This window comes from Sandarakinorhabdus glacialis, from assembly GCF_014643455.1.
GTDB classification, from domain to species: Bacteria; Pseudomonadota; Alphaproteobacteria; order Sphingomonadales; family Sphingomonadaceae; genus Sandarakinorhabdus; species Sandarakinorhabdus glacialis.
Map to the genome: position 1 here is coordinate 1 of NZ_BMJM01000006.1, position 111,706 is coordinate 111,706.

Here is a 111,706-nt window from a genome sequence, read left to right on the forward strand (position 1 = left end):
GGGGCTAGCCCCGCCATCGGAAACACTCCTACTGGCGGCATGATCGAAACCCGGGATTAGCTTAACTTCGCCGCCAAACTGTCCAAACAGACGGGACCACCTCAAACCATCCGCGGACTTTGCGCCCCAGGTTCTGTATGAATTGTATAACGCGGCTCATGCGGCAGGCTTTTCGGCCAGCTCCATCATTCGTAACAAGGGCCGAACATCGCCCATGCCGACCGACTTCGCCAACGCTAGGCAAACGCCTTCCTCGGCATCGCTAATGATCTCCATGCTGGCGAGGCTAAACGTCACCGCAGCATGATTTTGGTTGGGTTCCTCGCGGTAAGGATGAAGACGGGCAAGGAATTCATTCACAGCGAGCGATGAGCCGAACATGTTGACGCTAATCACGGCCGGGCGGCGCCCTTGAAAGCCATGGATATAGCCCTCCTTGACCTGCCGCTCATGGGCCGCTGGGTCGTTTCGAGCCAGTCCGGCCGCGGCGACTTGCGCCATCGTGAAGAGGCCTCTGCTCATAAGGCTTGATCGGCCTGGCCGGATATAATTGACCGTGCCGCATACCTCCCGGATTAGTCCTTTGTCGGCGACAAGCCTGATGCCGATGTCGAAGTACGGAATGTTGTAGAAGGTCGAGATGGCGTTAAGAAGGAAACGGCCGTCGATTGTGTCCATGCAACCAAACACCACGTCGCACTGAGCCACCGCCCGAACCACATCGGGATGCCAGAGATTCTTTTTGATTGCGATCAGCCGAGTGCCGAGGCCAATGCGCTTCGCAGCATCCGCCGCAACGTCGACCTTGGGGCGTTTCGCCTCTGCATCCGCCATGGTCGAATTGACGATCCGATTGACATTGCGCTCCTCCATCACGTCGTCATCGACGCTGAGTATCTCGCCCACGCCAAGGCGAATGAGCTGCTCGATTGTTGGGGCGCCGGTGCCTGAGGCACCGATCACCGCGACCGACAGGCGCTGCAAGCGCTCGATAGTGCCTTCGTCGAATGCCTGGGCGTGGGAGGCGACGAAGCTTGGCATCTCAAGCGACCCAGCATCTGCGTACCAGAACTGCAGGTCGTCGCCTGCGACGCTGATGCAGTCGATGGGTGCGAACTCTCCGTTTCGCATAACCCTGCCGAACATCTGGCCATCGGGAAGCATCACCACACTCCCGTGTGTAAGTTCCCCTTCGACCCATCCCCGGATCATGGGTAGTAATTTGCCATCGCTCTCATCGTCGGCGCTCGAAAAAGCACCATATCCATTCGGGTGGCTGTGGACCTTGATGACCGATAGCCTTTCAGAGGCAGCACGCTCGAGGATCCCGTCGATGTAGTCGGGGGACCATGTCACGCGTGTTGCTGTGCGCTTGAGGCAAAGATCGTAGGGGATCTCGTGAATCTCCCGGACCGTTAGTCGCTCTCGGCGATTCCCCTCCCGCCTTCCGCACAGTAAGAAGGCGACCGCTGGCCGAACTCCCACGGCAGGCTGAGCAACAGCGCGAAGATCGCGACGTTGAACGTGGGATGGTCGACCATCGCTTTCACAGCTCGGCGCTTCTGAGGCGTAGCGCGTTGCCGACGACCGATATCGACGACAGCGCCATGGCCGCGGCAGCGATCGCCGGCGAGAGCAACAGGCCGAACGAGGGATAGAGGACGCCGGCAGCGACCGGAACGCCGATGGCGTTGTAGACGAAGGCAAGAAACAGGTTCTGGCGGATGTTGCGCATGGTTGCGTGACTGAGGCGGCGCGCACGAACGATGCCGTTGAGGTCGCCCTTGACCAGTGTCACGCCAGCGCTCTCGATGGCAACATCGGTGCCAGTGCCCATCGCGATGCCGACATCCGCGGCGGCGAGGGCAGGGGCGTCGTTGACGCCATCGCCGGCCATGGCGACGACACGCCCTTCGGCCTTGAGCCTGGCAACCACCGCGCTTTTGGCATCAGGGAGCACGTCGGCCTCGACCTCATGGAGCCCAAGGCGCCGCGCAACGGCCTCGGCCGTGACGCGATTGTCGCCGGTGACCATGATGACGCGAATGCCCTCGGCCTTGAGTGCCGCCAGGGCGCTCGGCGTGGACTGTTTCACTGGATCGGCGATGGCGATCACGCCGGCGGCCTTGCCATCGACAGCGACAAGGATGGCAGTCGCGCCTTCGCGGCGATGGCGGTCGGCGGCTTCGCTCAGAGCGCCGGTATCGACACCGAGTTCGGAAAGATACGCTGGGTTGCCAATAGCGACACGGCGGCCAGCGACCGTGCCAATGACACCCTTGCCGGTCGGCGCATCGAACTCGGTTGCAGTTTCGACTGCAAGTTCGCGGGCGGCGGCTTCAGAGACGATCGCAGCCGCAAGCGGGTGCTGACTGGGCCGTTCGACAGCGGCAGCAAAGCGCAGCACTTCCGTTTCGGTGATGCCGCTGAACGGCTCGATGGCGACGACCTTGGGTTTGCCTTCGGTGAGTGTGCCGGTCTTGTCGACCAGCAGCGTATCGACTTTTTCCATGCGCTCGAGCGCTTCCGCGTTTTTGACGAGAACGCCGGCAGCGGCACCGCGGCCAACGCCGACCATGATCGACATCGGTGTGGCGAGGCCGAGTGCGCATGGGCAAGCGATGATGAGCACGGTGACGGCGGCAACGAAGCCGAAGGTGAAGCGCGGCTCGGGACCAAAAGTCGCCCACACGATGAAGGCCAGCACAGCAACCGCGATCACGGCCGGGACGAACCAACCGGCGACCTGGTCAGCAAGCCGTTGGATTGGCGCGCGGCTGCGCTGGGCATCGGCGACCATCTGGACGATCCGCGCCAGCATCGTGTCGCTGCCGACCTTGTCGGCGCGCATGGCGAGGGCGCCGGTCTGGTTGATGGTGCCGGCAATAACGGTATCGCCGACGCTCTTGGTCACAGGCATGGATTCGCCGGTGACCATCGATTCATCGATCGTCGAGTGTCCGTCGGTGACCGTGCCATCGACGGGCACGGCTTCTCCCGGGCGAACGCGCAAGGCGTCGCCAGCAACAACAAGGCCGAGCGAGACTTCCTCGTCGGAGCCGTCGGGCTTCAGGCGCCGCGCCGTCTTGGGTGCAAGGTCGAGAAGCGCGCGAATGGCGCCGCCGGTCGCTTCGCGGGCGCGAAGTTCGAGGAGCTGGCCGAGCAAAACTAGGACGACAATGATAGCGGCGGCTTCAAAATAAACCGCGACCGCGCCGTCCATGCGGCGGAACGCTGGCGGGAACACATCTGGGGCAACCGTAGCGACGACGCTGTATGCCCAGGCGACACCTGTCCCCATGGCAACCAGCGTGAACATGTTGAGACTGCGGTTGACGATGGACCGCCACCCGCGCTCGAAGAATGGCCAGCCAGCCCAAAGGACCACGGGTGTTGCGAGCAGCAATTGGATCCAGTTCGAAATCTGCGGCGCGATGAGATGGCCGATGTCGAACAGATGTCCGCCCATCTCGAGGATGAACACCGGGATCGTCAGCGCGAGACCGATCCAGAAGCGGCGGGTGAAATCTGCGAGCTCCGGATTTGGCGGCGTCTCGGCGGTAATTACTGCCGGCTCGAGTGCCATGCCGCAGATGGGACATGCACCTGGCCCAACTTGCCGGATTTGGGGGTGCATCGGGCAGGTGTAGATCGTGCCTTCAGGCACCGGCTCGTGTGACTGCAATTCGGCGGGGGTCAGATATTTGGCCGGGTCGGCGACGAACTTCGTGCGGCATCCGGCCGAGCAGAAATAATAGGGATGGCCGTCGTGGTCAGCGCGATGCGCGGCGGTATGCGGGTCGACAGACATGCCGCAGACCGGGTCTTTCACGGTTGTCCCGGGGGCATTCCCATTGTCGCTGCCGCTGCCTGCATGGGACTTGGCATCGGGTTCGATGGAGTGCGTGTGCTGGTGATCGGCCATGGCCTGCGTCCTTGTAATTCAAGCGTCGCGGCGCAATGTCGGGGTTGACATCGTGTCAAGGTCAAGAGGTATCTGATGAACATCGGAGAGGCAGCAGCCGCGGCGGGTCTCAGCCCGCGGATGGTGCGCCACTATGAAAAGATCGGGCTGACGCCAAAGGCGCTGCGAACGGATTCGCAGTACCGGGATTATTCGACCAATGACGTGCATCGATTGCGGTTCATCGCCCGGGCTCGTGACCTTGGCTTTCCGATCGATGAAATTGGCGAGTTGCTGGCGCTCTGGAGCGACCAGACGCGTGCAAGCGCCGACGTCAAAGCGCTGGCGACGGCCAGAATTGCCGACCTGCGGAACCGCGAAAGGGCGTTGCATGCGATGCGGCGTTCGCTGGAGCACCTTGTTGCGACATGTAGCGGCGACGATCGTCCGGACTGTCCGATCATCGAGGAACTCGCCGGGAACGTCGGGTAAGCTGTCCGATGGTCGCGTCGGGCTTGCAAGCGCCTCCGTCATCAAGCGGCCGGCTGCGGCGGCATCGGGCCCGTGTCTGCGAGCCCGATGTGCCATGGCCATTACTGCGCCTTCTTGCCGTTCCGCTTCAGCCACGACTGGAGGCTTGCGACTTCCTTCTCCTGCATCGTGACGACCTTCTGCGCCATCGAGCGAACTTCCTTGTCGGCAGCCTGGGTAACGGCGATCTTCGACATCGCAATCGCACCGCGATGATGCTCGATCATCTGGCGGATCCAAGTTTCAGATGCGTCGGTGCCAACGACCATCATCTTGTGGTGCATCGCCATGCCGACCTCGGCGTAGGGGTTGGCCGGCGTGTTTCTCATCATCTCGCCCATTCCGCCCATCTTGGAATGATCCATGCCGGCCATCTTGCCGTGGTCCATGCCCTGCATCTTGCTATGGTCCATCGGCGGCATGGGTTCTCCCGGCTTGGCCGGCGCGTCATGCTTCATGCCGGCCATGTTGTCGTGGTTCATGCCCTGCATCTTGCTGTGATCAACGGGTGGGGGCGTTTGGGCAGCAACAGGCATCGCGACGAGTAAGGCTGCGAGCGTCAGATATTTATGCATGAGAGCACCTTTCCGTGTGTCTGCTAACAGGTGATACGCAAGCGGCGCGATCAGCCCTTAGACCAAAACGGGTCAGGCACACAGTCTACAACGATGCTGGCGGCACCAGTGTTCCCAGCCAAGCGACGATTGCCAGCACCGAAGCAGCAAGTCCGGCTTCGATAGCAATCGAGCGGCGTAGCGCCCTATGCGCTTCCAGCGGCACAACTCCAGCGTCCAGATCGCGTGAGAACGCCGGGGTAAGTCTGAAGCGATTTATCGCCGCCAGCCCCACCATCGCCGCAAATAGCGCCAGTTTGAGTGCAAGTAACTGGACGTACTGATCACTGCCGATCAGACCGATACCCGCGGGACCCACGAGGATCCAGGTGTTGACCGAACCGGTGACAATCAGCAGGGCAACGAACACCGTCCCCGCTTTCGAAAAGCCGTCAAGTGTGCAGTGCATTGAAATGAAGTCGGCCGATTTCAGCCGCGAGGCATTGCGCGCCACCATCAAGCCCAGCGCTACGAGCGCGCCGATCCAAGCTCCCGCGGCAAGAAGGTGGACGATATCGGCGACGAGTTTGACCAACCCCTTCGTCGCCTCGCCGGCGGCGCCATGCCCCGTCCAGGCCAGCGACGCCAACGCCGCGCCGGCAACAGCGACTTGTGCAACCCTAGCAGCGGGATTTCGCACGAAGGCCAGCACCGCGATTGCTGCCAACGCCGCCATTCGCACCTGCCACGCCACCCCCATGGGGGTCTCGAACACCATGGCCTTGGTCGAGCCGCGATCGACGTCGATGATCGCAACCCCGGACATCGACGCCGTCATCGCAAGCATCCCAGCAACTGACAGGAACACTGCGAGCAGGATCAGTGAAGCCAACGAGCGCGGCGATAGTCCCCTGGCTTTGTCTCGGGTGCCGTAAAGCGCGAACAGCGGCCACCCGAACAGCACCATCAGGTTGGCATAAAGTGCAAACCTGATGGTAATCGCGAGCATGCTATTTCACGGTGAACGGAAAGCTGCCTTCCATTCGATGGGCATCTGCGCCGGCGGCAAACCACTTCAATTCGTAGCTGCCGCTAGGCAGCGCACGCTTCATCAGCAGCGTCAGCGTCTTGCCATCGGCGCCCAGTGCCGTGGTGAAACCGGTCACTTTCATCGGCTGATGATCGGTCATGCCGGGCATACCGGTCATTGTCAGCTCTGCGCCCGCAAACTTGGCCATCAGCTTTTCGTTGAAAACGAGCACGATCTTGCCCGGCTTGTCGACAGTGGCATTTGCAGCCGGGGTCGATGACACGAGCTTGGTATGGGCGAGTGCAGCGGTGCCGGTGCCGAGCGTAGCAATCAGGGCAGCAGCGAAAACAGCGCGAAAATTGAACGTCATTGATGGCTCCTCGGTGGACTGGGGAGGTATACGCAGCCCGTCACCGTGCCCCTCAAGGAGTCTTGTTGAGGGGTGGGCGAGGCGCGTGCGTAATGTCGGTTGGATTTGAGAAGGAACCTTTCATGGACGACCTTGACCGGGCGTTGCAGCAGCTACGGACCATGCCGGTTCCGATAAGCTTGGAGTCGCTTGAGAGCGATGTGCTGATGCAGATCGATGCGGAACGCAGCGCTTCGGCCGTGACGGCCGGACCGGCGCTTGGCCTGGCCGCGATTCTCGCGCTGGGGATCGGCATTGGTGCCGCGATCTTGCCGGGCGGTTCGGCTGAGGCAGCGCAAACCTCGCCATTTGCAGCAGGAGCCAATCTTGCGCCTTCGACGCTGCTTGCGAATATCGGATGAACAATTTCCGGCGGTTCGCGGTCGTCGCGCTGGTGGCCTTCATCGCAGCGCTGGGTGGTGTGTTTGTCGGCCGCGCGCTCGTGACGCGCCTTGATCCGCCCGAGACCGAACTTCACGCTATCCTGCACGACAAGCTCGCGCTCGACGCCGCCCAGAGGGCGCAGATCGAGGGGCTCGAACAGCAGTTTGCGGTCAGGAAGCGCGCCCTCGAACAGCAAATGCGATCCGACAACGCGCGCCTGGCCGAAGCGATCACAGCGGAGCATGGCTATGGGCCCGGGGTGCAGGCAGCGGTAGATCGTTCGCACGTGGTGATGGGCGAGCTCCAGAAGGAGACGCTGCAACATGTTTTCCGGCTGCGCGGTGTCTTGCGCCCCGATCAGGCGCGAACGTTCGACGAGGCGGCGGTCAAGGCGCTGACAGAACCGGGGGAGTGACGCGCCCGGACGCCCCTGCGGTGACGATGCCGCTCACTGGCTGCACCGATGGCGAGCTCGCGGCGCTGGCGCTCACAGGTCGCCAGGCGGCGTATGGCGAGTTGATGCAGCGATACCGCGAGCCGGTCTTCCGTCTTGTTCGCAGCCATGTTGGCGATGCGGATGAGGCCCTCGATGTTGTGCAGGAGACCTTCGTCGCAGCCTTTGCATCGATCGAACGCTATGACGGCAGTCGCCCGTTTCGCCACTGGATCAATCGCATTGCGCTGAACAAGTGCCGCGACTGTGGGCGCCGGCGTGCCGTCCGGCGCCTGTTTCGTTTTGCGTTGCCGTTGGACGCTGCAAGCGAGATTGTCGACACGGCGGTTACGGGCGAAGCAGCGATCGATGATGCCCGCGCGCTGGCGCGCGCGACGAAGGCGATCGCGGCGCTGCCGGCGAACCTCAAGGAGCCTCTCATCCTGACCGCGGTGGACGGTCTCTCGCAGGCGGAAGCTGCCACAGTGCTCGGGATCAGCGAGAAGGCTGTTGAAGTCCGGATCTATCGAGCCCGCAAGGCGCTGACCGGTTAGAGCGAAGAAGCGATAATGCCGCAGGCGGACCTTGAGGGGCGATTCAAAACCGTGCGTATCTCCATGCGAACCCGTCGCGCTTCGATGAATTTCCAGGGACAGACATGATTTTGCCGACTTCTCGCCGCGGCTTTCTGCACGCCGCCTCGTTTGCCGCAGGCGCCATCGCCGTGCCCGGTTGGGCGCGAAGCGGAAGTGGCGGCCTGGCGACGGGCGGCGATGTGTTGTCGGGCGAAGACATCAAGCTCAGCATCGGCCACGCGATGCACAGTGTTGGCGGCCGCACCGGCCATGCAATCGCGATCAACGGCACTGTTCCCGGGCCGCTGATCAGGCTGAAGGAAGGCCAGAACGTCCGCTTGTCGGTGACCAACACGCTGTCCGAGGACACGTCGATCCACTGGCACGGCCTGTTACTGCCGTTTCAATATGATGGCGTGCCGGGGATCAGCTTTCCGGGCATCAAGCCCGGCGAGACCTTCGTCTATGACTTCCCGATCCGCCAGGCCGGCACCTATTGGTATCACAGCCATTCGGGCCTGCAGGAGGCGATGGGGCATTTCGGGTCGATCGTCATCGATCCGGCCGGCACCGACCCGGTGACGTCCGACCGCGAACATGTGCTGGTGCTCAGCGACTGGAGCTTCATGCACCCCCACAAGATCTACACGCGGCTGAAGCAGAACGGCGGCAATTTCAATTTCCAGAAGCAGACGCTGGCCGGGCTGCTCGCCGGCAAGGACCAGTCCGCTGCCGAGCGGCGAATGTGGGGCCAGATGCGCATGGACCCGACCGACATTTCCGACGCGACGGGAGCGATCTACACCTATCTCGTCAACGGCCATGGCCCGGCGGAAAACTGGATCGGGTTGTTCGTGCCCGGCGAAAAGGTGCGGCTGCGCATCGTGAACGCCTCGGCGATGACCAACTTCAACGTGCGGATCCCCGGGCTGGCGATGACCGTCGTCGCCGCCGACGGCAACAATGTGCAGCCGGTGGAAACCGACGAGTTCCAGATCGGCGTTGCCGAAACCTATGACGTCATCGTCCAGCCAGGCGAGGACCGTGCCTATGGCTTCATCGCCGAAGGCATCGACCGGTCTGGGCTGGTGCGCGCCACGCTGGCGCCGCGGATGGGCATGGTTGCCGATGTGCCGCCGCTTCGCAAGCGCCCGCTGTTGACCATGAAGGACATGGGCATGGGCGACATGGACATGAGCGGCGGCACAATGGCGGGCATGGACCACAGCAAGATGCCCGGCATGGACCACAGCAAGATGCCCGGCATGGATCATGGCGCGATGCCGGGCATGAGCCACGACATGGAGTCGATGAAGATGCTCGATCCGTCGGTGGCCCCGCAGGTGAAGATGGGCCCAGGGGTGGCGATGCTGTCCTCGATGCCGATGGATCGCACCGCCGAGCGACCGACCGGCCTCGAGAACGAACCGCACCGGGTGCTGACCTATAGCCAGCTGCGTTCGCTGGCGCCCAACCCCGACACCCGCACGCCATCGCGCGAGATCGACATCCACCTGACCGCCAATATGGAACGCTATATGTGGTCGTTCGACGGGGTGAAGTTCAGCGAGGGGGCCGAGCCGCTGGCGTTCCGCCACAACGAGCGCGTTCGCGTCAACTTGGTCAACGACACGATGATGCCTCACCCAATCCATCTTCATGGCCACTTCTTCGAGGTGGTAACCGGCGAAAAGGGCAACCGTCCGGTCAAGCATACCGTCAACGTCCTGCCCGGCGGCAAGGTGTCGTTCGACCTGACCGCCGATGCGCTCGGCGACTGGGCGTTCCACTGCCACATGATGCTGCACATGCATGCCGGCATGTTCCGCGTTGTCACGGTGCGCCATGACGAGGAAGCGGCATGATCCGCACCGCTACCGCGTTGCTGCTGGCTCTGCAGGCTGTCGCCGGACAGGCGCAAATCGCCGTTGATCCGCACGCGGGCCACACCATGCCGATGGCGACAGCCCCCGTCGCCGCCGATCCCCGTGCCGGGCACACGATGCCTGCCGCGCCCGATCCGCACGCCGGCCATGACATGAGTGTGGCAAAGCCGGCCGACGACCCGCACGCCGGGCACAACATGGCCGCGCCGGCGACCGTCGAGGTCATCGGCACCGCGCCCGCCCCGTCGCCCCCGACCGATCACGCTGCTGACGCCGTCTGGGGCGCCGCAGCCGTTGCGCCGTCACGCGCCGCACTGCGCCGTGAACATGGCGGCTTTACCGGCACGATGATCCTGTTCAACCTTGCCGAATATCAGGCCCGCAAGGGCAGTGATGGCTATCGCTGGGAAGGCGAAGGCTGGTTCGGCAGCGACATCAACCGCTTCGTCGTCAAGACCGAAGGCGAGGGCGACCTGCGGGGGCCGCTGGACGCAGCGGAGGTGCAGGCGCTGTATTCGCGTGCCATCGGCCCGTGGTGGAACCTTCAGGCGGGGGTGCGCCATGACATTCGGCCGGAACCGCAGAGGACCTATGCAACGCTCGGCATCGAAGGGCTGGCGCCCTATTGGTTCAAGGCCAGCGGTGCGCTGTTCCTCTCGAACAAGGGCGAAGTGCTTGGCCGGCTGGAAGGATTTTATGATCAGCGCATCACCCAGCGGCTGATCCTGCAGCCGCGCGGCGAAATCAACCTTGCGGCGCAGGACATTGCCGAGATCGGCGTCGGTGCCGGGTTGAGCGACATCGAAGTCGGGCTGCGGCTGCGTTATGAACTCGCCCGTGAGTTTGCGCCCTATGTCGGGGTCGAATGGGCCGGCAAGATCGGCGAGACGGCGCGCCTGGCGCGTGCCGCCGGCGACCAGCCAAGCGCAGTCAACTATGTTGCCGGTATCCGGTTCTGGTTTTAGGACGCAGGGCATGAGTTCACGACGCCACCGCCTTCACCTTGGCGCAAGCCGGCTGCACAAATGGCTGGCGCTGATCATCGGTGCGCAGTTGCTGATCTGGTTCGCCAGTGGCGCGCTGATGAGTTTCTGGCCGATCGACGAAATCCATGGCGATCATCTTGTCGACCGCAAGACCGTCGAGATGATTCCGGACGGGACGGCACTGGCTGATCCGGCAATTTATCTGCGCGGGGAGGGCGCCGAACGTGTGACGCTGCGCATGCTGCACGGCCACGCGGTGGCGGAAGTCAGTCGCGGTGGAAGCATAGAGCTTTATGATGCTGCCAGCGGCACGCCTTTGCCCGCTGTCGATGCAAGTCTCGCCGCTGCCATCGCGCAAAAGGCCTGGATCGGCGCCAAGGTCGCAGCGCCGACAACGAGCAAGGTCACCACCGCCAGCCCGGAATATCGCGGCCCGTTGCCGGCCTGGCGTGTGGCCTTCCCCGATCCCGATCACACCAGCGTCTTCGTCGCCGTCGACACCGGACAGATCGCGGCAGTCCGCACCGCCAACTGGCGGCTGTTCGATTTCTTCTGGGGTCTGCACATCATGAACTGGACGGAGCGCGACAATTTCAACACCTGGTGGTTGCTGGCATTTGCTGTCGGCGGGCTGGTATTGGGGCTGGCGGGAACGGTGCTGCTAGTCATTCGCTGGCCTATCAAGCGGGGGCTGTTCCGCCGTCGCTCCACAATGTCATGATGCCCTGAACTGGAAAGGTTGTTCACCATGCGCAAATATCTGCTCGCCCTTGCACTTGTGGCCGCACCTGCGATGGCGGCAGGTGACATCGTCATGCACCGCGATCCGGGCTGCGGCTGCTGCGAAGCCTGGGCAGCGCAGGTCGCTAAGGCCTTCGGGCAATCCGTGAAGATCGTCGACCAACCCGATCGCGCCGGCCTTCACAAGCGCTTCGGCATGCAGCCGGCGCTGGCGTCGTGCCACACCGCCCTGATCGACGGCATTGCCTTTGAAGGCCATGTGCCGATCGCAGACATGAAGCGTGTGCTGGCGACGCGGCCGGCAGGTGTCACAGGGCTTGCTGTTCCTGGCATGCCGATCGGCTCGCTCGGGATGGAAGTGCCGGGCCGCGGTTCCGATAAATATGCGGTTATCGCCTTCGGCCCTGCGAAGACCTCGGTCTTCGCGCGACGCTAAGCGGCGTTCAACCGGCAAGCCGAGGCACTGAGTTCGCCATGGCACCGGCAGTCAGGTCGGCCAGACCTGGTGCAGGTCGTCGATACGATAAGCGTGGGCATGGATGCGGTTGCCGTCTGCTCCGCCGTCGCTGAGATGTGGATGTCCGGGCGGCAGATCATGCTCATGCGGCACGATCTCGGGATCTTGGCGTGGCCAGCAGACAAGGGCGACCAAGGTGCCGAGTGCCGCCAGCGCGGCCATGGCGATAAAGGCCGCCATCATGCCGCTGCCGGCGCCGAGCCATCCCGCCAGCGGATAGGCGACCAGCCAGCAGGCATGGCTGAGTGCGAACTGTGCCGCAAAAACCGCAGGCCGGTCGGCGGCATCGGCGGAGCGACGCAGCAGCAGCCCCGACGGCGTCACGGCAGCCGAATAGGCGGAACCCATCGCGAACCAGCCAATGAGCAAGATCGGCCAATAGCGTGCAGCATCGCCAACCAGTTGCGTCACCATGCCGAGCCCAGCCAGAAGGACCGCCAGAGCGGCCGCAGCGGCGATCATCACGGGACGATCGCCGAATCTCTTGAGGATGCGCGGCAGCGACAGTGCTGCGAGGATCGACCCACCGCCATAGGCGGCCAAGGCAAAAGCGACATCGGTGGCGGACAACCCGAGTTGTCCGCGCACGATGACGACGGTGTTTACGATGACCATCGCGCTCGCCGCGGCCGCAGCCAGGGTGACCGCGAGGAGGCCGCGCAAACGCGGTGTGGCGAGGTAGATGCGCATGCCGCGCGTGGTGCGGGCATAGATGCCGCCGGTGCGGGGAGCCGGGACGGCGCGCGGCAGCGTCACCGAGACAACCAGCAGCGCCGAAATGACGAAGCCGACCGACGTCCCCGAGAACAGCCAGTGAAAGCTGATGACGGTCAGCAGCGCTGCCGCCAGCATCGGACTGAGCAGGTTTTCGAGGTCATAGGCGAGCCGCGATAGCGACAAGGCATTGGTGTAATCCTTTTCGTCAGGCAGCACGTCGGGGATGGTCGCCTGGAAGGACGGCGTGAACGCCGCCGATGCCGACTGCAGCACGAAGATGAGGACGTAGATCTGCCAGATCTGATCGACGAATGGCAGCAGGAGCGCCACGGCGGTGCGGGTGAGGTCCATCGCTACGAGAAAGGCTCGGCGCGGCAGCCGGTCGGCAAAGGCACCAACCACCGGCGCAACGCCGATATAGGCGACCATCTTGATGGCCAGCGCTGTGCCGAGGACCGCGCCGGCGTTGGCGCCGGCAAGGTCAAAGGCAAGCAGGCCAAGCGCGACAGTGGCGAGCCCGGTGCCGATCAGCGCAACCACTTGGGCCGCCAGCAGATGGCGGTAAGTGCGGTTGGCGAGAACACTCAGCATTGCACTATGCTCCCGCCATTTTCGTGGTGGCTGGCGAACGTCTGGGCGCCCGATTGACGAGGCGATAGAGCGCCGGCAGCACGAACAGCGTCAGGATGGTCGAGGAGATCACACCGCCGATGACAACCGTGGCAAGCGGACGCTGCACCTCGGATCCGGCGCCGACATTGAACGCCATAGGCACGAAGCCAAGGCTCGCCACCAGCGCGGTCATCAGCACCGGGCGCAGCCGGGTCAGCGCGCCTTCCTGAATAGCATCATCGAGCCCCATGCCGTCGTCCCGGAGCTGGCGGATGAAGCTGAGCATGACGACGCCGTTGAGCACGGCAATCCCCGACAGAGCGATGAAGCCGACGCCCGCCGAAATCGACAGCGGGATGCCGCGCAGCAGCAGCGCAAACACCCCGCCGGTCAGCGCCAGCGGTACGCCCGAAAACACCACAGCCGCGTCGCGGACCGAGCCGAACAGCATGAACAACAGGGTGAAGATCAGCAGCAGCGCGAGCGGCACGACGATCTGCAGGCGCGTCGCGGCCGATTGTAGCTGTTCAAAGGTGCCGCCATATTCAACCCAATAGCCGGCCGGCAGCTTGACATCGCGTTCGACGGTGGTGCGCAATTCGCTGATGAACGAACCAAGGTCGCGATTCCGGACGTTGGTGGTGACGACGGCGCGGCGCTTACCGTCTTCGCGGCTGATCTGATTGGGAGCGACAGTTCGCTCGATCTTGGCAAGCTCGGCCAGCGGCGGCTCCTCGGAATAGCTTTCGTAGGTGCGGCCCCAGCGGTCATCCTGGACGACCGCCAACGTGGGCGCGAAACTCCAGTCGATGCCGGTCGCGGCGGTTTCGGCCGCAGTTGCCTGACCAATGCGGCGGACGAGCGCCGGATCGCGCATCGCGCCAAGCCCGATATTGTGCGGGAACAGCGTACCGCCCACGATATTGTTGGCGCCGTGGACCGCGTCGGTCCCCCAGATCACCGGAACCGCGGGCCGTCCGTCCGAGCGCTTCATCGACGCATCATAGAATGCGTCAGCCAGCTTCAGCCATTCGGCGGCAGGCGCGCGCTCGTCGTTTCGGAGCCGAATTTCCACCGTTCAGGACCGAGCCGACCTTGTAGGTCTCGACATCCTTCGGCGTGATGCTGGCGATATCCACTTGCAGCATCTGCCCGACCTTGTCCTCGATCGACATGCGCGCCAGCAGCGCGGCGATGCGGCGCTCGATCGCGGGATCGCGCTGCAGCTTCGATGTAACCCTCGGCCAATTCGCCGGGTTCGCGACAGGCGACAGGTCACTCTGTCCCGCACTGGGCACCCCGGCGGCCAGCAAGGTGACGACCAGCACGTTCCGCATTACCAGATAAGACGACATAGACCCCTCCCACGGCGTCGTGATACGCGCTCGTTGTAGCGGTACCAGACCGCTCGGCGCTGCACGTGTCAACACTCGATCGCCTTGCGTCCTGATCCGCACTTGTCAGGCACGCGGTTCGCGCCGCGTGCTGCGCCTCGATGGCTCTGGTGTTAGCGCTAACGTTCAGAAGGGTAGGGCCGTTGGGGCCGATCATGGCCGCAGGTATCGGTCTACAGCTTCTCCGAGGCGTGCGCGCTGATCGCTACTTCGGTTTACCGTCGAAACCAGGGGCATCGACCTAGAGGCCATGAAGGGCTGAACCTTTGGTCGCTGGCGGCTTACGCCGCGGTGGCGCCCTCACGATCGCTGGCGCTCCGGCGCGGGGCGACTGGCGCGCGGCCGTTGCCGCGGCGCGGCGTCCGACTGCCGACGGATCAGCGTGAAATCGAACAGGCGATGCGGATTGATCGGCTCCGCGTCCTTCGATCGCCGGATCTGCGATACCAGCAGTTCGATCGCGCCGCGCGCCATGTCGGCGATCGGCTGGTGGATGGTGGTCAATTCAGGCCAGATCGCGGTCGACAAGGTCGTATCGTCGAAGCCGCACACCGTAAGGTCGCCCGGCACGTCCATGCCGCGCCGGTGCGCCACCGCGACGGTCGCCGCCGCCATGTCGTCGTTCGACGCGAAGATCGCCGACGGTGGATCGGCCAGCCCGAGCAATTGCTCGGCCGCATCCAGCCCCGATCGATAGGTGTACAGGCCCTGCGCGATCAGCGTTTCGTCGGGGGCGACCCCGGCCTCGGCCAGCGCCGCGCGGTAGCCCTCCAGCCGGTCCGCGCTGGCGGTAACGTTGGGGTTGCCCGAGATGAACCCGATCCGCCGGTGGCCGAGCGCCATCACATGGCGCATCATGGTCAGCGCCGCATCGCGGTCGTCGATGCGGATCGTCAGAATCTTGTCCAGCGAGCGGCTCGTCGCCACCGCCACCGTCGGCACCCCGGCCGCCACAAGCAGTTCGATGATCGCGTCCGATTCGCACAATGGCGACGGCAGCACGACGCCGTCGATGCCGCCATCGATCAGCCGTTGCGTCACTTCCATCTCGTGATCGCCCAGTTCGCATTTCTCGATGATGATCTGGACGTCGCTGCGGCTCGCCCCGTCCAGACTGCCGACGAGTAACTCCGAAAGAAAGCCCGCGCTGGGATTGCTGTACAACAACCCGATCCGCGCCCGCCCCGCCCCCGCCAGGCTGCGCGCGGCGGGGTTGGGTGCGTAATTGAGCGCGGCGATCGCCAGATTTACCGCATCGCGCGTCGCCGCACGCACGTTGGTATGGCCGTTGATGACGCGCGAGACGGTCATGGGGGACACGCCCGCACTGGCCGCGACGTCGCTGATCGTGGGCGCGGTGCGCCATCCTCGGGCAGGCCTATGTTTCATGCGACAACCCGCTTCCATAATTTTACCACCGGCGCAACGCCGCCGCGTCCGAGGATCGTCCCACCCCCCGGCGCCGCTCCCGCTAAAAGGCAGGAGCGGCCATTTTTTGGCCAGCCTGGAGAAGACGACCGGGCGCAGCCCTTATTTGGGGGGCGCCTGTATAATCGGTCGGCGGCCAGCGCGAGGAACATGTAATTGGTCGCGCCGCCGCCCATCACATATTCGGTCTGCTGCCAGAAATAGGGCCAGACCTTGAGTTCAGGCAGGTCGGGCCGGATCAGGTTGGTGCCCGAGATGACGCCGCCCGGAATATAGCTCCAGTCCGCGCGGTTCAGGCCGTAGGCGGTGGTCGCCGAACGCGCGCCGACCCCCGATACGAAGCTGGACGTATTTTCCCCCGGATGCACCCCCAGCACGAAGTTCAGCGCGTTGATGTAGCTGTCGGTGCTCGTCACCCTCGGCCAGCCCTTGTGGAAGAAATACTGCCGCACGCCGCGTTCCTGGGTCTGCCAGCCGGCGCCCCAGATTTCCGGCTTGTACGGCACGCCGTAGGGCGAATCGGTGAGCGCATCGCTGGCGATCTTGGCCTGATGGGTCGCGACCGCCTGCGCCAGCCGGTCGCGGAACCCGGCCGGGAGCCGGCGCTGCACCGAATGCAGGAGCCAGCCCGATTTCTCGACGTCGGCGAGGATCGCGGGTTCGAGTGCGGCGAGCTGATCGGCATAGCTGCGCTCGCCCGTGGTCTCGAGCAGCTCCGCGAGCGCGAAAACCCGCGGCGCCAGCGTCTTGCCGCGCCCTGTCGCTTTCGCCGTCAGGTCGCGCGCGGCCGCAAGTGCCTCGGCGGCGAGCGCAGCATTGCTCGCCCGCAGCACACGCGCCGCCGCCGCCAGCCCCGCCGCCGTTTCCAGCTCGCGGTCGGGGTTGTCCTCGGTGAACACCCAGCGGTCGTCGGCGGTGACGAGCGCGCCGTTCGCATCGACGCCTAACTCCTCGCCGCCGCGACCGGGCACATTGTCGGTCACGTTCACCGTGTCGCCCAGCAACACATATTGCCGCAGCGAGGGCGTGATGACGCCGCGGTACAGCCGCCCCATCGAGCGATAGCCGCCCAGAACACTGAGCAGCCCATGCTCGATCTGCTGGATCGCATCGTTCTTGCCGTCGGGATCGCGGATCTCGACCAGTTTGCGCGCCCGCCGCGCGTGGCATGGGACGACATCAACGGCGCGGGCACGCTGTTCAACGCGATGATCGCCCCGCTCGGGCGGACGCCCGTTGCCGGCATCGCCTGGTATCAGGGCGAATCGGACACTGGCCTTCCCGGTTACGACCGGCGGCTGACGGCAATGGTTGCCGACTGGCGGCGACGGCTCGGCAGTCCCGACGCGGCGTTCGGCGTCGTCCAGCTCGCCAATTATGGTGCACCCGCGACCGCACCTGTGGAAAGCGGTTGGGCGACCGTCCGCGATGCGCAGCGCCGCGTCACCGCCGCCGACCCGCGCGGTGGCATGGCCGTCAGCCTGGATCTCGGTGATCCGCGCGACATCCATCCGGCGCAAAAGCACGAAGTGGGCGAACGGCTTGCCCGCGTCATGCGCGCGCGTGTTTACGGCGCGGCAGTGCCCCCCGCCGGCCCGGCGATCGCCACCGCCACGCTCCGTCCGGACGGTGGCGTCACCCTGCGCTTCAGCGGCGTCGACGGCGCCCTGCACGCGCAGGGTTCGGCGACGGCGATCGGCTTCGAAATGTGTGGCCCCGCGCCGGAAGCGTGCCGCTACTCGGCGGCGCAGGTCGCGGGGAGCGAGATCGTCCTTGCCGGCGACGGACGGCCGGTAACGCGTGTTCGCTATGCCTGGTCCGACGCGCCCGCGACCAACCTCGCGGACGACGCCCGCCTGCCCGTCGGCACGTTCGAGATCGCGGTTTCGCCGACGGCCGGTGCCGCACGGTGATGGTGCTCCGCCGCCGACCAGCCGACCCTCACCAACGAATGGAGTGCGAACCAGAAAGGCCACGCGCCCGTGCCGCGGATGGGCTGGAATTCGCGGCACGCCTTCAACCGCGATGTGGACGAGACCAAGGTTCTCGCCTCGGCGCAGGCGCTGGTCGATACCGGGCTCGCGCGGCTCGGCTATACGATGGCACTGACGGCGCCGTTCCTCGGAACGGGCCCGTTCAAGCACGATTTGGAGACCAGTTCGCAGCAGACTGCGTCCCGCACCGTCCTACAGGTCGAGCGAGAGCAACGTCCCAAGCTCGGCGAGCGCCTGGTCTTCGCCGGTTACCTTGATCGCCGTCATGCCGAGCGCTGCCGCCGGTTTGCAGTTGATGCCCAGATCATCGAGATAGACACAGTCGTTCGCGGCGATGCCGATCGTGTCGCACATCAGCTGGTAGATGCGCGGATCGGGCTTGCGTAGGCCGGCCTTGGAGCTTTCGATGACATGGTCGAAACGCGCCAGGATCTCGGTGATCTGCACCGACTGCGCCTCGGACCCGGCCATGCCGCTGCCGTGGCCGACACGGGCGTTGTTGGTGATGCAGCCGAGCGCGTATCCCGCCGCGCGGCAGGCAGCGAGCGCCGCGACCATGCGCGGGCGGACATCACCCGACAGCAGGGGCAATACCTCGCCGCCGCGCAGGTCGAAACCGAGCGCGCTGGCCTCGGCGGCAAAGGCTTCGTCGAAACCTTCGGCGTCGAGCTCGCTGCGTTCGAGGCGCGCCCAGGCGTTGGTGTCGGGATCGATCGAATTGATGCGGCGGATCAGCCCAATGGGCAGGCCGCGAGTCGCCTCATAACGATTGAAGGCATCGAACGGCGAGGTCGTGATAACGCCGCCGAAATCCCACAGAATCGCCTTGAAAGCGGTCATGCGGACACCCCGGCATTGCTTGAATTAGCGGGAAGGGGGGGCGTGAGATTCAACATCGAATCGACGCTACACGAGCTTCCGGGCGAAGCAACACGGTTGCGCGGTCCGGCTGCTACAGGCACAAGCCGCGGCATGAACCTCGCCCGCTTTCCCCGCCGCCGCTACACCCCCGGCTTTACGCCGATCGAGTTCCTGCCGCACCTCACGGCACTTCTCGGCGGTCCTGAAATCTGGATCAAGCGCGACGATCTGCTCGGGCTGGCCGGTGGCGGCAACAAGACTCGCAAGCTCGAGTTCCTCGTTGCCGATGCGCTCGCCAAGGGCGCCGATACGCTGGTCACGGTCGGCGCGCCGCAATCGAACCATTGCCGGCTGACGCTGGCGGCGGCGGCGAAGGAGGGCCTCGCCTGCCGCCTGGTCATCGAGGAGCGCGTGCCGGGAACATACAGTCCCGACGCGCTCGGCAATAACCTGCTTTTCGACCTGATGGGTGCGCAATCGATACGCACCGTGCCCCTGGGCGCCGACTTTGCCGCGGAAATGGCGATCGAGGCCGACGTTGTCCGCGCTGCCGGCGGCGTCCCCTATCTCATCGCCGGTGGCGGCTCCACCCCGCTCGGCGCGCTCGGCTACGCCGCCTGCGCCCAGGAAATCATGGCGCAATCGTTCGATCTCGGCGTCGCCTTCGACCATCTCGTCGTCGCCAGCGGCAGCGCCGGCACACATTCGGGCTTGCTTGCCGGGCTGACCGCGCTCAACGCCGGCTTGCCGATCACCGGCATCAACGTCCGCCGGCCCCGCGCCGAGCAGGAAACCAATGTCCACAAGCTCGCCGAGACGACGGCCCAGCTGCTCGGTACACCCGTGCCGGCTCGCGAAACGGTCGTCGCCCTCGATGACTGGGTGGGCCCCGGATACTCGCTCCCGACACCCGAGATGGTCGAGGCCGTGCGCCTGCTCGCCAGCCGCGAAGGCGTCCTTCTCGATCCGGTCTACAGCGGCAAGGCGATGGCCGGCCTGATCGGCCTCGTCCGCCGCGGCCACTTCAAGACCGGCGAGCGGGTGCTGTTCCTCCACACCGGCGGCAGCCCGTCGCTCCACGCTTATGCACGCGACCTGCGGGATCCCGCGCTGAACGCATGACCGGCTGGCGGACCATCGGCGTCATCGGCGGCATGGGGCCGGCGGCAACGGCGGACTTCGTCCAACGAATAGCGGTCGCGGCCGGTGCAGCGCGCGACAGCGATCACCCCCGGGTGCTGGTCGACAGCAACCCGCATGTTCCCGATCGCAACGCCGCCCGCGCCGGCAACGGGCCTTCGCCCGGCCCCGTGCTCGCCGAAATGGCGCGCGGCCTTACCGGGCTGGGCGCGCAGATACTCGCGATGCCGTGCAACGCCGCGCACGGCTGGGCCGGCGATATCGTCGCCGCCAGCGGCGCGACCTTTGTCGACATGATCGACGCAGCCGTGACCGAAGCAGTCGCCACTGGAGCGCGGACAATCGGCATCATCGCCATCGGCGCGACGCTCGACGCGAACCTTTATCAACACCGCCTGGACGCTGCCGGCATGCAGGTCATCGCCAGCGATCGCGGTATCGTGCAGCCGCTCGTCACCGCCATCAAGGCCGGCGACACCAGCTCCGCGATCCGCACCGGCATGGCAGCCGAAGCCAGTCGCCTCGTTTCCGCCGGTGCCGGCGCCATCATCGCCGCCTGCACCGAGGTGCCGCTGGTGCTGTCACAGGCCGATGTCGCCGTGCCGCTGGTCGACGCCACATCGGCACTGGTGCGCGCCGTCATGCAGGCCGCTGCCCTTTAACTCATCCCTTCAAACGTCGACACCTCGGTCAAAATCGGGAACTCAAGCCGCGCTTCGGTGCCACCCGTTTCCCGCCCGCCGACGCGCGATGTTCCGCGCAGTTGCGATGCCAGCGCCCTGATCAGCCGCAAGCCTTGCCCGCCACCTGCCGCCGGGCCGAAGCCGCCACTGTCCAGCCCGACGCCATTGTCGGAAACGGTCAGCACAGCCTGCTCGCCATCGCTGCGCATCACCAGATCGACACGCCCCGTCGCCGGTGGCGGAAAGCCGTGATGCAGGGCATTGCTGACGGTTTCGACCAGCCAGAGAGTCAGCGGCACCGCGGTGTCGATGTTGAGCGGTACATCGTCGATGTCGCAATGGAGTTCAACCGCCGCATCGCCGACATAGGCCTTTGGTGTAAACTGCTCGCACAGCGCGCCAAGCAGCATCCGTGATGACACGGTGGTCAGTTCGCCGCTCTCGTATAGCTGCCGGTGGACAAGCGCGAGCGCGCTGATCCGGCGCCGTGCATGGTCGATGGCGTTGCGTGCGGTGCCATCGGCCAGCCGGCTCGATTGCAGGCTGAGCAGGCTCATCACGACCTGGAAATTGTTCTTGACGCGGTGATGGACTTCGCGCGCCAGCACGCGCTGCTTGGCGAGCGCCTCGCGCAGTGTCCGGTCGCGCTCGGAAACCGCACCTGACATCCGGTACAAGGCCGCCGCCACGCTGCGGATCTCGCTCGGCGCCTCGATGAAATTCACCGATCGCCGGAGATAATCGCCGCCGGCATATTGCATGGCCAGCCGCTGCAAGTCGCGCAGCCAGCACAGCACCAGCCATTCGGCGCCGACCCAGATGGCGATCGATGCCATCAGGATCGCCAGCACCGGCAACACGAAATCGATCAATGTCTGCCACCATGGCAACCCAAAGCGCTCGGGCTCGGCATCCGCGTAAACCACGTACAAGCCATTCTGGTCGGTTCCGGCAGCGACGAGCGGCACGACCGTGTACGACCAGGCAGTGCCGCCTGCATCGCGCACGCGGTTGACCTCGCCCGATACCGTCGTGACATCGAAGCTTGGCAATGTCTTGCTGGCCATCAGGACCTGCCCGCTGTCGCTGACGATGGCGACCCCGGTGCGGCTGTCCCCGACCCGGATGCGCAGCTGCTCGCCAAGCCATGCGAGATCGACCGACGCTGCCATGGAGCCGTCGAAACGACCATCGGCGGCGAAAAGCGGCACCGTCATCGTCATCACCCGCCGCAGCGACCACATACCCCAGGTGGCATCGCTGACCAGCGCGGTCCGGTGCCGTGCAACGCGGGCCCACCAGTCGCGATCGGCAATCGCATAAGCGGTGGCAGGACCCGAGGCCGCGCATACCATGCGGCCCTGCGCATCATAGCGGCTCAGGTTGGCCAGCGCGTCCGATGTCGCGCTGGCCTGGCGAAGCACGTCGATGCACGCCGGCCCGCCCAATGTCACCAGCGGATTGAGCGCCACGATGCGGAGCGTCGCCTCGGTGCCCGAAAGCAGCGCCTGGTTGCTATCCGCCAGCGACAGTGCGCTGCGCGACAACTGGCCGACCATCGCCGCGCGGCGATGGTCCAGCCGTACCAGCCCTTGCACGATCGACAGCGCGGTAATCGGCAGCAGCGCTGCGACCAGCAGCAGCAGCATCCCCTGCCGCAGCGATATGCGCTTGCGACCCCTGGGCAGCCACCGGCGATACCATGGCAGCCCCCGGGTCCTTCGCGCATTCATGGTGCCGTCCGGAATCAGGCAATTCCGGGCCGGGCCGCCAGTGCTGCCGCACTCGGAGGATCGGCGGTGACACCATTCATATAGGTATTGAGGGCGGCGCGACCGCGGGAGACACGACTTTTGACCGTGCCGACGGCGCAGCCCATGACTTCGGCGGCCTGCTCGACCGACAATCCGCTGGCGCTGACCAACAAAAGCGCTTCACGCTGCTCCGCGGGCAGGGTCGACAGGCCGCGCTGCACATCGGCGATGTCGATGCCCGAGCCCTGGGTCGCCTGGGTGACCAGCACCCTGTCGGCGAGCGCTTCGTCCCATGGCGCAAAACGATGCGCTCGCCGACCGAGCGAAAAATAGTGATTGCGCAGGATCCGGAACAACCAGGCCCGAAAATGTGTACCCGGCATATAGCTGTCCCGCGCCGCCCAGGCCTTGGCGAGGGCATCCTGCGCCAGGTCGTCGGCAAGATCGCGGTTGCCGCAAAGGCCGCGCGCAAATCCGCGCAGCGCCGGTCCGCGCAGCGCCGGGATCGCCGCCAGCAGGTCGCGGCGGAAATCTTCGGGCGACGCCGGCACGACCGGCACCAGTGCCTGCTCACCGGACTCTTCGTCCTCCGGCGGTGTTGCCCGGTTGGCGGTGGTACTCATGCCAGATTGCCGCCCGGCACCTTCTTCACCCGCTCGTCGATCTCGTCGAGCAGGCGCAGGAAGTCATCGGGAATAGGCTCGTCGGCAATCGCCGCAAACATTTTCTGCAGGCCGCGCGTTACGGTATCGCCAGCGCCCGTGCCGGCGCCCATATCGGGTCCGCGTCGAAAACCCTGGCCGGTTGAAGCGGCGTCCATAGACAAGTCCTGTGTCTTCTTTCGCATCGTGCCCCCCGGTTGATGCCGTTGTTGCGATATGACACCGGTTGGAATGGTGGTGTTGTTGCTGCTGATAACACGGCGCTCCGAAGGGAGTTCCGAAGCAACGATATTTTTTTCGGAACCGATACGAACGTGCGGCGTAAACCTTGAGATAAGCTGATCGCAAGTGTCGAAGCATGAGGGACATTGAATGACTGACGGCACCGCCAACAATGGCCGGGTTTCGCTGCGCGATTCCCTTGGGCCTTATCTTCCCTATCTGCGGCGCTACGGACGGGCATTGACGGGATCACAGCGCACTGGCGATGCCTTTGTTCGCGCCGCGCTCGAGGCCCTGTTGCAGGCTCCCGACCAGTTCGACCCGGCGCGCCCGGCGCGCATCGAGCTGTTCCGCATCTTCCATGCCTTCTGGTCTCCGGTCTCGGCGCAGGTCGATGGCGACGGACCGAACTGGTCGTCGGTCTCGCAGGCCGTCGGCGAGACCCTGCTGGCGCGGCTGGCATCGCATCGACGTGAGGCACTTTTGCTGACCGCCGTCGAGGGCTTTTCGATCGCCGACACCGCAACCATCCTGTCGCGCACGCCTGATGAAGTCCGCGCCGACATCAGCACCGCCAACGCCGAGATCGCGGCCCAGATGGCCGGCCGCGTGCTGATCATCGAGGACGAGCCGATAATCGCCATGGACCTGCAGAATATCGTCGAAGGCCTTGGCCATACCGTCGTCGGCATCGCCGCGACCCGCACCGAGGCGCTGGCGCTGTCCGATGCCAACGAGACCGACCTGGTGCTCGCCGATATCCAGCTCGCCGACGGCTCGTCGGGCATCGACGCGGTCAAGGACATCCTCGCCGGCCACGATGTGCCGGTCGTGTTCGTCACCGCTTTCCCCGAGCGACTGCTAACCGGCGAACGCCCCGAGCCGACCTATCTCATCACCAAGCCGTTCGAAGTCGAGATGCTGGTGGCGACGATCGGGCAGGCATTGATGCTCCAGCGCCAGCCCGAGCTGGCCTGATCGGCGTCCTGCCAAGGCTACCGTGGCAAGCGAAGGATATGAATATGGCCGCCACCCCGGGCGTCAACGTCGATACCAATGATTTCGAGCAGGTCGTTGCCGATCCGGCGGCGTTCTACCTCGATCCCGAGGCCATCCTCGCCGATTCGAACCTTAGTCGCGCAGAGCGGCTGCGGCTATTGCGGGAATGGGCGCAGGACATCGCCGATCGCCAGAATGCCGATAACGAAGGCATGGCCGCAGAAGCCCCGGCGAAAGTCGACGAAACCGGGCTGCTGCGCCGCGTCAACGCCGCCATCGAACGCGTCGAAGGCGAAACGGACGCTTCGATCGGCATCATCGAACGTGTCTGGCGTCGCCTTACACGCTAGCCGCCAAAGGAATCGTCATGCTGAATTCGTTTCAGCATCCATCGCGCTGCCAGCCAAGGCTGACCTCGACCTGTCACCCAACGCCGCGCCAGGCGACCAAACCCATCAAGCCCCGTCGGTCGTCGGATCGAGTGTCTCGGCGACCTTCTCGGTCTTGTGCGCCGGCAGCAAGATCAGCACGAAGATAAACGCCGCGAGCGCCAGGCACGCGGCGTTCGGGATGATCATCGTCCATTCGCCCTTCAGGATCCCGAATGTCAGCCACATCGCGAACGACAGGCAGGTCAGCCCGTACATGCCGGCCGACAGGTCATCGGTGCTTCGCGTCTTGATGGTCTTCCACGCCTGCGGGGTAAAGCTTGCCACCGATGCAATCGCACCGATCGTGCCGACGATGGTGATGGTGTCCATCCCGGTCAAACTCGCTTGACCTGGCAGCGTTCCGCGGGTTTTGACTTGCCCGCCGCGGCGTGCCGCCAAACGAAGCGTCGCCAGAGGGAGAGATACATGAAGATCACCGCCGCCGTCCTCGATGCCTGCGGCGCCGTGCGGCCGTTCGCTGAAAGTCTGCCACTGCGCCTCGCCGAACTCGACCTTGCACCTCCCGGCCCCGGCGAACTCCTTGTCCGCATCGAAGCCGCCGGCCTCTGCCATTCCGATCTCTCGGTCGTCAACGGCGACCGCAACCGCCCGGTGCCGATGGCGCTCGGCCATGAAGCCTGTGCCACCGTCGTCGAAACCGGCCCCGGCGCGCGGCTGGCGGTCGGCGACCGCGTCGTGCTCGCCTTCCTGCCGGCGTGTGGCCATTGCCGCCACTGCGTCTCCGGCACGCCGTGGCTGTGCGTCGAAGCCGCCGGCGCCAACGGCCGCGGCGAACTCATCGGCGGCGGCCGCCGGTTGAGCGAGGCCGGCCACCCCGTCCACCATCACCTCGGCGTCTCGGCCTTTGCCGGCCACGCCGTCATCGACCAGCGCTCGGCGATCAGGATCGACGCCGACATCCCGCCCCACATCGCCGCGCTGTTCGGCTGTGCGGTTCTCACCGGCGTCGGTGCCGTCTTCAATTCCGCAGCGGTCCGCCCCGGCGAAAGCGTCGCCGTCTGGGGCCTCGGCGGTGTCGGCCTCGCTGCGCTGATCGGCGCCATCGCCGCCGGTGCCGAACCCGTCATCGCCATCGACCCCGTCGCCGAAAAACGCGCCTTGGCGCTCGAACTCGGCGCCCGCGTCGCCGTCCACCCCGACGAAGCCGAAGCCGCCATCGCCGCCGACAGCCCCGGTGGCTGCGATGTCGCCATCGAAAGCGTCGGCTCGGGCCGCGTCCTCGCCGAAGCCTATCGCCTGACCGCCCGCGGGGGCCGCGTCGTCACCGTCGGCCTGCCCAACCCCGCCGACCCGTTCACCATCCCCGCCGTCAGCCTCGTCGCCGAAGCCAAGACAATCATCGGCAGCTACATGGGCTCGGCCATCCCCGCCCGCGATATCCCGCGCTACATTGCCCTGTGGCGCGCCGGCCGCCTGCCGGTCGAGCGGCTGCTCTCGGGCACCCGGCCCCTCGCCGAAATCAACATCGCCCTCGACGACCTCGCAGCAGGCAAGGCGATCCGCCAGATCCTGCTGCCGGCATAAATCGGGATCTCCAAGAACTGTCATCCCAGGCTTGACCCGGGACCCAGCTACCTTCCACAAGCACCCCATTTTCCGTCCTGTCATACCAGCGAAGGCTGGTATCCAGCCCATCCGCGCGGCTAATCGAACCAGAACAGAGCCTCCAGCAGCGGGGGGCCACACCCTTACCTATTCCCCCTCCCTTGACATATACCGGCGAAACGAACATATGCCCCTCGGCTTCAGCGCAGTTATCCCTGCCGCCCACGCCGGGTGCGTGATCGAGCATGCTGCTCCAGACCCGGACGTTCAGAGGCCAGCCCCAAGGGCCACCCCATCACGCGGGTTGTCGAAACCCGCTCGACCTGCACGCTCCGAAGCCTGCAGGCGACCACGCGAATCCATTGCGTGACCAAAACCGAAAAGATCCAAATGACGTATTTCGCTGACTTCGGCCTTGCCGAACCCATCTCGCGTGCCTTGTCCGACAAGGGCTATACCGAGCCGACCCCCATCCAGACCCAGTCGATCCCGCCCGTCCTCGACGGCCGCGACATCTGCGGCATCGCCCAGACCGGCACCGGCAAGACCGCGGCATTCGCGCTGCCGATGCTGCATCGCCTGGCTGCCAACCCCAAGCACCGCCTCAAATACGCAACCCGCGCACTGGTGCTGGCGCCGACGCGCGAGCTCGTCTCGCAGATTGCCCAGTCGTTCACCGACTATGGCAAGTACATGAAGCTGTCGGTGACGACGGTGTTCGGCGGCGTGCCGATCCCGCGCCAGGAACGCGCCATGTCACAGGGTGTCGATGTCGTCGTCGCCACGCCGGGCCGCCTGCTCGATCTCGTCGAGCGCGGCAGCCTCGACCTCAAATATGTCGAGATCCTCGTCCTTGACGAAGCCGACCAGATGCTCGATCTCGGGTTCATCCATGATCTCAAGCGCATCGTCGGCCTGCTGCCCCGTCAGCGCCAGACCCTGTTCTTCTCGGCAACGATGCCCAAGGCGATCGAAGACCTTGCCGCGCGTTACCTGACCAACCCGGTCAAGGTCGCCGTCAAGCCCGCCGCCACCACCGCCGAGCGCGTCGAACAGGCCGTCATCCACGTCAACCAGGCCGAAAAGCCGGCGTTGCTTCAGCTTGTCCTGCGCGACCAGTCGATCGACCGCGCGCTGGTGTTCAGCCGCACCAAGCACGGCGCCGACCGCATCGTCCGCCAGCTCGGCAATGCCGGCATCGTCGCCGAGGCGATCCACGGCAACAAGAGCCAACCGCAGCGCGAACGTGCGCTGGCGGCGTTCAAGGCCGGCACCTGCAAGGTGCTGGTGGCAACCGATATCGCCGCGCGCGGTATCGACGTGACCGGCGTCTCGCACGTCATCAACTATGAACTGCCCAACGTGCCGGAATCATACGTCCACCGCATCGGCCGTACCGCACGCGCCGGCCGCGAAGGCCAGGCCATCGCGTTCTGCGCCGAGGACGAACGGCCGTTCCTGCGCGATATCGAAAAGCTGATTCGCCAGAAGATCACCGTGCTGGCACTGCCCGCCGACTTCCGCGCTGCCGTCGTGGCTGCGCAAAAGGTCGAGCGCGCCGCACCGCCGGCACCCCGCGAGGAAGAACGCCGCGACTTCGGCGCGCGTCGTCCTTCGGGTGGTGGTCGTCCGGGCCGCGATCCGCGCGCCCAGGTCACCCCGCACCGTGGTTCGGGCGGCGGTCGCCAGGACCAGGGCCGCTCGAGCGCCGGCACCGGCGGCAAGGGCGGTGGCGGCTATCGCGGTCGCTAAGGTCTCGTAATCGAACGACAAAAAAGGCGCCGTCCGCAAGGGTGGCGCCTTTTTCTTTGGTTGTTCTGTCCTACATCGACAAAATCCGCTATCACTTTTGTACCAGATCGGATCGACCCACCGGCGAGAAAGGAAACTGCCGAAAGCGGAAAGTGTGGAAAATGTTAACCTATGAAGGAGATCAAAGGGCTTCGCCGCCCTCTTCCTCCTCGAAGGTGATCGCCACATCGGCATTGGCCGACAGCCGCACGACGTCGTCGACATTGGCGACCAGGCCGAGCGAAATATAGTGATGATGGCCCTTGTGCGAGCCCGACCCGCTATCGGCCTTGGTCAACTTGATGCGGTCGCCCTTAACATGGTCGACCGTCCCGACATGGACGCCATCGGCACCGATGACGTCCATGTGCTCGCGGATATTGTCATGCATGAGTGTTGCTCCGGTTGAAACGCGTCTCGGTTCAACGCGGAGGCAACGGCATGGCTGCCTATCAGGCAGCGCGGGCCTTGAGGATCTTGCCGGGCGTCTTCGGCGGCTGGCCAACGGGAAGGGCATCGACATGTTCCATGCCTTCGCTGACTTCGCCCCAGACCGTGTACTGGCCATCGAGGAAGCTCGAATCAGCGTTGCAGATAAAGAACTGGCTGTTGGCGCTATCGGGGTTCGACGACCGCGCCATCGAAGCGACGCCGCGCTTGTGCGGCGCGTTAGAGAACTCGGCCTTCAGGTCGGGCTTTTTCGATCCGCCCATGCCGGTCCCGGTCGGGCAACCGCCCTGTGCCATGAAGCCGGGGATGACACGGTGAAAGGTCAGGCCGTCGTAGAAACCATCGTTCGCCAGCTCGGCGATACGGGCAACATGGCCCGGCGCGATGTCGGGACGCAGCTTGATAACGACGTCGCCGCCATCAAGGGTCAGCGTCAGTGTCGTCGGGGAATCAGTCATCTTAAAGTCTCCAAGGGGTCGCGCGTCCTAGCCCCTAAGCGGAAAAGCCTCAAGCCGTGTCCGCAGTTCCGCCGGCAACGGTGCCGGCCCAATCTCGCCGCGGTGAACAAGGACCGAATCGCAGAGCGCGATGCAGGCGCCGTCCTGGAACATGCCCATCAGGCTGCGAAAGCTGGTTCGTCCAATATCGCCAACGGCATAGGTCATCGTCACCGGCGCCGGATACGCACCCTCGCCAAGGAAATCGACCGACACATGCGCCACGAGGTAGTGCGGCCGCGGCATTGGCTTGGCGGCCGCGATCATCTGCCAGTTGAAGCGAATCCGCGCTTCCTCGAAAAAGCGGGTGATGGCGACGTTGTTCAGGTGGCGATTGACGTCCATGTCGGCAAAGCGCGTCTCCATCGTCACCGTCCATGGGTACGCCTCCATGGCCCGGCGGCGCGGGTCGTTCCTCATCGCATTTTATACTTTATCGGCAGTGTCTTGAGCCCCGAGACGAAATTGGCGATCGAGTTCTTCGGCTCGCCAGCAAGTGCGATACTCTCGAGACGTGGCAGCAATTCGGCAAACAGCAGCCGGATCTCGAGACGCGCGAGATGAAGTCCCAGGCACATATGGACGCCGTTGCCGAACGCCGTCTGGGCATTCGGCGAGCGATCGACCTTGAACGAAAACGGATCGGCAAAGGCCCGTTCGTCGCGGTTTCCCGACCAGTAGAAGATGCCGAGCCCGTCGCCGGCGCGGATCATTTTCCCGTTGAGTTCCGTGTCTTCGCTTGCGGTTCGCATGAAATGCTTCACCGGGGTCACCCAGCGGATCATCTCCTCGACAGCGCTCGGGATCAGCGACGGATCGGCCTTGAGCTTGGCAAGCTGCTCGGGATTGCGGATCAACTGTTCGAGGCCGCCGGACGCCGTCGAGCTTGTCGTGTCATGCCCGGCGGTGGCGGTAATGACGTAATAGCTCATCGCCTCGCGGTCGCCGATCGGCGCACCGTCGACCATGCCGTTGGCGATGATCGTCGACAGATCGTCACGCGGATTGGCGCGGCGATCGGCAGTAATTGCGCCGAAATAAGCGAAATATTCCTGCGCAAGCTGGAAGAGATCGACCTGGGGGTTGCCGCTGCCGGCCTGCATGCCGGCGCCCGTGGTAATCAGCTTGGACCGGGCAACGACGTCGGGATCCTGTGCGCCGAACAGCTCCTGCGTCATTCGCAGCATCATCGGTTCGTCGGATTCGGGAATGCCGAGGATGCGCATGATGACCCGCAGCGGGTAGAACAGCGCGACTTCATTGACGAAATCGCACTCGCCGCCCATCGCCGCCATGCGATCGACATGGTCCTTGGCGACGGCGCTGATCATCGGTTCGAGCTTGCGCAGGTTAGCCGGCAGGAACCAGTCATGGGTGAGGCGGCGCAGCTTCATGTGAAGGGGGTCGTCGAGATCGACCAAGCTGCGGAACAAATGGGTGTCGCCCACGGTGTCGAGGGTCCATTTTTCGGCTTCGGCGGGGGCGAGGTAGGTGCGCTTGCTGTTGATGAAGCGGCTGTTGGCCTTGCTGACGGTGGTGATATCGGCGTGACGGGTGATCGCCCAGAACGGCCGATAGCCGGTCGGTTCGCACCAATGGACCGGGTCTTCGTCGCGCAAGCGGTTGTAAACGTTATGGACGCTGCCATCGGCGGTTGCTTGCGGGTTGACGAGGATATTGTCTTCCGAGGCGCGGTCGAAGCCGGGAAAGGGCATGACGGGATCGGCGAAGGCGGTGGCCATGGCGGTGGTCCCTTACTGGCTGCGGCCGCGGGCCTGAACGGCGGCGCGGGCGGTTTCGACGGCGTCGGCGGAGACTTTGGAATTGGCTGCGATCGAACGTTGGGCTTCGAGCGCCATGCCGTCCAAAAACGTCATGCCATATCCGTCGTTTATCAGCGATTTGTAGGAAGCGCTGAAGGCGGGATCGATGGTGGCCATGTCGGCTGCGAGGCGCTGGGCGATTGGCAGGAGTTCGTGGGGGGCGACGACGCGGTTGACGAGACCCCAGGCGCAAGCTGTTGCAGCGTCGAGAAAATTCCCGGTGAGCGAGAGTTCGCGGGCGCGGTATGGCCCGATCAGGCGGGAGAGTTTCTGGCTGAGGCCCCAACCCGGCATGATGCCGACCCGGGCGTGTGTGTCGGCGAAACGGGCGCGGTCGCTGGCGATGAGCACGTCGCAGGCCAGGGCGAGTTCGAAACCGCCGGTGATGGCGACGCCGTTGATGGCGCCGACGCACGGTTTTGTCAGCAATTCTATGGCCTTGACCGGGTTGTCGTCGGGGCCGGCGGCGTTTGCGGCACCTAGGCCCTCGCTGCCGAGTTCCTTCAGGTCGAGACCGGCGGTGAAGGCGCGGTCGCCGGACCCGGTGAGGACGACGACCCGAATGTTTTCATCGGCTTCGAGGTCGCGCATGGCGGCGGCAAGGGCGCTGCGCATGGCGCGGGACAGGGCGTTCATGGCGTCGGGGCGATTGAGCGTCACGGTGGCGACCGGGCCATCGCGTTCAATGATTACAACGTCTTGTGACATGATAGAGTCCCTCTTTTTGGCACCCTAGCGGAATTGCGAAACCTTTGTCCTGTCGTTGCAGCTAGGGACGGCGCCTGAGGATCAGGTAGAAGGCGCCGCCGCCGCCGTGGCGGGGGTGGGCGGGGCGCAGCGCGGCGATGCGGCTGCGGTGGTTTCCGGTTTCAAGCCAGTGGCTTAGCTCGGCTCGGATGCGGCCCGGGCGATCGGCGCGGCCCTTGCCGGTAACGATGAGGATGATGCGTTCGCCGTCGCTGCTGGCGATTTCGAGCGCCATTTCGAGGAGTTCGTGGGCGGTGGCGAGGGTATGGCCGTGGAGGTCGATGACGCGGTCGGGGCGGATGTCGCCCTGGCGCAAACGGCGGTCCCAGCCGCCATCGAGGGTGGCGGTGGTGACGGGGATTTGTGGTGTCTTGGGGACTGTCGCGGGACGTTCGGCGGGTGGTTTTGCCCTCGGGATGGGACGCGGCGGGGTCTTGGCCGGTATTTTTGCGGCGGGTTCAGGGATAGTTTCGGGAGCTGGCGCTTTTGGGTGGAGCGGGCGCACGGTTGCGGCGACCCGCGACCAGAGCGCGTGTTCGTGCGCCGACAGGCGGCGCCGCATTCTAGCGGCCGGTCTGGCCCAGTCGCGCCGCGGCGGCGACCGGGATCAGGACGAGGACGCGGGCCTCCGCCGATTGGGCACCGGCTTCGGCGCGGGCGGCGGCGCCGGCGCCGCGGAACAGGTCGATGCGGTTGGCGCCCTTGATCGCGCCGCCGGTGTCCTGCGCGACCATTATCGCCGCCAACGGGATATTGCCGGGCAGGGTGGTGGTGACCAGCAGCGGCGCGCCCAATGGGATGAACAACGTGTCGGCGGCGACAGAGACTTGCGGGGTGACGGCGATGCCCATCGCGCCGATCGGGCCGTCGCCGATGACTTCGCGGAAGAACACGACGCTGGGATTGGCCGCGAGCAGGGCAGGGGCCTTGGCGGGGTTGGCGCGCAGCCAGGCGAGGATCGAGTCCATGCTGACGCCGCCCTTTTGCAGGTCGCCGCGATCGAGCAGCACCTTGCCGATGGCGACATAGTCGCGGCCGTTCTGAGTGTCGTAGCCGATCCGCATGATCTTGCCGCCCGGCAGCTTCAGGCGGCCCGAACCCTGGATTTCGAGGAAGAACGCCTCGTAGGGGTCGGCGGCCCAGGCGAGTTCGAGCGACTTGTCGGCAAGGGCGCCTGCCATGACGTCGGCGCGGGTGTGATAGGGGACCAGCGCCCTGCCGTCGACACGCCCGCGCAGCTTGCGGCCCTTGAGGTCCTTGGCGAAGTCACCGAGGTCGACTTCGACGAGATCGGGCGGGCGGCGGTAGAAGGGCGTGTAGCCCGGCTGGGCGGTGCGCGAGCCGGCGATCTCGGGCTCGTAATAGCCGGTCGAGAAGCCCTTGCCGGGTTCGGCGCCGATCGCGACGGCGCGGAAATTGTCGGTGAAGAAGCGTGCCGGATCGGTGGCGGTGGCGGCCGCGGCGCAGGCGGCGTCCCAGTCGCCGGGCGATGTCAGTCCGGTGCGGTCCTCGCGCTTTTTCAGCGAGGCGCAGCTTTTGCGAAAGGCGGGCAAGGCGGTGGCAGCAGCGGGAGCCGCGGTGAACGGCACGACTGTAACGGGCAGGTCAATGGCGCGGATGGTCTTGATCGGCGAGCCGGGCGGCGGGGGCGCCGGGGCGGTCGGCCGGGCCGGCGCGGCGGGGATCGTTGCCGGCTGCGGCGCGCAGGCGGCGGCCAGCAGCAGCGCGGCCAGCGCGAATCGGCTGCTGTAGGAAATGCGTGGCTTCACTGCGGTGGTTGGTCGACCCTGCCCCCGCAAGGGGGCAGACGGTCAGTTGCCGGGGATGTTGTCGTCGTCGTCGGTGGCGATCAGCAACCACGCCGGATCGCCGCTGCCGATGTGGCGGCTGAAGGTCCAGACGTCGTTAGTAGCCTCGGGCTCGCCATTGCCGGCAGCGACGCGGGCGTCGAAGCGGACGGTGACTTCGGCCATCTGGCCGATCATCTCGGCGCGGGTGATGGCTGCGCTGTCGACCGAGACCAGCTTGTTGTCGAGGCGGGCGCCTTCGCGTTCCTCGATGGCGGTGCCGAAGTTTTCGAGGATCTCGTCGGAAACCAGGCCCTCCATCGTGCCGGCGTTGCCCGACCAGAAACCTTCGAGAATCAAGCGGTAAGCCGCCTTGGCACCGCCGACGAAGCGTTCAGGATCAAAGCCTGAATCGACATCGGCGACTGCCTGGAGGGCCGGCGCGAGATCCTTGTCGGTGCCGGGGGGGACGGCGACGACGGCACTTTGCGGCAGGTCGAGGCCGCGCGTGACGGGCGCCGAGACGACCTCGGGCGCGCCGGGGCGAAAACTGTCGCCGACGGGGCGTTCATGGCCGGTGCGCTTGCCGAGCACACTGACGAGGCGAAGGCCGATAAAACCGGCGAGCATGGCCAGCAATATGATTTCGATCCACGAGCTCCCGTCAGACATGTTCTCGTACCTTCACTCAATAACAACTTCATAGCAGGGAAGCCGTGCCATGGTCCACCTTCACGATACACGCGCGACAAAGGTGCGCGAGGGGCAGGCAATCGGGCGGGCCATCTTCTCGCGCGGCCTGCCGCATTGCAAGACCGTGATGAGGGAACGGCGGGGTGGGAGGGAGGTTGCGTCGGGAGCAGGCTTTTGTTTCGGCAGGGAGACACCTTGGTTCAGCTTTTCACGGGGAGGGCGGGCTACCCTCACCCGCTCGCCCGAGGGGCGAGTCGCCTCTCCCTTAAAGGGAGAGGCAAGAAAGAATGTCCCGGTGTCAGCGTTTGCGAAGGTGGGCGTACATCGAGACAGTCATGTATTTGCGGAATGGTGGCAGGTCGGCGATCGGGCCGAAAATGCTGGCGACGGTCTGTTTCCAGCCGCCGGTGACGATGTTGCGGCGGAGCGAGACGATGTCGGCGGGGAGCGTCTTGAACATCGCTTCGAAATCGTCGGGCGTTGCCTTGTTGAAGCCGGCGTCGAAAGCGTCGGCATAGCGTTTGCCCGAGGTGGCTTCCATGGCATCGAGGACGGCCTTGTCGCCGAAGATCAGATGATGCCAGGGCAGGCGGGTGATCGGATAGCCGTGGTGGCCGAACGGCGAATACCAGAGCGGGCTGAAGCCGAAATACATGTCGGCGCCGGGCTTGGCGCGGTCGGCGACGGCGCGGGTGACTTCGCCCAAGGGCATGACATGCTCGAGGGTGTTCTGCGAGACGATGACATCGAAGCTGCCGACGTCGAGGGTGCGGATGTCGGCGGCGTACATCTTGACGCGGTCGCCATAGGGGGCGAGGCGCTCGGCGCCATAGGCGACGGCATATTCGGAGATATCGACGCCGACGACCTCGGCGGCGCCATTGTCGATCAGCCGCTGGACCATGCCGCCCGTGCCGCAGCCGAAATCGAGGACGCGCTTGCCCTTGAGGGGTGGCACACCGCCGAAACGGCGCCAGTATTCGAAGGTCGAATCGAGGTGGTTTTCAAAGACGATCGACCGGTCTTTGGTGCGGACGGTCTTGGTGGCGGCCATGCAAAACCCTCGTCAGGATGGACGGGCGGTTCGTCGACACCATGGGGCGACTGCCCGAACGCCCGGAATTCATAAAGCAATTGCAACTGTTTCAACGCGATTGGGTGCAACGCAGCATGGAGTGCCAAGCCTGACCGTGGGTGTCAAGCAAAGGCGACCACCGGGTCGTGGTTCCCGGATCGAAGATGGTGCGGACGGCGGGACTCGAACCCGCACTCCCTATCGGAAAGCAGATTTTAAGTCTGCTGCGTCTACCGGTTTCGCCACGTCCGCTTGTTGGGGTTTTGTCGGGAAGGGCAGGCTGCCCTCTCCCCGCTCGCCTCAGGGGCGAGTCGCCCTCTCCCCAAGAGGTGAGGGTAGATAGCCCCTGCCGCTGCAAAGCGGGATACGGACGCTTACGCTACGTTGAGGCGTTCGCGCAATTCCTTGCCGGGCTTGAAATACGGCACGCGCTTGGCTTCGACGGCGACGGCGTTGCCGGTGCGCGGGTTGCGGCCGGTGCGGGCATCGCGGCCGCGGGTCGAGAAGGCGCCGAAGCCGCGCAGCTCGACGCGGCGACCTTCGGCGAGGGCGTTGCTAATTTCCTCGAAGACCGTCGCGACGATGCGTTCGACGTCGCGCATGGTCAGATGCGGATTGGTTTCGGCGACGATAGTAACAAGTTCGGACCTGATCATTTTTTCATCCTGTCCCGGCCCACAAAAAGAAGATTTTGGGCCACCCCTGGTACCGGGGACTCTAGCCCCACCGAACCGGCGGTCAAGACTGAATGAAGAATTCCAGTAACTAATATGGAGGGATATGAACGATTTCGCCCCCGCCTGTCTCCAGGCGAGGGCGAATTGTACGTTAGCGAGCCGTTATCTTACGATTTGTCTGCGTCTTCCTTGGCCTTGTTGAAGGCGGCGCCAAGGATGTTTCCGAGCGTCGCGCCCGAGTCGGACGTGCCGTATTGGGCAACAGCGGCCTTTTCTTCGCTGATCTGCATGACCTTGATGCTCAGCATAGGCTTGCGACCCTTTTCGAAGCCGATGATCATCGCATCGACCTTCTGGCCGGGCTGGAAACGCTCGGCCTTCTGTTCGTCGCGATCGCGGCTGAGATCGCCGCGCTTGATGAAGACGATCGGGCCGTCGTCGCCGACCTGGACATCGATGCCGCCATCGCGCGATGCGACGACCGTCGTCGTGATGATGTCGTTCTTCTTGAGGTTGTCGGCAGCGGCAGGACCTTCGGTGCTGGCGATGACGCGCGGACCCTGGCTTTCGTCGAGCTGCTTGATGCCGAGGCTGATGCGTTCCTTTTCGACATCGACTTCGAGCACGACAGCGGTGACGCGCTCACCCTTGTGGTGACGGGCCAGTGCCTGTTCGCCGGTGAGGCCCCAGGCGATGTCGGACATGTGGACCATGCCGTCGACTTCGCCGTCGAGGCCGATGAACAGGCCGAACTCGGTGCTGTTCTTGACTTCGCCTTCGACCTTGGAGCCGACAGCATGTTCTTCGGCAAAGACTTCCCACGGATTGCGCTGGGCCTGCTTGAGGCCGAGCGAAATGCGGCGCTTTTCTTCGTCGACTTCGAGAACGATGACTTCGACTTCCTGGCTCGTCGAGACGATCTTGCCGGGATGGACGTTCTTCTTGACCCACGACATTTCGGAAACGTGGACCAGGCCTTCGATGCCGGCTTCGAGTTCGACGAATGCACCATATTCGGTGATGTTGGTGACGCGGCCCTTGTGCTTGGAATCAACAGCATATTTGGCGGCTGCGGTCGTCCAGGGATCGGCCTCGAGCTGCTTCATGCCGAGCGAGATGCGCTGGGTTTCGCGATTGATGCGGACGATCTGGACGCGGAGCACGTCGCCGATGTTGAGCACTTCGGACGGATGGTTGACGCGCTTGTAGCTCATGTCGGTGACATGGAGCAGGCCGTCGATGCCGCCGAGATCGACGAATGCGCCGTAATCGGTGATGTTCTTGACGGTACCGTCGACGATCTGGCCTTCGGCGAGCGACAGGATCAGGCCCGAACGCTGCTCGGCGCGCGATTCTTCGAGGATCGAGCGGCGCGAGACGACGATGTTGCCGCGCTTGCGATCCATCTTGAGGATCTGGAAGGGCTGCGGCAGGTTCATCAGCGGGGTGACGTCGCGGACGGGGCGGATATCGACCTGCGAGCCGGGCAGGAAGGCCACGGCGCCGGACAGATCGACGGTGAAGCCGCCCTTGACGCGGCCGAAGATGACGCCTTCGACGCGTTCGCCGGCGGCGTACTGCGTTTCGAGGGCATCCCACGATGCTTCGCGGCGGGCACGGTCGCGCGACAGCATGGCTTCGCCATTGGCATTTTCGACGCGGTCTACGAAGACTTCGACTTCGTCGCCGACGGTCAGGCCGTGCTGGCCATCGAGGCCGGCGAATTCACGAAGCGGGATACGGCCTTCGGACTTGAGACCCACGTCGATGACGGCGAGGTCGTTCTCGATGCCGGTGACGATGCCTTTGACGACACGTCCTTCAAAACTCTGGTTCTTGCCGAGGCTGGATTCGAGCATCGCTGCGAAATCGTCGCGCGTCGGCTGGGTGGCAGTTGCCATAAAGTCAGTTCAACCTTCATATCGAGGCAGTTACGCCTCGCGGTCGGCACAATTGCCAACCGTTCGTCGTCGTCGCGGTGGCACCATGCCGGCCGCTCCTTTCGATCCCGCGCCATGCCGGACGATGGGGCTGCCCCCGAAATCGTCAGACCTGTTGCTGGCCGTCCCGCGATATCGCTGCTTGGACAAGCGCGATAGCCCGCTGGACGGCCGCGTCTATACTCAATTCGCTGGTGTCGAGCAAGGCAGCACCCGCCGCTCTTACGAGGGGTGCGGTCGAACGCCCGGAATCGCGGGCGTCACGAGCCTCGATGTCGGCAAGGACGCTGGCGAGACTGGCGAAATCGCCCTTTGCCGACAACTCGCGGTGGCGGCGATCGGCGCGGATTTCCGGCAACGCGGTCACGAACAGCTTGGCGGATGCATCGGGCGCGATGACGGTGCCGATGTCGCGGCCATCGAGGACGGCGCCGCCGGGCTGGGCCGCGAAGGCGCGCTGGACGGCGAGGAGCGCGGCGCGGACCGGCGGGTGGGCGGAGACGATCGAGGCGTGCTGGGCGTTGTCGCCGCTCATCAGGTCGGGATCGTCGAGCAATTCGGGATCGAGGGCGAGCGCGGCGGCGGTGGCGGCGTCGCTGTCGTTTGGGTCTTGCCCGGCGAGGCGGACGGCGAGGCCGACGGCGCGGTAGAGCTTGCCGGTATCGAGGTGGGGCAGGCCGTAGTGGCGGGCGAGGGCGCGGGCGATGGTGCCCTTGCCGCTGGCGGCGGGGCCGTCGACGGCAATGACGAGATGGGGAGGGGTGGGCACGGGTTGGCCATAGTCCGGAGTCGGGGCGTGGATACAGCCTTAATCAGCACTTGCCGGTGCCGGGGGCGTGAAATAGGCTGATAACATGGCAAATGGGGGTTCGCCGGCGGAGATTTTTCTGTTGGTGGCCGGGACCCGGCCCGAGGCGGTCAAGCTCGCGCCGGTCATTTTGGCGTTGAGGGCGCGGCGGCGGGCGACGTACCTGGTTGCGACCGGACAGCATCGCGAACTGTTCCATGCGGCGCTGGCGGCGTTCGGGGTGCGCGCAGATGCCGACCTGGCGGTGATGCGGACGGGGCAGTCGCCGGCGGAGGTCGTCGGGGCGCTACTGCCGGCGCTGGTGGCGGTGTGCGACGTCGTGCGGCCGGCGGTGGTGATCGTGCAGGGCGATACGGCGACGGCGTTCGCGGGGGCGCAGGCTGCGGTCTATGCGCGGCGGCCGCTGGCGCATGTCGAGGCGGGGCTGCGATCGGGGAGCTCGGAGCCGTTTCCCGAGGAGATGCACCGGCGGGCGATCGCGCAGATGGCCGATGTGCATTTTGCGCCGACATCGGCGGCGCGGGAGGCGTTGATCCGCGAGGGGGTGGCGCCAGAGGCGGTGCATTTCACGGGGAACAGCGGGATCGATGCGCTGCGGCTGGTGCAGGCGCGGTTGGCGGGGGATGTCTTGCTGCAGGCGGAATTGGCGGTGCGGTTCGCCGGGATCGACTGGCGGCGGCCGGTGATCCTGGTGACGGTGCACCGGCGCGAGAATCACGGGAGCCGGCTGGCGGCGGTAGTGGCGGCATTGCGGGAATTGAGCGCCGAGGCGGAGATCGTCGTGCCGGTGCATCCGCATCCGTTGGTGGCGGGGCCGATGAAGGCGCTGGCCGGGGTGCCGGGAGTGCACCTGCTGCCGCCGCTCGATTATGCGGCGTTCATCTGGTTGCTGGGAAGGGCGACGCTGGCGCTCACCGATTCGGGGGGCGTGCAGGAGGAGGCGCCGGCGCTGGGGGTGCCGGTGCTGGTGCTGCGCGCGGTGACCGAGCGGCGTGAAGGGCTGGACAGCGGCAATGCGCGGCTGGTGGGGACCGATGCGGGGGCGATCGTGGCGGCGGTGCGGGGGTTGCTTGGGGATGCGCGCGCCATTGGCCGGATGGGGGAGGCGGCGCTCCCCTATGGGGCGGAGGATGCGGCGGGGCGGATCGGGGATGTGTTGTGCGGGTTATTTCCGTCTGGTCGCGCCGAGGGATTCCATCATGGCGACGAAGGTCGGGAAGCTGGTGGCGATGGGGCGGGCGTCGTCGATGGTGACGGGCGCGCGGGCGTTGAGGCCGAGGATGGCGAAGCTCATGGCGATGCGGTGATCGAGATGGGCGTCGACGGTGGCGCCGCCGGGCAGGGGATCACCGCCGGTGCCGGTGATGGCGAGGCCGTCGGGGAGCTCCTTTAGGGTCACGCCGCACGCCGCCAGCCCGGCGGCCATGACGGCGATGCGATCCGATTCCTTGACGCGGAGTTCGTCGAGGCCGGTCATTATCGTGGTGCCCTGCGCGAACGCGGCGGCGACGAACAGGATGGGGAATTCGTCGATCATGCTGGGGGCGATGTCGGGGGGGACCTCGATGCCGGTCAGGGCCCCGTGGCGGACGACGAGATCGGCGACGGGTTCGCCGCCGACGGTGCGGGGATGCATGACCGAGATGTCGGCGCCCATTGCCTGGAGGATGGTGACAAGGCCGGCGCGGGTGGGGTTCATGCCGACGTTGGCGATGGTGACGTCCGAGCCGGGGACGATCAGCGCGGCGACGAGCGGGAAGGCGGCCGACGAGGGGTCGCCGGGGACGGTAATGATTTGCGGGCGAAGCTCGGGTTCGCCGTGGAGGGTGATGATGCGACCTTCCGGGGACGGTTCGACCGTGAGCGTTGCGCCGAAGCCGGCGAGCATGCGTTCGCTATGGTCGCGGGTGGCGACGGGTTCAATGACCACGGTACGCCCGGGGGTGTTGAGACCGGCGAGCAGGACCGCGGACTTGACCTGCGCCGAGGCGACGGGGAGCGTGTAGCGCAGCGGCACCGCGGGGCAGAGGCCCTGCATGGTGAGCGGCAGGCGGCCGCCGGGGCTGGCGGTAAAGCTGGCGCCCATCAGCGAGAGCGGGTCGATGACGCGGCCCATCGGGCGGCGCGACAGCGAGGCGTCGCCGATGAAGGTCGCGGTGATCGGGTGGCTGGCGACAAGACCCATCAGCAGGCGGGTGGAGGTGCCGCTGTTGCCCATGTCGAGCGCGGTCTGCGGCTGGAGGAGGCCGCCGACGCCGACGCCGTGGACGTGCCAGGTCTGGTCCTTCTTCTGGATCGACGCGCCCATCGCGGTCATTGCGGCGGCGGTGGCGAGGACGTCCTCGCCCTCTAGAAGCCCGGTGATGACCGTTTCGCCGACTGCGAGCGCCCCGAGCATCAGCGAACGGTGGCTGATCGACTTGTCGCCGGGGACGGTGACGATGCCGGTCAAGGGTCCGGCGGCGGCCAGCGAAAGGGGAATCGGGGGGTGGTCCATCGGGCTGCGCTTTGACAGGGGCGGCGGCGTGTGGCAATGCGCCCGGCTTTCCGGGGGGCTTCACGTCCGCACTCCCGGTCACGGAGAATCACCAGTGGTCAAGGCTGAATGGGGCACCAAGCGTGCCTGCCCGAAGTGCAACACCCGCTTCTACGATCTGACGAAGGACGAGCCCGTCACCTGCATCGCCTGTGGCTATGCCTGGGCGCCCGAGCCGATGCTCAAATCCAAGCAGACGACGCCGTTTGAACAGGCCAAGCCGACGACGGCCGCTGAAGGTGCCGATGGCGCCGACACGACCGACGAGGAACTGGATATCGAAGCCGCCGAGGCCGAGGATGCCGAAGTCCCCGGCGACGACCTGGGCGACGACGACGATCTGAGCACCGTCGTCACCAGCGGCGACGACGAGGAAAGCTAAAAAGGACTTGCGCCGGATGGGCCTGTGTCCTATCCGGCGCCCTCTTCATCCGACCCGCCGGATGGAGAATACGGTGTTGGGGCGTTAGCTCAGCTGGGAGAGCGCTACGATGGCATTGTAGAGGTCAACGGTTCGATCCCGTTACGCTCCACCAACCGAACAAAGGGCGCTTCCGAAAGGAAGCGCCCTTTTTCGTTTTCCTCCCCCTGGAGGGGGGAGGCGACTCGCGCTGCTTGGCGCGGCGGGTGGGGGTGTCCATCTATCGGCGCAGGGGGACACCCCCACCCGGGCCGCGAAGACGCGTCTCTCGCCTCCCCCCTTGAGGGGGAGGACAAGTTTAGCTTGCCCTTGCGGCGGCGCCTTCGCTGAGGGCGCGGACGAGGTCGCGGCCCCAGGTGCTGGCGGACCAGCCGGTGGCGGTTTTCAGGCGGGCGGTATCGACCGGGGTCTCGGGCGGCGCTTCGGGGCGCGGGACGATGGTGACGTAGGGACCTGGGTCGAGGCGGAAGAAGGCAAAAGCGTCGCGGACGAAATCGGCGGTGGTGAGCGGGTGGCCGCTGCCGATGGCGAGATCGAGCGGGCGCGGCATGGCCGTCAGCCGGGCGATGGCGTCGACATATTCGGGGGTCCAGCCCCAATCCCTCGGCCCGGTTTCGAGAAGCTCGAGCGGCGGGACTGCCTCGCCCTTCGAGGCGCGCCAGGCGGCGTCGGTGATGATCGCCGGCAGGGTATCACGCGGGCCGAGGCGCGAATCATGCGCGTGGAGGACGGCGTTGACGGCGTTGCGGCCATCGTCGCGGCGCCAGTCGCCGACCTGCCTGGCCTGCGCCAGCAAGGCGGGGGAATGGCGCAGCACGGCGGCATCGACGACATGCGCGAGGCGGGTCGTCGGCGTTGCGGCGAGGACTTCGGCGACCAGTGCGGCCTGATCGGGGTTGCCGTCGTTGATCGCATAGATGGTGACCTGCGGCAGTTCGCCCGCAACACGCACGGCATCGAAGGCCGGGACGATGTTGACGTCGCCGAGGCTGCCGAGTGCCGCCAGTGCGCCGCTGCCGTTTTCGAGCGTGCCGAACACTGCCGTGCCGCGCGCCTGCAGGAGCCGGGAGAGATAGGCGCCGACGGGGCCGTCGGCGCCGAGGACGAGCGCATTGGTCATTTCAGGCTCACTGGTTCTTGTAGTTGGCCAACCGCAGCTTAGCGGTTCTTGTAAACAGGCATCCGCTTTTCGCGGTAGCTGCCAAACGCTTCGCGGAAATCGTCGGTGCCGGTGGCGATGTCCTGTTCCTTGTCGGCAGCGGCGAATCCGGTGTCGTAGCTGTCGTCGATCGCCGTCCAGATCTGCGCCTTCATCGCGGCGACGGCGCGCGGTGCCGAATAGGCCGCGATGTTGCGAGCATATTCAGTGACGTGCGGAATCAGCGCGTCGTCGTCCAACACGGCGTTGACGATGCCCAGCCGCTCGGCCTCGGCGCCGTCGAAGCGGCGTGCGGTGTAGAGAAGGTCGGCGGCGCGGGCGGTGCCGATCAGCCGCGACAACAGCCACGCCGAGCCTTTTTCGCCCGGCACGCCGATGCGCGCGAAGGTGGCGTTGAAAAGCGCCGAGCGGCTGGCGAAACGGATATCGCAGTGAAGCGCGAGGATGAAGCCCCAACCGAAGGCGGCGCCGTTGACGGCGGCGATCGTCGGCTTGCGGCAGGTGATCAGCGTGTTCCAGCCGCCCGAGAAGAAGCGCGCCATGTCGGGGCCGACGTCGTCACCCCATTGCGGTGCGATGCCGGGATCGGCCTGCACCTGGCCGCCGGCACCGGCGCCGATCAGGTTCATGTCGAGCCCGGCCGAAAAGCCGCGGCCGGCGCCGGTGAGGACGATGACCTTCACCTCGGGGTCCGCAGCAGCGGTCGCGACGTGCCGGAAGACGGCGCTGAGCATCTCGGGGGTCAGCGCGTTGAGTTTGTCGGGGCGGTTGAAGGTCAGCGTCGCGACGCCAGCCTGTACCCCGTACAGGACATCGCTCATAGCAGGCCCATCAGCCGGTCGCGGATGATGGTTTCGGCTTCAGCCATGATGTTGTCGATCAGGTCCTGGCAAGTCGGGATATCGTGGATCAGCCCGACGACCATGCCGCACGACCACGCACCGGCTTCCATGGCGCCTTCGGTCATCACCTTGGGATAGACGCCGGCGACTTCGGGCAGGATGTCCTGGATGGTGATACTGGCGCCGAGCTCCTTTTCCTTGGCGAGCAGGCGCTCGACCGCGACATTGTTGAGCACGCGCTCGGTATTGCGCAGTGGCCGCATGACGAGGCGGGTGTCGAGCTCGGTGGCGGCGACGATGGCGTCCTTGACGTTCTGGTGGACCGGCGCCTCGGTGGTGGCGATGAAGCGGGTGCCCATGTTGATGCCGTCGGCGCCCATCGCCAGCGCGGCGACGAGCGAGCGGCCATCGGCCATGCCGCCCGAGGCGACGAAGGGAATCTTGAGCTTGTCGGCGGCGGCCGGGAGCAGGATGAAGTTGGGGACGTCGTCCTCGCCGGGGTGGCCGCCGCACTCGAACCCGTCGACGCTGACGGCGTCGCAGCCGATTGCCTCGGCCTTGAGCGAGTGGCGCACCGAGGTGCATTTGTGGATGACCTTGATGCCGTTTTCCTTGAGGATCGGCAGCCATTTGACCGGGTTGTTGCCGGCGGTCTCGACGATCTTGACGCCGCCGTCGATGATCGCCTGGATGTAGCCGGGGTAATCGGGGGTCGCGAGGCCGGGCAGGAAGGTCAGGTTCACGCCGAACGGCTTGTCGGTCATGGTGCGGCAGCGGGCGATCTCGGCGGCAAGTTTTTCGGGTGTGCTTTGGGTCAGGCCGGTGATGATGCCGAGGCCGCCGGCGTTGGAAACCGCCGCCGCCATCTCGGCGAAACCGACATAGTGCATGCCGCCCTGGAGGATCGGATGTTCGATGCCGAACAATTCGGTGATGCGAGTCTTCATGACGATCTCCCCAAGGTGGCTTCGGGGTTTGCTAGCCGAGCGCGGGGGTGGCGGCAATCGGAGGAATGGAGTGGGTGCTTGGGCTGCGATAGGATGGCCGGTGATGCGGGGCGATCACCCCCAGGTCCGCGCAAGCGCGCGTCTCTCGCCTCCCCCCTCAAGAGGGAGGAAAACGAGGGCTGGAGCGGGTGAAGGGAATCGAACCCGCTAGCGCAGCGTCACAAGGGGCGGGGGTTCGCGGCACTGTCCGGCGGCGTTGGAGCGGGTGAAGGGAATCGAACCCGCTAGCGCAGCGTTACAAGGGACGGGGGTTCACGGCACTGTCCGGCGGCGTTGGAGCGGGTGAAGGGAATCGAACCCGCTAGCGCAGCGTTACAAGGGGCGGGGGTTCGCGGCACTGTCCGGCGGCGTTGGAGCGGGTGAAGGGAATCGAACCCTCGTCACTTGCTTGGGAAGCAAAAGCTCTACCATTGAGCTACACCCGCATATCAAGCACTTGGTGCTCGATAGGCCTGTTGTTTTACAGCGAGTTTTACAGCGCTGTCGGCCAGACGTTCGCCCATTGCCACGACGGTGGTGGCCTGGTCAACACAAAGACTAGGACCGCCGTGCCAGCGCTGCTCGTGCCGCTTCCGCCAGAAACCCCGATCGGTTGGCTGCGACGCGGTCGATTGCCCCGATCAGGGCCTCGTCCATCGTGATACTCAATCGGATACTTTTGCCCGGCCTTTCGGTTGCGACGAGGATGCGGCCGATTTCACTGCTCTCGATGTCCCGCTCGATGGCATCAAGGGGCGTGGGTTCAGGCACAGTGTCGCCATCCTCGGTCATTCCCGCCAGATGGAATGCAAGGGCGTCGCCGGCATTTGCCGCCGCCGCCTGCACTGTATCGCCGGCAGATGTGCAGCCGGGCAGATCGGGGAAATAAACACTGAATCCATCCGACGCTCGTTCGATGATTGCGGCAAAATGCACTTCCATTTCTCGTCTCCTGTCCGGCACCATCTATCGAAGCAATACGCCGCTTTGCTTTTCGATGCTTTTGATCGTGCCGATGGCCAGATCCGACTTGGGATGCGGTACCGTCACACGTCCGGCCTTGACCGGGTGCCGGAACTGACGATGGCTGCCCTTTTGTGCAACTTGCTGCCACCCATCGGCTTCGATCCTGACGATCACATCCTTGCTACGCATCGTCATCCTGATTTTCTGTACATATCAATATGTATGGCAAGCTGTCAAGTCTGATGCATACTAGTCCATATGACTGATTTTAGGGAGTGTCGCTCGCTTCGGTAAACAGCGCGGCGAGAACTTCGATGCCGGTCTGGTCGATGGCCTGGAAGCGATCGGGGAGCGGGCTGTCGAGGTCGAGAACGCCGATGACCTGGCCGTCCTTGATCAGCGGGACGACGAGTTCGGAGCGCGAATCGGCGTCGCAGGCGATGTGCCCGGGGAAGGCGTGGACGTCGGCGATGCACTGGGTCGTGCGGGTGGCCGCCGCCGTGCCGCAGACGCCCTTGCCGATGGGGATGCGGATGCAGGCGGGCTTGCCCTGGAAGGGACCGAGGACGAGCTCACCGCCCCGCACGAAGTAGAAGCCGGTCCAGTTGAGGCCGGGGAGCTGGGTGAAGATCAGCGCGGCGGTGTTGGCGGCGTTGGCGATCATGTCGCGTTCGCCGTGGAGCAGCCCTGCGAGTTGCCCGGCGAGGTCGCGGTATTGCTCGTCGGGGGAGCCGGATAGCGGGGTTGCGGTGAAGGACATCAGCCCAGCCTGGCCAAGGCTGCGCCGAGGCGTTCGGCTTCGGCGGAGCGGGCGGCGTGGTCGTCGCGGGCCTTTTCGACGGCTTCGGGCTTGGCCTTTTCGGTGAAGCCGGGCGAGGCGAGGCGGCCGGCGAGGGCGTCGCGCTCCTTCGAGGCGGTGGCGATGGCCTTTTCGAGGCGGGCCTTTTCGGCGGCGAGGTCGACGACGCCTTCGAGGGGCAGTGCGTAGGTCGCGTCGGCGTGGACGAGTTGCAGCTTGCCGCCGGTAGCCGTGGTGGTGGCGGGCACGATGCGGGCGAGGCGCTCGATGGCGGCGGCGTTGGCCGACAGGCGCGCGGTGGTGGCGGCGCCGGCGCCTTCGACCGAATAGCCGAGCTTGGCGCCGGGGGGGACGTTGAGTTCGGTGCGCGCCGAGCGGACTTCCGACACGAGCCCGATCAGCCATTCGATGTCGGCGCTGGCGGCGGGGTCGGCGGGAATGGCGTCCGTCCGCACCCATTCGGAGACAATCAGGTCGCGGCTGCGGGCGCCGAGCTTGTGCCAGAGCTCCTCGGTGAGGAACGGCATGACCGGGTGGAGCATGACGAGGATCTGGTCGAGCGCCCAGCCGCTGACGGCGCGGGTTTCGGCGGCGACGACGGGGTCGGCGCCCTCGGCGAGCAGCGGCTTGGTGAGTTCGAGGTACCAGTCGCAGAAGCGGTTCCAGGCAAAGCCGTAGATGGCGTCGGCATAGGCGTCGAAGCGATAGGTCGCCATCGCGGTTTCGAGGGCGCGCGCGGTGGTGGCGACCTCGCCGATGATCCAGCGGTTGACGGCATTTTCGGCCTTGGGGGGTTCGACGGTGGTCGACGCGCCGATGCCGTTCGACTGGCAGAAACGCGCGGCATTCCAGAGCTTTGTCGCGAAGTTGCGATAGCCTTCGACGCGCTTTTCATCGAGCTTGATGTCGCGGCCCTGCGATTCCATCGCGGTCAGCGTGAAGCGCAGCGCGTCGGCGCCGTATTTGTCGACCAGGGTCAGCGGATCGACGGTGTTGCCCTTGGACTTGGACATCTTGGCGCCCTTGGCGTCGCGGACGAGGCCGTGGCAATAGACGGTCTTGAACGGCGGCACGTCGTCCATGAAATGCAGGCCTTGCATGACCATGCGGGCGACCCAGAAGAAGATGATGTCGAAGCCGGTGACGAGCACGTCGCCGGGATAATGGCGGGCGAGTTCGTCGGTTTTCTCAGGCCAGCCGAGAGTGGCGAATGGCCAGAGCGCGGAGGAGAACCAGGTGTCGAGGACGTCCTCGTCGCGGGTCAGCACGGCGGCGCTGCCGGCCTGCGCCTGGGCGGCTTCCTCGGTTTCGGCGACATAGCATTTGCCGCCCTCGTCGTACCAGGCCGGGATCTGATGGCCCCACCAGAGCTGGCGGCTCACGCACCATGGCTGGATGTTTTCCATCCAGTTGTAATAGGTCTTTTCCCAGGTTTTCGGCACGAACTGGGTGGCGCCGGACTTGACGACTTCGAGCGCCGGCTTGGCCAGTTCGGCGGCGTTCACATACCATTGATCGGTCAGGTAGGGCTCGATGATCACGCCCGAGCGGTCGCCGTATGGCACCTGATGGCGGTGGGGTTCGACCTTGTCGAGCAGGCCGAGCGCGTCGAAATCGGCGATGACTTTCTTGCGGGCCTCCTCGCGGGTGAGCCCGCGATACTCGGGGGGGCAGGCGTCGGACATCGTCGCATCGTCGTTCATCAGATTGATGACCGGGATGTTGGCCTCCGGGTGGCGCTTGTAGACCTCGAAATCGTTGAAATCATGTGCGGCGGTGATCTTGACGGCGCCGGTGCCGAAATCGGCCTCGACGTAGCTATCGGTGATGATCGGGATGAGGCGATCGACCAGCGGTAGCCGGCAGCGCTTGCCGACGAAGTGCGCCATCTTGGGGTCGTCGGGATTCACCGCGACGGCGCCATCGCCGAGGATGGTTTCGGGGCGCGTCGTGGCGATGGCGATGAAGCCGGAACCGTCCTCCATCGGGTAGCGGAAGTGCCAGAGATTGCCGTCGACCTCGCGGAATTCGACTTCGAGGTCGGAAATCGCGGTCTTCAGCTTGGGGTCCCAGTTGACGAGACGCTTGTCCCGATACAGAAGTTTTTGCTCGAACAGCGTGACGAAGACTTTGGTGACGGCCTTGTTGAAGCCTTCGTCCATCGTAAAGCGCTCGTTCGACCAGTCGCAGCTGGCACCGAGGCGGCGGAGTTGCTGGGTAATGGCGCCGCCGCTGGTGCGTTTCCAGTCCCAGACGGTTTCGAGGAACGCTGTGCGGCCCATCGCCTGGCGGGTGGTGGCCTGGGTGCTTTCGGCGAGCTGGCGTTCGACGACCATCTGCGTCGCGATGCCGGCGTGATCGGTGCCGACGACCCAGCGCGCATCGCGGCCGAGCAGGCGGTGATAGCGGATCAATATGTCCTGCAGCGTATTGTCGAGGGCGTGGCCGAGGTGCAGCGAGCCGGTAACGTTGGGCGGCGGGATGATGATTGTGTACGGCTTGGCGTCGGGGCGCTCGGGGCGGAAGGCGTTTACCGCCTCCCAATGCGCGTACCAGCGCTGCTCGAAGTCGGCGGGGCTGAAAGTCTTTTCGATAAGCGTGTCGGGAAGAGTCATGCAGCGTCTTTTGCCTAACGCTCGGCGGATGGCAATTTTTTCAAGCGGGCAGGCGCGCGGCGGCGGCGTTTTTGCGCTGGTTCCGCCGCAGGAACGGGCGTTTCGGCGGCGGTAATCACGCCGGCGGCGATCAGGTCGCTGCGCAGCGTCTTGCCCGGGCGCTGCAGCCAGACCATATCGGCGCCGCGGCGCTTGGTGGCGCGCAGGATCGGTTCGCCGAAGCTGTTGTCGAACACCGCCAGCCAGTCGACCTCCGCTGCGAACCACGCCAGTTGCTCGAACGAGCGCGTCCGCCGCGATCGTATCTTGCCCTCGGGAACATCGTGGCCGCCGCCGACGACGCGCAGCCGGACCCGTTCGATCTGCATCGCGGCGCTTTGCAACAGGACATAGATCATGCGGACTTCGAAGCCGAGCGCCTGCGCCCGCGTCACCAGCGCGCGATATTTGGGCGACGACAACACGGTTTCGACGCCGATCGTCTGGTAGATGGCGAGCGAGGCGTCGAGCCAGGTTTCGATGCGCTGCACGGCGGCGAGGTTGGCCGCGAGTAGATCGAGATTTTCGCTTTCGGTGATATGCTGGGTCAGCAGATCGGGGTTGATGATCCACACCGAACCACCCCAGCCCTCGATGTCGCTGCGATTATAAAGCGAACTCTTGCCGCTGCCGTTGGGGCCGGCAATAATCCAGAGAATCGGGCGTTCGGGTTTACGCGGAGATTTTGGCGGCACGGTCGCGCTTGCGCTGATCGGCCCGGATGCTGCGGACGTTCGAGCGGAAGGCGGCGAGCAGATCGAGTTCCAGCGTATCGCTGTCGGATTGCACGACCTTCATTCGCACGATGGTGCCATCGGCGGAACGGACGATCTTGGTCGGCAAGTCGCTGGGGGTGATTTCGGGCCTGATCGCCATGTCGTCTCCTTGGCCCAGATATAGCAGGTCGCAGCCGGGGTTCAATCGGCTTCGCCGGCGTTGTCGAGCTTCGGTCAGCGCGGCGCGGCGATGATGATGGCCGCACCGAGCAGGCAGATGCCGCCGCCGATCAGGTCCCAGCGATCGGGGCGCAGGCCTTCGGCGGCCCACATCCAGATGAGCGACGCGGTGATGTAGATGCCGCCATAAGCGGCAAAGGTGCGGCCCGCGGCGCCCGAGTCGACGCGGGTGAGCAGCCAGGCGAACAGCAGCAGCGCAGCGCTGCCGGGGACAAGCCACCATATCGATTTGCCGAGGCGCAGCCACGCCCAGAAGGCGAAGCAGCCGGCGATCTCGGCAGCGGCGGCGCCGGCATAGATCGCCAGGGTGGCGGGGTTGGGCACTGAAGGCGCCGGGCGTCAGTCCTTGCCGGTCAGCCGTTTGATTTCGGCCTGGGCGATGCGCTCGACGATTTCGGGCATGTTGGCGTCAAGCCAGTCCTTGAGCATCGGTTCGAGCATCGAGCGCATCAGCGTATCGAGCGTCATGCCGCCTGGAATGGCAACCGCCCCCAGGTCCGCCGGCGGGACCGGCGCGGCAGTTTGCACCAGCACCGGCAGGGTTTCCTCGTGCACCGGCTGAAAGTCGCCCTCGTCGTTCATCCGCGACCGGATGGAGGCGAGGATGGCGTCGATATTGGGTGGAAGATCGCTCATGCGGTTCAATCTAGAACAGGAATGCCGGTTAAGAAAGCCGTAGCACGGCGACTGTCGAAATGATGTTACGGCTGCGGCGGACCGACCAGCGCCGAACGACTGGCACGGGCGTCTTCGGGCAGCGGCAGCGCGGGCGGTCCGGCGCCGGTGTCGTCGACGATGCGGTGGCGGACGTAGCGCGCATTGCTGACCGCGTCGAATTCCTGCACCGGCACGCCGAGCGCCACGGCTTCGGCGGCGCCGACCGAGGCGAGCAGCGAATAGGCGGCAACCTGCTCCTCGCGCCGCGCCGTGACGAGGTTGACCTCGGCATTGAGGCGCTCCTGTTCGGCGTTGAGGACTTCGATGATGGTGCGCGTGCCGACCTGGTTTTCCTGCTGAACGCCTTCGGCCGCCAGCGTGTTGGCGTCGACGGCGACCTGGTTGGCCTCGATGACGGCGCGCGCGGCGCGCAGCTGGTTAAAGCTGTTGGTGACGTTTTCCTCGACCTGGCGGCCGGTGACCGAGATGGTTTCGAGCAACTGGCTTTGCCGCGCCTGGGCTTCGCGGACCTGCGAGCCGACCAGCCCGGCCTGGTAGAGCGGCACCGTCGCGGTCAGGCCGCCGGTCTGGGTGAAGAAACCGCCCTGGCGAACGAAGCTGTTACCGCCGCCGCCGGCTTCCTGATAGACATAGGCCGCGCCGAGCTGTGCATCGACGGTCGGCAAACGCTGCTTTTGCAGTGTCTTGACGTCGTAGCGCGCGGCGGCTTCGTCGAAGCGCGCGGCGAGGACGTTGGCGTTGTTGTCCCGTGCAAAATCGACGGCCTGTCCCGACGTGCCCGGCAGCAACGGCAGCGGCGGCATCGGTTCGAGATTGTCGGGCAGCCGGCCGACAACGCGCAGGAAGGCCTGGCGCGCGGCGGCGAATTGGTTTTCAGCGACCACGAGGTTCGCCACGGCATTGGCCCGCCGCGCCTGCGACTGGGCGACATCGGTGCGGGTCAGGTCGCCGACCTCGAACCGGTCCTTGGACTGTTGCTGCTCGCGTTCGAGGACGTTGACCTGGCTATTGTTGAGCTCCACGACGCGGGCGAAGCGGATGACGTCGGCATAGGCGGTGACGACGTTCAGGATGATCTGGTTCTCGACGGCGCGCAGCCGCGAGCGCGCCGCCAGAATGCGATTTTCGGCCGCCGAGGTGGCGGTGCCGACGCGGCCGCCGCGGTACAGCGACTGGTTGATCTGCAGGCCGGCAATATAGGTGCGGCCGTTGTCGGCGAACGACAGCGCCGCCTGTTCGGCGCTGAGCTGGCTGCCCACCGTCGGGCGCCCGGCGACGAGCGCCTGGGGCACGAGTTCGTCGGCCTGTCGAACGGCGGCGCGCTGGGCCCCGAGCTCCGGGTTGGTCGCATAGGCGGCCTCGATCGCGGTGGCGAGCGTTTCGGCCGTCGCGGGCGCGGCGGACAGCAGGGCCGCGCCGAGGAGCAGCAGGGTTCTGGCTAGCATTCAGTGCGACTTTCGGATCAAAATACGAATTCGCGGGCGGTGGCGAATCCGGGCAGCGGCTTGGCTGCGACTTCGAGGAACGGCAGCCCGGCGATGCGGCCATCGGCGAGGACGATGCCGGCAAAGGCGCGGCCGACGATGTTGCTGCCGCCCCCACCAAGGCCGCCGCCCGTGCTGCGCATGACCGCCGCGGCGCGTCCGGTGACGGGGGCGATCTGCGCGGCGATCGCGGCGGGCACGCTTTCGATGGCGCCTTCGAACAGCACCACGTCATAGGGCGCAGCGCCGGGCCAGCCGGCCACCAGCGACCCGGAAACGACCGTGACACCCGATGCGCGAGCCTGGGCGAGCAGCGCTTCGTCGCTTTCGAGCGCGGTCACTTCGGCGCCCACGGCGGTCAGCACGGCGGCCGAATAGCCGGTGGCGGCACCGATAACGAGGACCCGGTCGCCGGCACGGACGCGGGCGTTCTGCAGCAACAGCGCCAGCACCATCGGTTCGAGCAGCCAGCGCTGCTCGCCGACTTCGAGCGCCGCATCGGCATAGGCGAGGCCCTTGAGCCGGGACGGCACGAAGTTTTCGCGGGGCACGGCGGCGATGGCGGACAGGACGATGTCGTCGCTGACGCCGACGGTGCGAAGCTGGCTGTCGATCATGGTCTGGCGCTGCGCGCCGGGCATCATCTGGCGCTGGACGCTGGCTTGCAACGCCGCAGCATCGGCAGGAATGTCAGCGACATGGGGAGCGGAGCTGGTCAACGGCGGATCTCGCAATAAACTAGGTGTCGTGTACATATAATACAGCTGAGTCGCAATCGAATTCGTTGCGACAGCGCTTTCTCTAGACGCCGCTGTTGCTCTCGCCAAGCTCCATTGCTAGGGGGAGCGCCCGCCCGGCGAATAGCCGGGTGCCGGCCCGATGGCGGAGTGGTGACGTAACGGACTGCAAATCCGTGAACCCGGGTTCGATTCCCGGTCGGGCCTCCAGATTTTTTGCACGCGTGCGATGTGGTGTCGAACGGGTTCGGCACCGCGTGCCCGCTCGGCGCCCGCAGGCTGCTTTGCCCCGCGATGGATGCCGAAACAAGTTCGGCATGACGAAAGGCTTGTTAGGTCGGGTTGTCCTTAACATGCGCTTCGAGCTCGTCGAAGAAGCGCTCGAGATTGTGCAGCACGTTGACCTTGAACTCATAGTTCACTTCGGGCGAATTCGATTCGATGATCGGCGAGGCGTCGACCTTCTCGGCATAGGCGGCGGCGACGCTCTTGATATATTCGGGGGTCAGCTTGATCTCGCCCATGCGATCGAGAATCCGCAGCTGGACGATCATCATCTGGCGGACCAGCATCTCGAGTGCCGTGATGCGGGCGACCGCGGCGACTGCGTCGAGTTCGATGTCTTCGTCGTCGTTCATGGCCGGCAGTCTAGCGCTTCCGGAGCGCTTGGAAACCCGGCGGCGATACGGCAAGGAACCGCGATGGTCCGTAACCTTGTCGCCCGCGTCGAACGATTTCCGGTGCGCGGGGTGTTCACTATCGCGCGCGGGGCCAAGACCCATGTCGACGTCGTGGTTGCCGAGGTAACCGGCGGCGCCCACCTTGGGCGCGGCGAGGGCACCGCGATCTACTACCACGGCGAGACCGCCACAACGGTCGTCGGCCAGATTCTGGCGCAGGGCGATGCTGTCGCGGCGGGAGCAACGCGTGCCGACCTGCTGACGCTGATGGGGCCGGGGGCGGCGCGCAACGCGCTCGACGCGGCGCTGTGGGATCTCGAGGCCAAGCTGGCCGGCCGGCGGGTGTGGCAGCTGCTCGGCCTGCCCGCGCCGCGGCCGATGCTGACCGCCTATACCATCAGCCTGGCGGATCCCGGTGCGATGGCGGCGGCGGCCGGGGTGGCCAAGGCGCGCGAGTTGTTGAAGATCAAGCTGGGCGGCGATGGCGGCCCCGACGGCGATATCGAGCGGGTGGCGGCGGTGCGCGCGGCGGCGCCCGATGCGCGGCTGATCGTCGACGCCAACGAGGCCTGGGGCGGCACCGATATCGCGCGGACGGCGGCGGCGCTGGCGTTGCTGGGGGTCGAACTGATCGAGCAACCGGTGCCGGCGGGGCAGGATGCGCTGCTCGATGGCGTGCGGTCAGCGGTGCCGCTGGCGGCCGACGAATCCTGCCATGACCGGGCGACCCTGGGCGAGATCATCGGCCGGTACAGCCATATCAACATCAAGCTCGACAAGGCCGGCGGGCTGACCGAGGCGATGGCGCTGGTCCATGCAGCACGGACGCGCGGGCTGGGCATCATGACCGGGTGCATGCTGTCGACGTCGCTGGGCATCGCGCCGGCGTTCTATGTGGCGATGCAAGGGCAATATGCCGACCTGGATGGGCCGTTGCTGATCGAGGACCGGGCAGGGGGCTTGCGGTTCGAGGATTCGGACGTCTGGCCGCCGGAAGCGGAACTGTGGGGATAGGGGGGAGGCGACTCGCGGCTTCGCGAGCGGGTGGGGGTGTCCCCCCTCTGGCGCAGGGGACACCCCCACCCGGGCCGCGAAGACGCGTCTCTCGCCTCCCCCCTCGAGGGGGAGGACAAGTTGGCTCAGGCCGGTAGCCCGGGCCGCTCGAAATGGAAATCGGCCATCGTCGTGCGGAACAGGCACAGCCGCGAGCGCTCTTCAAGCGTTGCCTGCAAGCGCGTCTGCAAGGCCCAATCATAGGCCAGCCGCTCGCCGTATTTGCGGACGCTGAACTTGCGCGATCGCCGCCGGCCTTGCGCGTCGTGCCACCGCGCGATCCAATAGCCGTTGTTGTCGTCGGGCGCGGTCGGCACCCGGTTGACGCCTGGAACATCGCCCGGCGAGTTGGCGCGGCGATGATACCGCCGCTTCAACGAGAGGTAGAGGCGCTGGTCTTCGATACTACCCTCGATGACTTCGAGTGCCGCATCATGGGCTTTCTCGGCACTGCCATAACGCAGGTCGCTGAAGTACGTCCTTGTAAATCGACCATCTATAGTCGCATACGCATAATATCCGAACATTCTTTTCGTCGCATCCGCAACGCGCACCATATGATTTGGCATTAACAGTCCCGCACGACTACCAAGCAGCCTCTGCTATAGACAGGGATTGATTAGCAAATCGTTACTCACAACGAAGTATTGTGACCATTTCGGATTAGTGCAGGATTTTACTATCGGCGGTCTGGGCTGGGCCGGGGTTGGTATTCGCTTCAGTGCGATGTCGCCTCGAACATGGCGCGCAATGCCTGGCGTTCACCATCGTCGAGCTCGGGACGCCAGATTTCGAACAGCAGGATCGCGCGTGGTGCATCGCTGTCGTTCCAAGCTTCATGCTCGATGCTGTCGTCGAAAATCAACATCTTGCCGGCGTCGACGGTGCGCACCGTGTTGCCCACGCGGAGTCGGCAATTGTCGGGCACGACCAAGGGCAGATGACAGATCAGCCGGGTGTTGAGCATGCCGTTGTGCGGCTGGATATGCGTGCCCGGTGCCAGGATCGAGAACAGCACCATCGGCGAAGCGCCGGCGATGACCGGGATCGGCAGGCCGGCGATCGCCGCCATCGTCGCCGGGCAGCGCGCCGCGTGTTCGGCGACCGGGACGCCGTCCCGGACCAGGTGATAGGCACTCCAGCGCGGGTCATCGAGCAGGCTGTGCGCCTTTGCCGGGCGATCTTTCGGGCGTTCGACATAGGGCTGCAACCCGGCGCGATCGGCGAGGATTGCCGCCACTTCGGCAGTAATCGCCGAAGTGGCCTCCTCCAGCGCCGCGGTCCAGGCGAAATCGGCGGGGTCGTAAAAGGCGCGCTGCGGCAGGCCGGGGAAATAGAAACTGGTCGGCTCCTGCAGGAACGGCCGAGCTTGCCCGGAAACAATCGCCAGCGCCTCGGCAAAGCGCGGCCCGGCGGTGTTGTCATCGACTCCGGCGGCGGCCAGCGAATCCTGCAACTTTGCCATGAAGCGCCCCGATGCGGCGGCGTGCTCGGCTTCGGCGCGGCGCAGGCGTTCGAGCAGGTCCTGCGGCAAGCCCTGGGCGCCCGAGGCCCCCGATAGCGCCCGCGCGTACCAGCTGACCGCGGCACGGTCGTCGCCGTCGCGGGTCAGCAGCTCGCCGTGCATGACCAGCGCGTAAAGATTGGCAGGATCGGCGGCGAGCACCTGCGCCAGTGCCGAGCGCGCTGCCGGGCGGTCATCCTCGAGGTCGCACGCTTGCGCCAGCATCAGCCAGATCTGCGGGCTGGCGCGGCCGCTGGCGACGATCTCGTCGAACGCCGGCCGCGCCGCCGCGCCGTCGCGGCGGCGCAGGGCGGCGATGCCGGCATGGGCGATGGCTTCGAGCCGGGCTTTGGCAGGGTCGTTCATGGTGCCGTGATAGCGAGGGATGACGACGCCGCCAATCGGGTGCGCTTCACTGTCCAAACTGCCGCTTTGAACCTGTGCCGGGCGCGCCTATCTAGACAGCATGGCCTCTCGCCCCGACACTGTCCCCAATCGCCGCGCCATCATCGACCGGCGCGCATTGTCCGATGCGCTAGCGGCGGGCATGGCGACGACGCAGGGCTTCGAGTTGCGCCGGGCCTTGCTTGCGGCGACGTTGCGCAGTGCGCTCGCGGATGGCCGGGCCGAATTGCAGCGGCGGCTGCGCGAGACGCCGTCGAAGGGCCTGGAGCTGGCCGGGGCGCAGGCGTTCCTCGTCGACCAGCTGCTGCGAATCCTGTTCGATGTCGTCGTCACCGATCTATACCCGGCGACCAACCGCACCTCGTCGGAGCGGCTGACCCTGGTCGCGGTGGGGGGCTATGGCCGCGGCCAGATGGCGCCGTATTCGGACATCGACCTGTTGTTCCTGACGCCGTGGAAACAGACCGCCTGGGGCGAGCAGGTCATCGAGACGATGCTGTATTTGTTGTGGGACCTGGGGCTCAAGGTCGGTCATGCGACGCGCTCGCTCGACGACATGATGCGCATGGCCAAGGCCGACATCACCATCCGCACGGCGCTGCTCGAATCGCGTTTCGTCTGGGGCGACCAGCCTTTGTACGAGGAAGCGACGACGCGCTTTCGCCGCGAAATCGTCGCTGGTACGGCGAAAGCGTTTACCGCCGAAAAGCTCGCCGAACGCGACGCCCGACACAAGAAAATGGGCGACAGCCGCTATGTCGTCGAACCCAACCTCAAGGAAGGCAAAGGCGGGCTGCGCGACCTCCACACGCTGTTCTGGATCGGCAAATACGCCTATCAGGTCGAGACCGTCGCCGAGCTTGTCGACAAGGGCCTGTTGTCGTCGAGCGAGCTGCGCCAGTTTCGCCGCGCCGAGAGTTTTCTATGGGCGGTGCGGATCAACCTCCACGATATCGCCGGGCGCGCTGAAGAACGCCTGACCTTTGATGTGCAGCGCGAACTGGCGGCGCGGCTGCGCTATGCCGAGCGCGGCGGCATGTCGGCGGTCGAGCGTTTCATGCGGCATTATTTCCTGATGGCGAAGACTGTCGGCGACCTGACCGGGTTGTTCCTGGCGCATCTGGACGAGAGTTTTGCCAAGTCGAGCTGGTTGCCGGTGCTGACCCGGCGGCCGTCGCGGCTCAACGGCTTTACACTGCGCCGCGGCCAGATCGGCGTGCCGAGCGATGGCTTTTTCCGCGAGGACCCGGTGCGGTTGCTCGAAATCTTTGCGCTGGCCGACCGGCAGAAGCTGACCATCCATCCGCAGGCGATGCGCCAGGCGGCGCGCGATGCGACGCTGATCGACGACCGGGTGCGGCGCGATACTACGGCAAATGCGCTGTTTTTGCAGGTACTGACCAGCCGCAACGACCCGGAAAGCGTGCTGCGCTGGATGAACGAAGCCGGCGTTTTTGGACGTTTCATTCCCGACTTCGGGCGCGTCGTCGCCCAAATGCAGTACGACATGTACCATCACTACACCGTCGACGAGCACACCATCCGCGCCATCGGGCTGGTCGCGCTGATCGAATCGGGGATCCTCAAGGCCGAGCATCCGGTGTCGGCGCGGGTCGTCCAGCAGCTCGTGTCGCGGCGGGTGCTCCATGTCGCGGTGCTGCTCCACGACATCGCCAAGGGGCGCGGCGGCGACCATAGCGAACTCGGGTCGGACATCGCCGAAAAGCTGTGCCCGCGGCTGGGGCTGACCGCGGCCGAAACCGAGACGGTGGCGTGGCTGGTGCGGCATCATTTGCTGATGTCGCGGACGGCCTTCAAGCGCGATCTCGCCGATTTCAAGACGATCCTCGATTTCGCCGAGACCGTCGCCAGCCCCGAACGGCTGCGGCTGCTGCTGGTGCTGACCGTCGTCGATATTCGCGCCGTCGGGCCGGGGGTGTGGAACAACTGGAAGGGCCAGCTGCTTCGGGATTTGTACGATTCGGCAGAAGAAGTGCTGCGGCTCGGCCACAAGCACAAGGGCCGCAGCGAGCGCATCGAGGCCAAGCAGCAGGGGCTGGCGGCGACGCTCGGCTGGGACAAGGCGCGTTTCGCCAGATATGCGGCGCGCTTCGCCGACAGCTACTGGATCGCCGAGACCTGCGAGGCGCTGGCGGGTAATGCCGCGATGATCGCGGCGGCGGACGAATCGGGGCGGCAATTGTCGATCACCGCGGTGCCCGATGCCGCTTCGGGGACGACGCTGGTGTCGATCTATGCCGCCGATCACCCGGGGCTGTTCTATCGCATCGCCGGGGCGATTTCGCTGGGCGGCGCCAATATTCTCGACGCGCGCATCCATACGACGCGCGACGGCCAGGCCATCGACAATTTCGTCATCGCCGACCCGATCGGGCGGCCGTTCGCCGAGGATGCGCAGCTTAACCGGATGCGGCGGATGATCGAGGACGTGCTGACCGGCAAGATCCGCCTCGCCGACCGCCTCGCTGCGCGCCCGTTGGCGCGCCGGCGCGCCGAAGTTTTCAAGGTCGAGCCCAATGTGCTGATCGATAACAAGGCGTCGAATCGCTACACGGTGGTCGAGGTCAACGCCGCCGATCGGCCGGCGTTGCTCTATTCGCTGACCCATGCGCTGTTCCAGAGCCGGGTGACGATCCACAGCGCCCACATCGCCACCTATGGCGAGCGCGCGACGGATACATTCTATTTGACCGACCTGACCGGACAGAAGATCGACAGCGTGGCTCGACTGAAGACGCTTGAAAAGCGGCTGCTCGATCTCGCCGGGGGAAGCATCGGCCGGAACGAGACGCTGGAAGCAGCAGAGTAGCCCTTTTCCTCCCCCTCAGCCGTAGGCGACGCCTTCGCGTCAACGGGGGATGCGAGAGACGCGGCTTCGCGGCCCGGGTGGGGGTGGTCCCCTGTCGGCGCAGGGAGACACCCCCACCCGCCGCGCCAAGTAGCGCGAGTCGCCTCCCCCCTCCAGGGGGAGGACAAAATCTATTGCGAATTCCCCGTCGTCGTCGCCCCGTCGACGGGCCCTGTCGAAGTCGCCCCCTGCTGCTCACCCTTGGGCGACAGCACGAACGTCCACACCATCGCGCCGATGGCAAGCAGCACCGAGATGAACAGCACGTAGCGCACGACGTTGTTACCAGTGCCGCCGCGCGCTTCGGTGGTCGTCAGCACTTCGGGATCTTCGGCCATGATCGTTCTCCGTCAAATCGTTGCGAGTCCCAAACGCCCCGCGCTGCAAAGCTGTTCCCGCCCTGCCATAGTTGGCGGGTGGCGCGCCCCATCGGTTGACGCCCTGCCCCCGTCCGCGCGTATAGGGCCGGTGGGAGATCGGTAATGACGAAACCAAGCCTCGATGACTGGCGGAAGATGGCGGCAAAGGAGGTCAAGGGCGCCGACCTGACCTGGCCGACGCCCGAGGGCATCGACGTCAAGCCGCTCTATACCGCCGCCGATGTCGAGGGCATCGATCCCGGCCTGCCGGGTTTTGCGCCCTTCACCCGCGGCGTCCGCGCCAGCATGTACGCCGGCCGGCCATGGACGGTGCGCCAATACGCCGGCTTTTCCACCGCCGAGGAATCGAATGCCTTCTACCGCCGCAACCTCGCCGCCGGGCAAAAGGGCCTTAGCGTCGCCTTCGACCTCGCCACCCACCGCGGCTATGACAGCGACCATCCGCGCGTCGCCGGCGACGTCGGCAAGGCCGGGGTGGCGATCGACAGCGTCGAGGACATGAAGATCCTGTTCGACCAGATTCCGCTCGACCAGATGTCGGTCAGCATGACGATGAACGGCGCGGTGATTCCGTGCCTGGCGTTCTTTATCGTCGCCGCCGAGGAAGCCGGCGTCAGCCAGGACAAGCTCGACGGCACCATCCAGAACGACGTGCTCAAGGAGTTCATGGTCCGCAACACCTATATCTACCCGCCCGAGCCGAGCATGCGGATCGTTGCCGACATCATCGAATACACGTCGAAAAACATGCCCAAGTTCAACAGCATCAGCATTTCCGGCTATCATATGCAGGAAGCCGGCGCGACCAACCTCCAGGAGCTGGCGTTCACGCTTGCCGACGGCATGGAATATGTGAAGGCAGCGCAGGCCAAGGGGCTCGATGTCGACGCCTTCGCCGGGCGGCTGAGCTTCTTTTTCGCCATTGGCATGAATTTCTTCATGGAGATCGCCAAGCTGCGCGCCGCACGGACGCTCTGGGCCAAGATCATGACCGATTTCGGCGCCAAGGACCCGCGCTCGCTGATGCTGCGTACCCATTGCCAGACGTCGGGCGTCTCGCTGCAGGAGCAGGATCCGTACAACAACGTCATCCGCACCACCGTCGAGGCGATGGCGGCAGCGCTCGGCGGCACCCAGTCTCTCCACACCAACGCGCTCGACGAGGCCATCGCGCTGCCGACCGATTTTTCGGCGCGCATCGCCCGCAACACGCAGTTGGTGCTGCAGGAAGAAACCGGCATCACCAAGGTCGTCGATCCCTTGGGTGGCAGCTATTATATCGAGGCGCTGACCGACCAGCTGGTCAAGGGCGCCGAAAAGATCATGGCCGAAGTCGCCGCACTCGGCGGCATGACCAAGGCGGTGGCGTCGGGAATGCCCAAGCTCGAGATCGAGGCCGCCGCTGCCGGCCGCCAGGCGCGCGTCGACATGGGCCAGGAGGTCATCGTCGGCGTCAACAAGTACAAGCCGGCCACCATCGAGAAACTCGAGATCCTCAGCGTCGACACAGTGGCGGTGAGGGCCGGGCAGGTCGCCCGGCTGGCCTCGGTGCGCGCCAACCGCGACACCGCCGCCGCCGAAGCCGCGCTCGACGCCTTGCGAAAGGGCGCCGCCGCCAAGGGCAACCTCCTCGAATTCGCCGTCGTCGCCGCCCGCGCCCGCGCCACTCTGGGCGAAATCAGCAGCGCCATGGAAGACGTTTTCGGCCGCCACACCGCCGTCGTGAAGATGGTCAGCGGCGTCTATGCCGAAGCCTACAAGGCCGATCCGGCGTACATCCGCGTCGCCGAGGGCGTCGAGGCATTCGAGCGCCGCAAGGGTCGCAAGCCGCGTGTCCTGATCGTCAAGATGGGCCAGGACGGCCATGATCGCGGCGCCAAGGTCGTCGGCACGGCGCTCGCCGATCTTGGCTTCGACGCCACCGTCGGCCCGTTGTTCCAGACCCCCGACGAAGCCCGCGACCTTGCCCTTTCGCTCGATGTCGACATCGTCGCCGCATCGTCGCTCGCCGCCGGCCACAAGACGCTGGTGCCCGAGCTGATCGCCGCGCTGCGCGAGTCCAAACGTCCTGACATCCGCGTCATCGCCGGCGGCGTCATCCCGGCGCAGGATTATGAATTCCTGCGCGAAATCGGCACTGCGGCAATCTTCGGCCCCGGTACCAACATCGTCGAAAGCGCCGCCGAACTGCTGCGGCTGCTTGGTCACAACCTGCCGCCCGTCGGCGAATCATTGGCTGCCGAATGACATTCGACATCGAACGTATCGAGACCCTGCTGCGCGCCGCCGCCGGCCGCCGCCGGGCAATGAGTTATTCCGAACTGCTCGAAGCGATGGACATGCGCTTCACCCGCCCACGGATGCGCGCGCTTTGCGTCGTCCTCGACGAAGTCGACAAGCGCGCCGAGGCCGCCGGCCAGCCCGCACTCGCCTCGCTCGTCGTCCGGGAGCTCGATCGCCTGCCGGGGCAGGGCTGGTGGACCTCGCGCCACGATTACGTCGGCCCATGGGAAGGCCCGGTGGCGGGAGCCTATTTGCGTTCGGTGCAGCGCGTCGCATTCGATTATTGGAAGACTAGCGAAGACCCCGAACCCGCGTTATAACGGCCGTACTACCACGGGAGCCAGGCAATGCAGCACCTCAAGATTACCGCCATCGGCAACAGTGCCGGGATCATTCTGTCTAAGGATATCCTGGCGCAGCTCGGCGTCGAGAAGGGCGATAGCCTGTCGGTGGTGCGGACACCCAACGGCATCGAACTCAGCCCCTATGACCCGACGTTCGACGAGCAGATGGAAGTCGCTCGCGGAGTTATGGCACGCTACCGCGACGCCCTGCGCGAACTCGCGAAATAGCACCCGATGGATTGGTTCTGGATCAGCGAGCCTTTGGCGCGCGCGTTGCACAGCGAGCAACTGGCAGCGCATGGCGGAAGTGCAGGCATACGCGATGCCAACCTGCTCGACTCGGCGCTGCAAAGGCCGCGAAACCTGGTTGCCTATGGCGATCCGGATGCCGCAGCGCTGGCCGCCAGCTTGGCTTATGGTATCGCGCGGAACCACCCGTTCGTCGATGGCAACAAGCGCACCGCGTTCGTCGCCTCGGCGACGTTCCTCGAGCTTAACGGCTGGTCGTTCGACGCGACCCAGGCCGACGTCGTTGTCACGACGCTGGCCCTCGCTGCAGGAGAGCTTACCGAAGATGCCTTGGCCGACTGGTTCCGTGCCAACATCCAGCCGCGCTAGCATATTGAAATAGCTGTCATCCCGGGCTTGACCCGGGACCCAGTTACTTCTCTGCGCCAGCGAGCAACTGGGTCCCGGGATAGCACCCCCCCTAACCCTCGCTCACATCCGCCTGCGGCCGGTCATCTCCGCGCGCGACTTCCTCATGCCACTTGCCGTCCGCATCCTGCCAACTGATCGGCACCGTCTCGCCGCCGAGCTGCTGTTCCTCGGCGACCACCCGCGCGGCGGCGACGGCCTCGTCATGCGTGCGGAACGTCTCGGCAAAGACATCGCCCAATTTATACGTCCAGCCGCCGTCATGCTCGACGATCTTGTAATGGATTTCAGTCATGGAGATCCTCCCGCTAAGATGGCTCGCGCATAGAAACGCGTGTCCCGCGCAACCGGAGCCTACGCCATGTCCATCGCCCAATCCATCGCCGGCCGCTCGCGTGACCTCGGCGGCTTCTCGGTCTCGCGTGTTTTGCCCGCGCCGCAGCGCCGCAGCCTGGGGCCGTTCGTGTTCTTCGACGAGATGGGCCCCGCCGACTTCCCCGCCGGTGCCGGCATCGATGTCCGCCCGCACCCGCACATCGGCCTGTCGACCGTCACCTATTTGTTCCACGGCGGCCTGACTCACCGCGACAGCCTCGGCACGGTCATCGATATTGCGCCGGGCGCCGTCAACTGGATGACCGCCGGCCATGGCATCAGCCATTCCGAACGCTCGCCCGACGCCCTGCGCGAGGCCGGCCACCACATGCACGGCATCCAGTCGTGGGTGGCGCTGCCCGTCGCCTTCGCCGAGATCGACCCGGCCTTCGTCCATCACCCCGAGGCATCCTTGCCGGTCGTCGACCTGCCCGGCGGGCATGCCGTCATCATCGCCGGCACCATGTTCGGCCAGACCTCGCCGGTCGATTTCCCGCATCCGATCATCTATGCTGAAGTCCGCCTCGATGCCGGTGCGGTGATCGAGCTGCCGGCGGAATGGGGTGAACGCGGCGTCTATCCGGTCTCCGGCAACGCGCGCATCGACGGCGAAGCCCTTGTCGCCGGCGCGCTGGCCGTCGTCGGCGAAGGCGCCGCCACGCTTACGGCCGATACCGCCTTCCACGGCATGATCCTCGGCGGCGCGCCCTATCCCGAACCGCGTCACATCGAATGGAACTTCGTCAGCCATTCGCAGGACCGCATCGAACAAGCCAAGGCCGACTGGCGCGACGGCAAGTTCGCGCAGGTGCCGGGCGAAAGCGAGTTCATCCCGTTGCCCGAGACCCCGGCGCCGGTGCCGGTCACCAGCTATCCTTGAACGGCCACTGGCGGCTGGCCGTGATCGGCCGCCAGCATCCGGCGAACGGCGGGGCGCAACGCCAGCAACAGCAACGCCCCGCCGGCGATGATCCCGGCGTGGAGCAGCCAGAAACGCCCCGGCGTCCACACTTCGTACAGCCCGCCGATTCGGCCGCTGATGGTCGATCCGACGAACACCGCCATCGAATTGACCCCGATCATCATCGCGTTGAGCGATTTCGGCGCCGCTCGCGCATAAAGTCCGACCGCGATCGGGGTGAAAAACACCCAGCCCCAGTTGGCGATCATGTGGAACCCCACCGCCCACAGCAACGGCACGCGACCGCTAAATACAGAAGATGATGCCGCCAGCCAGACCAGCGCGCTGCCGAAGATCAGGCATCCGATCGCCATCTTGGTGATCGCGTCGGGCTCGATACCGCGCCGCGCCTGCGCCCGCCAGATCCACAGTGTCAGCGGCAGCAACAGCCCTGGCGCGATGGCATCGAGCGCCTGCAGCCACGGAATTGGCATCTGCCAGCCGAGCACCGACATTTCGACATGGTCGCGCACCCACAGATTATAGACGTTCCACACCTGCGACTGGGCGACCCAGAACGCCGCCTGGACCAGCATGAGCAGCAGTAACAGCTGCACCGCGTGGCGTTCGGGCTTGGTCAACGGCGCGCGTGCCGCGGCGGCCACGCGCGGCGGATCGGGCGGCAGATGCGCGCCGCCGAGCCAATAGACCAGCAGCCCGGCCAGCATGCCGAACCCCGCCAGCCCGAACGCCTGATGCCAGCCGAGCTCCTGCCCCATCCAGCCGCAGATGATCGGCGCGACGAACGCCCCGCAATTGAGCGCGAAATAATAAAGCTGGATGCCGTCGTCGCGGCGGCGATCGTCTGGCCCGTAAAGCCCGCCGACCTGCGAAAACAGGTTGGAATTGGCGCAGCCGGTGCCAAGCATCAGCAGCAGCAGCGCGAGCAGGAAACTCGCATCGAACGCCATGCAGAAATGCCCCGCCGTCATCAGCAGACAGCCGAGCATGATCGTCCGCCGCCGCCCGAGCAGCCGGTCGCCGATGTAACCGCCGAACACCGGGGTAAACCGCACCAGCCCGGCCCATAGCCCGAACAGCTGGACGGCGAAGGCCTGGTCCGAGATCGGCCCGGTGACGCTCTCGATACCGCGCCGCACCCCGCCCATCCCGACGACATTCTCGACATGGCCCGGCAAAAGCAACTGCCCGACCATGTACAGCGTCAGCAGCGCCTGCATGCCGTACAGCGAGAACGCTTCCCAGAATTGCGTCCCCGACAGCCACGCCAGCCCGCGCGGCTGGCCGAGAAGATCGCGCGCTGACGCGGTCGTTGCTGTCATGCGGCGTACGCCGCCGTCGCTGTATCGTTCATCCGCAGGCCCCGCTTTCGCAGCCATGAAATCCACAAAGTCCGGCAGACGCAAGTGACACGATGCCCACCCAAAAACCGTTCGTCATGCCGAACTTGTTTCGGCATCCGTCGCGGTGCCAAGTATGCACGATCCCGCCTCGCCCGACACTGGATGCCGAAACAGGTTCGGCATGACGATCGCGTGGAAGGGCAGTAGCGCCGCGCCGCATCCGGGTTTAATGGGGACGCATGTTCATTCGCCTCACCGACAGCATCTCCGTCGCGCCGCAGCTGGCGCCCGCGGATATCGCCCTTGCCGCGTCGCAGGGCTTCACCTCGATCGTCAACAATCGTCCCGACAGCGAGGCGCCCGACCAGCCGACATCGGCAACCATCGCCGCCGCCGCCGAAGCCGCCGGGCTGCGTTACGCCCATATTCCCATCGACCAGTCCGGCTATGGCCAGCCGCAGATCGACGCGATGGGCGAGGAACTCGGCGCCACCACCGGGCCGCTGCTGGCCTTTTGCCGCTCGGGAACGCGGTCGACCAGCCTCTGGGCACTGGCCTTTGCTGCCCGCGATGGCGATCCCGAATCGATCGTCGCCACCGCCGCTGCCGGCGGTTATGACCTGTCCGCGATGCTGCCGGCGCTGCGGCGTCTCGCCGGCCAGGACTGAGTCTGCATGGTCTGGACCTCGCTGTTCGGCATCGTCACGCTGGTGTTCCTGGCGCGCGCGCTCGGCTTCACCAAGATGCCGGTGATCGCCGACGCGGCCGAGGCCCGGCGCATCGTCGCCGACGCGCTCCATGATTTCACCGGCGAAGACACCGCGCTCGCCAGCGACCGCCGCGGCGCGCTCGTCGCCGCCGCCGATGGCCGGGTCGCGCTGGTCCGCCCGTTCGGTGATCGCTGGGTCGTCCGCGTCGTCAACGGCGCTGCCGCGACGGTGAAGGACGGTCGCCTGCGCCTCCAGCCCGCCGAAGCGATGTTCCCCGCCGCCGACCTCGATCTCGGCCCCGCCGCGGCAAGCTGGGCAGCCCGGCTATGACCTTCCCCGATCCCGTCCAGATCGCCATCCCGGCGTTCATCATCGCCATCATCCTCGAAATGTTCGCGATCCGCGCCGGCGCCCGCGGCGATTACGACTGGCGGGACACCGCGACCTCGCTGGCGATGGGCATCGGCAACACCTTTGCCGCGATTTTGTTCGGCACCGCCCTCGTCGGCGTCGGCATTGCAGTTCATTCCGTCCGGCTGTTCGACATTCCCGTCACCTGGTGGGCGCTGGTGCTCGCCTTCATCGGCGAAGATTTCACCTATTACTGGTTTCACCGCACCGCGCACCGCATCCGCTGGTTCTGGGCGAGCCACGTCATCCACCACAGCTCGCAGCACTACAATTTGTCCACCGCCCTCCGGCAGACCTGGACCGGGCAGATTTCGCTCGGCTTCGTCTTCCGCCTGCCGCTGTTCCTCATCGGCTTCCCGCCCAAAATGATCCTGTTCTGCGCCGGGCTCAACCTCGTCTATCAATTCTTCATCCACACCGAGATGGTTCGCCGCCTGCCGCTCGGCCTCGAATGGGTGCTCAACACCCCGTCGCACCACCGCGTCCACCACGGCACCAACGCCCGCTATCTCGATCGCAATTTCGGCGGCGTCTTCATCGTCTGGGACCGCTTGTTCGGCACCTATGAAGGCGAGCGCGACGACGAGCCGGCGCGCTACGGCATCGTCCGCAATCTCTCGACCTTCAATCCATTATGGGTCGCCTTCCACGAATGGGTCGCCATCGGCCGCGACGTCATCCATGCCCCCGACTGGCGCCACCGCTGGATGGCCATCGCCGGCTCGCCGGGCTGGGCACAAGGCACCACCGCCGACACGCTCCGCGCCCGCTGGGAAGCCGCCAACCCTCCCGCGCACGCGCCGCATTCCCCATCGACAACGCAGGTTCCCGCCGAGTGATAAATCGCCGCACGGCGCTGCGCATCGGTGGCGGAACGGGCGCGGTCCTCGCCGCAGCGACGCTCCCCCGCGCCATCGACCAGGGGCTCATATTCGACCGCGCCCAGCCCGGCCTCAAGGCCTGGGACGACTGGAACAGCCGCCGCTACGACGGCGCGCTGTCGCTGGTCTCGGCCGGCATCCTCGCCGCCAGCCCGCACAACACCCAGCCATGGATCTTCGGCGTCAGTCGCTACGGTGTCGACATTTTCGAAGTCCCCGGCCGTAATCTCGGCGCGATGGACCCGTTCGGCCGCGAGCGCCTCGCCGGCCTCGGCGCCGCCATCCACAACATGGGCCTCGCCTCGACCGCAATCGACCCCGGCGCCGTCGTCCGCCTGCTCCCCGATCCCGGCGACCCCGGCCATGTCGCGCGCATCGAGCTCGGCCCCGAAGGCGGCACGCCGCGCCCGCACCCGCTGCTGCCGATGATCGGCCGCCGCCACACCGACCGCGGCGCCTACCAGGGCGGCCCCACCACCGCCGCGCAGCAGATCGCGCTGCGCTCCGCCGCCGGCACGCCGCTGCTCCGCATCGCGCTGATCGACCCGGCCTCGCCCGCCGGCAAACGCTTTGCCGAACTGACCATCGCCTCGACCCAGGCCATCGCCGCCGACACCGAGATGATGGCCGCCAGCCACGCCTGGTTCCGTCACAGTCGCCGTGACCGCGACAGATACAAGGACGGCCTCGGCATTCCCACCGCGGGCCTGTCGCCATTCACCGCCACGATGGGCGCCATCCTCCTCGACTCCTCACCGGCGACGGAGGGCCGCTACTGGATCGAAGCCACCCGCGAAACCGCGCTGCCGACCGCCTCGCTTTTCGGGCTGATCGTTGCGGGCGACCCCCACGACCGCCGCACCGCCATCCTCGCCGGCGCCGCCTGGCAGCGCCTCCATCTGACCGCGATCGCCCTCGGTCTCGCCGCGCAACCGCTCAACCAGCTCCCCGAGATGATCGACCGCGACCGCCAGCTCGGCCGCCCGCCGCGCTTCGCGACCGCCGCCAACGCGATCCTCGAGGACCCGCTCTGGCGCCCCACCTTCGCTTTCCGCATCGGCCATCCCGCAACACCCGCGCTGCCCAGCCCACGCCGCCCGGTCTCGCAGGTCATTGGCCAATCGGCGCGCGAGGACTTCGAAATCGAGCGATCGCGTACCGAGACCAGCGCACAGGACGCCGCGATGGCGCGCAAGCTGAAGGCCGGGCAGCAGCCATAGCCCCGCCTCATTCGTATCTCCCGCACCTTCCCCCAGACAGAGCATCCCAAATGGTCCCCACCCGGCGCTGGCTGATCACAATCGGCGTCCTCGCGGCACTCGCCGGCTGTTCGTCGCTCGGCACGCTCAACACCGTCAACGCCATCACCCCCGGCGACGGCGGCGTCCGCCAGGTCGGCGCCGATATCGCCTTCGGCCCCGACCCGCGCCAGAAACTCGACATCTACGCCCCCGACAACGCCAAGGCCGCCCCCGTCCTGGTGTTCTTCTACGGCGGCAGCTGGAGCTCGGGCCGCCGCCAGGACTATGCCTTTGCCGCCAAGGCCCTCGCCGCGCGCGGCTTCATCGTCGTCGTCCCCGACTACCGCCTCGTACCGCAAGTCCGCTATCCCGCCTTCATCGAGGACGGTGCCGCCGCCGTCGCCTGGACGTCCGAATACATTGCCCGATATCAAGGCGACCCCGCCCGCATCGGCGTCATCGGCCACAGCGCCGGTGCCTATATCGCCCTCATGCTGGCGCTCGATCGCCGCTGGCTCATCGCCGCCGGAGCCCCCGACGCGATAAAAGCCGCCGTTGGCTTGGCGGGGCCTTACGACTTCGCCCCGTTCGAACCCGGCGGCGCCGCACAGGCCGCCTTCGGCCGCGAGCCCGACCCCCGCGTTACGCAACCAGTCAATTCCGCGCGCAAGGACGCGCCCCCCGTCCTGCTGCTCTCCGGCAGCGACGACACCACCGTGAGGCCCCGCAACGCTACGGCCCTCGCCGCAGCGCTGGGCCGACCCGGGGCGGTCAAGCTATACCCCGGCATCGGCCATATCGGCATCATCCTCGCGGTATCGAAGCCGTTCCGCGGCAAGGCCCCCGTCCTTGCCGACGCAACCGGCTTCTTCCACCGCGAACTTTAGGCCGCCGCCATCGTCTGCAGCCGCCGCCGCCGCCGCGTCGCCGCGCCAACGAGGCCGAAGCCGGCGATCAACTGCGCCCAGACGCCCGGCTCGGGAACCGCCGCCAGCGCCAGCCCCAGCCCCAGCTTGGCCTGCTCGAGCCCGACATAATCCGCCGTCTCGTACGACTTGTCGGCAAAATCGCCGGTGAAGTCCCAGCCATCCTCGAAGGCGAGGAAATCTTCGTACTCGGCCAGCTCGAACGCCGACATCGTATCGAACGACGCCGCTGCCACGAGCGACACCGCTGAATCGAACGTCGACATCGAGGTCATCGCCAGCAAATCATCCGGCGTCGAATTTGGGCGGGCGCCCTGGGTATTGCCCCGGATGATATTGTTGCTGCCACCGATGATGTTCATCCGGGTCATGTGATTGGCGCCCGGCGCGGTAATCATCAAATTGTCGGTAAAGATGCTGTCGACGCAGCGGTAGCAGGCGACGCCCTGCGGCATCGTCGTTTCGACCCTATTGCGCGACATCTCGATCCGGATGCCGCCACCGCGGTTCAGCGGGTCGAACGAGGTAAAGCCCTGCGTGTGGCCATAGGCCTGGTTGTCGACGAGGCTGATGTCCGACTGCAGGGGGTTGCCCGCAAGGCTCCACAGCTGGATGCAATCGGGGTGCGAGCCCGCCGACATGTTGGTGGCCCGGCAGACGTTCTGGCTGGCGGTAACTCCATGGCTGCCGGCGATGTTGAAGCCGTCGCTGGTCGAGCCGGTTACGCTGTTGTTGTACAGCCTGCCGTTGGTCACCGTATTCATGCCGACGCCCATCCGCAGCCCGCTGAAGCTGCCGTTCTCGACCGAAGCGCCGTTGACGCCGCGAAACCCCAATCCCCGCGCCCGGCCGGCCCCATTGCCGATAACGGTCGGGTTGATGAAGCTGACGTTGCTGCCCCCCAGCACGCTTGCCGATCCGCCGACCTGCCAGGTCGCCGTCGCCGACCCGAACGTGCCGCCGACAACCCGCAGATTGTCGACGTCGCTGATGGTCAGCTTGCCGTTGAACGTCGCCGCGCTGGCATTGATCGTTACTGCACTGGTAAAGCTCCGATTGCGCAACTGCTGGGCGCTGAATTGCCCGCGCAGCACGATGGTGTCGCCGGACCTCACCTTGGCAAAAACCGATTTCAAGGTCGCACTGGTCGCTGAATGCGTTGCCGCAGACGCCGGTACGGAGGCCAAAAGAACAGCCCCCGCGAAAATAACATTATAACGATTTGACATGTGGTCCCCTCGACAGAATCAATATCTGCAAAACAGCAAAAACACCCGTCCACATTTGGACGGGCTGTTAATAACAAAGTATTAAAATTTCTCCGTATGCCGGATGTTGTTTATTTGATTTGTGAATATTGAACGTGGTGCGGGCTGCGCCAGCATCTGGCAAGTGGTTATGCGTGATCACCAATGGCGTTTCTGGCTATTTGCGACAAACGCCCCGATCAGGGCGACAAGGCGAACGGGAACTTTCGTCGCCGCCATCGGTTCACCTGCCACGCACGCGCGGCCTTGCCGTTTGATACGCGCCGCCCAACCAGCGCTCCGGCGCCTCGCCGACAGGATTCATGTCATGATCAAATGGGCCATCATCTTCTTCGTCGCCGCGCTCATCCTCGGCGCGCTCGGTTTCGGCGGCCTCGCGGGTGCCGCCATGGGCATCGCCAAATTGCTGTTTTGGGTCGTCGTCATCATCGCGGTCGTGCTGCTGGTGCTCGGCGTCACGGTGTATCGCAAGATCACCTGAACGGTTGACAGTGGCAGGGCGCACACCCTGCCACTGTCGAGACATCGACGACTGTCAAAACCTGTCGGCGCGGATTATACTCGGCATATGCAAAACACCCTCCAGATCGTCGAAGTCAGCCCGCGTGATGGCCTCCAGAACGAGAAGGGCTTTGTCGAGACCGCCGACAAGCTGGCGCTGATCGATCGCCTGATCGGCATGGGTGCGACCCGGATCGAGGTCGCCAGCTTCGTCAATCCGCGCCGCGTCCCGCAGATGGCCGACGCCGAGGCCGTCGTCGCCGGCCTCCCCGACGCCCCCGGCGTGCGCTTCATCGGGCTTTGCCTCAACGAACGCGGCGTCGACCGCGCCATCGCCAGCCGCGATGCACCCGGGCGGAGCCTCGACGAAGCCGGCTGCGTCCTCGTCGCCACCGATGGTTTCGGCATCATCAACCAGGGCCAGACCGTCGCCGAAGGCATCGCCGCCAACACCCTGATGCTCGCCAAGGCGAAAGCCGCCGGGCTGTTCGCGCAGGTCACCATCTCCGCCGCCTTCGGCTGCCCCTACGAGGGCCATGTCGACCCGGCGCACGTTGTCGAACTCGCCGCGCGCATGGCCGATGCCGGCGCGCAGGAGATCGCGCTGGCCGACACCATCGGCGTCGGCGTGCCGAACCAGGTCGGCGACCTGACCGGCGCGGTCATCGAAAAGATCGCCGGCGTCCCCGTCCGCCTCCACCTCCACGACACCCGCGGCCTCGCCCCCGCCAACGCCTGGGCCGGTTACCAGGCCGGCTGCCGGACCTTCGACAGCGCGCTCGGCGGCCTTGGCGGCTGCCCGTTCGCTCCCGGCGCCGCCGGCAACGTCGGCACAGAGGAACTGCTTTACCTGTTCGGCCGCTCGGGGCTGTCGACAGGCCTCGACATCGACGCCGCCGTCGCCGCCAACCACTGGTTCGCCGCCATCATGGGCCGCCCGCTACCCAGCCGCGTCGGCAAGGCCGGCGACTTCATCATCAACGGCGAACGCGTAGCCTGAGCCTTTGTCCTCCCCCTCGATGGGGGGAGGCGACTCGCCCTTCGGCGAGCGGGTGGGGGTGTCGCCCCAACCGATTAAAGTTGCAAAACCCCCGCCATCCCCCACAACCCCCCCGGGGGACGAACAAGCAATGACCGGCAGCCAGGTCGCGGCATTAATCCTGACCGCCGACGCCATCGGCTGGCTGATGCTCGCGCTCCTGACTGCAAACGCCGTCATCGCCGCAATCGCCATCGCCCTTCGCTTTTTGCCCGCTGCGCCCGCCGGCGCCATGCCCGCCCCAACCGCCCGCGCCGAACCCGCATCAGAGTTCGGCCCGACCCCGATGGTCTCGGTCCACCTGCCGGTCCACGACGAACCCGCCGCGATGGTCATCGCCACCCTCGATGCCTTGGCGCGCCTCGACTATCCGGCGTTCGAGGTCATCGTCATCGACAACAACACCCCCGACCGCGAAAGCTGGCTGCCCGTCGAGCGCCACTGCGCCGCCCTCGGCCCGCGCTTCCGCTTCGTCCACCGCGATGGCGTGACCGGCGCCAAGGCCGGGGCGCTCAACATCGCCGCCGCGATGATGCACCCGGCGGCGCGCTACATCGCCGTCGTCGATGCCGATTATAACGTGCTTCCCGGCTTTCTCGCCCGTGCCGTCGCCGCCGCGCACCACCACCGCGCCGATTACGTGCAATTTCCCCAGCGCTACTGGTTCGCCCCGGCTGCGGCACCCGTCGCCGACGAACTCGGCGATTATTTCACCGCCGTCGCCCGCCCCGCCAGCGACCGCGGCGGCATCCTGCTCACCGGCACGCTGTCGCTCGTCGCCGCCGAATGGCTGCACAGGATCGGCGGCTGGCCAACGGCGCACCTGACCGAAGATGCCGAGCTTGGCCTGCGCCTGCGCGGTGCCGGCGCGCGCGGGGTTTTCGTCGACGAAACCGCCGGGCATGGCCAGCTGCCGCGCGACCTGACCGGGCTCATCATGCAACGCGATCGCTGGGCCGCCGGCAATATCCAGGCGCTGATCGGCACGGTGCCGCGCTGGGGGCGGGGTCATGTGGGTGCGGGCGCTGCCATCGCCATCGCGGCGCAACTCCTCGCCTGGCCGGCCTTCATCGCCATCCCGCTCGCCGCGCTGACCTTCGGCCTCGCGGCAAACATCACCGATGGCGCCTCGCCGATCTGGTCGCGGGTCATCGCTTTCGCCGCTTCGAGCGTCCTCGCCGAAATCGCCGCGCTGTTCGTCCAGCAGGCCCAGCTGCGCCGGCTCGGCCGCGATCCGCGCGCCGCCATCGTCAAATTCGCCATGCTCATCCCCGCCAGCCTGGCCTGGCTGCCCGCCGTGTGGGGCCAGCGCCTGCGTTTCCGCCGCACGCCGAAGCACGAGACTGCTTCCGCCGCCGTCCCCGCCTCGCTGCTGGCTTGCGGCCTTTGGGCAGCGACGATGGCATTCCTCTATACCGCCCAGGGTGCGCCGCTGCCCGCCCTCGCGCTGGTCGCCGTCGCCCTGACACTTCCCGCTGCCTTGGCCACCGGGCGGATGCTGCACCGGCCGGCGCCAAGGCTACGGGCGGCGGCGCAACTGCCGGTCTGACGGCACCGCGATCGCGCCGCGCTGCAGCATCGTTTCGATCTTGCCGCGCCACTGGCCCTGGCGCAAACCAGCCGCAATGACATTGCTCGCCCTCCTCGCAGCCGGTTTGATGGCGGTTGCGCAATCATCCCCGCCTTCGCCAGCTTCGGTGCCATCCGAACAGGTCCCGACAATCCCGCCGGCCAGCATCGACGAAAGCCTCGAGATCACCGGCGAAAGCCTGGCGGTCGATTCGCTGCGCAGCCGGATGTTCCTCGATGTCCAGGTCAACGGCAAAGGCCCGTTCCGCTTCCTCGTCGACAGCGGCGCCGATCGTTCGGTCATCGGCGCGCTGCTCGCCGCCCAACTTGGGCTGCCGGCGGAAGACCCCGTCATCCTGCGCTCAATGGCCGGCACCAGCACCGCCCGCACCGTGCTCATCGAAACCATGACGCTGGGCAGCAGCGTCATCGAAACCATCACCGCGCCGGTCCTTTCGGAACGCGATATGGGCGCCCGCGGCATCATCGGCATCGATGCGCTCGCCGATCAGCGCATGATGCTCGATTTCCAGAACAAGCGGGTGACCATCCAGGATTCGCGCCAGCCGGTCTATTCCGAACCCGGCGAGATCGTCGTCACCGCGCGCCGCCGCAAGGGCCAGCTCATCCTGACCCAGGTCAACGTCGACGGCGACCGCAGCTACGCCGTCATCGATACCGGCTCCGAACTCACCATCGGCAACTCCCCGATGCTCAAGCGCCTGTCGCGCGGCCGCCGGCTGGGGGAGGCGCGCACCGTCGAGATGGTCAGCGTCACCGGCGAGATCGTCGTCGCCCGGCTGCTTTACCTGCCCGAACTCCGCATCGGCGGCGTCATCATGCGCAACGTCCCCGTCGCCTTCACCGACGCACCGCCGTTCGCGCTGTTCGGCCTCGACAAGCAGCCGGCGTTATTGCTCGGCACCGACCTGCTCGAAAACTTCCGCCGCGTCTCGCTCGACTTCCGCAACCGCAAAGTCAGGTTCGTCCTGAAATAACCTCCCCCTCAAGGGGGGAGGCGAGAGACGCGCCCTTGCGCGGCCCGGGTGGGGGTGTCTCCCCTCCCCAAATAATCACCGACCAACCCGAAACACCACCCCATCCTCGTCATCGGTCGTAACCCAAACCGCCCCGTCCGGCGCCACCCGCACATCCCGAATCCGCGCCTTGATTCCCGGAAACACCGACGCCTGCCCGACGACCTTGCCCGCCGCATCGAGATCGACCCGCCGCACATCCTGGTCGACCAGCGCGCCCACCAGCAGGTCGCCGTTCCATTCGGGGAACATCGCGCCGCGGTACACCGCCAGCCCCGACGGCGCGATCGACGGCACCCAGACCTTGATGGCGTCGATCATGCCCTTGTAGGTCTTGAACGGCGAAATCGTCGCGCCGGAATAATCGACGCCGCGCGTCGCCACCGGCCAGCCATAATTGCCGCCGCGCACGACAACATTGATCTCGTCGCCGCCCTGCGGGCCATGTTCATGCTCGTACAGGCGTCCACTCACCGCATCGAAGGCGAGCCCCTGCTCGTTGCGGTGGCCATAGGACCAGATGCTCGCCTGCGCCCCCTTGCGGCCGACAAAAGGGTTATTGGCCGGGATCGAGCCGTCGTCGTTGATTCGCACGATCTTGCCCAGCCCCGACCCGAGGTTCTGCGCCTGCTCGCGGAAATCGAAGCCATCGCCGACCGTCATAGCCAGCGTGCCATCACCCAGGAACGCCATTCGCCCGCCATAATGCACCGGCGTGTTCTTCGCCGGCCCGACCTGGAAAATCACCTTCTTCTGGGTCAGCACATTGCCGACCAGCTTGGCCCGCATGATCCGGGTAAAATTGGCCTTGGGCGTGCCGGCGGCATAGCTCAGATACAAAAGTCCGTTTTCGGCGAACCGGGGATGAAGCACGACATCGAACAGCCCGCCCTGGCTTTCGGCAAAAACCGCCGGCACGCCGCTGATCGACCCCGGCTTCTGGCCGGCCGGCGCCTTGGCCGCGATCACCCGCAAGCGGCCGGCACGCTCGGTCACCAAAACCCGCCCGTCGGGCAGGAAAGCGACGCTCCACGGGTGGTCGAGACCGGTCGCAACCGTCGTGATCTGCGGCTCCGCCCCGGCACGTACCGGCGAAACACCCGCCGCACCCGCTCCCGAGGCGAGAACATTCCCGCAAACAACCGCCACCAAACCCGCCACGATCCGCCGAACCACTGTATTTCTCCCGTTTTGCCCCGGACCTGCTAGGCTGGCGGCAATCGGATAAAGGAATGGTCTATGCGCTGGCTCAACACAATCCTGCGCTGGCTTGCCGCCGTCGTCGTCACCGTAATCGCCGCCAGTCTCGTCCATAGCTGGACCATCCAGCGCGGGCTCAGCAACCTCGGCATCGACATTTCCGCCGGTCTCGGCCTGCGCACCGCGGCCGCCGATTTCGCCGGCCTCGCGCCCGCACTTTTCGTCGTTCTAGGCACAGCGCTGGCCGTCGGTTTTATCGTCGCGGCGGTCCTCAATCGCTACCTGAATTTGCCGCGCTGGGTCGCATTTCCGCTCGCCGGCGGCGTCGCGGTCGGCGTCACATTGGCCCTGATGTATCTCAGGATGCAGATCACACCGATTGCCAGCGCCCGCGAGCCGCTTGGTTTCATTATGCTTTGTCTCGCCGGCGCACTCGGCGGATGGGTGTTTGTGATCACCAAGCGCCGCTGATACTTGTGTTGCTCCAAAGCCACACCATATCCGCCGGGACTGGAGGCAATCACCAATGAACATCGAAAAATTCACCGACCGCGCCAAGGGTTTCCTGCAATCGGCGCAAACCGTCGCCATCCGCAACAACCACCAGCGTGTCGCCCCCGAACACGTCCTCAAGGCGCTCCTCGAGGATGAGGAAGGCATGGCCTCCAACCTCATACGCGCCGCCGGCGGCCGCCCCGAAACCGCGATACAGCAGACCGATCAGGCCCTCGCCAGGATCGCACAGGTCTCCGGCGCAGGTGCCCAGCAGCTCAGCTGGGACAGCGACACCGTCCGCGTCATCGACAGCGCCGAACAGATCGCCACCAAGGCCAAGGACAGCTTCGTGACTGTCGAACGCCTGCTGGTTGCACTGACGCTGGCGACCACCACAGCCGCCGGAAAGGCGCTCGCCGCCGCCGGCGTAACCGCGCAAGCCCTTAACACGGCGATCGAATCTGTCCGCAAGGGCCGCAGCGCCGACAGCGCCGGCGCCGAGGCGAACTTCGACGCGCTGAACAAATACGCCCGCGATCTCACCCAGGCGGCGCGCGACGGCAAGCTCGATCCGGTCATCGGCCGAGACGAAGAAATCCGCCGCACCATCCAGGTCCTGGCGCGCCGCACCAAGAACAACCCGGTCCTCATCGGCGAACCCGGCGTCGGCAAGACCGCCGTCGTCGAAGGCCTGGCGCTGCGCATCGCCAACGGCGACGTTCCCGATGGCTTGAAGGACAAGCGCCTGATGTCACTGGACATGGGCGCGCTGATCGCCGGCGCAAAATACCGCGGCGAATTCGAGGAACGCCTCAAGGGCGTGCTCGACGAAGTCCGCGCCGAAGGATCGGACGTCGTGCTGTTCATCGACGAGATGCACACATTGGTCGGGGCAGGGGCCTCCGAAGGCTCGATGGACGCCTCGAACCTGTTGAAGCCGGCGCTCGCCCGCGGTGAACTCCACTGCATCGGCGCGACGACGCTCAACGAATATCGCAAATATGTCGAAAAGGACGCTGCACTCGAACGGCGCTTCCAGCCGGTCTTGGTTGGCGAACCGACCGTCGAGGACACCATCTCGATCCTGCGCGGGCTCAAGGAGAAATACGAACTTCACCACGGCGTCCGCATCACGGACGGCGCCATCGTCGCTGCGGCAACCCTCTCGAGTCGCTACATTTCCGATCGTTTCCTGCCCGACAAGGCGATCGACCTGATGGACGAGGCCGCCTCGCGGTTGCGTATGGAAGTCGAATCCAAGCCCGAGGAAATCGAGAACCTCGACCGCCGGATCGTCCAGCTGAAGATCGAGGAAGGCGCGCTGCAACGCGAATCCGATACGGCTTCGAAGGATCGGCTGGTCGCGCTCCAGACCGAACTGTCGGACCTTGACGAACAATCGCGCGCCCTGACGATGCGGTGGCAGGCGGAAAAGGACAAGCTCGACGCCGCGACCAAGATCAAGGAGCAGCTTGACGCCGCGCGCCTCGAAGTCGAGCAGGCGCAGCGCGGCGGCGACTATGCCAAGGCCGGCGAACTGACCTATGGCCGCATCCCCGACCTCGAGCGCCAGCTTGCCGAGGCCGAGATCGCCACCGCCAATGCCATGACCCGCGAGGAAGTCACCGGCGACGATATCGCCGCCGTCGTGTCGCGCTGGACCGGCATTCCTGTCGACCGCATGCTTGAGGGTGAGCGCGACAAGCTGTTGAAGATGGAAGACCTTTTGTCGGCACAGGTCATCGGCCAGGCCGCCGCCGTGCACGCCGTATCATCGGCGGTCCGCCGCTCGCGCGCCGGGTTGCAGGACCCCAATCGCCCGCTCGGCAGCTTCCTGTTCCTCGGGCCGACGGGAGTCGGCAAGACCGAATTGACCAAGTCGCTCGCCAATTTCCTGTTCGACGATCCGCGCGCGATGGTCCGCATCGACATGTCGGAATATATGGAAAAGCACGCGGTTGCCCGGCTGATCGGGGCGCCTCCGGGCTATGTCGGCTATGAGGAGGGCGGGATATTGACCGAAGCCGTCCGGCGGCGGCCCTACCAGGTCGTGCTGTTCGACGAGGTCGAGAAGGCGCACGGCGATGTCTTCAACATCCTGCTCCAGGTGCTTGATGACGGCCGGCTGACCGACGGGCAGGGGCGGACGGTCGATTTTACCAACACGATCATCATCCTGACGTCGAACCTCGGCAGCCAGTATATCGCCGCGCTACGCGACGACCAGCAGGTGGCCGATGCCGAGGCGCAGGTGATGGAAGTGGTTCGCGGTCACTTCCGGCCCGAGTTCCTCAATCGCCTGGACGAAATCGTGCTGTTCCAACGGCTTGGTGAAAGCGCGATGGCGCCGATCGTCGACCTTCAGGTGGCGCGGGTCCAGGACCTGCTCAAGGATCGCAAGGTGACGCTCGACCTGACCGACGCGGCGCGGCGCTGGCTGGCGCGGGTCGGCTATGACCCGGTCTATGGTGCCCGGCCATTGAAGCGCACCGTCCAGAAGCATCTGCAGGATCCGCTGGCCGACCTGATCCTGGCTGGCAAGGTCTCAGACGGCAGCACGATTCATGTCGACGAAGGCGATGGCAAGCTGGCGCTGACCCCGCAATAGGGGTCAGTTGCCGCCGGGCTTGGTCCGTGTCGTGTCGACCAGGTCGCGACTGAACGCTTGGTTGGTGTCGTCGATATAGGCCCATTGCGCCCGAGTGTGGCAGGTTTTCCTAGACTTCACCAAGCTGCCGGTTTCCTTGTCGCGGCGGCAGATTGTTTCCTGCATCCGGTCGGCGGGCGCCACCGCGGCGGCGGTTTCGACGACTGCGACGGGTGCCGCGGCTATCGTCCAGAAAGCAACCGCTGCCGCAATGATGCTGATCGATCGCACGTCGCTCTCCTGTCATGGGTGTAATGATCGCAAAGATAGACCAAGCCAAACCTGCTGCAAGTGCGAATAGGGTTGCGGGATGGGGGAGCGCTGGCCAAATGGTGGGATGACGCAAGCCATAGCCAATATCGGCGCCATCGTGCGCGATCCCCTCTGGTATCCGCATCGCTATGATCCGGGCCATGATGCGTTTCAGTTCAGGCCGCTCTCCCGCGATCAGCACCGCAGCGCGACGTTCCTGACCGACGAGTATCTGGGTGCCGCCGCGCCGACGGCGATCCGGCGCAGCGATATCGAGACGGTGCCATACGATCAGGCACCTCTGCATTTCATCTTTCATTCGGCGTTCTGTTGTTCGACGGTGCTGGCGCGGGCCTTCGATATAGATGGCGTTTCGATGGGGTTGAAGGAGCCCGTGCTGCTCAACGACATCATCGGCTGGCAGCACCGGGGCGGCACCGCGGCACAGATCGCGCCGGTGCTCGATGACGGACTGGCGCTGCTGTCGCGGCCATTTGCCAGCGGCGAGGCAGTGGTCATCAAGCCTTCGAACGTCGTCAACGGGCTGGCGCCGGGAATGTTGTCGATGCGTCCCGAAGCCCGGGCGTTGCTGCTGCATTGTCCGCTGCGGACGTACCTGGGCTCGATCGCCAAGAAGGGCATGACCGGGCGCTTGTGGGCACGCGAGCTGCTGGTCAAGCAATTGGCCGAGGGGCTGCATGGCTTTGGCTATTCGGCGCAGGATTATATCGGACAAACCGATTTGCAGGCGGCGGCGATCGGCTGGTTGGCGCAACATGCGTTGTTCCTCAAGATGATCGGGCATTTTCCGGGCCGGATCCGGACGATCGACTCTGCAACGCTGATGGCGAACCCGGCAAGGTCGATGGCGGCGCTGGCGGCGTTTTACGGGCTCGATGTCGACGTCCAGGCTGTCATCGCGGGCCCGGCATTCACCCGGCACAGCAAGTTCGGCAATGATTTCAGCAGCGAGACGCGCGATGCCGAGGTCGAGCAGTCGGTGACCGCGCACCATGACGAGATCGAGAAGGTCGTGGCCTGGTCGGACGCGGTGGCGAAATCCGTGGGGATTCCAATGGTCTTGCCGGCACCGCTGCTCTAAGGCCTGCTCGCGACCGCTGTCACATGTGTTAACATGTTCCACATTTTCCGCTTTCGCACGTTTTCGTGTGAAGCGCATTTCCGGCGCGCGAACGCAGCGATCCGGCCGGGTGTCGCTGTGTGATCTGGCTGCCAGACGCATATCGCCGCCGTAGCGGAAACGGGGCGTGTAGGACAGGTGACGACAGGCAAAGAAAAGGGCGGGTCTTTCGACCCGCCCCTTCAGTCGCTTTCGATGTCTTGCAGACTAGAACTTGAGGTTCACCTGCATTGCGTAACGGCGGCCCAGCGCGTCGTAGGTCGACGGATAGGTGTTGCCGCTGTTGAAGGTCGTCGAACCGGCGTTCGAACCCACGACCGGAGGCTGCTTGTTGAGCAGGTTGGTCACGGTGAGAACCAGCGAGAGGTTCTCCATGACGCTGACGCGGCCGCTCAGATCGAAGTAATCGTACGCCTTGATCTTCGAGTATGCCGGCAGATACGAACCCTGCTCGACGACATCAAGGGGCTCCTGCTCGAGACCGTCGATGTGACGCCACAACAGCGAGATGTCAAAGTCGTTGAAGCCAAGCGTTGTGCGCAGCGACGACTGCCACTTGGGCTGCAGCGAGCCGGTAAATGAGCAGTTGACCGAGTAGAAGCCAACGCACTCACGGCTCACGCCGCCGCCTGCTGCCGTTACATCGGCATTGAACATCGAGTGGAACGTGTAGTTGAAGTTACCCGTAATGCCCAGCTTGGCGAAGCCGATATCGTTCGAATAGTTCAAAGTCACGTCGATACCGTCGGTTTCGATGCGGCCGAGGTTCGACGAAGCCAGGAACAGGCCCGGTGTCGTCGAAGGATCGCCGTCGAGACCACCAGTTGCCGGATTGCGCCGGATGGCAAGGCAAGCAGGGCTCGCAGCGCTGGCTGCTGACAGGTTACCAAAGCAGGCGGCAACAGCATCACCAGGAAGCGGGTTCGACACCGCGTCCTTGACGGTGATGTTGTAGTAATCGACCGTCAATGCCAGGCCAGGAGCGAAGGTTGGCTGGAACACAGCGCCGACAGTCCAGGTGTTGGCCGTTTCCGGCTGCAGTTCGAGGTTGCCACCAGCCGTGGCGTTTGCCTGGCCCGCGGTCGGGTTCAGGATGCCGCCGATCGAAGTGCTTGGCGCACCCTGTGCAAGGCAGACCGCACGCAGGTTGGCGTTCGCCACTGGGGCGGCGCCGGCGCAAGGATCGTTCGACAGGTTGGTCAGGCCGGTGTTCTGCGGCGAAAACAGTTCGCCGATGTTCGGAGCGCGAACAGCGCGGCTATAGTTACCGCGAAGCTTGAGACCCTGAACCATTTCCCAGGTACCGCCGGCCTTCCAGGTGAAGGTGTTGTAGGCAGGCTCGGTCGGTGCATCGACCTTGTAGTCGGAGTAGCGCGCGCCGCCTTCCAGGGTCAGGTTTTCGAAGAATGGCTTGTCCTGGATGAGCGGAACGATAAGCTCGCCATAGACTTCCTTGACTTCATAGCCGCCGGTGATGTCCGGAGCTGCGCCGCCGGCACCGCCAAGTTCGCCAGCCGTCTTGGCAAGCGAATCGGAACGCTGCTGTGCCTTGTACTTGCGATATTCGCCGCCGATGGCGAAGCCGATGGCATCGGTAGCGCCGGGAATGGCGACGCCCACATCACCCGAAACGATACCACGCACCTGGGCGAGCGACGTCTTGACGGTCGTCGTGCTCTCGCCGTTGATATAGGCTGCGCCGGCCTGGCTGATCGAACCCGCTGGGCCGAAGTAGTTGATCGGAACGCAGGTCTTGTCGGCGGTCTGGCAGACCGGGTTAGCGGCGGTGCCGTTGACCAGAAGCGTGTTGCGAACCTTCGAGGCCAGCACATAACCCTGAAGGGTCTGGCGGTTCTCGCTTTCACCGTAAGAACCGGACAGATCCCAATCGACGGAGTCGGTGACCTTGCCCTTCAGGCCGGCACGATAATCGAACAACGTGGTCGAATAGTCGCTGATCCGCGGACCGACTTCGGTGGTGCGACGGGCCAGAGCCGTATCGACCGTGCGATAGTTTGGATCCGTTGGTCCCGTGGCAACCGCGGCTGCAGCGCACTGAGCAGGCGTGAAGCGCGCCTGGTAAGTGCCGGCAGCACCGACGTTGGCAGCGCAGAACTGGTTGCGCAGGCCGGCTGGCAGGAACGGGTTGTTGAGGTTGATCGTTACCGGGGTGCCGAATGCGCCCGATGGCGCAATGATGGTCTTGACGTTGTTCTTCGAGAACAGGCCGCGGGTATAGAATTGCAGCGAGTCCGAAACGTCGTACTTGGCGGCGCCATAGATGTTGAAACGTTCGAATGGCGTCTGGAAGATGTTGTAAGGGTTGAAGTTGAACGGCGCGTACAGCCCGCGCGCCGTGCCCGTGGCGGGGTCAAGCTGAAGGTTGCCGTTGGCAACCGCAGGGTTGGTGCTTGGCAAACCGGTGACGGGGTCGATCGGACGAAGGCCGGTGAAACGCGACGGAATAGCCGTTCCCGAACCGCTTGGAGCGCCAGTATAGGTGCTACGGCCGAAGATCGAGAAGTCGCGGGCGCCCTGATAGACAGGATCGGCCTTCTGGTAGCCGACCGACAGGACGGCGTTGCCGCGGCCTTCGTCGAAGTTGCCACCGACGGTCAGATCGGCGCGATAGGTTGCGCCATCGCCGGCTTCGGTCAGGCCGGTGCCGAGCTGAAGATCGACACCCGAGAAGTCCTGCTTGGTGACGAAGTTGACGACGCCGGAGATGGCATCGGCACCATAGGTCGTCACGGCGGCGCCGGTCAGGGCGTCAACGCGCTCGACGAGAGCCAGCGGGATGTTGTTGAGATCGACGCGGCCGGCGATGCCGGCAGGTGCGATGCGGTTGCCGTCGAGAAGGACGATGTTGCGGGTCGAACCGATACCGCGAAGATCGACGAACGAGGCGCCGCCGTTGCCGTTGTTGACGGCCGAACCGATCGAAGGAACGACGCCCGGGATGTCGCGAAGGACTTCTTCGGCGACGTTCGAAGCGCGCAGCTGGATGGTGTCGGCGGTGGTCACGGTGACCGGAGCAGCCGAAATCAGGTTCGGGTTGCGGATCAGCGAGCCGGTGACGACGATCGTGCCTTCGTCAGTCGTCGTGGCGACGGTTTCCGGCGTCGGCACGGCCTGGGCCAGTGCGGCGCCAGGAATGGCGAGAATGGCGATGACGAACGTTGCGACGCCGCCCTTCAGTGCTGCTCGGTTGAGCGAAGATTTCGCAGAGATCACAGGCAAATCCTTTACCTAAAATGTTGCGCGATGATCACCACGTTGTGTCGCCATCAAGATTGATGGCCCCCTTCGCGACGATGGACCCTGCCCCACAGCAGCGCACCGCTCCAGCCCTTATGGCCTGTGCTGCCTTCTCCCCAAAGCGCGTCCGCGTGTAAAGCCGCCGCCTTGTCGCGAGGCGATTAGGAAAAACAGTGTTGCGCTGCGGCAACAGGATGATGACCGTCCGGCGACTCTGTAATTAAGATTGTGTAAAGTTTTCGACCTCGATCAGCCGGCGCCGAAATCCTCGAGAGCCTGTCCCGACGCCGCGATTGTCGCGACATAGTCGCGGACCAGCTCGCGCTCCGAAAGTGTCAGGTGCGGATTCCAGGTGTCGATGATCAGCACCGCGCGCAGCGTGTCGGAATTGTTCCAGGCTTCGTGCTCGATGGTATCGTCGAAGGCGAATGCCTCGCCTTCGATCCAGGGCCGCGTCTCGTTGCCGACGCGGAAGCTGCAGCCGTCGGGCACGATCAGCGGCAGGTGGATGATCGTCCGGATGTTGGTGGCACCGGTGTGCGGCGGGATATGGGTGCGCGGTTTCAACAGCGAAAAGAACGCCACCGGGCCGCGTGTCTCCAGGTCGAACAGCGGCAACCGGTCGAGCAGGGCGGCGGTTTGCGGGCAATGCGCACGCACCGCGTCCTGCGGGATGCCGTGCTGGATGAGGAACTGCGCCGCCCAGGCATCATTATGGTTAAGCGCCGCCCATTGGTTGACCGGCGTGCCCGGGGCATAGGCCACATAGGGAGCAAAGCCGTTGTTTGCCCCGGCCATCAGCGCCTGGAGTTCGGCGCGGATGACGGGGGTCGCGGCCTCGAGCTCGGCGAGCCAGGGGAAATGCGCGCGCGGCACGAACTGTTCGGCGGGCAGATAGGGATAGTGGAGAACCAGCGGCGCTTGCTGGAAGACCCGCCGCCGGCCGAGCGCGACGTCGACGAAGTGGCGGAAGCGCTCGCTGTCCTCGGCCGGCAGCGATTGCAGGGCAGGGGCCAGCGCCGTGTCGAGCCGGGCCGAGACCTGCGCTTCGGCCTTGGCGACAAAGGCCCGCGCATGGGCGAGGCCGGCGGCAAAACCCGGCCCATGCGGCGCGGCGGGATCGACCGCCGCCAGCAGCCGCTGGTAATGTTCGAGCGCTGCGACAGGCTCGCCAGCGTCCTCGAGCAACCGCGCCTTGCCGAGCAGCGCATGATCGAAATAGGGTGCCAGATCGAGCGCGCTGTCGAGCGCCCGGCCCTGCGCGGCGGTATCCCTCGCCGCGCCATGCGCGTTGGCGAGATTGTACCAGAGCAGCGGCGAATCCGGGTCGGCGGCAACGGCGCGCGTTAACAGCGCGGCTGCTGTCGGTGCATCGCCCTGGCCGAGCGCGCGCAGCCCGGCGGCATTCAGCGCGGCTGGGTCATCGGTCATTGCTGCCTCCATCGATGAGTCGCGCGGGATCGACGCGGACGTCGGTCCAGGTCACGCCCCAGTGCAGGTGCGGGCCTGTTGCACGCCCGGTGCGGCCGACGGTGCCGATCTGCTGGCCCCGTTCGACAAGCGCGCCCGGCACGACGTCGATCCGCGACAGGTGGAGGAACGCCGAGACCAGCCCGAAGCCGTGGTCGATCATGACCAGATTGCCCTCGAGCGTGAAGGGACCATCGGCGAGGCGCACGATGCCGGCGGCGGGAGCGAGCACCGGGGCGCCCGCGCCGGCGGCGATGTCGAGGCCCGAATGCGGCGCGGCGGGGGTGCCGGAGAAGATGCGTTGCGAGCCATAGACACCCGATATCGGTCCCTTGGCGGGTTTCCGGAAGCGGCCGTCCCACGCCATGCTGTCGCCGATGTCGGCGCGGGCGGCGGCGATCCTGGCGATCTCGGCGGGGCGGCGGGCTTCGAATTCGGCATCGGGCACAGGGCGCGGCGGCAACGTCGGCAGCGACTGGATCCGCCATTGGCGCGGCGCGACGTCGATGACGCGGGTGACGGGCTGGCCGCCTTTCGTCCACACCAGCAATGCCTTGGGCTCGGCGTCGCGGCCGAAGCCGATGAGGAAACGGCCGCCAAGGCTGGTCTTGACCGGCTTGCCATCGAGGGTGAGCAACGTCGTGCCGGCGGGCACGGTCCCGCGCATGACGCCGCCCTGTTCCGGGGTGCCTTCGATTTTCAGGCCGTCTTCCGGGGCGGCGGCAATCAGGGCGACCGCCAACAGCCCTGCGACCAGCCTCACAGGCGGCCCTTTTCCTTCATTTCCTGGTAGCGCGCCGTGGCCGCCGCCGCATCGGCATAGGGTTCCTGCAGCTCGTGGCTCCAGTAGCGCAGCGCCGGCAGGGCGATGCGCTTGCCGGTCACGGCGCAGGTGACGAACTCGCCCGGCGCCAGCACATGGTAGGAGCCGGAGAGGTAGCGCAGGCGGGCAGGGCGTCCCAGTGTGTCGAGCATCATAACAGTCTCCCTTGCGCGGTGGCGCCGGCGGGCGGCGTCCTTGGCGCGGTTGGTGGCGCCGCGCCGGTGGCGACGGGCATGTCGCCGTCGGCGAAGCGGATCGTCAGGCGCGATTCGGACTTGGCGGCGGCGGCACTGGGGACGAGCTTGCCGCCCGGCGCGATGACCAGCGCATAGCCGCGGGCGAGGACCTGGTCGGGGCCGAGCGAGCCGAGCAGGCGGGCGGCGGCGGCAAGGCGGGCCTGTGCCTTGGCGGTCGCGTTGGTGACGAGGAACAGGCGCAGCCGCGCGCTGCGGCGCTCGAGCTGGGCGCGGTCGCGGATTGCAACGCCGCGGGCTCCGCGGTCGAGGCCGGCGCTTGCCGCGGTGAGGGCGGCGGCGGCGCGGTCGCGGCGGCCGGCGATGAGGGCGGGGCGGAGGGCAGCACCGGCGCGCTCGGCCCGGCCGCGCCAGAAGCCGGCGCTGGCGCGCAGGCCGCGGGGCAGGCGGTCGAAGAGTTCGTCGGCGCGCTGGCTGGGAAGGGCCAATAATGTGCGGGCCTGGGGCAGGCGGCCGGCGACGGATTGCGTGCGGTCGCGGCGCTGGACGAGGGCGCGCGCGGCGGCACGGTCGAGGCGGGCGGCCTGCATGGCGAGCGCGGCCTTGAGTTCGGCAAGGACCGGCACGGCGCGCTCGGCGGCGGCGGTGGGGGTCGGGGCGCGCCAGTCCGACGCGAAATCGACCAGCGTGGTGTCGGTCTCGTGGCCGACGGCGCTGATCACCGGGATCAGGCTTTCGGCGACGGCGCGGACGACGATTTCCTCGTTGAAGGCGGCGAGGTCCTCGATCGAGCCGCCGCCGCGGGCGACGATAAGGAGGTCGGGGCGGGGGATACGGCCGCCGGGCGCGATGGCGTTGAAGCCGCGGACGGCGGCCGCGACCTGGCCGGCGGCGGCGTCGCCCTGGACGGCGACCGGCCAGACAAGGACGTGGCGCGGAAAGCGGTCGGCGAGGCGGTGGAGGATGTCGCGGATGACGGCGCCGGTCGGCGAGGTGATGACGCCGATGACGCGCGGGATGCTCGGCAATGGTTTCTTGCGCGCCGCGTCGAACAGGCCCTCGGCGGCGAGCTTGAGGCGGCGGGCTTCGATCTGCGCCAGCAGCGCGCCGACGCCGGCGGGCTCCATACGCTCGACGATGATCTGGTATTTGGAGCGGCCGGGGAAGGTCGTCAGCTTGCCGGTGACGATGACCTCGAGGCCGTCTTCTGGGCGAAAGCCGAGCGTTGCGGCGCTGGCCTTGAACATGACGAGGTCGATGACGGCGCGTTCATCCTTGATGGCGCCGTAGCAATGGCCCGAGACGTGGCGCTTGAACCCCGACAATTCGCCGCGGACGCGGACTTGCCCGAAAGCGGTCTCGACGGTGCGCTTGAGCGCGCCTGCGATCTCGCTGACCGAATATTCGGGGGTGTTGCCGACGGGGGCGTCCAGGACTTCGATATCGCTCACGGTGCAGACATAAGCCCAGTCCGCCCGCGCGTGAAGGCCTTAGCGTCAGCCCCGGAGCAGGCGCCGCACGGCCTCGGTGGTGAAACCGAACACGAGGTGCGAGACGATGGCGTAGACATGGAGTGCCGGGGGCGTTTCGGCGGGCGATGGGGCGAGGTCCAGCGCGGGGACGACAACATCGTCCATGCCGAGCGCGGTCACGATGCCAAAGGCACTGCCGCCGCCGAAGGTCACCACCCGTTCGCGTTCCGCCACCATGCCGTACAGCGCGCCGAGCCCCATGCCGAAGGCGTAGTGCACCGCTTCCCCGGCAACCGCCTTGCTGTTCTCGGGAACGGGCGATCCGGTCACCGCCTCTGCGGTCTTGTCGGCGGCGATCTCGGTTGCGGGCGGATCGTCGGACTTGGGCAGGAGGTCGGACACCATCGCCTGGAAAACACTCATCGCCGCCGACGCGAAAAGGCCGGCGATCGCGCCCGCCGCAAGACCCCGAAGGTCGTCGGTGGCGGCAAAACGGCGGTGGGGCAGGGGCATGGGGTTCATCCCTGCTCAACTATCGCTGCCCGCGCAGGTTCCGGTAGCGGTTGCCGTCAGTGACGCACCTGTTAAGAACCGCGCCATGAGCAAGTTCGACATACTGGTCCTGGGCAGCGGTGGCCGCGAGCACGCCTTGTGCTGGAAACTGCGCCAGAGCCCGTCCGTGGCCCGCCTCGTCTGCGCGCCGGGCAATGCCGGTATCGCGCAGGTCGCCGAATGTATAGCGCTCGACATCGCCGACCCGGCTGCCGTGCTGGCCTTCGCCCGCGACGGTGGCTTCGGCCTCGTCGTCGTCGGTCCCGAAGGCCCGCTGGTGGCCGGCGTCGTCGATGCCCTGCGCGCTGCCGGCATCCCGGTATTCGGGCCGACCGCCGCCGCGGCGCGTCTCGAAGGCTCGAAGGGCTTTACCAAGGACCTGTGCATCGCTGCAGGCATCCCGACCGCCGCCTATCGGCGTTTCGCGAGCGGCGCCGAGGCTGTCGAGTATACTGCCGCCCATGCGCTGCCGGTCGTCGTCAAGGCCGATGGCCTCGCCGCCGGCAAGGGTGTCGTCGTCGCCGCGACTCATGCCGAGGCGCTGGCGGCGCTCGCCGACCTGCCCGGGCCGGTGGTCATCGAGGAATGCATGACCGGTCCCGAGGCGAGCCTGTTCGTGCTTGCCGATGGCGAGACCTATTCGGTGTGGCCGTCGGCACAGGACTATAAGCGCGTCGGCGATGGCGACAAAGGCCCCAATACCGGCGGCATGGGGGCGATTTCGCCGGCGCCGCTGCTCAGCGACGCGCTGTGCGATCGCGCCGTCGCCGAGATCATCGAGCCGACTTTGGCGGCGATGGCCAGCGCCGGAACGCCCTTTACCGGCGTATTATATGCCGGGCTGATGCTGACCCCGACTGGCCCCAGGCTGATCGAATACAACGTCCGCTTCGGCGATCCCGAATGCCAGGTGCTGATGGCGCGGCTCGACGGCGACCTCGCCGAGATCCTGCTGGCCTGTGCGCAGGGCCGGCTGCGCCAAGTTGCGGCCAACTGGTTGCCCGACCCCGCCGTGACCATCGTCATGGCGGCCAACGGCTATCCCGGCACGCCTTTGAGCGGCACCGTCATCGCCGGCATCGACGCCGCCGAAGCCGAAGGCGCCATCGTCTTTCACGCCGGAACCGCACGCGACGGCGCCGACCATATCATCGCCACCGGGGGCCGCGTGCTGGCAGTGACGGCCATCGGAAGCGATAGTGGCGCCGCGCGCGCACGCGCCTATGTTGCGGCTGGCCGGATCGATTGGCCCGGCGGTTTCTACCGGCGCGACATCGGCGTCTAAATCCGTAACTTGCAGGACAAAACCGTGGAAATGAGCGAACGCCAGCAGCAGTTTTCCGGCACCGGCGAGGTGCGTACCGGACAGGAGATCGATCCTGCGCGGCTCGAAGCCTGGATGACGGAGAACGTCGAGGGCTATGCCGGGCCGCTGACCATTCGCCAGTTCAACGGCGGCCAGTCGAACCCGACCTACAAGCTGGTCACGCCGAAACAGAATTACGTCCTGCGCCGCAAGCCGCCCGGCGTGTTGCTGCCCAGCGCGCACGCTGTGGACCGCGAATACCGCGTCATCACCGCTTTGCACGCGCAAGGCTTTCCGGCACCGCGGACCTTCGGCCTGTGCAAGGACGACGCCGTCATCGGCACCTGGTTCTACATCATGGATTGCGTCGATGGCCGGGTGATCTGGGACGCGACCTTCCCCGATGCGACGCCGGACACCCGCGCCGCCTATTTCGACGCGATGAACCAGACCATCGCCGACCTCCACATGATCGACGTCGACAAGGCCGGCCTGACTGATTTCGGCAAGCCCGGCAATTATTTCGCCCGCCAGATCGCGCGCTGGTCTCGCCAATATATCGAGGATCCCGATGCCGGCCGCGTGCCGTCGATGGACAAGCTCGTCGAATGGCTGCCGAACAATATCCCGGTCGGCGACGAAATTTCGGTCGTCCACGGCGATTATCGCTGCGACAACATGATCTTCCACCCCAGCGAGCCCAAGGTTCTTGCCGTACTCGACTGGGAATTGTCGACGATCGGTCATCCGCTCGCCGATTTCAGCTATCACCTGATGATGTACCGGATGCCGCCAACGGGGACCACCGGCCTGGTTGGCAATGACTTGAAGGCGCTCGGCATCCCGTCCGAGGACGAATATGTCGCGGCCTATTGCCGGCGCACCGGCCGCACCGGCATCCCCGACCTCGATTTTTACGTCGCCTACAACATGTTCCGGCTGGCCGGCATCATCCACGGCATTCGCGGCCGTGTCGTGCGCGGCACCGCCGCCAATGCCCATGCCCGCAAGACCGCCGAGGGCGTCGAGATGCTCGCCGATCTCGCCTGGGCGCAGGCGCAAAAAGTCGGCGCATAAAAAACGGGCGGCACCCGAGGGTACCGCCCGCTTTTTATCCTGGTCGGGCGTCTAGCCCTGCGGCGGCGTCACACCGGTCGGCGGGGTTGTCGTATCAGCCGCCGGCGGTGCCGTCATATCGGCTGGCGCCGCATCGGCCGGCGGTGTCACGGGTTCGGCCGTTGCCGATGGTGCCGCCATCGAAGGCGACGCGCCCATGCTGCCCTGCGACTGGCCCATCGCGCCGGCACTAGCACCGGCACTACCGCTCAGCGACGCCAGCTGCTGGCGGTTCAGTTCCGCCGTCGCTGCGGCCTGCGCCTTGGCTTCGGCCTTGGTAGGACGCGCATCCGCCGTTGCTGACACCATTCCGGCCATCATGGCAGTCGCGATAAGGGTCTTGGTGAACATCGGAAAGTCTCCTGTAATTCTCGTCCCCTGCCCATCAACAACGCACATCCCCGCGCCCGGGTTTCAGCCGTACCATCGCTTCGTCCCACACCTGTTGCACTTGGCCGCGTCTGCCTTCATGCATGTCGGCATCGAAACGGTCGGGGGACAAGATGGCAAGATGGCTGGCTCTGGTGGTGACGCTCGTTGCCGCCGCATTCCTGGGTTTTGCCGCTGCCCGGCCGCCCCTTCCCGTCCCTGCCAGCGCGCCCGCCGACCAGTTTTCCGCCATCCGCGCCATGGGCGATGTGCGTGTCATTGCCCGCGCACCGCACCCCACCGGCTCCGCCGCCAATGACGCCGTACGCGCGCATCTTGTCGCCCGCCTGCAGGATCTCGGCTTCACCGTCCGCGAGACCAGCTTCCCGATGCCCGACAAGGCCCGCCGGGGGCTCGTCAAGCGCGGCACCGCCGATGCCGCGACCGGCGTCAATATCACCGCGCTGCGCCCGGGCCGCGATCCCGCAGCGCCCGCGGTCGCCCTGATGGCGCATTATGACAGCGTGCCCGGCTCGCCCGGCGCCGCCGACGATGCCGCCGGCGTTGCCGCCGCGCTCGAGATCGCCCGCGCCATCCCGCGTTCGACCCAGGCGCGCGATCTCGTCGTGCTGCTGACCGATGCCGAGGAAGCCGGGCTGGTCGGCGCGCGCGCCTTCTTCGCACCGGGAATTGCTGGCGACCCGCTGGCCGATCGCATCGGCGTGCTGGTCAACATGGAGACCCGCGGCGGCGGCGGCCGTGCCTTCATGTTCGAAACCGGCGCTGACAATGGCGCGATGATGGCGCTGTACCGCCGCGTCGTCGCCAATCCGACGACCACCGCGATGGCGGTCAAGATCTATGCCCTGCTGCCCAATTCGACCGATTTCACCCCGGTCCGCAAGCGCGGCATTCCGGGCTTCAACTTCGCTTTTACCGGCGATGCCCGGCTGTACCACTCGCCGCTGGCAACCCCCGACGCCGTCGACCAGGGCTCGATCCAGCACATGGGCGGGCAGGCATTGGGCATCACCCGCGCGCTGGTGACCGCCGGCGCGTTGCCACCGGCCGCCCCCGACGCGATCTTCGCCGATGTCTTCGGGCTGTTCACTTTGTCGTACCCCGTCGCCATGGGCTGGCTGCTGCTCGGCGTTGCCGCCGTCCTGCTCGTCGCCGCCGCGCGTCGCCGCCGTGCCGACTGGACCGGGTGGGGCCTTGCCGCCGCCGGCCTCGATGCCGTCACCGTCACGCTGACCGCCGGCGTGCTGCTCTATCTCGGCAATCTGCTGTCGGGCGCCGACGCACCGGTCAATTATTATGATCGCCTCGCCGCGCTGCCGCGCCTCGAGACGCAGGCGCTGCTGCTGATGCTCGCGTCACTGGCGATCACTGTCGCCATGTTGCCGCGCCGGCATTCGCGGCGGCATCCGCGCCGGCTATGGAGTGGATGGATCGGGCTTGCCGGGCTGAACCTGGTCATCGCCGCCGCGGCGCAGGTCTGGCTGCCCGCCGCGGGGCCGATCCTGGCCTGGCCGTTGCTCGTCGCGCTTGTCGCCATGACGATCGCCGCACGCGCGCCCGATACCGTGGGCACGATCGCCGCCATGGTGGCCGCCATCCTCGGCCTCGCCTGGCTGGGCAGCCTTGCCCATGGCGTCTTGCTCGGCATCGGCACCGGCATGCCGTCGGTCACGGCGGTGTTCGCGCCGCTCGGGCTCATGCTGCTCTGGCCGCTACTGCCGCACACCGCGGCCCGGCGACCGCTGCTGATCGCCGCGCTGTTGCTCGTCGTCGCTGCCGGCAGCCTGGCGCTCTGGGTTCGCGTCGACGCGCCGGCGCCATTGATCCCGGCTTATACCGACAGCAAATAGCTCAGGCGAGGAGCGGGCTCGTCGGCGTCCGCACCGGGCTGGCGAGCACCTTGTCGACCTTGCGTCCGTCCATGTCGGCGATCTCGAACTTCCAGCGGTCGAGGGTGAAGGTCTCGCCGGTCTCGGGCAGATGGCGGAAATGCTCGAGGACGAACCCCGCGACGGTCTCGTAATCCCGGTCGGGCGCGAGATCGAAGCCGAGCCGGTCGGCCATCTCGTCGGCGGGCAGCGCGCCCGAGAACAGCCATGAACCGTCGTCGCGCTCGACCGCCGGCGGGTCGTTGTGGTCATCGACATCGGAACGGAATTCGCCGGCGATTGCCGCGAGCAGGTCGGCGGGGGTGACGATGCCCTCGAAATGGCCGTATTCGTCGTGGACCAGCGCCATCGTTATCGACGCCTCGCGCAGCACCGACAGCGCCTCGACGGCGTCGACGACGTCGGGGATGAAGGGAGCCGGCCTTGCCATCGCCGCGAGATCGAGCGGCCGGCCTTCGATCAACGCCTGGACGACGTCGCGCGCCTGGAGCACGCCGATGATGTTGTCGACGGTGCCGCGCGCCACCGGCAGCCTCGTGTGCGGGGTGGTGGCGAGATGCGCGCGGATGTCGGCATCGCTCATGTCGGCGTCGATCCAGTCGACATCGCCGCGAGGGGTCATCACGCCGCGCACGCGCCGGTCGGCAAGCCGCATGATGCCCGAGATCATCTGGCGCTCGCTCTCCTCGATGACGCCGGCGGTCTCGGCCTCCTGCACCACCGAGCGCAGTTCCTCCTCGGTGACGCGGTTGTCGCCGTGCTGGGCCTGGCCGAGCAATTTGAAGACCGCGGCGCTCGATTTGTCGAGCGCCCACACCGCCGGGGTGGCGACCCGCGCCACCACCGCCATGATCGGCGCCACGAACGACGCCAGCTTTTCAGGCGAGCGCAGCGCGAACTGCTTGGGAACCAGCTCGCCGACGATCAGCGAAAGATAGGTGGTGAAGACGATGACGACGGCGAAACCGACCTCCTCGGCCATCGCCGGGCGCAACCCGAACCACGCCGTGAGGCGCTGCCCCATCGGTACTGCCAGCGTCGCGCCCGAATAAGCGCCGTTGATGATGCCGACGAGGGTGATGCCGATCTGGACCGTCGACAGGAAGCTGCCCGGGTTCTCCGCCAGTTGCAGCGCCGCGCGCGCGCCGTGGTGACCGCTGGTCGCCATACCGCGCAGGCGTGGGCGCCGCGACGAGACAATGGCCATCTCCGACATGGCGAAGAAGCCATTGAGCAGGATCAACGCCGCGATGATGGCGACATCCAACCAGGGGAAAGTCTGCATTTGCTCCGAAGGATGACGCGGGGCCGGCCTGCCCGCATTGCGGCACCCTATAGGCAAATCGGGCCGGCGCGAAGAGGCTGTTCATCAAACGCTCACCGGCAGGCGCTAACGGAGCCATGCGCAAAGCGTATTAATGGTTTAACAGGTTGCGCGATCAACAAGGGAAGTCACGCATGGCAATCAACAAGTTTCTCATCATCGGCGCCCTGGCATCGTCGCTGGCGGTTTCGGGCTGCGTAACGGATCCGGAAACCGGCCAGCGGACGATTTCGCGCGCCGGCGGCGGGGCGGCGGCTGGTGCCGGTGCCGGCGCGTTGCTGGGGGCTTTGCTCGGCGGTCGCAACAACCGCGCCGAAGTGCTGATCGGAACCGGCATCGGCGCCATCGCCGGCGGTTCGATCGGCGGCTACATGGACAGGCAGGAGCGTGAATTGCGGGCGCGCACCGCCGGCACCGGCATCGAGGTCGAGCGCCAAGGCGACGACATCAACCTGAAATTGCCGTCGGGGATCAGCTTCGATTTCAACTCGTCGGCGGTAAAGCCTGAATTCCGCCCGGTCCTCGACCAGGTCGCGCAGACGCTGGCGTCGTACCAGTCGACCTTCATCGATGTTTCGGGTCACACCGATTCGGTCGGCACCGTCGCCATCAACCAGCGCCTGTCCGAGCAGCGCGCGCAGGCGGTCGCCGATTATCTGAGCTACCAGGGCGTCAACCGCGCCCGCGTCGCGACCAGCGGCTATGGCAAGTCGTACCCGATCGCGTCGAACGACACCGACGCCGGCCGCGCCCAGAACCGCCGCGTCGAGATCAAGCTGTCGCCGGTGACCGAGCAGGACATGGGAAATCAGGGCGGCGTCCAGAACCAGCGGCCGGGGCAGCCGGTCCAGCAGCCACGCCCGGGCTATTCGAACTAGGGTCGGCGCGCCGGGCGAGGGGCCAAACCTCTCGCCCGGCGGCGGCTAGCCGCGAAGGACAGCCCCCAGCTTTGCCGCTGCCGCGATGACCTTGGCCGATACGGCTTCGATCTCGGCGTCGGTCAGTGACTTGTCGATCGGCTGGATGGTGACTTCGATCGCCAGGCTGACCTTGCCGATGCCGAGGGACTGGCCGGCGAAGCGGTCGAACAGGCGAACGCCCGCGATCAGCGCCTTGTCGGCACCGGTTGCGGCGCGCACCAGCGCATCGGCGGCCAGCGTGTCGTCGGCGACGAAGGCGAAGTCGCGGGTCACCGGTTGCAATGTCGCGGGGGCATAGACACCGCGCGACTTGCGGCCGCGAGCGGGGGGCAGGGCGTCCAAATAGATTTCGACCGCCGCCACGATGCCCTTGACGTCGAAGGCCGCCAGCGTCGCCGGATGCACGATGCCGAAATCGGCGAGCACGGCCTTGCCCAGCACCAGCCGGCCGCTGCGGCCCGGGTGCCACCAGGCGTTTGCAGGCGGAGCGACGATCAGGCGATCGACGGGCGCACCGGCTGCGGCCAGCACCGCGAGCGCCTCGGCCTTGGCGTCATAGGCGTCGAAGCCGGTGGCGCCGCCGGTCTGCCAGCCGCGCGCCTGCGCCTCGCCGGCGAGCACCAGCGCTGCCGACGCATGCTCGCCGTCGGCCAGGTAGCGCTGGCCGAGTTCGAACAGCCGCACCGACGACTGGCCGCGATCGGCGTTGCGCTTTACCGCTGCGAGCAAGCCGGGCAGCAGCGACGGGCGCATCGCCGCCATGTCGGTCGAAATCGGGTTTTCGAGCGTCCACGCCGCGCCGCCAAAGGCATCGGCCTGTGCCGGCGGCAGAAAACTCCACGTCACCGCTTCATGATTGCCGCGCGCGGCGAGGACGCGGCGCACCCGGCGCTCGAGCTTTTGCGCCGGGGTCGCGGTCGGCAAGGCGACGCCCTCGGCGCGTGCCAAGGGGGTCGAGACGACGCGGTCGAGGCCATGGATGCGCACCACTTCCTCGACGAGATCGGCCTCGCCGTCCCAGCTTTCGGTCGCGCCGGCAACGCCGACATCGCGGCGCCATGTCGGCACCGTCACCGACCAGGGCGAGCCGCGCGTCACGCCGAAGCCTAGCCGGGTGAGGATCGCCTCCTGCTCGTCTTCCGCGACATCGATGCCGACGAGACCGAGGACGCGCGCCGGGCGGTATTGCACCGTCCTCATTTCCACGGGTGCCTGCCCGGCGCGGCTGATTTCACTGGCGGTACCGCCGCACAAGGCGAGGACGAGATGCGTCGCGATCGCCAGTCCATCATCGAGGAACGCCGGATCGACGCCGCGCTCGAAGCGCGTGCGCGCGTCGCTGGTCAGCAACAATTTCTGGCCGGTCCGGGCGATGCTTTCCGGGTCGAAATAGGCGCATTCGATGAGCACGTCGGTGGTCGTCTCGGAGCAGCCCGAATGCGCCCCGCCCATGATGCCGCCGATGTCGTGCACGTCATCGTCGTCGGCGATCACCGTCATGGTTTCGTCGACGGCATAGGTCTTGCCGTTGAGCGCGAGCACCTGCTCGCCGGCCTTCGCCTTGCGCGCGACGAGGGCGCCGCTCAGCTTGGCCCGGTCATAGACGTGGAGCGGGCGCCCGAGGTCGAACATGATGAAGTTGGTGATGTCGACCAGCGCCGAGATCGGTTTCTGGCCGATCGCGCGCAGCTTTTGCTGCAACCACGGGTGCGAGGGGCCATTGCTTACGCCATTGACACTGCACGCGAGAAAGGCCGGGCAGCCGGCCGGATCGTCGGTACGGATATCCGGGCCAGCCCCAGCGCGCGCCACCGCCAGCGTCTCGATGCGATAGGCTTCGGCCAACGACTTCAGCCGCCCGAGACCTCCCGCCGCAAGGTCGCGGGCAATACCGCGGACACCCATGCAATCCTGCCGGTTCGGGGTGATCGCCACGTCGAACACCGGGTCCGACAGCCCGGCCCAATCGACATAGCGCCCGCCGACCGGCGCATCCGCCGGCAGCTCGATGACGCCGTCATGCTCCTCCGACAGTTCGAGTTCGCGCATCGAGCACATCATGCCGCGCGATTCGACGCCGCGGATCGCCGCGACCTTGAGCGTGATCCCGGATCCCGGCACGAACGTCCCCGGCGCGCCGAAAACGCCCTTCATCCCGGCGCGCGCGTTGGGCGCACCGCAGACGACCTGCATCGGCTCGCCGCTGCCGGTGCTGACCGACAGGACCTGCAACTTGTCGGCCTGCGGGTGGCGCTCGGCGGTCAGCACTTCGGCGATAGTGAACGCCGAGAGCTTCGCCGCCGGGTCCTCGATGCCCTCGACCTCGAGCCCCAGGGAAACCAGTTTCGCCGAGATTTCCTCGATCGAGGCGGACGTCTCAAGATGCTCCTTGAGCCAGGAAAGCGAAAACTTCATGCCCCGACTCCACCACTTAGCGTGGGCACGTCGAACGCCGAGAAGCCGTGATGCTTCAACCAGCGCAAGTCCGCGTCGAAGAACGCCCGCAAATCGTTCATTCCGTATTTGAGCATCGCCAGCCGGTCGATGCCGCAGCCGAAGGCAAAGCCCTGGTACACCTCGGGATCGAGCCCGCACGACGCGATCACCCGCGGATGCACCATGCCGCTGCCCAGGATCTCGAGCCAGCTCGACGTGCCGCCGATCTTCAACCGGCCGCCCTCCCATGAACAGCCGACATCGACTTCGACCGAGGGCTCGGTGAAGGGAAAATAGCTCGGCCGCAGCCGCAACGTCACGTCGTCGACCTCGAAGAACGCCTTCACGAACGTCTCGAGCGTCCATTTCAGATTGGCCAGCGTGATGCCCTTGTCGATGACCAGCCCCTCGACCTGGTGGAACATCGGCGTGTGCGTCGCGTCGCTGTCCGAACGATACGTCCGCCCCGGCGCGATGATGCGGATCGGCGGCGCCTGCGTCATCATCGTGCGGATCTGTACCGGCGAAGTATGCGTCCGCAGCAACATGCGTTTGTCGCTGCCGGGCTCTTGCGGGAAGTAAAACGTGTCGTGCATCGCCCGCGCCGGATGCGTCTCGGGAATGTTGAGCGCGCTGAAATTATGACAGTCGTCCTCGATCTCGGGACCCGTCGCGACGGCGAACCCCAGGTCGGCGAAAATCTCCGCCAGTTCGTCCATCACCTGCGAAACCGGATGGATCGAGCCGGTCACCGCCGCCGCCACGGGCAATGTCATGTCGAGGCGTTCGCTCGCCAGCCGGGCATTAAGCGCCTCGGCCTCAAGCGCGATCTTGCGCGCCGAAAGCGCCCCGGCGACAGCTTCGCGCAGGCCGTTGAGCAGCGGCCCACGCACCTGGCGGTCGTCGGGCGACATGCCGCCCAATGTCTTCAGCAGCGCGGTGACGCTGCCCGACTTGCCCATCGCGGCGACGCGCACCGCCTCCAGCGCCTCGGGGCTGGCGGCAGCGGCGATCTGGTCCAGCAGGTCGGTCTTCAGCGTGTCGATATCCATCGGCGGGGTCTAGCGGGCCGAGCTCTGAAACAAAAGGGCCGCTGTTCGACTTGCCTCCGCCACCGTGGGGAGGCCGAGCAAACAAAAAGGGCGCGGAAGGTGTCCCCTCCGCGCCCCTTTTTCGTTCGTCCGATTATACTGCTTAAGCAGCCATCGCCGGCTTTGCATCGAGCGCGGTCTGGACCTGCGCGATGATCGCCTTGAAGATGTCGGGCTCGTGCATGGCGAGATCGGCCATGACCTTGCGATCGATCTCGATGCCGGCAAGCTTGGTGCCGTGCATGAAGACGCCATAGGTCAGGCCCTGCTCACGCACGGCTGCATTGATGCGCTGGATCCAGAGCGCCCGGAACGACCGCTTTTTGACCTTGCGATCGCGGTACGCATATTGTCCGGCCTTCTCCACCGCCTGGCGGGCGATGCGGATCGTGTTCTTGCGACGGCCGAAATAGCCCTTCGCCTGTTCAAGTACCCGCTTATGGCGAGCCTTGGTCGTTGTACCACGTTTGACGCGTGCCATTTTCCGGCCTCCTTACTTCAGGCCGTACGGAGCCCAGAGCTTCACCCGTGGCGTATCCGCCTCGGAGAGAACGCTGGTCCCGCGATTCTGGCGGATATACTTGGCATTGTGGCTGATCAAACGGTGACGCTTACCAGCGACGCCGTGCTTGATCTTGCCGGAAGCGGTGAATTTGAAGCGCTTCTTCACACCGCTCTTGGTCTTGAGCTTGGGCATTTTCGTCTCCATTGGACGCATCTTTGAACAGCCACGGCAGCCCATTCAGCCGGGCAGTTCGGTCATGCGAAGCGGCAGGCCATAGCGGCGCCTACCCGGCAATGCAACACATCATGCGCCCGACCGTTTCGGGAACACATGGGGACGATGCGGGTTACCGAGCCAATGGATGTTGCCGCGCCCCCGAGCACCGAAGCTGTCCCGGAGCGCGCCCGGCGCCGCCGCCGCATATGGCAGGTGCTCGCCGCAATCGCCATCATACTCATCGGATTGTATATCTATCAGTATGTTACCAAGGGCACGTTCTGGAAATCGACCTTTGAATCTTTTGTATCCAAAAAAGCCGGCCGCCCCGTAAAAGTCGCCGGCGACTTCGAACTCTACCTCGATCCCGACATTCGTTTCCGCGCCGATGGGCTGACCGTCGCCAACCCCGACTGGGCCGAGGCCGACCAGTTTTTTGCGGCGCGATCGATTCGCCTCGATGCGTCGCTGTGGAAGGCGATCTTCGGCAGGCTGACCGTCAACGATCTCGTCGTCGACGGCGGCCGCCTCGCACTGCAACGCCGCGCCGACAGGACCAACACCTGGACCTTTGGCGGCGGCGAGCTCGAAATTCCCGACGTCATCCGCGCCGCCATCACCGATAGCCGGATCGCGCTGGTCGATGCACCCACCGCCACCCGCCTCGACATGGTCTTCGGCGACATCGCCGGCACCGCGGCCAAGGGCAGCCAGAGCATCGCCGGCCCGCTGACCTTCACCGGCAAGGGCAGCACGCGCGGCGCCCCCTTCAGTCTCGAGGGCCGGCTGACAACACCCAACGAGGCCGCACTCGGCGGTCGCCTGGGCCTCGACGTGGCGGGTACCATCGCGCGCACCCGGATCACGCTCGCCGGCACCTTGCCGGGCGCCACCCGCATCGACGGCGCCAACCTGCGCGTCACCGCCGCCGGCCGCAATTTCCAGGATCCCGGCCGCCTGTTCGGCATCATCCTGCCGGCCACGCGCCCATATCGGCTCGCCGCCAACCTGACCAAAATCGACCGCGAATTTCGCTTCAGCAACCTCACCGGCCGCATCGGCGATTCGGACCTGGCCGGCAATCTCGTCGCCAAAATGGCGGCGAACGAGAACGAGCGTTTCCGCATCGACGGCACGCTCAATTCCAGAACGCTCGACATCAAGGATGTCGGCCCGCTGATCGGCTACGATCCTGAACGCCTCGAAGCCGGCAAGGGCGTCGTCACCCAGGTGGCGGGACGGCCGCGCGTGTTGCCCGACGCGCCGCTGGCGGTCGACGCCCTCGGCAAGTTCGACGCACGCATCGATTACCGTGCCAAGGCGGTTCGCACCGGCAAGCTGCCGTTCGACAACCTTCACCTGGTGCTGGGCCTCGACAACAGGGTCTTGACGCTGTCGCCGTTCGCCTTCGACATCGCCGGCGGGCGGCTGATCGCCAAGATCGGCATCAATGCGCGCAACCTGCCGGTGCTGACCGACTATGACATCCGCCTGACGCAAATACCGCTCGGGCGCGTGCTGACAGGTTTCAATGTCGAGGACGCCGGCACGACCGCATCGATTCGCGGCCGACTCCAGCTGAAGGGGCAGGGCGACACCATCCGCAAGTCGCTGGCGTCCTCGACCGGACGGATCGCGCTGGTGGTGCCCACGGGCATGCTGTGGGTACGCAATATCGAGCTTGCCGAGCTCGACCTGCAGAATTTCCTCACCGCGATGATCGGCAAGAAACTGAAGGAAAAGCGTCAGATCAACTGCGGCGTGGTGGCCTTTACCGTCACCGATGGCCAGGCGGTCGCCGACCCCATCCTGATCGACACCAACAAGGCGGTATTCCGCGGCCGCGGCGGTTTCAGCTTCAAGGACGAGGCGCTGGCGATGTCGCTTGAGGCCGATTCCAAGCAGTTCAGCCTGTTCTCGGGGCAATCGCCGATCGGCGTCGGCGGCTATTTTGCCGACCCGTCGATCAACCCGATCTCGGGCGAGTTGCTGGCGCGCGGCGCTGCTGCGGTCGGGCTCGGGCTAGTCGCGACGCCGGTCGCCGCGATCGCCGCGTTCATCGACCTCGGCGATGCCAAGGACGTCAACTGCACACCGATCCTCGCCGCAAAGCGCGACACCGCCAGAAGCCGCGCCGAAAACGCCAAAGCCAAGAACTGATCTTTCCCTCCCCCTAGAGGGGGGAGACGAGAGACGGCCCTTGCCGTCCCGGGTGGGGGTGTCCCCTGTGCCAAAAAAAAGCCCCTAAGCCCGCCCCGCCGTCGAACTCAAATTCCCCACATCGATCCCCAGCCCGCGATAAGCCGCCGGCCAGCGGCTGCCCACCGCAGTATCGAACAACAGCTCGGCATCCCCCGGCGCCGTCAGCCAGCCATGCCGGGTCAGCTCCCCATCGAGCTGCCCCGCGCCCCAGCCGGTATAGCCCAGCGCCGCCAGCCAGCGCGCCGGCCCCTTGTCGGCAGCAATGTCCTTCAGGATATCGAGCGTCGAGGTCAGGCCCCATTGGCCGCCGACCGAGATCGTGCTCTGCCCCTCGTATTCGGCGCTGTGGAGGACGAACCCCCGCGATGGCTCGACCGGGCCACCGTTCATCACCAGCGCCTGCGCCGGGGTCGCGCCCGGATCGATATCGAGCTGCTCCATCAGCGCCCGCACCGTCAGCGCGCCTGCGACATTATTGACCACCAGCCCGAGCGCGCCGTCGTCGTCGTGGAGGCACATGGCGATGACAACCCGCTCGAAACGCGGGTCGCCGATGCCGGGCATGGACAGCAAAAGCTGGCCGGATAGAAAGGGAGCGTCTGCCATAAGGCGGCGGACGATAGCCGCGTGCTGGACGATGGCCAAGGGGGCGTCTATGCGCGTGCAATCCCAATCCCGAACAACGAATGCAAAGGACCTGCCATGACCATCAAAGTCGGTGACACCATCCCGTCCGCCACGCTGATCAAGGCCAGCGAAGCCGGCCCGGCGCCGATCACCACCGCGGAGCTGTTCGATGGCCGCACCGTGGCGCTGTTCTCGGTCCCGGGCGCCTTCACCCCGACCTGCTCGGCCAAGCATCTGCCCGGCTTCGTCAATAATTCGGGCGCCTTCAAGTCGCAGGGCGTCGATGAAATCGTCTGCATCTCGGTCAACGACGCTTTTGTCATGGGCGCCTGGGGCAAGTCCGCCAGCGCCGACGACAAGGTCACCATGATCGCCGACGGCAATGCCGAATTCACGAAAGCCCTCGGCCTCGAGATGGACGCCAGCAAGTTCGGCATGGGCATCCGCGGGCAGCGTTTCTCGATGCTGGTCAAGAACGGCGTCGTCGCCCAGCTCAACGTCGAGGAGCCTGGCGCTTTCGCGGTTTCGTCGGCCGAACACATGATGGGCCAGCTGGCCTGATCTGAAACATTCCTCCATGGCCGTTACCCGCCGCTCGCTGCTGATCGCCACCGGCGCCGGGGCGGCGGTGGCGATCGGCTGGGCGGTATGGCCGCGCCAGCGTACCGGCAACTGGAGCGCCGGTGACGGCGAGCACCTCGTCAACGCCTGGGTCAAGATTGGCGCCGATGGCCGTGTCATTGTCGCCGTGCCGCAGGCCGAAATGGGGCAGGGCATCTGGTCGGGCCTCGCCCAGATCGTCGCCGACGAACTCGGTGCCGATTGGGAGGCGGTGGGCGTCGAACCCGCACCGCTGGGGCCGGACTATGCCAATCGCGGCATGCTGAACGACCAGTTGGCGTCGATGCCCGCCGCGATCCGCGGCATCGCCGACTGGGCCGGCGCGCGGCTTGTCGAATATTTCGATCTCCAGATCACCGGCGGCAGCACCTCGGTCCGCGCCTTCGAAACGCCGCTGCGCCACGCCGGGGCCTCGGCGCGCGCCATGCTGGTCGCCGCCGCCGCCCGTCGCTGGCAGGTCGCGCCCGAGGACTGCGACACCGCGGCGGGCTTCGTCATCCACAAGGCCAACCGCCTCAGCTTTGCCGATGTCGCCGGCGATGTGTCGGCGGATGACGCCCCAGATCCGCCGGTGCTGCGCAGCAAGCCTGTCTTAATCGGCAAGCCGGTGCTGCGGCTCGATATTCCATCGAAGACCGACGGCAGCGCCCGTTTCGGCGCCGATGTCCGCCTGCCCGGCATGATGTACGCCGCCATCCGCCAGGACCCCATCGGCGCGGTCCGCACCGCTGTCGACGCCAAGGCCTTGCCCCGGACAGCGCGGCTGGTCGAAGGGCCGGGCTTTATCGCCGTCGTCGCCGATGGCTGGTACGCCGCGAAAACCGCGCTCGACACGGTAAACACCAGCCACCGCGCCGCCGCGACGCCCGCCGGGCCGTGGCTCGAAGCCGGGCTGAAGGCAGCGCTCGACAGCCCCGGCGACCCGCTGCGCAGCGATGGCGATCTGTCCGCGGCGTCGGCAGCGGACGCCATCACCGCCGACTACACCCTGCCGTTTCTTGCCCATGCCTGCCTCGAGCCGATGACCGCGACCGCCTCGCTCAACGGCGGCAAGTGCGAAATCTGGGCGCCGACCCAGTCCGCCAGCCTCGCCCAATGGGCCACCGCCAGGGCGCTCGGCATCCCCGACGCCGACGTCACCGTCTACCCGACCTTTCTCGGCGGCGGCTTCGGCCGCAAGGCGGAGACCGACGCCGTCGTCCAGGCCGCGCTCATCGCCCGCGCCGCCGGCCGTCCTGTCCAATTGATCTGGAGCCGCGAGGAAGACTTCGGCCACGACATGTGGCGACCCGCGGCTGCCGCCCGGATGCGCGGCGCCTCGACCCCGGCCGGGATCGTCGCCTGGAACGCCATTATCGCCGTCCCCGATGTCGCCGTCAGCTTTCTCGGCCGCAACCTGCCGGCGATGGCGAGCGAGCCCAGTTCCAGCGCCGCCGCGATCGATGGCGCCGCCGAACTTCCCTATGCCATCGACAATTTTCGCATCACTCATACGCTCGCCGCCTGCCCGGTGCCGCTGGGGTTCTGGCGCTCGGTCGGGCACAGTTTCACCGGCTTCATCACCGAAAGCTTCATCGACGAACTGGCCCATGCCGCCGGCGAAAGCATCGATCCCGGCGCATTTCGCCTCGCCATGCTCAAGGACAAGCCCCGCCACGCCGCCGTATTGCGCGCGGTCCTGAAAGCCGGCGGCCCCCTCGGCCAAGTCAGCCCGGGCGTCGGGCGCGGCGTCGCCATGGTCGAATCGTTCGGCAGCATCGTCGCGCAGGTCGCCGAGGTCGAGCTCGTCAAGGGCGCCCCGCCGCGCGTCACTCAGGTCTGGGCCGCGATCGATTGCGGCCGCACCATCAACCCCGACAGCGTCCGCGCCCAGGTCGAAAGCGGCATCATCTACGGCCTGACCGCGGCGCTCCATGGCCGCGTCACATTCGCCGGCGGGGTGGCGCAGCAGGCCAATTTCGATACTCATCCCCTCGTATCGCTTGCCGATTCGCCGCTGATCGAGGTCATCATCATCGCATCCAACGAACCCCCCGGCGGCGTCGGCGAACCCGGCACCCCGCCGATCGCCCCCGCCGTGGCCAACGCCATCTTCGCCGCCGGCGGTGGCCGCCGGCGCAACCTGCCGCTCGTCTCGGCATGACGGCCGCACCGCTCCGGCTGCCCCCCGATCACCCGCAAGTCCGCGCCGGCCGCGTCGGCGTGCTGCTCGTCAACCTGGGCTCGCCCGACGCCCCCGACACCGCCTCGGTCCGGCGTTTCCTCGGCGAATTCCTGTCCGACCCGCGCGTCATCGAGATCCCCGGCATCATCTGGAAGCCGATCCTAAACCTGTTCATCCTCACCACCCGGCCGCAAAAGACCGCGAAAAACTACGCCAAGGTGTGGACGCCCGGCGGCTCGCCGATCACCGCTTATACCCGCGCCCAATCCGACGCCCTGCAAGGCGCCTTCGGCCCCGATGTCGTCGTCGACTGGGCGATGCGCTACGGCACTCGCTCGATTGCGGAACGGATGCAGGCGATGAAGGACCAGGGCTGCGACCGCATCCTGCTGGCGCCGCTCTACCCGCAATATTCGGCCGCCACCAACGCCACCGTTGTCGACGCCGCCAACGCCGCACTGGCCGGCTGGCGCTGGCAACCGGCATTGCGCACGCTGCCGCCCTATTACGACAGCGCCGACCATATCGACGCGCTCGCCGCCAGCATCCGCGAAGGCGTCGCTGGGCTCGATTTCGAGCCGCAGCTCATCGTCACCAGTTTCCACGGCATGCCCCGGCGCACGCTCGAGCAAGGCGATCCCTATCATTGCCATTGCCAGAAAACCGGGCGCTTGTTGCAGGAGGCGCTGCAGATACCATTGAAGGTCACCTTTCAATCGCGCTTCGGCCGCGCCGAATGGCTGCAACCCTATACCGATGGCACGCTTCGCACGCTGCCCGGCGAGGGCATTCGCCGCATCGCCGTGGCCTGCCCCGGATTCGCCGCCGATTGCCTCGAAACCCTCGAGGAAATCTCCATGGAGGGCCGCGAAACCTTCATGGCGGCGGGCGGCACGCACTTCGGTTACATCCCCTGCCTCAACGCCGCGCCAGGATCTGTCGAAATGCTCAAGACTTTACTCGCGACGGAACTTGCGGGCTGGATTTAAGCCGGTAATGTGAGACCCGAACCCGATAAAGGGGCAGGGGAGATTAGTTCATGCCACGCGTAGCGATCGTAACCGGCGGCACTCGCGGAATAGGCGAGGCGATCTGCCTCGCCCTCAAGGCAAACGGCATCACCGTCGCAGCAAATTACGGCGGCGACGATGCCAAGGCGCAATCCTTCACCCAGCGCCATGGTATCCCGGCTTTCAAATGGGACGTCGGCAATCACCAGTCGTGCCTCGACGGCGTCGCCGCTGTCGAAGCGGCGCTCGGCCCGGTCGACATCGTCGTCAACAACGCCGGTATCACCCGCGACGGCACGCTGATGAAGATGAGCTATGAAGCCTGGGACGAAGTCATCCGCGTCAATCTGGGCGGCTGCTTCAACATGGCCAAGGCAACCTTCACCGGCATGAAATCGCGCGGCTTCGGCCGCATCGTCAATATCGGCAGCATCAACGGCCAGGCCGGCCAATACGGCCAGGTCAATTACGCTGCCGCCAAGTCGGGCATCCACGGCTTTACCAAGGCGCTGGCCCAGGAAGGCGCGCGCTTCGGCATCACCGTCAACGCCATCGCGCCAGGCTATATCGACACCGACATGGTCGCCGCCGTCCCCGCCGACGTGCTGGAAAAGATCGTCGCGAAGATCCCCGCCGGCCGCCTGGGGCAGGCCAGCGAGATCGCGCGGGGCGTGGCATTCCTGACGGGCGAGGATGCCGGCTTCGTGACGGGCAGCACGCTGAGCATCAATGGCGGGCAACATATGTATTAAATACCTCCCCCCGTCGGGGGGAGGTCGGACTCGCGCCTTCGCGAGCCGGGAGCGGGGGCGGAGCGCAAAATTGACTGGTAAACACTCCCTCACCATCGCCGGCCACGCCACCTCGCTGACTGTCGAACCCATCTTCTGGGAAGCCCTGAAAGCCGCCGCCGAAACCGAAAACAAGCCGCTCGCCGCCCTTGTCGCCGAAATCGACGAGGCCCGAACCACCAACCTCAGCAGCGCCATCCGCGTCTGGCTATACGAACGCGCTACCGCCCCCCGGCACTAGGTTCGACTTTCCAACCAGACATTCGTCATGCTGAACTTGTTTCAGCATCCATCGTCCAGCTGGGCAGACCTTCGCCAACGGCGGGATGGATGCTGAAACAAGTTCAGTATGACGAGGTGCGTTGAACGAGCCAGCATCACTTCGAGAGAGCCGCCCAAGTCAGCTCACCCGGCCCTCTCCCCCAGCTTCCGGATATTCTCCGCATGGTCCGCCCGATTGATCGGGTAAAACGCCAGGCAGATGATCGCCACCGTCGATGTCACCATGATCGCCGCGATATAGGTGATAGCCAGCGAGCTCAGCACCTCGGGTGCCACCTGACCCGGCCGCGCCTGCGCCGGGAACGCCACCAGCGCCAGCAACAGCCCCGACAGGAACACCCCCATTCCCGACACCGCCTTGTTGACGAGGATCACCGCCGAAAACAGCAGCCCTTCCGATCGCTGCCCGGTTTCGAGCTGGATCTGGTCGGTGACGTCGGCGACCATCGACACCGCGAGGATGGCGCCGGCGAACACGCACGTCACCGAGAACGCATATTGCACCATCAGGATCGGCAACAGCAGCGGATCGCCGTTGGGTGGAAACAGGTCGATCGAGCGCAGGAACAGCGGCGTCACCCCCGAAAACATCGACAGCACGAACAGCGCCATCGCCGATCGTTTCTTGCCGAAGCGCGCCGACAGCGGCAGCACGACGACCATCGCGAGCACGATGCCGGCGATGCCGCTCGACGCCAGGCCGGCGATCTGGCTCGGGCTCAGCTCCCAGAAATAGGTCGAGAAATAGACTGCCAGCGCCGTGTTGAGCCCCGAGGCAATGGCAAAGAACAGGCTGGCGAGCAGGATCGACACATACGACCGGTGCACGAAGATGCTCAGGATCTCGCGCAGCATCACTCTCAGCGAGAACCGCGGCGCCGGCGGCAGGACGGGCAGGGTCAGCATGTGCTTCTGCGTGCCCAGCGACGACACCAGCACCGACACCAGCATCACCGCCGCCGCCACCCAGGCATAGGTGACATAGCCGTCGGGGTTGAGCTGCCCCACGGGGTGCGTCGGGGTCGCCTTCAGGAAAAACTGGAAGGTGAGGATCGTCATGGTCAGGCCGCCGAGGACACCGAAAAAGTATCGCGCCGCGACCAGCTTGGTGCGCTCGTCATAATCGCTGGTAAATTCCGCCAGCAGCGCCGTCGACGGGATTTCGTACAGGCTGATCGAAAACCGCACGATGATGGCGACCGTGACCAGCCAGGCGAACTGCCCGCCCTGCGACATCTCGGGCGGCGACCACAGGAACAGATAGGATATGGCGATCGGCAGCGCGGCCGCATACATGAACGGATGCCGGCGCCCGAGCCGCGAGCGAAAATTATCCGAATATTGCCCGAGCAACGGGTCGAACAGCGCATCGGCGACCATGGCGATCATGATCGCCGCCCCCACCCACGCCGCCGGCAGGCCGACGACCTGGTTGTAGAACAGCATCAGCAGGGCGTTGAAGCCCTGGTCCTTGACCCCGAAGGCGACCGTCCCGGACCCGTACAACATACGGGTCGCGAACGGCACGGGCACCGCTGGCGGCGGTAATGATACAAGCGGCGGCGGCGAGATTACCGACATGAAAACACGGTTTGCGCCGCCGCAGCCCCAGTCCACAGGATCGTTCGACAGGTCATTGCGTCCCCCCCGCCGGCCAGGACCGGCAAACGCTTGTCCGGAACGCCCGTTTTTACGGGTCGCACCTTTCTTGCCGGGCAAGCCCGGCAACGAACCGGCAAGGTGGCATGTTTGCTCCCGCCGGAATACAGCCGGGGGGCCGAAAACGCGCCGACCCCCGACTAATGGCAGGCGGCGTCACCCGCCCGGAAAACGCCTGCCGAGCCAGTCGAGCAGTGCCTTGGAAACTTCCTCGGGCTTCTCCTGCTGGGTCCAATGCCCCGATTCCCTGACCAGATAGCGTTCGAGGTCGGGCACATAGGCCTCCATGCCCTCGGTCATCGCCGGGCTGAGCACGATGTCGTTCTCCGCCATGATCATCAGCGACGGCACCGCGACGTGCTCGCTGCGGCCCGCGGATTGCTCCCAGTTGCGGGTGAAGTTGCGGTACCAGTTGATGCCGCCGGTGAACCCCGTCGCGGCGAAGGTCTCGGCAAAGGCCGCGATCTCGTCGTCGCTGAGGAACTGGAAGGCGTCACCGGCCTGGTCATAGACTTTCAGCGCCTCGCCGAGCGCGAGCGTGCGCTCCGCGGACGGGCGCTTTGCATATTGCTCGAGCGTTTCCATCGGCTTGCGCATGAAAAACCGGATCGTGCGCTCGGGGTCTTCGGCGAGTACCGCATCGGCGCGGCCGGGCTGCTGGAACCAGACGATGTACATGTCCTCGCCGAACACCGCGCGCATGCCGGCGATCGGATCGACCGGCCCGCGCGGCATGAAGGGCGTGTTGACCCCGATAACGCCGGCAACGCGATCGGGATGGCGCAGCGCCATTTCCCAAACCACCATGCCGCCCCAGTCATGGCCGCAAAAGATCGCCTTCTCGATGCCAAGGCTGTCGAGCAGCCCGACAAGGTCGCCGGTCAAATGCTCGAGGTCATAATTGGCGGCGCCATCGGGGCCGCCCGTTAGCCCATAGCCGCGCTGGTCCGGCGCAATCGCCCAGCGCCCCGCCGCTTCGAACGCCCGCAGCTGGTGCCGCCACGAAAACGCCAGCTCGGGAAAGCCGTGGCAGAAGACGACCGGCACGCCTTCGCGCGGCCCGACTTCGTAATAGGCCATGCGCAGGCCGTTGCTGTCGGCGTACTGAACCGGCGGCATCTGCCGCGCCAGTGCCCCGGACACGGGCTTGCTTTCGCCCGCGGTCATGCGCCGGGCCTCACGACGATCTTGCACTGCGCCTCGGGGTCGGCGAGCGCTGCAAACGCCGCCGCGACGCCGGCCAGCCCGACTTCGCTCGTCACCGCCGGCAGCACGTCAATCTTGCCCTCGGCGATATTGTGCAGCGTGGCCGCGAATTCGATCGGCGAATAGCCAAGCACGAAACGGAAATCGAGCTGCTTGCTGATGCACAGGAACGGCTCGATGCGGTCGGTTTCCATACACACGCCGGCGACGATGACCTGCGATCCCGTCGGCGCCGCCTCGATGATGCCCTGCAACACCCCGGGCACCCCGACGCATTCGAAGATCACCGCGCGCTTGCCGGTCTTGCCGGTCATCATCTGTAGCGTCCGTTCCGCCCCGGTCACCGGGACGCCGAGCGCCGACCAGCGGCCGTGCGGTGACTCCTTCGTCGGATCGACGATGACGTCGGCGCCCACCCTTTCCGCCACGGCGCGGCGCGCCGGCGAGAAGTCCGACGCGATCACCGGCCCCAGCCCGCGCGACTTCAGCGCCGCGATCACCGCCAGCCCGACAGGACCGCAGCCGATCACCAGATACGCCGAATCAGGCCCTATGTCCGACAGCGCCACGGCATGCTCGCCGACGGCGAACGGCTCCGTCATCGCCGCCTGCACATCAGAAAGCCCGTTCGGCACCGCCAGCAGCATCGCTTCGGTCAACACCATGCGTTCGGCGAACCCGCCCGGATAATTATTGGAATAGCCGATCGCATCGAAGCCATCGGCGCGCAGCGCGATCGGCATGCTGACGACCCGCGTGCCCGATTTCAGCGATTTGGCGGTGTCGGGACCGTGATCGAGGATCTCGGCACAGAATTCATGGCCGAAGACGATGTCGCCGGCCGGATCGACCGTCGACGGCGTCCCGGCGCGGGCACCCAGTTCGAGCATGTTCTCGAACGAGTGCAGCGCGTGCAGGTCCGACCCGCAGATGCCGCAGCACAGGGTCCGCACCAGCACCTGCCCGGCGGCGGGCACCGGCTCGGCGATTTCATCGCAGACAAGCTGCTTGTTCCTGCGCACGACGGCCAACATCTGCGTCTCCCCAACGTCCTTGCGGCCGGTGCCGCTTGCCGCGAATTCTGGACCTACGGAGCCTCGAGGTAAAGCCAAAAAACATAACACGTTAGG

At 66.1% G+C, this 111,706-nt stretch carries 111 protein-coding genes, 4 tRNA genes and 2 pseudogenes; 48 read left to right on the forward strand and 69 right to left on the reverse strand.

Features of this window, described 5'->3' with window-relative positions:
• Window positions 1-156: 156 nt before the first annotated feature.
• From IEW98_RS09470 to IEW98_RS09475, 3 genes are read right to left on the reverse strand one after another with little or no spacing between them, the layout of a single operon-like run.
• Entirely contained in the window at window positions 157-1,356 is a 1,200-nt protein-coding gene (locus IEW98_RS09470) for a HesA/MoeB/ThiF family protein (protein ID WP_207792543.1), read from the reverse strand.
• Window positions 1,357-1,415: 59 nt separating this feature from the next.
• The gene (locus tag IEW98_RS16760; RefSeq protein WP_279380364.1) at window positions 1,416-1,541 is read right to left on the reverse strand and encodes a hypothetical protein; all 126 of its coding nucleotides are present in this window, start codon (window positions 1,539-1,541) and stop codon (window positions 1,416-1,418) included.
• Window positions 1,542-1,546: 5 nt separating this feature from the next.
• The gene (locus IEW98_RS09475; protein WP_188762717.1) at window positions 1,547-3,925 is read right to left on the reverse strand and encodes a heavy metal translocating P-type ATPase; all 2,379 of its coding nucleotides are present in this window, start codon (window positions 3,923-3,925) and stop codon (window positions 1,547-1,549) included.
• 75 nt (window positions 3,926-4,000) lie between these two features.
• On the opposite strand from IEW98_RS09475, the gene cueR reads away from it, so the two are divergent.
• Window positions 4,001-4,396, forward strand: coding sequence for a Cu(I)-responsive transcriptional regulator (gene cueR, locus IEW98_RS09480; protein WP_188762718.1), 396 nt, complete (start codon window positions 4,001-4,003; stop codon window positions 4,394-4,396).
• A gap of 101 nt (window positions 4,397-4,497) precedes the next feature.
• Here the strand turns inward: cueR and IEW98_RS09485 are convergent, their stop codons facing one another.
• From IEW98_RS09485 to copC, 3 genes are all read right to left on the reverse strand, one after another.
• Window positions 4,498-4,917 (reverse strand): DUF305 domain-containing protein, encoded by a 420-nt coding sequence (locus tag IEW98_RS09485; RefSeq protein WP_279380365.1) that lies wholly within the window; start codon window positions 4,915-4,917, stop codon window positions 4,498-4,500.
• A gap of 178 nt (window positions 4,918-5,095) precedes the next feature.
• Window positions 5,096-5,998 carry a copper homeostasis membrane protein CopD gene (gene copD, locus IEW98_RS09490; RefSeq protein WP_188762719.1) on the reverse strand — a complete coding sequence of 301 codons (903 nt, stop codon included), beginning with the start codon at window positions 5,996-5,998 and terminating at the stop codon, window positions 5,096-5,098.
• Between the two features lies 1 nt (window position 5,999).
• Window positions 6,000-6,389 (reverse strand): copper homeostasis periplasmic binding protein CopC, encoded by a 390-nt coding sequence (gene copC / locus IEW98_RS09495; protein ID WP_188762720.1) that lies wholly within the window; start codon window positions 6,387-6,389, stop codon window positions 6,000-6,002.
• Window positions 6,390-6,511: 122 nt separating this feature from the next.
• Between copC and IEW98_RS09500 the strand changes: the two genes are divergently transcribed.
• The 7 genes from IEW98_RS09500 to IEW98_RS09530 all read left to right on the forward strand — a co-directional run bounded on the left by IEW98_RS09500 (window position 6,512) and on the right by IEW98_RS09530 (window position 11,869).
• Window positions 6,512-6,790 (forward strand): hypothetical protein, encoded by a 279-nt coding sequence (locus IEW98_RS09500; protein WP_188762721.1) that lies wholly within the window; start codon window positions 6,512-6,514, stop codon window positions 6,788-6,790.
• Window positions 6,787-7,227, forward strand: a complete 441-nt coding sequence (locus tag IEW98_RS09505; protein ID WP_188762722.1) for a periplasmic heavy metal sensor — start codon at window positions 6,787-6,789, stop codon at window positions 7,225-7,227. The genes IEW98_RS09500 and IEW98_RS09505 overlap by 4 nt, the downstream gene beginning before the upstream one ends.
• A gap of 20 nt (window positions 7,228-7,247) precedes the next feature.
• The gene (locus IEW98_RS09510; RefSeq protein WP_371870769.1) at window positions 7,248-7,799 is read left to right on the forward strand and encodes an RNA polymerase sigma factor; all 552 of its coding nucleotides are present in this window, start codon (window positions 7,248-7,250) and stop codon (window positions 7,797-7,799) included.
• A 104-nt stretch (window positions 7,800-7,903) separates the two neighbouring features.
• A complete protein-coding gene (locus IEW98_RS09515; protein WP_188762723.1) occupies window positions 7,904-9,685 on the forward strand; it encodes a copper resistance system multicopper oxidase in 1,782 nt (593 codons plus the stop codon).
• Complete coding sequence (locus IEW98_RS09520) at window positions 9,682-10,671, forward strand: copper resistance protein B (RefSeq protein ID WP_188762724.1); 990 nt, start codon at window positions 9,682-9,684, stop codon at window positions 10,669-10,671. Before IEW98_RS09515 ends, IEW98_RS09520 begins: the two co-directional genes overlap by 4 nt.
• Before the next feature lie 10 nt (window positions 10,672-10,681).
• Window positions 10,682-11,413, forward strand: a complete 732-nt coding sequence (locus IEW98_RS09525; RefSeq protein ID WP_188762725.1) for a PepSY domain-containing protein — start codon at window positions 10,682-10,684, stop codon at window positions 11,411-11,413.
• A gap of 27 nt (window positions 11,414-11,440) precedes the next feature.
• Window positions 11,441-11,869 (forward strand): DUF411 domain-containing protein, encoded by a 429-nt coding sequence (locus tag IEW98_RS09530; RefSeq protein ID WP_188762726.1) that lies wholly within the window; start codon window positions 11,441-11,443, stop codon window positions 11,867-11,869.
• A gap of 51 nt (window positions 11,870-11,920) precedes the next feature.
• On the opposite strand, the gene IEW98_RS09535 is transcribed toward IEW98_RS09530, so the two are convergent.
• The 5 genes from IEW98_RS09535 to IEW98_RS09555 form a co-directional block, all read right to left on the reverse strand.
• The gene (locus IEW98_RS09535; protein WP_188762727.1) at window positions 11,921-13,258 is read right to left on the reverse strand and encodes an MFS transporter; all 1,338 of its coding nucleotides are present in this window, start codon (window positions 13,256-13,258) and stop codon (window positions 11,921-11,923) included.
• Window positions 13,259-13,262: 4 nt separating this feature from the next.
• Window positions 13,263-14,273 (reverse strand): efflux RND transporter permease subunit, encoded by a 1,011-nt coding sequence (locus tag IEW98_RS09540; protein ID WP_243450670.1) that lies wholly within the window; start codon window positions 14,271-14,273, stop codon window positions 13,263-13,265.
• Window positions 14,274-14,292: 19 nt separating this feature from the next.
• Entirely contained in the window at window positions 14,293-14,634 is a 342-nt protein-coding gene (locus tag IEW98_RS16420) for a hypothetical protein (protein WP_243450671.1), read from the reverse strand.
• 339 nt (window positions 14,635-14,973) lie between these two features.
• A complete protein-coding gene (locus IEW98_RS09550; RefSeq protein ID WP_188762728.1) occupies window positions 14,974-16,062 on the reverse strand; it encodes a LacI family DNA-binding transcriptional regulator in 1,089 nt (362 codons plus the stop codon).
• Entirely contained in the window at window positions 16,059-17,156 is a 1,098-nt protein-coding gene (locus tag IEW98_RS09555) for a glycoside hydrolase family 9 protein (RefSeq protein WP_207792545.1), read from the reverse strand. The genes IEW98_RS09550 and IEW98_RS09555 overlap by 4 nt, the downstream gene beginning before the upstream one ends.
• Before the next feature lie 33 nt (window positions 17,157-17,189).
• On the opposite strand from IEW98_RS09555, the gene IEW98_RS16160 reads away from it, so the two are divergent.
• On the forward strand, window positions 17,190-18,014 hold the full coding sequence (locus tag IEW98_RS16160) for a sialate O-acetylesterase (protein ID WP_207792546.1): 825 nt from the start codon (window positions 17,190-17,192) through the stop codon (window positions 18,012-18,014).
• A 273-nt stretch (window positions 18,015-18,287) separates the two neighbouring features.
• Here the strand turns inward: IEW98_RS16160 and IEW98_RS09565 are convergent, their stop codons facing one another.
• Window positions 18,288-18,935 carry an HAD-IA family hydrolase gene (locus IEW98_RS09565; RefSeq protein WP_188762731.1) on the reverse strand — a complete coding sequence of 216 codons (648 nt, stop codon included), beginning with the start codon at window positions 18,933-18,935 and terminating at the stop codon, window positions 18,288-18,290.
• Between the two features lie 42 nt (window positions 18,936-18,977).
• Here IEW98_RS09565 and cuyA point away from each other — a divergent pair, with 42 nt between their 5' ends.
• A complete protein-coding gene (gene cuyA, locus IEW98_RS09570) occupies window positions 18,978-20,078 on the forward strand; it encodes a D-cysteate sulfo-lyase (RefSeq protein ID WP_243450672.1) in 1,101 nt (366 codons plus the stop codon).
• Window positions 20,075-20,758 carry a cysteate racemase gene (gene cuyB, locus IEW98_RS09575; RefSeq protein ID WP_188762732.1) on the forward strand — a complete coding sequence of 228 codons (684 nt, stop codon included), beginning with the start codon at window positions 20,075-20,077 and terminating at the stop codon, window positions 20,756-20,758. Before cuyA ends, cuyB begins: the two co-directional genes overlap by 4 nt.
• Here the strand turns inward: cuyB and IEW98_RS09580 are convergent.
• The 3 genes from IEW98_RS09580 to IEW98_RS09590 all read right to left on the reverse strand — a co-directional run bounded on the left by IEW98_RS09580 (window position 20,755) and on the right by IEW98_RS09590 (window position 23,581).
• Window positions 20,755-22,428: a sensor histidine kinase gene (locus IEW98_RS09580; RefSeq protein ID WP_188762733.1), complete on the reverse strand. Its 1,674-nt coding sequence runs from the start codon at window positions 22,426-22,428 to the stop codon at window positions 20,755-20,757. The genes cuyB and IEW98_RS09580 overlap by 4 nt on opposite strands.
• Before the next feature lie 98 nt (window positions 22,429-22,526).
• Entirely contained in the window at window positions 22,527-23,156 is a 630-nt protein-coding gene (locus IEW98_RS09585) for a sigma-70 family RNA polymerase sigma factor (RefSeq protein ID WP_188762734.1), read from the reverse strand.
• On the reverse strand, window positions 23,153-23,581 hold the full coding sequence (locus IEW98_RS09590; protein WP_243450694.1) for a NepR family anti-sigma factor: 429 nt from the start codon (window positions 23,579-23,581) through the stop codon (window positions 23,153-23,155). Before IEW98_RS09590 ends, IEW98_RS09585 begins: the two co-directional genes overlap by 4 nt.
• Here IEW98_RS09590 and IEW98_RS09595 point away from each other — a divergent pair.
• Window positions 23,568-24,395 (forward strand): response regulator, encoded by an 828-nt coding sequence (locus IEW98_RS09595; RefSeq protein ID WP_188762736.1) that lies wholly within the window; start codon window positions 23,568-23,570, stop codon window positions 24,393-24,395. The two genes, IEW98_RS09590 and IEW98_RS09595, sit on opposite strands and share 14 nt — an antisense overlap.
• 44 nt (window positions 24,396-24,439) lie before the next feature.
• Window positions 24,440-24,766, forward strand: coding sequence for a hypothetical protein (locus tag IEW98_RS09600; protein WP_188762737.1), 327 nt, complete (start codon window positions 24,440-24,442; stop codon window positions 24,764-24,766).
• A gap of 105 nt (window positions 24,767-24,871) precedes the next feature.
• Here the strand turns inward: IEW98_RS09600 and IEW98_RS09605 are convergent, their stop codons facing one another.
• The gene (locus IEW98_RS09605) at window positions 24,872-25,177 is read right to left on the reverse strand and encodes a SemiSWEET family sugar transporter (RefSeq protein WP_188762738.1); all 306 of its coding nucleotides are present in this window, start codon (window positions 25,175-25,177) and stop codon (window positions 24,872-24,874) included.
• Between the two features lie 96 nt (window positions 25,178-25,273).
• On the opposite strand from IEW98_RS09605, the gene IEW98_RS09610 reads away from it, so the two are divergent.
• Together IEW98_RS09610 and IEW98_RS09615 are read left to right on the forward strand one after the other, a co-directional pair.
• Entirely contained in the window at window positions 25,274-26,392 is a 1,119-nt protein-coding gene (locus tag IEW98_RS09610) for a zinc-binding dehydrogenase (protein ID WP_188762739.1), read from the forward strand.
• A 411-nt stretch (window positions 26,393-26,803) separates the two neighbouring features.
• Window positions 26,804-28,165, forward strand: a complete 1,362-nt coding sequence (locus tag IEW98_RS09615; protein WP_188762740.1) for a DEAD/DEAH box helicase — start codon at window positions 26,804-26,806, stop codon at window positions 28,163-28,165.
• Between the two features lie 181 nt (window positions 28,166-28,346).
• Here IEW98_RS09615 and IEW98_RS09620 read toward each other — a convergent pair whose 3' ends face one another.
• From IEW98_RS09620 to cmk, 13 genes are all read right to left on the reverse strand, one after another.
• Window positions 28,347-28,595: a DUF2171 domain-containing protein gene (locus IEW98_RS09620; protein ID WP_188762741.1), complete on the reverse strand. Its 249-nt coding sequence runs from the start codon at window positions 28,593-28,595 to the stop codon at window positions 28,347-28,349.
• 61 nt (window positions 28,596-28,656) lie between these two features.
• The gene (locus tag IEW98_RS09625; protein WP_188762742.1) at window positions 28,657-29,112 is read right to left on the reverse strand and encodes a peptidylprolyl isomerase; all 456 of its coding nucleotides are present in this window, start codon (window positions 29,110-29,112) and stop codon (window positions 28,657-28,659) included.
• 27 nt (window positions 29,113-29,139) lie between these two features.
• On the reverse strand, window positions 29,140-29,571 hold the full coding sequence (locus IEW98_RS09630; protein ID WP_188762743.1) for an acyl-CoA thioesterase: 432 nt from the start codon (window positions 29,569-29,571) through the stop codon (window positions 29,140-29,142).
• Window positions 29,568-30,893, reverse strand: a complete 1,326-nt coding sequence (locus IEW98_RS09635) for a cytochrome P450 (RefSeq protein WP_243450673.1) — start codon at window positions 30,891-30,893, stop codon at window positions 29,568-29,570. Before IEW98_RS09635 ends, IEW98_RS09630 begins: the two co-directional genes overlap by 4 nt.
• A gap of 12 nt (window positions 30,894-30,905) precedes the next feature.
• Window positions 30,906-31,682 carry an enoyl-CoA hydratase gene (locus IEW98_RS09640; RefSeq protein WP_188762744.1) on the reverse strand — a complete coding sequence of 259 codons (777 nt, stop codon included), beginning with the start codon at window positions 31,680-31,682 and terminating at the stop codon, window positions 30,906-30,908.
• Window positions 31,683-31,743: 61 nt separating this feature from the next.
• Window positions 31,744-32,283: a Smr/MutS family protein gene (locus tag IEW98_RS09645; RefSeq protein ID WP_188762745.1), complete on the reverse strand. Its 540-nt coding sequence runs from the start codon at window positions 32,281-32,283 to the stop codon at window positions 31,744-31,746.
• Window position 32,284: 1 nt separating this feature from the next.
• The gene (gene mltA / locus IEW98_RS09650) at window positions 32,285-33,490 is read right to left on the reverse strand and encodes a murein transglycosylase A (protein WP_243450674.1); all 1,206 of its coding nucleotides are present in this window, start codon (window positions 33,488-33,490) and stop codon (window positions 32,285-32,287) included.
• Between the two features lie 42 nt (window positions 33,491-33,532).
• Window positions 33,533-34,180: a Tim44/TimA family putative adaptor protein gene (locus IEW98_RS09655; RefSeq protein ID WP_188762746.1), complete on the reverse strand. Its 648-nt coding sequence runs from the start codon at window positions 34,178-34,180 to the stop codon at window positions 33,533-33,535.
• Between the two features lie 319 nt (window positions 34,181-34,499).
• Complete coding sequence (locus IEW98_RS09660; RefSeq protein WP_188762747.1) at window positions 34,500-35,255, reverse strand: class I SAM-dependent methyltransferase; 756 nt, start codon at window positions 35,253-35,255, stop codon at window positions 34,500-34,502.
• A gap of 186 nt (window positions 35,256-35,441) precedes the next feature.
• Window positions 35,442-35,528, reverse strand: a tRNA-Leu gene (locus IEW98_RS09665).
• 122 nt (window positions 35,529-35,650) lie between these two features.
• Window positions 35,651-35,932, reverse strand: a complete 282-nt coding sequence (locus IEW98_RS09670) for an integration host factor subunit beta (protein ID WP_188762748.1) — start codon at window positions 35,930-35,932, stop codon at window positions 35,651-35,653.
• Window positions 35,933-36,120: 188 nt separating this feature from the next.
• Window positions 36,121-37,854, reverse strand: coding sequence for a 30S ribosomal protein S1 (gene rpsA / locus IEW98_RS09675; RefSeq protein WP_188762749.1), 1,734 nt, complete (start codon window positions 37,852-37,854; stop codon window positions 36,121-36,123).
• A gap of 145 nt (window positions 37,855-37,999) precedes the next feature.
• Window positions 38,000-38,662, reverse strand: a complete 663-nt coding sequence (gene cmk, locus IEW98_RS09680) for a (d)CMP kinase (protein ID WP_188762750.1) — start codon at window positions 38,660-38,662, stop codon at window positions 38,000-38,002.
• Window positions 38,663-38,747: 85 nt separating this feature from the next.
• Between cmk and wecB the strand changes: the two are divergent.
• Window positions 38,748-39,848 (forward strand): annotated as a pseudogene (gene wecB / locus IEW98_RS09685) (non-hydrolyzing UDP-N-acetylglucosamine 2-epimerase); the annotation flags it as partial.
• Between the two features lie 18 nt (window positions 39,849-39,866).
• On the opposite strand, the gene aroA reads toward wecB, so the two are convergent.
• On the reverse strand, window positions 39,867-41,198 hold the full coding sequence (gene aroA / locus IEW98_RS09690) for a 3-phosphoshikimate 1-carboxyvinyltransferase (protein ID WP_188762751.1): 1,332 nt from the start codon (window positions 41,196-41,198) through the stop codon (window positions 39,867-39,869).
• Window positions 41,199-41,292: 94 nt separating this feature from the next.
• On the opposite strand from aroA, the gene IEW98_RS09695 reads away from it, so the two are divergent.
• Both IEW98_RS09695 and IEW98_RS09700 read left to right on the forward strand, forming a co-directional pair.
• Window positions 41,293-41,619: a TIGR02300 family protein gene (locus IEW98_RS09695; RefSeq protein WP_188762752.1), complete on the forward strand. Its 327-nt coding sequence runs from the start codon at window positions 41,293-41,295 to the stop codon at window positions 41,617-41,619.
• Window positions 41,620-41,697: 78 nt separating this feature from the next.
• A tRNA-Ala gene (locus IEW98_RS09700) sits at window positions 41,698-41,773 on the forward strand.
• Between the two features lie 183 nt (window positions 41,774-41,956).
• Here IEW98_RS09700 and IEW98_RS09705 read toward each other — a convergent pair.
• The 14 genes from IEW98_RS09705 to IEW98_RS09770 all read right to left on the reverse strand — a co-directional run bounded on the left by IEW98_RS09705 (window position 41,957) and on the right by IEW98_RS09770 (window position 52,901).
• Window positions 41,957-42,778 carry a GDP-mannose 4,6-dehydratase gene (locus tag IEW98_RS09705; RefSeq protein WP_188762753.1) on the reverse strand — a complete coding sequence of 274 codons (822 nt, stop codon included), beginning with the start codon at window positions 42,776-42,778 and terminating at the stop codon, window positions 41,957-41,959.
• Between the two features lie 38 nt (window positions 42,779-42,816).
• Entirely contained in the window at window positions 42,817-43,638 is an 822-nt protein-coding gene (locus IEW98_RS09710) for an enoyl-CoA hydratase/isomerase family protein (RefSeq protein ID WP_188762754.1), read from the reverse strand.
• The gene (locus IEW98_RS09715; protein ID WP_188762755.1) at window positions 43,635-44,606 is read right to left on the reverse strand and encodes an NAD(P)H-dependent flavin oxidoreductase; all 972 of its coding nucleotides are present in this window, start codon (window positions 44,604-44,606) and stop codon (window positions 43,635-43,637) included. The genes IEW98_RS09710 and IEW98_RS09715 overlap by 4 nt, the downstream gene beginning before the upstream one ends.
• A gap of 411 nt (window positions 44,607-45,017) precedes the next feature.
• Window positions 45,018-45,091, reverse strand: a tRNA-Gly gene (locus IEW98_RS09720).
• Window positions 45,092-45,203: 112 nt separating this feature from the next.
• Window positions 45,204-45,587, reverse strand: coding sequence for a type II toxin-antitoxin system HicB family antitoxin (locus tag IEW98_RS09725; protein WP_188762756.1), 384 nt, complete (start codon window positions 45,585-45,587; stop codon window positions 45,204-45,206).
• 24 nt (window positions 45,588-45,611) lie between these two features.
• The gene (locus IEW98_RS09730; protein ID WP_243450675.1) at window positions 45,612-45,806 is read right to left on the reverse strand and encodes a type II toxin-antitoxin system HicA family toxin; all 195 of its coding nucleotides are present in this window, start codon (window positions 45,804-45,806) and stop codon (window positions 45,612-45,614) included.
• Between the two features lie 73 nt (window positions 45,807-45,879).
• On the reverse strand, window positions 45,880-46,371 hold the full coding sequence (gene msrC / locus IEW98_RS09735; protein WP_188762757.1) for a free L-methionine (R)-S-oxide reductase MsrC: 492 nt from the start codon (window positions 46,369-46,371) through the stop codon (window positions 45,880-45,882).
• Window positions 46,371-49,025 carry a valine--tRNA ligase gene (locus IEW98_RS09740; protein WP_188762758.1) on the reverse strand — a complete coding sequence of 885 codons (2,655 nt, stop codon included), beginning with the start codon at window positions 49,023-49,025 and terminating at the stop codon, window positions 46,371-46,373. The genes msrC and IEW98_RS09740 overlap by 1 nt, the downstream gene beginning before the upstream one ends.
• A gap of 14 nt (window positions 49,026-49,039) precedes the next feature.
• Window positions 49,040-49,759, reverse strand: coding sequence for an ATPase (locus IEW98_RS09745; protein WP_188762759.1), 720 nt, complete (start codon window positions 49,757-49,759; stop codon window positions 49,040-49,042).
• Window positions 49,737-49,940 (reverse strand): hypothetical protein, encoded by a 204-nt coding sequence (locus tag IEW98_RS09750; protein ID WP_188762760.1) that lies wholly within the window; start codon window positions 49,938-49,940, stop codon window positions 49,737-49,739. Before IEW98_RS09750 ends, IEW98_RS09745 begins: the two co-directional genes overlap by 23 nt.
• A gap of 74 nt (window positions 49,941-50,014) precedes the next feature.
• Window positions 50,015-50,344, reverse strand: coding sequence for a YnfA family protein (locus tag IEW98_RS09755; protein ID WP_188762761.1), 330 nt, complete (start codon window positions 50,342-50,344; stop codon window positions 50,015-50,017).
• Between the two features lie 15 nt (window positions 50,345-50,359).
• The gene (locus IEW98_RS09760) at window positions 50,360-50,656 is read right to left on the reverse strand and encodes a DUF2497 domain-containing protein (RefSeq protein ID WP_188762762.1); all 297 of its coding nucleotides are present in this window, start codon (window positions 50,654-50,656) and stop codon (window positions 50,360-50,362) included.
• A gap of 65 nt (window positions 50,657-50,721) precedes the next feature.
• Window positions 50,722-52,143: a TolC family outer membrane protein gene (locus IEW98_RS09765; RefSeq protein WP_188762763.1), complete on the reverse strand. Its 1,422-nt coding sequence runs from the start codon at window positions 52,141-52,143 to the stop codon at window positions 50,722-50,724.
• A 17-nt stretch (window positions 52,144-52,160) separates the two neighbouring features.
• Window positions 52,161-52,901, reverse strand: a complete 741-nt coding sequence (locus tag IEW98_RS09770) for a protein-L-isoaspartate O-methyltransferase family protein (RefSeq protein WP_207792547.1) — start codon at window positions 52,899-52,901, stop codon at window positions 52,161-52,163.
• A gap of 154 nt (window positions 52,902-53,055) precedes the next feature.
• Here IEW98_RS09770 and IEW98_RS09775 point away from each other — a divergent pair.
• Window positions 53,056-53,129: transfer RNA gene (locus IEW98_RS09775), tRNA-Cys, on the forward strand.
• Window positions 53,130-53,251: 122 nt separating this feature from the next.
• Here IEW98_RS09775 and IEW98_RS09780 read toward each other — a convergent pair.
• Complete coding sequence (locus IEW98_RS09780) at window positions 53,252-53,557, reverse strand: hypothetical protein (RefSeq protein WP_188762764.1); 306 nt, start codon at window positions 53,555-53,557, stop codon at window positions 53,252-53,254.
• A gap of 63 nt (window positions 53,558-53,620) precedes the next feature.
• On the opposite strand from IEW98_RS09780, the gene dgcA reads away from it, so the two are divergent.
• Window positions 53,621-54,613, forward strand: a complete 993-nt coding sequence (dgcA, locus tag IEW98_RS09785) for an N-acetyl-D-Glu racemase DgcA (protein ID WP_188762765.1) — start codon at window positions 53,621-53,623, stop codon at window positions 54,611-54,613.
• 125 nt (window positions 54,614-54,738) lie between these two features.
• On the opposite strand, the gene IEW98_RS09790 is transcribed toward dgcA, so the two are convergent.
• A complete protein-coding gene (locus IEW98_RS09790; RefSeq protein WP_207792548.1) occupies window positions 54,739-55,209 on the reverse strand; it encodes an AP2 domain-containing protein in 471 nt (156 codons plus the stop codon).
• Window positions 55,210-55,370: 161 nt separating this feature from the next.
• Window positions 55,371-56,522: an aspartyl/asparaginyl beta-hydroxylase domain-containing protein gene (locus tag IEW98_RS09795; protein WP_188762767.1), complete on the reverse strand. Its 1,152-nt coding sequence runs from the start codon at window positions 56,520-56,522 to the stop codon at window positions 55,371-55,373.
• Between the two features lie 100 nt (window positions 56,523-56,622).
• Between IEW98_RS09795 and IEW98_RS09800 the strand changes: the two genes are divergently transcribed.
• On the forward strand, window positions 56,623-59,391 hold the full coding sequence (locus IEW98_RS09800) for a [protein-PII] uridylyltransferase (RefSeq protein WP_188762768.1): 2,769 nt from the start codon (window positions 56,623-56,625) through the stop codon (window positions 59,389-59,391).
• A gap of 170 nt (window positions 59,392-59,561) precedes the next feature.
• Here the strand turns inward: IEW98_RS09800 and IEW98_RS09805 are convergent, their stop codons facing one another.
• Window positions 59,562-59,768: a hypothetical protein gene (locus IEW98_RS09805; RefSeq protein WP_188762769.1), complete on the reverse strand. Its 207-nt coding sequence runs from the start codon at window positions 59,766-59,768 to the stop codon at window positions 59,562-59,564.
• Between the two features lie 144 nt (window positions 59,769-59,912).
• On the opposite strand from IEW98_RS09805, the gene scpA reads away from it, so the two are divergent.
• The 4 genes from scpA to IEW98_RS09825 are packed head-to-tail and all read left to right on the forward strand — an operon-like array spanning window position 59,913 to window position 63,055.
• Window positions 59,913-62,057, forward strand: coding sequence for a methylmalonyl-CoA mutase (scpA, locus tag IEW98_RS09810; RefSeq protein ID WP_188762770.1), 2,145 nt, complete (start codon window positions 59,913-59,915; stop codon window positions 62,055-62,057).
• Window positions 62,054-62,413 carry a ribose-phosphate pyrophosphokinase gene (locus tag IEW98_RS09815; RefSeq protein ID WP_188762771.1) on the forward strand — a complete coding sequence of 120 codons (360 nt, stop codon included), beginning with the start codon at window positions 62,054-62,056 and terminating at the stop codon, window positions 62,411-62,413. The genes scpA and IEW98_RS09815 overlap by 4 nt, the downstream gene beginning before the upstream one ends.
• A 27-nt stretch (window positions 62,414-62,440) precedes the next feature.
• Entirely contained in the window at window positions 62,441-62,665 is a 225-nt protein-coding gene (locus IEW98_RS09820) for an AbrB/MazE/SpoVT family DNA-binding domain-containing protein (RefSeq protein WP_188762772.1), read from the forward strand.
• A gap of 6 nt (window positions 62,666-62,671) precedes the next feature.
• A complete protein-coding gene (locus IEW98_RS09825; protein WP_188762773.1) occupies window positions 62,672-63,055 on the forward strand; it encodes a type II toxin-antitoxin system death-on-curing family toxin in 384 nt (127 codons plus the stop codon).
• A 91-nt stretch (window positions 63,056-63,146) separates the two neighbouring features.
• Here IEW98_RS09825 and IEW98_RS09830 read toward each other — a convergent pair whose 3' ends face one another.
• The gene (locus IEW98_RS09830) at window positions 63,147-63,389 is read right to left on the reverse strand and encodes a DUF2188 domain-containing protein (RefSeq protein WP_188762774.1); all 243 of its coding nucleotides are present in this window, start codon (window positions 63,387-63,389) and stop codon (window positions 63,147-63,149) included.
• A 66-nt stretch (window positions 63,390-63,455) separates the two neighbouring features.
• Here IEW98_RS09830 and IEW98_RS09835 point away from each other — a divergent pair, with 66 nt between their 5' ends.
• Window positions 63,456-64,349, forward strand: a complete 894-nt coding sequence (locus tag IEW98_RS09835; RefSeq protein ID WP_188762775.1) for a pirin family protein — start codon at window positions 63,456-63,458, stop codon at window positions 64,347-64,349.
• Here IEW98_RS09835 and IEW98_RS09840 read toward each other — a convergent pair.
• Window positions 64,340-65,713, reverse strand: a complete 1,374-nt coding sequence (locus IEW98_RS09840) for a peptide MFS transporter (RefSeq protein ID WP_188762776.1) — start codon at window positions 65,711-65,713, stop codon at window positions 64,340-64,342. The two genes, IEW98_RS09835 and IEW98_RS09840, sit on opposite strands and share 10 nt — an antisense overlap.
• A 260-nt stretch (window positions 65,714-65,973) precedes the next feature.
• Here IEW98_RS09840 and IEW98_RS09845 point away from each other — a divergent pair, with 260 nt between their 5' ends.
• From IEW98_RS09845 to IEW98_RS09865, 5 genes are read left to right on the forward strand one after another with little or no spacing between them, the layout of a single operon-like run.
• Window positions 65,974-66,402, forward strand: a complete 429-nt coding sequence (locus IEW98_RS09845) for a protein tyrosine phosphatase family protein (protein ID WP_188762777.1) — start codon at window positions 65,974-65,976, stop codon at window positions 66,400-66,402.
• 6 nt (window positions 66,403-66,408) lie between these two features.
• Window positions 66,409-66,774: a hypothetical protein gene (locus IEW98_RS09850; protein WP_188762778.1), complete on the forward strand. Its 366-nt coding sequence runs from the start codon at window positions 66,409-66,411 to the stop codon at window positions 66,772-66,774.
• The gene (locus tag IEW98_RS09855; RefSeq protein ID WP_188762779.1) at window positions 66,771-67,694 is read left to right on the forward strand and encodes a sterol desaturase family protein; all 924 of its coding nucleotides are present in this window, start codon (window positions 66,771-66,773) and stop codon (window positions 67,692-67,694) included. The genes IEW98_RS09850 and IEW98_RS09855 overlap by 4 nt, the downstream gene beginning before the upstream one ends.
• Window positions 67,691-68,956, forward strand: a complete 1,266-nt coding sequence (locus tag IEW98_RS09860; RefSeq protein WP_188762780.1) for a nitroreductase family protein — start codon at window positions 67,691-67,693, stop codon at window positions 68,954-68,956. Before IEW98_RS09855 ends, IEW98_RS09860 begins: the two co-directional genes overlap by 4 nt.
• A gap of 50 nt (window positions 68,957-69,006) precedes the next feature.
• Entirely contained in the window at window positions 69,007-69,864 is an 858-nt protein-coding gene (locus tag IEW98_RS09865; RefSeq protein ID WP_188762781.1) for an alpha/beta hydrolase, read from the forward strand.
• Here IEW98_RS09865 and IEW98_RS16930 read toward each other — a convergent pair.
• Window positions 69,861-69,965: pseudogene (locus tag IEW98_RS16930) on the reverse strand (PEPxxWA-CTERM sorting domain-containing protein); the annotation flags it as partial. The gene IEW98_RS09865 and the pseudogene IEW98_RS16930 sit on opposite strands and share 4 nt — an antisense overlap.
• Before the next feature lie 1,513 nt (window positions 69,966-71,478).
• Here IEW98_RS16930 and IEW98_RS09875 point away from each other — a divergent pair.
• The 4 genes from IEW98_RS09875 (at window position 71,479) to IEW98_RS09890 (ending at window position 75,278) form a co-directional block, all read left to right on the forward strand.
• Window positions 71,479-71,652 (forward strand): DUF1328 family protein, encoded by a 174-nt coding sequence (locus IEW98_RS09875; protein ID WP_188762782.1) that lies wholly within the window; start codon window positions 71,479-71,481, stop codon window positions 71,650-71,652.
• Between the two features lie 87 nt (window positions 71,653-71,739).
• Window positions 71,740-72,672: a hydroxymethylglutaryl-CoA lyase gene (locus tag IEW98_RS09880; RefSeq protein WP_188762783.1), complete on the forward strand. Its 933-nt coding sequence runs from the start codon at window positions 71,740-71,742 to the stop codon at window positions 72,670-72,672.
• Window positions 72,673-72,802: 130 nt separating this feature from the next.
• Complete coding sequence (locus IEW98_RS09885) at window positions 72,803-74,260, forward strand: glycosyltransferase (RefSeq protein WP_188762784.1); 1,458 nt, start codon at window positions 72,803-72,805, stop codon at window positions 74,258-74,260.
• Window positions 74,261-74,336: 76 nt separating this feature from the next.
• The gene (locus tag IEW98_RS09890; RefSeq protein ID WP_188762785.1) at window positions 74,337-75,278 is read left to right on the forward strand and encodes an aspartyl protease family protein; all 942 of its coding nucleotides are present in this window, start codon (window positions 74,337-74,339) and stop codon (window positions 75,276-75,278) included.
• A 75-nt stretch (window positions 75,279-75,353) separates the two neighbouring features.
• On the opposite strand, the gene IEW98_RS09895 is transcribed toward IEW98_RS09890, so the two are convergent.
• Complete coding sequence (locus IEW98_RS09895) at window positions 75,354-76,493, reverse strand: PQQ-dependent sugar dehydrogenase (protein WP_243450677.1); 1,140 nt, start codon at window positions 76,491-76,493, stop codon at window positions 75,354-75,356.
• A gap of 63 nt (window positions 76,494-76,556) precedes the next feature.
• On the opposite strand from IEW98_RS09895, the gene IEW98_RS09900 reads away from it, so the two are divergent.
• Both IEW98_RS09900 and clpB read left to right on the forward strand, forming a co-directional pair.
• Complete coding sequence (locus tag IEW98_RS09900) at window positions 76,557-76,988, forward strand: hypothetical protein (protein ID WP_188762787.1); 432 nt, start codon at window positions 76,557-76,559, stop codon at window positions 76,986-76,988.
• Window positions 76,989-77,043: 55 nt separating this feature from the next.
• Complete coding sequence (gene clpB, locus IEW98_RS09905) at window positions 77,044-79,620, forward strand: ATP-dependent chaperone ClpB (protein WP_188762788.1); 2,577 nt, start codon at window positions 77,044-77,046, stop codon at window positions 79,618-79,620.
• A 3-nt stretch (window positions 79,621-79,623) separates the two neighbouring features.
• Here the strand turns inward: clpB and IEW98_RS09910 are convergent, their stop codons facing one another.
• Window positions 79,624-79,890, reverse strand: coding sequence for a hypothetical protein (locus tag IEW98_RS09910; protein WP_188762789.1), 267 nt, complete (start codon window positions 79,888-79,890; stop codon window positions 79,624-79,626).
• Between the two features lie 106 nt (window positions 79,891-79,996).
• On the opposite strand from IEW98_RS09910, the gene IEW98_RS09915 reads away from it, so the two are divergent.
• Window positions 79,997-81,013, forward strand: coding sequence for a hypothetical protein (locus IEW98_RS09915; protein ID WP_188762790.1), 1,017 nt, complete (start codon window positions 79,997-79,999; stop codon window positions 81,011-81,013).
• A 246-nt stretch (window positions 81,014-81,259) separates the two neighbouring features.
• Here IEW98_RS09915 and IEW98_RS09920 read toward each other — a convergent pair whose 3' ends face one another.
• The 6 genes from IEW98_RS09920 to IEW98_RS09945 all read right to left on the reverse strand — a co-directional run bounded on the left by IEW98_RS09920 (window position 81,260) and on the right by IEW98_RS09945 (window position 88,791).
• Entirely contained in the window at window positions 81,260-84,286 is a 3,027-nt protein-coding gene (locus IEW98_RS09920; RefSeq protein ID WP_243450678.1) for a TonB-dependent receptor domain-containing protein, read from the reverse strand.
• 273 nt (window positions 84,287-84,559) lie between these two features.
• A complete protein-coding gene (locus IEW98_RS09925; protein ID WP_188762791.1) occupies window positions 84,560-85,741 on the reverse strand; it encodes an aspartyl/asparaginyl beta-hydroxylase domain-containing protein in 1,182 nt (393 codons plus the stop codon).
• Window positions 85,731-86,543: a M23 family metallopeptidase gene (locus IEW98_RS09930; protein ID WP_243450679.1), complete on the reverse strand. Its 813-nt coding sequence runs from the start codon at window positions 86,541-86,543 to the stop codon at window positions 85,731-85,733. The genes IEW98_RS09925 and IEW98_RS09930 overlap by 11 nt, the downstream gene beginning before the upstream one ends.
• On the reverse strand, window positions 86,540-86,758 hold the full coding sequence (locus IEW98_RS09935) for a DUF2093 domain-containing protein (protein WP_207792549.1): 219 nt from the start codon (window positions 86,756-86,758) through the stop codon (window positions 86,540-86,542). The genes IEW98_RS09930 and IEW98_RS09935 overlap by 4 nt, the downstream gene beginning before the upstream one ends.
• Window positions 86,755-88,248 (reverse strand): exodeoxyribonuclease VII large subunit, encoded by a 1,494-nt coding sequence (gene xseA, locus IEW98_RS09940; RefSeq protein ID WP_243450680.1) that lies wholly within the window; start codon window positions 88,246-88,248, stop codon window positions 86,755-86,757. Before xseA ends, IEW98_RS09935 begins: the two co-directional genes overlap by 4 nt.
• Window positions 88,249-88,293: 45 nt before the next feature.
• Window positions 88,294-88,791: a DUF1440 domain-containing protein gene (locus IEW98_RS09945; RefSeq protein ID WP_188762792.1), complete on the reverse strand. Its 498-nt coding sequence runs from the start codon at window positions 88,789-88,791 to the stop codon at window positions 88,294-88,296.
• Window positions 88,792-88,867: 76 nt separating this feature from the next.
• Here IEW98_RS09945 and purD point away from each other — a divergent pair, with 76 nt between their 5' ends.
• Window positions 88,868-90,106, forward strand: a complete 1,239-nt coding sequence (gene purD, locus IEW98_RS09950) for a phosphoribosylamine--glycine ligase (RefSeq protein WP_188762793.1) — start codon at window positions 88,868-88,870, stop codon at window positions 90,104-90,106.
• Between the two features lie 30 nt (window positions 90,107-90,136).
• The gene (locus IEW98_RS09955; RefSeq protein ID WP_188762794.1) at window positions 90,137-91,204 is read left to right on the forward strand and encodes a phosphotransferase family protein; all 1,068 of its coding nucleotides are present in this window, start codon (window positions 90,137-90,139) and stop codon (window positions 91,202-91,204) included.
• Window positions 91,205-91,255: 51 nt separating this feature from the next.
• Here the strand turns inward: IEW98_RS09955 and IEW98_RS09960 are convergent, their stop codons facing one another.
• Window positions 91,256-91,594: a hypothetical protein gene (locus IEW98_RS09960; protein WP_188762795.1), complete on the reverse strand. Its 339-nt coding sequence runs from the start codon at window positions 91,592-91,594 to the stop codon at window positions 91,256-91,258.
• A gap of 122 nt (window positions 91,595-91,716) precedes the next feature.
• Between IEW98_RS09960 and IEW98_RS09965 the strand changes: the two genes are divergently transcribed.
• Window positions 91,717-93,483: a M20/M25/M40 family metallo-hydrolase gene (locus IEW98_RS09965; RefSeq protein WP_188762796.1), complete on the forward strand. Its 1,767-nt coding sequence runs from the start codon at window positions 91,717-91,719 to the stop codon at window positions 93,481-93,483.
• Window position 93,484: 1 nt separating this feature from the next.
• Here the strand turns inward: IEW98_RS09965 and IEW98_RS09970 are convergent, their stop codons facing one another.
• Window positions 93,485-94,807: a hemolysin family protein gene (locus IEW98_RS09970; protein WP_188762797.1), complete on the reverse strand. Its 1,323-nt coding sequence runs from the start codon at window positions 94,805-94,807 to the stop codon at window positions 93,485-93,487.
• Between the two features lie 173 nt (window positions 94,808-94,980).
• On the opposite strand from IEW98_RS09970, the gene IEW98_RS09975 reads away from it, so the two are divergent.
• Entirely contained in the window at window positions 94,981-95,724 is a 744-nt protein-coding gene (locus IEW98_RS09975) for a YiaD family glycine zipper/OmpA-like lipoprotein (RefSeq protein WP_188762798.1), read from the forward strand.
• A gap of 45 nt (window positions 95,725-95,769) precedes the next feature.
• Here the strand turns inward: IEW98_RS09975 and pheT are convergent, their stop codons facing one another.
• From pheT to rpmI, 4 genes are all read right to left on the reverse strand, one after another.
• Complete coding sequence (gene pheT / locus IEW98_RS09980) at window positions 95,770-98,181, reverse strand: phenylalanine--tRNA ligase subunit beta (RefSeq protein WP_188762799.1); 2,412 nt, start codon at window positions 98,179-98,181, stop codon at window positions 95,770-95,772.
• Window positions 98,178-99,254, reverse strand: a complete 1,077-nt coding sequence (gene pheS, locus IEW98_RS09985) for a phenylalanine--tRNA ligase subunit alpha (RefSeq protein ID WP_188762800.1) — start codon at window positions 99,252-99,254, stop codon at window positions 98,178-98,180. Before pheS ends, pheT begins: the two co-directional genes overlap by 4 nt.
• Before the next feature lie 142 nt (window positions 99,255-99,396).
• A complete protein-coding gene (gene rplT / locus IEW98_RS09990) occupies window positions 99,397-99,774 on the reverse strand; it encodes a 50S ribosomal protein L20 (RefSeq protein ID WP_188762801.1) in 378 nt (125 codons plus the stop codon).
• Window positions 99,775-99,786: 12 nt separating this feature from the next.
• Complete coding sequence (rpmI, locus tag IEW98_RS09995) at window positions 99,787-99,990, reverse strand: 50S ribosomal protein L35 (protein WP_188762802.1); 204 nt, start codon at window positions 99,988-99,990, stop codon at window positions 99,787-99,789.
• A gap of 138 nt (window positions 99,991-100,128) precedes the next feature.
• Between rpmI and IEW98_RS10000 the strand changes: the two genes are divergently transcribed.
• Complete coding sequence (locus IEW98_RS10000) at window positions 100,129-102,174, forward strand: AsmA family protein (RefSeq protein ID WP_207792550.1); 2,046 nt, start codon at window positions 100,129-100,131, stop codon at window positions 102,172-102,174.
• Window positions 102,175-102,258: 84 nt separating this feature from the next.
• Here IEW98_RS10000 and IEW98_RS10005 read toward each other — a convergent pair whose 3' ends face one another.
• The gene (locus tag IEW98_RS10005) at window positions 102,259-102,822 is read right to left on the reverse strand and encodes a YqgE/AlgH family protein (RefSeq protein WP_188762804.1); all 564 of its coding nucleotides are present in this window, start codon (window positions 102,820-102,822) and stop codon (window positions 102,259-102,261) included.
• Window positions 102,823-102,918: 96 nt separating this feature from the next.
• Between IEW98_RS10005 and IEW98_RS10010 the strand changes: the two genes are divergently transcribed.
• The 5 genes from IEW98_RS10010 to IEW98_RS10030 all read left to right on the forward strand — a co-directional run bounded on the left by IEW98_RS10010 (window position 102,919) and on the right by IEW98_RS10030 (window position 107,670).
• The gene (locus tag IEW98_RS10010; RefSeq protein ID WP_188762805.1) at window positions 102,919-103,404 is read left to right on the forward strand and encodes a peroxiredoxin; all 486 of its coding nucleotides are present in this window, start codon (window positions 102,919-102,921) and stop codon (window positions 103,402-103,404) included.
• A gap of 16 nt (window positions 103,405-103,420) precedes the next feature.
• Window positions 103,421-105,607 carry a xanthine dehydrogenase family protein molybdopterin-binding subunit gene (locus IEW98_RS10015; RefSeq protein WP_188762806.1) on the forward strand — a complete coding sequence of 729 codons (2,187 nt, stop codon included), beginning with the start codon at window positions 103,421-103,423 and terminating at the stop codon, window positions 105,605-105,607.
• Window positions 105,604-106,617: a ferrochelatase gene (gene hemH / locus IEW98_RS10020; RefSeq protein WP_188762807.1), complete on the forward strand. Its 1,014-nt coding sequence runs from the start codon at window positions 105,604-105,606 to the stop codon at window positions 106,615-106,617. Before IEW98_RS10015 ends, hemH begins: the two co-directional genes overlap by 4 nt.
• Before the next feature lie 50 nt (window positions 106,618-106,667).
• Window positions 106,668-107,390 carry an acetoacetyl-CoA reductase gene (gene phbB, locus IEW98_RS10025; protein ID WP_188762808.1) on the forward strand — a complete coding sequence of 241 codons (723 nt, stop codon included), beginning with the start codon at window positions 106,668-106,670 and terminating at the stop codon, window positions 107,388-107,390.
• A gap of 70 nt (window positions 107,391-107,460) precedes the next feature.
• Complete coding sequence (locus tag IEW98_RS10030) at window positions 107,461-107,670, forward strand: ribbon-helix-helix domain-containing protein (RefSeq protein ID WP_243450681.1); 210 nt, start codon at window positions 107,461-107,463, stop codon at window positions 107,668-107,670.
• Between the two features lie 164 nt (window positions 107,671-107,834).
• Here IEW98_RS10030 and IEW98_RS10035 read toward each other — a convergent pair whose 3' ends face one another.
• The 3 genes from IEW98_RS10035 to IEW98_RS10045 all read right to left on the reverse strand — a co-directional run bounded on the left by IEW98_RS10035 (window position 107,835) and on the right by IEW98_RS10045 (window position 111,610).
• Window positions 107,835-109,292, reverse strand: a complete 1,458-nt coding sequence (locus IEW98_RS10035; protein WP_188762810.1) for an MFS transporter — start codon at window positions 109,290-109,292, stop codon at window positions 107,835-107,837.
• A gap of 234 nt (window positions 109,293-109,526) precedes the next feature.
• Window positions 109,527-110,537: an alpha/beta fold hydrolase gene (locus IEW98_RS10040; protein WP_188762811.1), complete on the reverse strand. Its 1,011-nt coding sequence runs from the start codon at window positions 110,535-110,537 to the stop codon at window positions 109,527-109,529.
• Complete coding sequence (locus tag IEW98_RS10045; protein ID WP_188762812.1) at window positions 110,534-111,610, reverse strand: zinc-binding dehydrogenase; 1,077 nt, start codon at window positions 111,608-111,610, stop codon at window positions 110,534-110,536. The genes IEW98_RS10040 and IEW98_RS10045 overlap by 4 nt, the downstream gene beginning before the upstream one ends.
• Between the last annotated feature and the right edge of the window lie 96 nt (window positions 111,611-111,706).

Coding starts and splice junctions, on each gene's coding strand:
- IEW98_RS09625 (WP_188762742.1), bottom strand. CDS start 29,112: ATGACTGATTCCCCGACGACACTGACGCTGACCCTTGATGGCGGCGAC.
- rpmI (WP_188762802.1), bottom strand. CDS start 99,990: ATGCCCAAGCTCAAGACCAAGAGCGGTGTGAAGAAGCGCTTCAAATTC.
- aroA (WP_188762751.1), bottom strand. CDS start 41,198: ATGGACCACCCCCCGATTCCCCTTTCGCTGGCCGCCGCCGGACCCTTG.
- IEW98_RS09555 (WP_207792545.1), bottom strand. CDS start 17,156: ATGGGGCGGCTGTACCGCGGCGTCATCACGCCCTCGCTGCGGCAATAT.
- IEW98_RS09550 (WP_188762728.1), bottom strand. CDS start 16,062: ATGAAACATAGGCCTGCCCGAGGATGGCGCACCGCGCCCACGATCAGC.
- dgcA (WP_188762765.1), top strand. CDS start 53,621: ATGGTCCGTAACCTTGTCGCCCGCGTCGAACGATTTCCGGTGCGCGGG.
- IEW98_RS09740 (WP_188762758.1), bottom strand. CDS start 49,025: ATGACTCTTCCCGACACGCTTATCGAAAAGACTTTCAGCCCCGCCGAC.
- IEW98_RS09620 (WP_188762741.1), bottom strand. CDS start 28,595: ATGCATGACAATATCCGCGAGCACATGGACGTCATCGGTGCCGATGGC.
- msrC (WP_188762757.1), bottom strand. CDS start 46,371: ATGTCCTTCACCGCAACCCCGCTATCCGGCTCCCCCGACGAGCAATAC.
- IEW98_RS09915 (WP_188762790.1), top strand. CDS start 79,997: ATGACGCAAGCCATAGCCAATATCGGCGCCATCGTGCGCGATCCCCTC.
- IEW98_RS09975 (WP_188762798.1), top strand. CDS start 94,981: ATGGCAATCAACAAGTTTCTCATCATCGGCGCCCTGGCATCGTCGCTG.
- IEW98_RS09600 (WP_188762737.1), top strand. CDS start 24,440: ATGGCCGCCACCCCGGGCGTCAACGTCGATACCAATGATTTCGAGCAG.
- scpA (WP_188762770.1), top strand. CDS start 59,913: ATGACGAAACCAAGCCTCGATGACTGGCGGAAGATGGCGGCAAAGGAG.
- IEW98_RS09645 (WP_188762745.1), bottom strand. CDS start 32,283: ATGCGGCGCCGCCTGTCGGCGCACGAACACGCGCTCTGGTCGCGGGTC.
- IEW98_RS09635 (WP_243450673.1), bottom strand. CDS start 30,893: ATGGCCACCGCCTTCGCCGATCCCGTCATGCCCTTTCCCGGCTTCGAC.
- IEW98_RS10010 (WP_188762805.1), top strand. CDS start 102,919: ATGACCATCAAAGTCGGTGACACCATCCCGTCCGCCACGCTGATCAAG.
- IEW98_RS10000 (WP_207792550.1), top strand. CDS start 100,129: ATGGGGACGATGCGGGTTACCGAGCCAATGGATGTTGCCGCGCCCCCG.
- IEW98_RS09640 (WP_188762744.1), bottom strand. CDS start 31,682: ATGTCACAAGACGTTGTAATCATTGAACGCGATGGCCCGGTCGCCACC.
- IEW98_RS09845 (WP_188762777.1), top strand. CDS start 65,974: ATGTTCATTCGCCTCACCGACAGCATCTCCGTCGCGCCGCAGCTGGCG.
- IEW98_RS09760 (WP_188762762.1), bottom strand. CDS start 50,656: ATGAGCGATCTTCCACCCAATATCGACGCCATCCTCGCCTCCATCCGG.
- clpB (WP_188762788.1), top strand. CDS start 77,044: ATGAACATCGAAAAATTCACCGACCGCGCCAAGGGTTTCCTGCAATCG.
- cueR (WP_188762718.1), top strand. CDS start 4,001: ATGAACATCGGAGAGGCAGCAGCCGCGGCGGGTCTCAGCCCGCGGATG.
- IEW98_RS09655 (WP_188762746.1), bottom strand. CDS start 34,180: ATGTCTGACGGGAGCTCGTGGATCGAAATCATATTGCTGGCCATGCTC.
- IEW98_RS09925 (WP_188762791.1), bottom strand. CDS start 85,741: ATGACCGATGACCCAGCCGCGCTGAATGCCGCCGGGCTGCGCGCGCTC.
- IEW98_RS09890 (WP_188762785.1), top strand. CDS start 74,337: ATGACATTGCTCGCCCTCCTCGCAGCCGGTTTGATGGCGGTTGCGCAA.
- IEW98_RS16760 (WP_279380364.1), bottom strand. CDS start 1,541: ATGGTCGACCATCCCACGTTCAACGTCGCGATCTTCGCGCTGTTGCTC.
- IEW98_RS09820 (WP_188762772.1), top strand. CDS start 62,441: ATGCAGCACCTCAAGATTACCGCCATCGGCAACAGTGCCGGGATCATT.
- IEW98_RS10035 (WP_188762810.1), bottom strand. CDS start 109,292: ATGTCGGTAATCTCGCCGCCGCCGCTTGTATCATTACCGCCGCCAGCG.
- IEW98_RS09800 (WP_188762768.1), top strand. CDS start 56,623: ATGGCCTCTCGCCCCGACACTGTCCCCAATCGCCGCGCCATCATCGAC.
- IEW98_RS09795 (WP_188762767.1), bottom strand. CDS start 56,522: ATGAACGACCCTGCCAAAGCCCGGCTCGAAGCCATCGCCCATGCCGGC.
- IEW98_RS09715 (WP_188762755.1), bottom strand. CDS start 44,606: ATGAAGACTCGCATCACCGAATTGTTCGGCATCGAACATCCGATCCTC.
- IEW98_RS09725 (WP_188762756.1), bottom strand. CDS start 45,587: ATGGAAGTGCATTTTGCCGCAATCATCGAACGAGCGTCGGATGGATTC.
- IEW98_RS09750 (WP_188762760.1), bottom strand. CDS start 49,940: ATGGCGATCAGGCCCGAAATCACCCCCAGCGACTTGCCGACCAAGATC.
- pheT (WP_188762799.1), bottom strand. CDS start 98,181: ATGAAGTTTTCGCTTTCCTGGCTCAAGGAGCATCTTGAGACGTCCGCC.
- IEW98_RS10040 (WP_188762811.1), bottom strand. CDS start 110,537: ATGACCGCGGGCGAAAGCAAGCCCGTGTCCGGGGCACTGGCGCGGCAG.
- IEW98_RS09790 (WP_207792548.1), bottom strand. CDS start 55,209: ATGGTGCGCGTTGCGGATGCGACGAAAAGAATGTTCGGATATTATGCG.
- IEW98_RS09955 (WP_188762794.1), top strand. CDS start 90,137: ATGAGCGAACGCCAGCAGCAGTTTTCCGGCACCGGCGAGGTGCGTACC.
- phbB (WP_188762808.1), top strand. CDS start 106,668: ATGCCACGCGTAGCGATCGTAACCGGCGGCACTCGCGGAATAGGCGAG.
- IEW98_RS09515 (WP_188762723.1), top strand. CDS start 7,904: ATGATTTTGCCGACTTCTCGCCGCGGCTTTCTGCACGCCGCCTCGTTT.
- copC (WP_188762720.1), bottom strand. CDS start 6,389: ATGACGTTCAATTTTCGCGCTGTTTTCGCTGCTGCCCTGATTGCTACG.
- hemH (WP_188762807.1), top strand. CDS start 105,604: ATGACGGCCGCACCGCTCCGGCTGCCCCCCGATCACCCGCAAGTCCGC.
- IEW98_RS09960 (WP_188762795.1), bottom strand. CDS start 91,594: ATGTTCACCAAGACCCTTATCGCGACTGCCATGATGGCCGGAATGGTG.
- IEW98_RS09670 (WP_188762748.1), bottom strand. CDS start 35,932: ATGATCAGGTCCGAACTTGTTACTATCGTCGCCGAAACCAATCCGCAT.
- IEW98_RS09530 (WP_188762726.1), top strand. CDS start 11,441: ATGCGCAAATATCTGCTCGCCCTTGCACTTGTGGCCGCACCTGCGATG.
- IEW98_RS09885 (WP_188762784.1), top strand. CDS start 72,803: ATGACCGGCAGCCAGGTCGCGGCATTAATCCTGACCGCCGACGCCATC.
- IEW98_RS09585 (WP_188762734.1), bottom strand. CDS start 23,156: ATGAGTACCACCGCCAACCGGGCAACACCGCCGGAGGACGAAGAGTCC.
- IEW98_RS16420 (WP_243450671.1), bottom strand. CDS start 14,634: ATGTCGTCTTATCTGGTAATGCGGAACGTGCTGGTCGTCACCTTGCTG.
- IEW98_RS09880 (WP_188762783.1), top strand. CDS start 71,740: ATGCAAAACACCCTCCAGATCGTCGAAGTCAGCCCGCGTGATGGCCTC.
- IEW98_RS09580 (WP_188762733.1), bottom strand. CDS start 22,428: ATGCTGCTGCTGCTGGTCGCAGCGCTGCTGCCGATTACCGCGCTGTCG.
- IEW98_RS09605 (WP_188762738.1), bottom strand. CDS start 25,177: ATGGACACCATCACCATCGTCGGCACGATCGGTGCGATTGCATCGGTG.
- IEW98_RS09815 (WP_188762771.1), top strand. CDS start 62,054: ATGACATTCGACATCGAACGTATCGAGACCCTGCTGCGCGCCGCCGCC.
- IEW98_RS09705 (WP_188762753.1), bottom strand. CDS start 42,778: ATGACCAATGCGCTCGTCCTCGGCGCCGACGGCCCCGTCGGCGCCTAT.
- purD (WP_188762793.1), top strand. CDS start 88,868: ATGAGCAAGTTCGACATACTGGTCCTGGGCAGCGGTGGCCGCGAGCAC.
- rpsA (WP_188762749.1), bottom strand. CDS start 37,854: ATGGCAACTGCCACCCAGCCGACGCGCGACGATTTCGCAGCGATGCTC.
- IEW98_RS09945 (WP_188762792.1), bottom strand. CDS start 88,791: ATGAACCCCATGCCCCTGCCCCACCGCCGTTTTGCCGCCACCGACGAC.
- IEW98_RS09485 (WP_279380365.1), bottom strand. CDS start 4,917: ATGAACCACGACAACATGGCCGGCATGAAGCATGACGCGCCGGCCAAG.
- IEW98_RS09875 (WP_188762782.1), top strand. CDS start 71,479: ATGATCAAATGGGCCATCATCTTCTTCGTCGCCGCGCTCATCCTCGGC.
- IEW98_RS10045 (WP_188762812.1), bottom strand. CDS start 111,610: ATGTTGGCCGTCGTGCGCAGGAACAAGCAGCTTGTCTGCGATGAAATC.
- IEW98_RS09615 (WP_188762740.1), top strand. CDS start 26,804: ATGACGTATTTCGCTGACTTCGGCCTTGCCGAACCCATCTCGCGTGCC.
- IEW98_RS09610 (WP_188762739.1), top strand. CDS start 25,274: ATGAAGATCACCGCCGCCGTCCTCGATGCCTGCGGCGCCGTGCGGCCG.
- cuyB (WP_188762732.1), top strand. CDS start 20,075: ATGACCGGCTGGCGGACCATCGGCGTCATCGGCGGCATGGGGCCGGCG.
- IEW98_RS09830 (WP_188762774.1), bottom strand. CDS start 63,389: ATGACTGAAATCCATTACAAGATCGTCGAGCATGACGGCGGCTGGACG.
- IEW98_RS09540 (WP_243450670.1), bottom strand. CDS start 14,273: ATGAAGCGCTCGGACGGACGGCCCGCGGTTCCGGTGATCTGGGGGACC.
- IEW98_RS09855 (WP_188762779.1), top strand. CDS start 66,771: ATGACCTTCCCCGATCCCGTCCAGATCGCCATCCCGGCGTTCATCATC.
- rplT (WP_188762801.1), bottom strand. CDS start 99,774: ATGGCACGCGTCAAACGTGGTACAACGACCAAGGCTCGCCATAAGCGG.
- IEW98_RS09630 (WP_188762743.1), bottom strand. CDS start 29,571: ATGAGGAACGACCCGCGCCGCCGGGCCATGGAGGCGTACCCATGGACG.
- IEW98_RS09520 (WP_188762724.1), top strand. CDS start 9,682: ATGATCCGCACCGCTACCGCGTTGCTGCTGGCTCTGCAGGCTGTCGCC.
- IEW98_RS09840 (WP_188762776.1), bottom strand. CDS start 65,713: ATGACAGCAACGACCGCGTCAGCGCGCGATCTTCTCGGCCAGCCGCGC.
- IEW98_RS09500 (WP_188762721.1), top strand. CDS start 6,512: ATGGACGACCTTGACCGGGCGTTGCAGCAGCTACGGACCATGCCGGTT.
- IEW98_RS09565 (WP_188762731.1), bottom strand. CDS start 18,935: ATGACCGCTTTCAAGGCGATTCTGTGGGATTTCGGCGGCGTTATCACG.
- IEW98_RS09475 (WP_188762717.1), bottom strand. CDS start 3,925: ATGGCCGATCACCAGCACACGCACTCCATCGAACCCGATGCCAAGTCC.
- IEW98_RS09825 (WP_188762773.1), top strand. CDS start 62,672: ATGGATTGGTTCTGGATCAGCGAGCCTTTGGCGCGCGCGTTGCACAGC.
- IEW98_RS09965 (WP_188762796.1), top strand. CDS start 91,717: ATGTCGGCATCGAAACGGTCGGGGGACAAGATGGCAAGATGGCTGGCT.
- IEW98_RS09535 (WP_188762727.1), bottom strand. CDS start 13,258: ATGCTGAGTGTTCTCGCCAACCGCACTTACCGCCATCTGCTGGCGGCC.
- IEW98_RS09780 (WP_188762764.1), bottom strand. CDS start 53,557: ATGAACGACGACGAAGACATCGAACTCGACGCAGTCGCCGCGGTCGCC.
- IEW98_RS09765 (WP_188762763.1), bottom strand. CDS start 52,143: ATGCTAGCCAGAACCCTGCTGCTCCTCGGCGCGGCCCTGCTGTCCGCC.
- IEW98_RS10005 (WP_188762804.1), bottom strand. CDS start 102,822: ATGGCAGACGCTCCCTTTCTATCCGGCCAGCTTTTGCTGTCCATGCCC.
- copD (WP_188762719.1), bottom strand. CDS start 5,998: ATGCTCGCGATTACCATCAGGTTTGCACTTTATGCCAACCTGATGGTG.
- IEW98_RS09865 (WP_188762781.1), top strand. CDS start 69,007: ATGGTCCCCACCCGGCGCTGGCTGATCACAATCGGCGTCCTCGCGGCA.
- IEW98_RS16160 (WP_207792546.1), top strand. CDS start 17,190: ATGCTCGATCTGCTGGATCGCATCGTTCTTGCCGTCGGGATCGCGGAT.
- IEW98_RS09505 (WP_188762722.1), top strand. CDS start 6,787: ATGAACAATTTCCGGCGGTTCGCGGTCGTCGCGCTGGTGGCCTTCATC.
- IEW98_RS09900 (WP_188762787.1), top strand. CDS start 76,557: ATGCGCTGGCTCAACACAATCCTGCGCTGGCTTGCCGCCGTCGTCGTC.
- IEW98_RS09835 (WP_188762775.1), top strand. CDS start 63,456: ATGTCCATCGCCCAATCCATCGCCGGCCGCTCGCGTGACCTCGGCGGC.
- IEW98_RS09660 (WP_188762747.1), bottom strand. CDS start 35,255: ATGGCCGCCACCAAGACCGTCCGCACCAAAGACCGGTCGATCGTCTTT.
- IEW98_RS09850 (WP_188762778.1), top strand. CDS start 66,409: ATGGTCTGGACCTCGCTGTTCGGCATCGTCACGCTGGTGTTCCTGGCG.
- IEW98_RS09805 (WP_188762769.1), bottom strand. CDS start 59,768: ATGGCCGAAGATCCCGAAGTGCTGACGACCACCGAAGCGCGCGGCGGC.
- IEW98_RS09595 (WP_188762736.1), top strand. CDS start 23,568: ATGACTGACGGCACCGCCAACAATGGCCGGGTTTCGCTGCGCGATTCC.
- IEW98_RS09710 (WP_188762754.1), bottom strand. CDS start 43,638: ATGAGCGATGTCCTGTACGGGGTACAGGCTGGCGTCGCGACGCTGACC.
- IEW98_RS09730 (WP_243450675.1), bottom strand. CDS start 45,806: ATGACGATGCGTAGCAAGGATGTGATCGTCAGGATCGAAGCCGATGGG.
- IEW98_RS09525 (WP_188762725.1), top strand. CDS start 10,682: ATGAGTTCACGACGCCACCGCCTTCACCTTGGCGCAAGCCGGCTGCAC.
- IEW98_RS10015 (WP_188762806.1), top strand. CDS start 103,421: ATGGCCGTTACCCGCCGCTCGCTGCTGATCGCCACCGGCGCCGGGGCG.
- pheS (WP_188762800.1), bottom strand. CDS start 99,254: ATGGATATCGACACGCTGAAGACCGACCTGCTGGACCAGATCGCCGCT.
- IEW98_RS09935 (WP_207792549.1), bottom strand. CDS start 86,758: ATGATGCTCGACACACTGGGACGCCCTGCCCGCCTGCGCTACCTCTCC.
- IEW98_RS09970 (WP_188762797.1), bottom strand. CDS start 94,807: ATGCAGACTTTCCCCTGGTTGGATGTCGCCATCATCGCGGCGTTGATC.